We start from the raw sequence: 115,343 nt of genomic DNA, 5'->3' as shown, positions 1-115,343 counted from the left end.
TCCCCCCGGTTTTGCCGTCACCGAGTTTGCCAGTGGTCTCGCGCACCCGCGCTGGCTTTACACGTTGCCCAACGGTGACGTACTCGCGGCGGAAAGCGACGCGCCTGAAGAACACGATGAAGGAAGTGGCATATTCGGTTGGATCAGACGGCAGGTTATGAAGCGCGCAGGCGCCGGTGTGCCGAGCCCTGATTGCATCGTGCTCCTGCGCGATGCGAACGGCAGCGGGGTCGCCCAAATGCAAACTGTGTTTCTGCGTGGCCTGCACTCGCCGTTCGGAATGGCGCTCATTGGCAATCGACTCTACGTTGCCGATACAGACGCTCTGCTGCGTTTTGACTATGTGACAGGCGCTACCTCGATCGCAAGCCCCGGCGTCAAGGTTGACGACCTGCCTGCCGGCCCGATCAACCATCACTGGACAAAAAATGTTCTCGCCGACCGCTCCGGCAAGCGTCTGTACATCACGGTGGGATCGAACAGCAACGCAGCCGAAAATGGAATCGACGCCGAAGAAGGTCGAGCGCGAATCCTCGTGTTCGACATCGACACCGGCCGCTTGCGGCCCTATGCGACAGGTTTGCGCAACGCCAACGGACTTTCCTGGCAACCGGACAGCGGCGCGTTGTGGACGGCAGTGAACGAGCGGGACGATCTCGGCAACAACCTTGTTCCGGACTACATGACCGCTGTGGAAGATGGAGGCTTCTATGGCTTTCCGTACAGCTATTATGGGCGGCACATCGACACCCGCGTCAAACCTCAACGCCCTGATCTGGTTGCAAAGGCCATTGCGCCTGACTACGCCCTCGGCAATCATACCGCTTCGCTAGGTCTTGTCTTTTACGACCGGACGCTGTTCCCGGCTCATTATCGTGGAGGCGCATTTATTGGCCAGCATGGATCATGGAACCGTAAGCCGCACGCCGGCTACAAAGTGGTGTTCGTGCCATTTGTCGATGGAAAACCTGTCGGCGCACCTGAGGATTTCCTGAGCGGCTTTCTGACGGCGGACGGCCACGCCGTGGGTCGACCCGTTGGCGTCGCGCTGGACGCGCATGGGGCATTGCTCGTGGCTGACGACGTAGGTAACGCTGTCTGGCGAGTAGCGCCGCGCGACAACGTTAAATCGGCAGACAACGCGCAGACAGGCAAATGACACTGCCCCTGGCCGCTTCGCTCCAAAGCCAGGCGGACGTAAGGTTGTCGATCCATGCGAAAGCTGCTAACTATCCTCAACGTCATCGCAAAAACAGGAGAGCCATGGGAAGAATCCATCCACACGGCTTGACTGGAAAGACAGTTGCACACAAGATTCACGACCGTCTGCTCCCTTGGCAGACACGGGTCGGTCGCAAAAGCGACGCTTTGACGTCCGTTCGTCGGCCGTTGCGGAGCACACGCGCACAGCTAAGCTTATCGTCACGCGGACGCAAGCATGATTAGTCTCAACGCGAGGTTACTTCACATACAGGATGACTGATCCCGCAGATACCTCCGGTCCGGACACACCCGTGCTTCCGGCGTTCTTCGCTATCCAGTCCTTTGCCTTCTGCACGCTTTCATCAACGCCCGCCTTGTCGTTGCACACAGTCACCGAGAACCCGCCATCGCCACTGCGGGCGAGGGTGTAGCCCACGAAACCTTTGACCGTCCGCATCAGTTCTTCGACGTCCGCCGTGTGCTTCTCCAGCACATCGAACAACTCCTTGGCACCCTTTCCTGAATATCTTCTTAAAACAGTTTGCATGATGTCGTTCTCCTGTTTGATGAACTAGCGAACCGCGCATGCCGTATGAACAAAGCATAGAGCAGTGTAGCTGCGCTCCCGGGCAACGTGTAGGGCGCAGAAGTAAATGAGGGGCCGCGTATCTGGAGTATCGCGACTACTAGCAAGTGTAGTCACCACCCAGCCGTTGTAAACCTGAGTGACGCGCGGAAGGGACACTCTTAAGTGACTGAAAATGGAGCAGCGCGATGGTCTGGTGCGATCGACGAGGAAAAGGCAACCTCTATCACCGCGACGTAAACACAACCTCGCCAACCTGATAGCGGTAATCGACGATCCCGCAAGCCGAGCAAGCGCCACTGTGGCGGTTCGCCCTGCACGCTGAAATGACTATGGGCAATACCGAATTTCAGCAGACGGCAGGCATCAGCCGTGGCAGCGCGGGAGCTCATGCGAAAAATTCTTTACTGAAATGTAGCCGGGACGTCTGCTGGAGGAGACACTTTGGGAAGTCAACCGAAAAATCCGCTCGGCGTGAATCTTTCCAATTCGCCTGATCTCGTGTGCCCTTATCTCTTTCGGACGCCGAACATAAAGCTGCGTTGCATCCATCGACCTGTAAGACGCAAGGGGGTCTTTCGTGTGAATTCCCGCTTCTGCATAAGGCTGCTCTCCTGATTCGGCAGACGAGGCGCTCCCATCGATGCCGCTAGACATCGTCGAGATCCAGTGTCATCTGTTTTCTTTGTCCCGGCGCCGGAAGGTCCGTTGCCTGCCTCTCCTTGCAATGCCGGTTTTACCACATTCGAGATGAAAAGCCGCATCCGCGCCAATCCGGACAACGCTATCATCCGGCGGTTTCGGGACAAAGCCGCAATCCGGGTAGCAACGATGGCCCTTTCCTTCCTGCATTCTTCTGTTCAAACCGCGTCCGCCAGCATCGACTGACGACACTCCGCGGCAGTACACCGGCACGCGTACTGGGCCCGGACCTCTTCATCCGAAGGGTATCAATGGCCAGCGGATATTCAATGAACAGTTCTTTACCCAGCTCGATTGCGCGCGGTGTGTGAATGTAAATGCGATCGCCGTCTTCGATGGTCTCGCAATTAGGCGCGCACGCGTGATTCTGCCACCCTGCGCTGTTGCCGCCGCGGCTGCCATCAATGACGCGTGGTCCGACAGGCCGAAGAGGAACGTATGTCCTACGACACTTTCTCGCCGATGCCCGCGAACGGCGTCGCGCCAGCCGTGATCTCACCCTTGTCCTCGAGCACACGCTCGCGGGCCGCGAGCGCACGCATGGCGAACACGCTCTCGCGTCGACCGACAGCGGCGGGTCCCGAGATGGGGCCCCGGCCTGTCGGCGACCGGCGGCGTTCGGTTCTCAGGCGCCGTTCACCGCGTGCTTGAACGCCTTGCCCGCCGTGAACTTGATGGTCGTCGCGGCCGGACGCTGGATTTCGGCGCCAGTTGCCGCGTTACGTCCGACCCGATCTATGGGGTGTCCGATGCCCGGCCGTTGATACCGGCTGAGGAAACTTGCCCGTGCCGAGACTGAAGCGCCTGCGGCGAAGGGTTGACGCGCACGTCAGATACGCCTTGCTCTGCCTGTTCCGCGTTTTCTCGTGCGCGTGCCCCGCGTGCCGCGTACGGTCCGGTCACATCCCGTCACCGGTCGCGTGTCCGCAGGCTGCGCGCCCGGATTGCGCACCATTGCCATGTGAATTCAGCGTCCATTCCTGGCATGGTCCGGTCCGTGGCAAGCAGACCGGGTAACTCCCGCAGGGCCAAGCTGAGACCACGGATTCGCCGCTTTCGGCCAGAGCCAGTGGTGGCCAGTGCTTTCAAGAGCCGATTGATAGGCAATCTCGCGATGTAACCGTTCTATCTCGTTGGTGAAGGGGTAATCGTCCTTTTCGTGCAATTTCTGGCGGTTAGTGTCTAAAAACGCTTATTTATCAAAGGCTTGGTGAATGCGTGTTTCGAGGAAATGTTGCAGCACAGGAGATCCTTGCCGGACGGGGCTCTGCGGGTGATGACCGTCAGAAATTGCACGAAAAGGACGATTACCCCTGGATGCGCGATGCCGGGCTGTGGGTGCCGCGCCGGCAACGGCCACCGAAGATCCACCAGCCGCGTGCCCGGCGCGCGTGCCTCGGCGAACTGGTGCAGATCGACGGCAGCGACCACCGGTGGTTCGAGGACCGGGCGCCGGCCTGCACGCTGCTGGTGTATGTCGACGACGCCACCAGCCGGCTGATGGCGCTGCATTTCACGGCCACGGAATCGACCTTCAGCTATTTTGAGGCGACGCGGGCGTACCTCGAACGCCATGGCAAACCGGTGGCGTTCTACAGCGATCGGGCCAGCGTATTCCGGCCAACGTACAGCCGCACCGGCGCGCGGGGCGTCACGCAGTTTGGCCGGGCGATGTACGAGCTCAATATCGACACCTTCTGCGCGAACTCAAGCCCCGCCAAGGGGCGCGTGGAGCGCGCCAACCTGACGCTGCAGGACCGGCTGGTAAAGGAGTTGCGGCTGCGCGGCATCCAGACCATGGAAGCGGCAAATGCCTGGGCGCCCGCCTTCATGGCTGCCTACAACGCGCACTTCTCGAAGCCGCCGCGGAGCACGTTCGACGCGCACCGGCCGCTGCGTGACGATGAGGATCTCGATGCAATCCTGACCTGGCGGGTGATGCGCAAGGTGTCGGAATCGCTGACGGTGCTGAATGACCTCATGATCTGGCTGCTGGAGGACACACCGGCTACGCGCCGGCTGATCGGCCACTACATCGACGTATGGGAGTACCCGGACGGTCGCATCGAACTGCGTGCCGGTGGCGTGGCGCTGCCCTGTGTGCCGTACGACAAGCTCGCGGAGATCGACCAGGGGGCGGTCGTTGAGCACAAGCGGCTGGGTCATGCGCTGCAGGTCGCGCAGGCGATGCAGGCGCAGCGCGATAACCGTCGTGTTTCGGGCTCGCCGTCACGCACGAATCGCGGTGCGGCGGTACGCAAACCGGCAGCCTCGCCCGGCACGAAGAAGCTGCGCGCATTCACGCAAACCGATCTGAATGAAACGATCCTGCAGCTCGCCACGCAACACCCAAAACAGCCAACGGCAGCATCAAAACCAGGCCGTCGGTCTGCAAGGGCACACTGAACGGACTGACACGCCCTGCCCATTCATAAGCAGTCCTTCAACACCGCATGAGTTGAAACCCGTGAAAGACAGACTCCACACCAACCCCTGAGATCAGACATCTCTAATTAGCCCAGCCCCCGACATTTCAAAAAAGCCTCGACATGAACGATCGTGCTTTTTCGTGCATTCATCAGACGCACATCGACGCAACACTCATCGCCAGCCAACGGTCGGCTATCGGGTCACGAAGTGGTTGACGGTCAGCCGCAGCGGCTCGTCGGGCCGCGCAAGTAACTTTCTTTGTGCGGCCGCGACAATGCGGCTGCGACCGTTTTTAAATGTCCTGAGTGTGCGCGCCGCTTCGGCGCCGCCCGGCAGCCAGAAGTGTTCTTCGAGTGCATCAAGTGCAACCGCGCCTTCGACCTCGCGCCCGCGGATTGACAGCATAAAAACCACGGCGTGTCCGTCCGGCGAGACGGCGGGCACGCGGTCAAGAACTTGCATGACGCACCTCGACGAATATCATTCGCGGCGTTTCTATTTGTACTGTGGCGCGCAGCGGTCAATCTACCAGAAGTTGAAAGCAGCGCAATCGCCAATGACGCAACGATTCAGCCGAACAAGGAGTCCGTTATCGACAATCGCCCAAGCGACGGAGCTGCTCGTGATTGTCCGAGCTGCCGTTGCGTTGCAGGCGGTTTTGTGTTTTGTGGTGAACGTAGCCGGCATAGACGGTTAGTTGCTTATTGAAAATCAACATCCCTCACGATGGTGAGCTTTTTTCGGGAGTAAGCGTGTGCCCGGCACTGCAGCGTGAAAACACCAGTAAGACTGGATTCACCAGCGAGAACGCAATAGTCGTTTCTGTAGAAGCGTGCGTAGATCGCGGCGCGTATCGGTGACGACGTGAATGTAAATCGTGTCGTCGCGCACCTCATATATCACCCGATTCTGCCCGCTCAACGCTTCCCGGAAATTCAGACCGCCGAAATCTGAAAGCTCCGCCGGAACATATCCGCTCTGCGGGATCTGCCTGATATTGCCAAACGTGACGGCCAATTCTGCCGACGTTTGCTTCCACGTCTCAGCACCGAAGGTTTTGAGGATGTATCGACGCAGATCCTTCGTATCCTCCTGTGCCTCGTCGAGCGGACTACAGACAAGCGGGCCTGTCAATCCGCATTCATTTGACTGATGTTTGCAATAACGCGAGAGTCGGCTTAAACTAAGTTCAATAAACTAAGTTTTGCGAGGCAGCTATGCAGATCTACAACATGCACGATGCCAAGACCAATCTGTCCCGGCTGATCGAGGAAACGGTGAGCGGTGGCGAGCCGTTCGTGATCGCGAAGGCCGGCAAGCCGCTGGTCAAGGTAGTGCGCATCGATGTGGAAGCAGAGAAACCACCACGGCGCATCGGCTTCATGAAAGGTCAGATCAAGATACCAGCGGACTTCGACACAATGGGAGCAGACGAGATCAGCGAAATGTTTGAGGGCAAAGCGAAGTGAAGTTGTTACTCGACACTCATCTGTTGATCTGGGCTGCAGCTGATGATCCTTCCCTACCCAGCGAAGCGCGCACGGCCATCGAAGACACTGACAACACCCTGTACTTCAGCGTCGCGAGCATTTGGGAAATTGTCATCAAGAGCGCGCTGGGACGTGACGACTTTCAGGTCGATGCACGCGTCCTTCGCAGGAACCTGCTGGATGCTGGTTATGAAGAACTGTCCATCGAAGCGCAGCATGCATTCGAAGTAGCGGCGCTTCCACAGCTTCACAAAGATCCATTCGACCGGCTTCTCGTCGGTCAGGCGATGGCAGAAGGAATCGTGTTGTTGACCCACGACGATCAGATAAAGCGGTACGACTTCGCCCCGGTACGGTACGTTTAGCACGCGCTTCAGCGACGACGCACACGATGCGCGTCCGGTAATGCAGCAGCGCACCGATTGGTGGGCACAACGCTTCCCGGCGAATCTGGGATCGTTTCCTGCCCATACGGACATCTACATAGATCCGGCCGGTGGCGGGGCCACGGCCGGATCACGTTATTTCCTCAACTCACCAGGTCGATCGGGGCGGGTCCAGACCGTCCGCTTGAACCATAGATCTGGCTGCGACCGCCAATCGCGGGCTGGGGCGGTTCTGCAAACGGAGTCCCCGGCATGTCTGCGGCCGACGACTGTCGCCCGCTGTCAGGCGCCATTCACCGCATCCTTGAATGCCTTGCCCGCCGTGAACTTCACCGTCTTTGCGGCTGGGATCTGGATTTCCACGCCGGTCGCCGGATTGCGACCGACCCGCGCGGCGCGCGCGCCAGTAGAAAACGCGCTGAAGCCGATCAGTTGCACAGTATCGCCCATCGTCACCGCGCCAGTGATCGCCGCAATCACAGCGTCAATCGTCTCGCCAGTGACGGCCTTGCCGTTCCCCGTTGCCGCAGCGACTGCATCCACCAGTTCCTGCTTGTTCATTGCCATTCCCCTTTGTGGTTGTGATGGCGCCACCCTACCCGATCGATGCACCTTCGCTCAATCACTGCCGCGCGGGCCTGTCCGCGACGATCGCATCGATTGCCATTACGCCTGACGACAACTGTTGAGCTCCGACTTTACACGCCAGACACGCCAGCGAGGGCGGACGATGGAGCCCAGGAGTGCGGCTGCATCCCTGCCCTCCTCCCGGCCGTCGGCGTTGGATGATCGCACGCCGACCCCAGTGTGGCGCGTGGTGCAAAGTCGCCTGAAAGGGTGCATAGCTCCAGCTGTCAACCCCTTCGGATTTTTGCGACAAGACCCGCCCGGGCTGTCGTTTTTCAGGTCAAAACGTGCGATATGGGTGGGCAAGTTCAGTTGAAACCCGGACATTTAAGACCGACCTCGACAGGTTGTGAGTGACAATTAGGATTGTGTAAGCATCAGGATTCCTATCTATATTTCCGCACAGAAAACGACTCACCAGAACCTCGACTAAGGCGACATCGAAATCGGAGAGTCGCTCTTCCCAGTCAGAAAACACCTCAGCTGTCGCTCGGCTTCCAGGACCTCATGCAGTCGCGCGCTTGCGAGCTGGGCGTCATAGAGCGAAAGCAGAGTTTCGAAATCACTGATGACATCAGACGCAAGTCGCCATTCACTGGTCTCATGCGCGTGCGCCAGCGTGTTCTCAACAGCATATTCGGCGATCTTGAACTGCTCGGCCGGCAGATTTCCATAACCGGCGCGCTGCAGGTACCAGCTCAGGTACACCGCATGCATGAGCTCGTTGATCAGGTGGCTATTGCCGTGACCGTCACGGCATGCAACCAGAGCCAGATGACACAATAGTGAACGTTGACTGGCAGAGGACCGGTCCATCGGCAACAGAAGCGTTTTCGTCAGAGGCTTGCGGGCATGGCTGCCGCGAGACTTGCTTTGCCTGAAGGACATTTTTGATGTTATGGCTGGGGAAGCGAGAAATTATAGCGAACCTCTGTCCGCGATTGTCCGTAGCCGCCACCCTGAGCGGACAGCCGGACTTCTCGACAATGGACATCCAAGCGAACTGGCCGATAATCCGCTGTCAACGATTTATGCCTGGATCCGAGCGATGGTCTCGGGAGCGCCCGGCGAGCCACGAAGCGACGCTCGCTGGGCAAGTGAGTACCACGAAGCCATGCAGTTCGTAGAAGTGACGAGCAGGGGTTAAAAACGCGCAATTGAAGTTGCATCGTTGATGCATTTGCGGGCTCGATAACCTGTTGAGCTCTCACGCAAAGGCACGCCGACTGCCGATCGGTGGACCTGCCACGACCTCTAGTGAATACGGGGCAAACGTACCATGAACACCGTTTCTCCCTCGTTGGACCACGCGTCGATCTCGCCTCCATGGGCCCTGGAAATCTCGCGCGCGATGTAGAGTCCGAGCCCCAGATTGCCGTCGACGTTACATGAGTCTTCAAGATTCAGCCCCCGCTGAAGCGGATCGAAGATTCGCTGCAGAGTCATTTGATCGATGGCCGGCCCCCGGTTCCTCACCTCGAAACGAACGTTCTGCTCGTCGCCGGTCATGACTACTGTCACTGGTGCGTCCGGCGCTCCGTATTTGATCGCATTCAACACCAGGTTTCCGAGCAACTGCTGCAGACGGCGGCCGTCCCAAACGCCTCGACAGTCTCCTTTTGCGTCGAGATCGACACGACGGTCCGGGTGCGCTGCGCGCAACTGATCAAGCTCGTCGGCAAACAATTTCTCGAGGTCGACATCAGTGGGCGAGATACCGATCCCCAAACCCAGCCTGGTACGATTGAAATCCAGCATATCGCTCAGAAGGGCCTGAGTAATAATGTAGGTACCAGTTTCTCCACGGCCTGCCCGGTCACGGCAGTGGTCGGGTTGCCGGAAGGTCTGGTGCCGCGAAGTGTTCCCGACGGCCTGACCCACACTCCGATCGACCTTATCTGTTGTCCTTCCCTGGACCCGTCGGCCGGCCGGGAACACCGAACGGCGAGGTTTCACCTCGCCGCTGCATGTGACCCAAGAAGGGCCTGACCCGCTGTCGCTTTACTGTCCTGTCCAGGTATCCGGTCCCGGTGAAATCGCGCTTATCCACTGTCAAGCACCGGAGAACTTCGATGAAGGAAGAAACTGCTGGTCACCCCGGCATCGTGGGTGGCGTCGATACCCACAAGGACCTGCACATGGCAGCCGTCGTTGACGAACATGACCGCGTACTGGGCAGCGAGTGCTTTGCGACCACCCGGCACGGCTACAGGCAGATGCTGATCTGGATGCGCTCATTCGGTGAACTGCTCCGCGTCGGTGTGGAGTGTACCGGAACGTATGGCGCAGGCCTGCTGCGCTACCTGCAGCACGCTGAAGTCACGGTGCTGGAAGTGACCGCGCCAGACAGGAGCGACCGGCGCAAACGCGGAAAGGACGATACGCTGGACGCCGAAAATGCCGCCCATGCTGCCTTCGCGGGCATCCGCACGGTCACACCCAGGACCCGTGATGGCATGATTGAGTCACTGCGCGTGCTGAAGGTTTGTCGCAAGACAGCGGTTGCAGCTCGCCGCGTTGCCCTGCAACTGATCCACAACACCGTTGTCTGCGCGCCCGACGAACTGCGCGAATCGCTACGCACGATGACGCGCATGCAGCTGATCCGCACGCTGGCAGCGTGGCGTCCGGATCTCTCTGATTATCGAAACCTTACCTCTGCGTATCGGATCACGCTCAAATCGCTCGGGCGTCGCTATCTGGAACTGCACGATGAGATTGCCGATCTGGACGTGATGATTGCGGCCCTGGTTGACGAACTCGCGCCCGACCTGGTCTCCCGCAATTCCATCGGATACGAGTCGGCAGCGCAGCTGCTGCTGACGGCGGGAGACAACAGCGACCGGCTACAGTCGGAGGCGGGCTTTGCCGCCCTGTGCGGAGCCAGTCCCGTACCCGCATCGTCGGGAAAGGTCACCCGGCATCGCCTGAATCGCGGCGGCGATCGTGCTGCCAACAGTGCGTTGCACATCATCGCCGTCGGCCGGCTGCGAACTGACCCGCGCACAAAGGCGTATGTTGAACGGCGGGTCAGCGAGGGCCACTCAAAGCTCGAAGCCATCCGCTGCCTCAAGCGCTATATCGCTCGCGAAGTCTACTATGTCATCCGCAAGCACAACCGTCAGATCGGTCAGGTCCAGGTTCCCTGGAAGCGGCCTGTTCCAGACGACAGACAGGCGTTTGTGATCTGAAACGTGTGTTGGGGGTCGCGGGATTGTCCACGGCTGGGCCGGCGCGGTCGCCCGTTACGACCACGGCGCCGGCTGGCGGTGGGCAACCCGCGACCGGCCCCCTGAAGCGCTCCGCTTTGCGTTCAGAAAAATGACAAACCACCTTGACATTTAGAAGGGCGTCCAAGGATGCCAATACACCTCGATCGCATTCGGGCGACGCTGCCGCGAGGCCGGTGTGCGTCCGTCCATGGGCAGCGTTGGCGACTGTTTCGACAACGCCATGTGCGAAAGTTTTTTCGCCAGCCTTGAATGCGAGCTGCTGGCGCGCTCGCACTTCGCCACGCATGAACAGGCACGGCGCGAGATCTTCCACTTCCTGGAGGCGTGGTACAACCCGCTTCGCCTTCACAGCGGGCTCGGCTATCGCTCGCCGGTTATTTACGAACAGCTGCATGCGGCGCAAAAACCGAGCTCATCCACATGCGAGTTGTCCACCGCCGGCCGGCGTCGTGGTCGTGACAGACGACCCGCCGACCGGCCGTGGACAACTCGCAGCACCGCTTCAAACGGAGGTAACCTATCCGCTCAAAATTCAACTACGTAACCGTCCACCGAAACGGGTCATCCCCAACCGCACCATCGCCTCCCGAGAAGTCACCGCGCTCGCGCGGCCACGTTTGCCACTCCGAACCGCCAGTTGGCACTTGAACGCTCATCCACCTCGTGGACCGGCTGACAGCGCTGCTCGGGCTGGTGTCCAGCGTCGTTTGCCTGTACTGGAGACGCGAACAGCTCAACCTTTTCCGCGCCACGCCGTTATACCGCTCGAACGCAGCGTTGAGTTGGACAGACGCGACACTTGCTGGAGCGGCGAGTGGACAAGGACAGTTTCCTGCGAAACGTCGCTCGCCGAACAGGCGAGCGGCGCCGGGCACGCTTCGAAGACGCCCCCCTTCCCGATCAAAGAATCTTCCAGCCCATAGCGCGCGTACCAGCACGGCAAGGAAGGCAATCACAGAAACCATCAGTCGGTCCCCCTGCAAATCCCACCAGGTAGTCAACGCTGTGAGCACGAGTCAAACCGCAATCTCCAATTCAGGTGCCACAGGAGGGCACACTTCACGATCATGAAACGCATCTGTGCCACGTTCCTCGCCGCACTGCTGATCGCTATGATTGCGCCGGAGTGCCAGGGACAGTACACCACCGACTGGGTGGCGAACACATTTGGGACCAACGCTAACCGCGTGGGTAGCGTTGCGCGCTCCATGTGGATAGCGCCCGAGGGTGTCATCTACACGGCTTCCATGTGGGACGAAAACGAGGGTGGTATCGCGATATACCAGAACGGCCAAAGCCTGGGGTCCTTAGGAGGTCACGGCGAGTTTCAGGGCAGCGCCATTACGGGTAATGCAACTTCAATCTTCGCTGCCTTGCAATTCAATGCCACATACGGCAGCGGCACGGTGGGGCGGTACGACCGAGCCAGCCATACTCGCAATCTTCTCATCTCGGTCAGCGCGACTACGACTGAGCAGCGGGCTGATGTAATCACAGGACTCGCGACGTCGGGCTCGCTCCTGTATGCCAGCGACTTTCCTGGAAATCGCGTCCGCGTCTACACCACGGACGGCGTCTGGCGGCAGGATATCGCCGTCTCAGGCCCTGGCGCACTCGCAGTAGACAGCGCAGGAATCATCTGGGTTGCGCAGAAAAGTACGGGGGCGATCCTCGAGTTCAATCCGGCCGGCGTGCTCGTGAACACGATCCAGATGTCTGTCGCCTCTCGACCGTCCTCGCTGTATTTCGATTCGTCGACCGGGTGCCTCATGATCGGCGACGAGGGCCCCGACATGAACATCAAGTCCTATAACATTTTGGGCATTCCATTTCTGGTCAGTACATTTGGCGTTCAGGGGGGATATCTCGACACCACGACCGGAATCAAAGGACAGGTTGGAGACAAGCGCTTCACCCGCGTCACTGGTATCGGCAAGGACACCGCAGGCAACCTCTATGTGCTCAACAACCCGTGGGGCGGAAGCTGGGACCTCGGCCGCGACGGCGGCACCGATATTCACTCCTACGACAGTTTTGGCCACCTGCAATGGAAGCTTCAGTCTCTCAACTTCGAGGGGGTCGCCGCTCCGGACCCGGGTACTGACGGCACGTACTTCTATGGCGGCACCAACATCTACAGCGGCACTGCGGGGGGAACCTTCTTAGCGAACACTGTCGATCCGATCGACTATCCATCCGATCCTCGCATCAACATCAACGATCACTCACGGGATGAGCACTTCGGTCAACTTGCCAACGTCGGCGCCAACCGGATCCTCGTGGCGTCGGGCCAGAATCCCGATACCTTCTACTTCTTCCACTTCAATGCGGCGAATGGCTACATCGCAATACCGGACGCCACGCTTCCAGGTACGGCGTTCAATACGACAGCACCGGTCAGGGACGGATTCTGCCTCGACAGCAAAGGGGAAGTCTGGGCCGGTTTGGACAAGACGAATGCCATCTGGCACTATCCGCTGACCGGCTTTGATGCCAACGGTCAGCCGAGTTGGGGAGCAGGAATTGCCACGCCCATTCCGGGCACGATCATGCCATTGACGCGGATCATCTACCTGCCGGAAAGCGACACGATGATCCTGGCACAGGGAATCGTCGGGAGCACGGACTGGACGTCGATCGGAACGCGGATCGAGGTGTATCACGGCTGGCTCGCAGGCAACACGACCGTTCCCAATCCGGTGATCAACCTCACCGGCGCCAATCCCAAGTCGATCACGGCGGCCGGCAACTATCTCTTTGTCGGCTATGTACACACCGTGCCCAACATCGATGCCTTCAATCTGACCACAGGCAGCCTGGACACCACGTTGATCAACAGCAATCCCAACACCGTGTACGTCGGCAATGACGTGGATTCGATGTACGGCCTTAGATCGTATCGGCGGTCGACCGGGGAGTACGTGATCACGAAGGATAACTATAATGGGACCAGCGTCATCATTTATCGCTGGACACCCTGATCAACAGTGCTCGTCGCGGCTATGCCCCGAGCACCTCACGTCATGTCGACTCATTGACGTTGTTTCTTTCCACAGGCAGCGTTCGACCGGAAAATCCGGCGCAGCCTGCCGGACCGCTAGCGGCTTATCAGCGGATGATTGTTGACGATCCAGATCATGCTCTCCAACGTCCGGTCATGGCCGATTGGGTGAGGTCGCCAATGGCCACTTAGTGGCACTCCAGTTTGCAAAATCTGGATTTGGCTGACTGACCGGTTTGGAGAAAATTGTCTGACCGGAGTGCGTGACTAGAGCCGCTCCTCACCGCTATGTTCGCTGGCCCCGCCCCAGGCGGGCGGCCAGTGTTGCCTGGGAGGCGAGGCGCGAACGTTCGCCAAGGACTCTCCAACGCAAGATTTCGGCCAGGACGCGCCGCTCGGCCTGGCGCCTGATACGACACTCGACAGAGAGCGCCGCCCTGTTGACCGGATCTTCGCCTGCCAATCGTGCCCATCGCGTTGGTGAACGTAGAGTTCGCCTGCGAAAACGCGCCGACCACCCGGCAGCCGACGCGACTTAAACAAGAGCCAACGCCGGGGCGAAGCGCCGCGGTGGTCGTTATCGCAGATCGTGGCCTTTGGATAGGCTCCACGTGCACAGAACCGCTACCAGTCTTTTATCCAGTCGTCTGCGATCCGGCTCGCGTCACTTGCGACGTTCAGCGTCGGGACCCGGCACGGGGATAGTCCACTCATCCACCGCTTCCCCCGCTTCGGGTTCGCGCTCTCGCCGAAGCTCCAGGATGCGACCGTGAGCGACAACCACTTTCAGGTCGAGTCTCACGCCTTTGCGGAAGTGGAACAAATAAGCCGTGAAGGAGGCTGTGTTGCTGGCAAAGTAACCGTCACTCAGAAACTGTCGACGCGCGACAAGTCCATCACTTGCCACCCAGTAATCGGCCATGGCGCAATCGAGCGACTTTGTCTGCCAGTTCTTTCTCGGCAGGTCTTCGGGGAACGGCTTGAAATCCTGAGAAAACTCGAATGTATCGTTCATCCTCGCGCGCGGCTTGGCTTGGCTGGTGTTAGCGTCGACCAAGGGTAACATGGCCCCCACAGTTTCCGGGCTGGCACTGCAAAACTGGTTGGGGCAGCTCACGCGCCATAGTTTGCTCGTCGCGGGAATGTGCGGGACGGGACCGCACCAGAATAGTGACGGAGATCAGGCTTTCGCTGGCGAGGGAGGAAGCCGCAATGCGTCGATGTTTCTGCGACTCTTCTCAAGCGCCTTCCCTGTTCCGTTTCAGAATCAGTCTTCGCGGCGCAGCCTGCAGGCTTCGCTCAGATTCCCGGTTGCCGGGTAGATCGCGATTGCCGCGCGGCAATCATACGGTGCCACCGTCAGGGGTTAGAACGACGAATGTCTGCACCGTGCCCGGGTCTCTGAAAGCCGGACCCTGTGCTGTCCGTGGACCTGCTGATTGGCAGGTGTCATCCCGGCGTGGTAAAAAGTCGTCCCTTGCGGGTGATCGCCGCATGCGATGCCGCATTCTCGCGATTGCAGGTTTCAACATCGACAGGAATAAAAAATGGCAAATGGCACAGTGAAATGGTTCAACGATGCGAAAGGCTTTGGCTTCATCACCCCGGATGACGGCGGCGAAGACCTGTTCGCCCACTTTTCCGAAATCAAGACTGAAGGCTTCAAGTCGCTGCAGGAAAACCAGAAAGTAAGCTTCGATGTGAAGATGGGACCGAAGGGCAAGCAGGCCGCAAATATCAAGCCAGCCTGACCGGCGCGCGTCGCATCCCGATGTGTGGCCCGTCCTGCGGGCCAGTTTTTCTTGCGCCCTACGCATCAATCTCTAATGAAGCGATGGGCATCCGGCAAATGTCCGCGCCATGCTGTTCGAGCGTCAACAGTAGCTTTGTGCGAAACACGATGTCCTGGTGCGCCCTCCTCGCGACATCGATCGATTCTCCGGATGATAGGTGACCAAGAGCAAGCGTCTCGCCTGTCCTCCAGGGAATTGATTCGATGCAGCATAAGCGTGAAGACGCAGGACGAAGCGCGCATTTGCGGTAGCGTTGATGCCGCGCTTTCGGACACGCTGCCCGGATCCATCGTCGCCCTGCAAAACGGCGGATATCCTGCGAATGAAAACGGTTGAACGCCGCGCCGGCAACAACACTGTCCTCGACGAATCGACATCCCCGACCAGAAGCACTACGATCGAAAACATGCCGGTCGTCATGGCAGGTGCTTGTCGCAAGATAATTTTCTGACGATTCGCACTCACCGTGCCAGACTGCCCACCGATGTGGTGGCCCGTAGCGCCTCGCGACGCATGCGTAGTGAACCCGCGCCGTCCCGTCCATGATCGCGGTGACCGTAACGCAGTCCGCTGCGTAGATTGTTTGAATCAGGCGAGGAGGCAAGTGCCGGAAATGCGTGGCGCTATCCTCGGTGGGGGCCCGTCGATGCCACCACCCAGTGGATCGATGCCGGGAGCCGTGCTTTCAGGGGAATCGCCATGACGACTGAGTCACTTCTGACGTTGGCCGAATATCTCGAGCTGTCCCTGAACTGTGGCGGAAGCGTGATCATGATGCAGAAATGCAATGACGTCTGTGCCATGTACGTTGGCGATGCCAGGAGAGATCAGGACCGCCTGAGATATCACGGGAACATTGCCGCAACCCAGGCCGAAGAGATCCTTGAGCAAACCCACGCTGGACGAAACCGGCTGGAGATCGGCGGACATCTATACCGATTTATCCGGAGCTTCAAACATTTTGAGGATCGCGGCGCGGACGTTTTCGCGCCGTCGTGACACCGGAAGCTCGACAATTTCGGGAAACTTACTAACCAGTGCATAAGTAAGCGAACATAAATCGACACCATGGTCTAAGCTTAAAGGGACTTGGGGAGAGGCGCGATGCGCGAGGACGACGGCCGACAGCTTTCACATGCAACGCTGGAAGAGATGCGGATCCGCGCGGTCAAGCGAGTCGAAGCTGGCGAGTCGCCAGAGGACGTGATTCGCACGCTGGGCTTCTCGAGGCCGCGTATTTACGAGTGGTTGGCGGCGTGGCGCGAAGGAGGTATTGAAGCGTTACGAGCCAAGTCTATTCCGGGCCGGCCAATGAAGCTGTCGTCCGAAGCGATCCGCTTTGTCTATCGGACGGTCACAACGAAGAATCCGATGCAAATGAAGTTCGAGTTTGCGTTGTGGACGCGAGACATGGTGCGGGAGTTGATTCGCGAACGTTTCAACGTCAGGCTCTCCGAGGTATCGGTCGGTCGGCTGCTCAGGAAGCTCGGGCTTTCACCCCAGCGGCCGCTGGCGCGCGCCTACCAACGCGACCCAGAACTGGTCGAGTCATGGATGCGGGACGAATATCCGGCGATTGTCAGGCAGGCCAAACGCTGTGGGGCTCAGATTTTCTTCGTCGACGAATCGACGGTGCGCTCGGACTACCACAGCGGCACGACCTGGGCACCGATCGGTCAGACACCGGTGGTCGAAACCACCGGCGCGCGCTTCAAAGTGAACCTGATCTCGGCGATCAGTCCGCGGGGCCAACTCCGTTTCATGTGCTTTGAAGGCAGCTTCAAGATCCCGGTGTACGTTGACTTCGTCAGGCGACTGATACTTAACGCCGATGCTCCCGTCTTCCTGATCGCCGATGGTCATCCGGTTCATCGTTGCAAAGCGATCCGCAAGCTTGCCGCAGAATCGGATGACCGCCTTTGTCTGTTCTTCCTGCCGGCTTACTCGCCGGACCTGAATCCGGACGAACTCGTATGGGGTTATCTCAAGCATCACAAGATCGGCAAGCTTGCTATCAAAGGTCCCGGACATCTTAAGCAGCGTGTTCGAGCAGTTCTGCGCTCGTTGCAGAGAATTCCGGCTTTGGTCCGATCCATGTTTCGTCATCCGTCAGTCCGTTACGCGGCGTGACGCATGTCCGGTTACTTTGTTTCGGCTTGGTAAATTTGACGTTTCCGGGTATGTTGTCTATTCCCAAATACTGAAAATCCTCATCAAGGACTTGTCAGGCGAAGTACGTTGCGCTCGAATAAGGTCGGGTGGTCGACCTGCCGGTCGACGGCGGCCAGCGTGATAGGCAGGTCAGTAGAGGCCCCGCTCCATTCGCCGAAGCGCCGATTCCTGTGATAATCAGAATGCCACGCCCTGCCTTGAAAGAGATATCGGCTTGCCGTCGGCACCGTCGACCAGGGCGCCGGGTTCATGGCGGATCCATGAATGGTTACCTGAAATTCCTGCTGGACTTCATTCGTTATCCTCTACATTTCATACCCACTCTCAGGGAACGGGTACTTCAAGGAGTCCGCTATCCTCACCCCGGAGTACATTTACGCCTCATGGCGCGAATGACACATCAAATACCAACATTGCCGCGTCTATAATAAGCATCTGCCGGATATCAACGATCGCATGGAGCCCTACTTTATGAATCAAGCCCGCGGGCGATATGCGGGATCCCGCGACAGCGGGCAACGCCAGGCTCGCCACGAAAAGAAGTCTCAGCCCAATCGGCCGAGACCACCGTATGTGAAGGCGCCTGCTCAAGACTCCGTCCAGACCGCCTCCATTTTCAAGATACGATCGTTCCAGTTTCTGGTCGATACGGTAGGCGCGGAGAATATTGCCATCGCGCTTGAATCCAGCATGACGCGCGTGGCCGAACTGCTGAAGGGCGAAAGGTTCACACCCGAGACCGCCTTTCACATGGAAACCACACTTGGTTTGCCGGATGGCTTTTTTGACCAGCCCAATCCTGGGCTCGCGGCGGAGACCATCGCTCGCCTGAAGTCACCACTCGACTTCATTCAAACAGACGACGGACAAGACGGCGAGTCCGAAGCATTCAAGCCGGCTTCTGCCCTGACAGTCGACCCGCAACCATCTCTTGAAGACAGTTTGTCCGAGGAAGCGCAAATGCCAAGGAAAGCAACCGGCGGTACACCCAGGGCCGTCAAGACCAGTCCTGGCGAAACGGCTGGACGGCCCGAAGCTCGTGCGCCGCGAAAGGCTTCGCGTTCGAAACACAGCACGCCCCCTGAAGCGGCCCAGCAGCAGTCACTGGCACTCAACGATGGCGCCGACGTAGAAAACATCCGCCGCGCGAACCTCCACGTTCTCACGAGTCGCAACGGTTCAAAAGCAAGACTGGGTGTGGTCATGGAACTCAGTGGGTCCAACATGGCCCACCGGTTGCATGGCAAGAAGCGCATGGACACTGTCGAAGCAAACCGTTTCACGGCGCGACTGGGATTGCCATCCGGCTGGCTGGACACCCCGCGCTCCGAAGACGATATTCCGGCGTCGGTGTCGCGTATGCTTGCGCCTGCGACGCGCGGACGCGTATCCGCTCAGCAGCACGAATCGCTTGCGCCCGCAACAAACGACGACATGCCGGTGAAGGCCCCCGGTACGAAGACGCGTGCGCGGCGCACGCGGGCGGGCGATCCAGAAAGCTCAACTGTTTCAGCGGATGTCACGGGAGAGAAAGAGACGATCGTTACCAGCGCGCAAGATCATGTAAATGGTTTTCCCGACGACGTTACCGGTCGCCTGCCTGAAGAAAGTGGTGACGGGGCCCCGGCAGCTACACTGGCAACCCCAGAGTCGTTCGCCACGTCCGCAGTACCGCAACGAAACCCTGAGGCGCTCCCCTTCGCTTCAGTTACGAGCCTGGACAATCTTCACGGTATTGAGCCCATAGCGGAAGCCTTGATCAAGACGCTGGCAGGCAAGGCACGCACGGGTCACCTGGACGAACTGAAAGCTCTGGAACTGCTGCAGCAGGCGATCCTGCTATGAGCCTGTGGTAGCGTGCTGGCCCCCTCGCGCCATGTCGCAGAAAGCGCGTCGGCGTGAATGGGTTCCGGTACGCACAAAAACTGCGCCCTGTCAGGTCGACTTGCCACCGACCTGCCTCGCCGGGCTAACCGGTGAGGGAGTCATCTGGAAGAGGGTGCGGCAGGCTCACGGAGGCCGGATTTTTTCTCCCGGGTTTTCTCCGGAATACTGATCAAAGTGTGGGAGCGTATCCGCGGCGTGGAGAGCGCCTGCGGCTCAATGGAGTTTGGACCCCTGGCGCCGGTGGGCAATTGCCAGAAGCGGATTCCCGTCGGCTTCGGCGTCGCGCTTTGGCGCACCGCCATCCGCAATGACAACGTGCACGTCCTGCGCAAAGGCACCTTCGAAACAGCTGCGCGCACGTGCAACACATTCAGACGTCGGCGCATCGCCCGCACTCGCGGCAGCCTGCGCGGTCGCTTTTGCGGCCAGGCCAAACGCGGCGGCGATCTCTTCCCATGTCAGTCCGGTCGTCATCGCTTCCTGCACGAGCTTGCCCGCGACAACACCAATCTTCCGCGCCTTCTGGTGCCGCCAGCTTCGCGCAAAGTCGGGGTGACGGCCGGCGCCAGGTGACCAGAATCCTTGACATGCGGATGCCAGAGCTAGAATGCGGTGTCCTCCTGAACCGCTCTGCCGATGACCCTTCCCACAACCGATTTTTTTGAAAAGACACTGCGCGCGGCCTACGAGGCGCTGTGCGCTTTGCCCACGGCCGCCCTGCACTTGAACGGGATCTTCCGGTTTCAGGGCAAGGATCTGGACGAAGCCTCTACGTTCCAGCTCGATGACGTCACGCTGACAAGCCGCCAAGCTGCGCAGCTTCTGATGGTCTTCGACTGTTCGCGTGTCGTTGAGCAGGAACAGCACAACATCGGACTGGACGATGCGCCGCCCGGCACCTACTTCACCGTCATAAACCGCGAGGTAATCGGCGAAGGACACAAGAACCGGATTGGCATCTATCTCGAAGAGGGTGACGGGACATCATTGCATTTCGGTGATGCTGACCAGGTACCGTTGGGCGAAATCGATCCTCCGGCCGCCCAGCCCGTTGAGGGGCAGGCAGACATGGCGCGCGCCGTCCACGTCGATCACTTCTTTCTCCGACGGCAGGCACCGGACTATCTCGGCACAGTCACGTTTGCGCTGTGCGCCATGATTGCCCACCGGCTTGGTTTCACCCGCATCTCGCTGATTGCAGGGGGTGGCCATGGACACAATCCGGAGATGATCGGTTACTTTTTCTGGCCAAAGCTTGGGTTCGATGCGCCGCTGGAGCCGGAAGAAACCGCGGCGCGTCTCGAGTTCGCCGCGTGCATTTCGGTCCAGGAACTGCTGGCGATCGATAGGCAGTGGTGGTATGACAACGGAACGCAGCGGTGGATGGAGTTCGACCTGGCAGCGCAAAGCCCCGCCTGGACAAAGCTGCTAGACTATCTTAGTGAAAAGGAGCTGATATGAGCGAAACCCTGAAGAAGCCCAAGCCGGATGTGGCGCCCCCACCGACCGTCGTGGTGCGTGTTTCGCGCTCCAGCAAGAAAAAGGTCGTGGTCACTTCCGAAATGAAGGCGCAACTGCGCAAGCGGGCGAAAACATCGACACGAAGTGCATTTCCCGAGCTGCCAGAATGGCGGCTTGAGCGCTGATCAGACAACGGGCCGCAAGGCCCGTTGTGCTTTCTGCGTCTTCCCCGTCAGCAAACGCACGTGTGACGCGCGCCAGGGGGCGTCCTCCGCGAGGCGTCATTCCTGACTGGCGTCGACCTCTTTTCCCGCCGGCCACTGGCCGTTGACCGATCTGCCGAATGCAAAAGGGCGCTGCCCGATCTGGCAGCGTCCGGTGCCAGCGTGTGACCCGGTCGCGCCATCCGGCGACCGATCTGTCGCCCCTCCGGACCGTCGGCAGCCTCAGGTCCGATACTCGTCGGCACTGGCCAGATTTGCCCTGATCACCCGGGGACTGATTGCACGTCCGACACCATGGCGTCGACCTCCGGAACACCGCGCACGGGGCCCCACTCGACCACCCTGTCGAAAACGCCTGCCTGCCATGGCAGAACGGCCGACTATCGTCGCATTGCTTTTCCGAGCCTGCCACAACCTACTCATCCATCGGAACCAACCGGAAGGAATCGCTTTTGCTCGCCGTTTCCTGTCAAACGGAGAATCACCATGTGCTTCGGAAAGCCCGACGAACTGCTTCGCCTCGCGGTCGGCGACCATCTTCCGCAAAACGATCTGGCCCACACTGCCCTCGACGACTTCAAGCACTTTTGTGCTTAGACGGGCTGCGACACCAGCGATAGCTGGGCCAGACTTGCCCACCTTACCGCGAGCCTGAACCCGCCGCGGGCAATCGACGTATCCGGAGGGTGAGGTAATTCGGGATCGGAAGGCCGGGCTGACGCTCCTGGCGGGCACTGCGACTCTCACATTGTGTCGGCTGGATGTTCGAATCGACCACCAGCGGAGGTTGGTCAAACTGAAAGGGACGAATTAGCGCGGCGTAACATGACCGGGTCTTTACTGACGCCCCAGCCAGGATATACTACTGTATATCTATACAGTACTTTCGGGGAGGCAGTCGTGACCGCGGTACCGCTGCCGGAAGCAATCCATCCCGATCTCTGGAGGGGAAACCAGCTCGCGCGCGCCGCCTCGCGCGTCGTCGACTGCGGTGACGCGAACCTCGCCGCGGAACTGCCGGGCGGCGGCTGGCCGCGTGGCGCACTGACGGATCTGCTCGTGCAGCAGACCGGCTGTGGCGAATTGCGGTTACTCCGGCCCGCGCTCGAACGCCTTGGGTCGAAGCCGGTTGCCCTGCTCCACCCGCCGCATGAACTGCAACCGACGGCGTTCGCCTGGTGGGGCCTCGACCCGAAAAACCTGATGACAGTAAAGGCCCCGAAAGCGGCAGACGCGCTCTGGGCGGCCGAGCAGATCCTGCGCGCAGGCACGTGCGGTGCGCTGCTGTTCTGGCAGAACCACGTGCGACCGGAATCCCTGCGACGGCTACACCTCGCAGCGCAGGCCTCCGAGTCCCTGTTTTTCATGCTGCGGCCACTGGCGACGACGCGCGAGGCATCGCCCGCCCCACTGCGGCTCGCAATCCGCGCGGCGAAAGGCGGTGTCGACATCGAGTTTCTGAAACGCCGCGGCCCTGCACGCGATGAGCCGCTGTTTGTCCCTCTGACGCCCTCTCCGATCCTGAACGTAAAACGCAATGCAACTGTGGATAGGCGTCCATCTCCCGTTGTTGTGCCTCGAAGTGTTCCGGCCGAAGTGGTCGCATGATGCCTGTGACGCTCATGACGCAGCCGAAGGCCTCGCCGTGCTCGAAAAGGAACGCGTCATCGCGGCCGACCCGCGAGCGCGGGATGCGGGCGTCTGCCTCGGTATGCGGCGCGGCGGTGTGCTGACGCTCGCGCCGTCGACGGTGATGCACGAGCGCGACAGCACGGCGGAAGTGAACGCCTTGCGTGAGATCGCGACGGGCCTGCTCAATCTGTCGCCGCAGGTGGTCATTGCCGAAGAGAGCACGGTCCTCGTCGACGTGTCGGCCAGTCTGCGGCTCTTTGGCGGCATACGGTCACTGCGTCGCATGGCGCGCCGCGTCGCGAACGCAATGGGCGTCACCGCCTGCATCGGCATTGCACCCACCGGACAGGCGGCGTGGCTGCTCGCGCGGTATCGCGGCGGCGTCGCGCTGTCTCACGATTCACTGTCCCGCCGGCTCGCGGGCTTACCCGTCAGCCTGCCGACGCCTGCGCGCCGCCATCTCGACTGGCTGACCGGAATTGGCTGCGAGACGGTGGGCCAGCTCCTGCGCCTGCCGCGCGCAGGCCTGAAAAAACGCTGCGGCACGGCATTGCTCGACCTGCTTGACCGCGCCAATGGAGAGGCACCCGAAGTGTATGAATGGTTTGAGACGCCGCCGACTTTCCAGGTCCGCGTCGAATTGCCGGATCGCATCGAGCACGCCGAAGCGTGTCTTTTTGCGGCCCGAAGGCTCGTGGTGCAACTGACGGGCTGGCTGTCACAGAAGCAGTTCGCCGTCACCCGCATTGCGCTGCTGCTCGAGCATGAGCGCGGCCGCGACGCCATTGAGCCCACGCCGATCGAGGTGTCACTGGCCGAGCCGACGTGGCGCGAGGACCACCTGGTGCGGCTGCTCAAGGAGCGGCTCACGCGCGTCGAACTGGCCGCGGCCGTCATCGCGCTGCAGCTCGTTGTGCAGGAAGTGAAGGAAGCGGAGCCCGCGTCCGACTCGCTTTTTCCCGAGCCCGGCGGCACGGCGGCCGATCACGCGCGGCTGCTCGAACTGCTGGTCGCGCGCCTGGGCGCGGAAAACGTCCTGCGGCCCGCGCCCGTCGCGGATCATCGACCGGAAGTCGCCGCGCGCTGGGTGCCGGTCACCGACAGGGCGACGAAATATGTCGCGCCGGCGACCGACACGCCCCGGCCTGCGTGGCTGCTGGAAGCGCCGATCAAACTGCTGATGCGCGGCGAGCGGCCCTTCTACGGAACGCCGCTGCGCACCCGCTCATCCGGCGAGCGCGTCGAAGCCGGATGGTTCGGCGGTCAACCGGTCACCCGTGATTACTTTGTCGCCGAAGCCGACGATCACATCTGTTACTGGATTTTCCGGGAACGCATCGGCGCCGTCGATGAAGACGAGCCGCGCTGGTATCTACACGGCCTTTTCGGATAAATCATGTCGCCCGGTTTCTTCGGCCTGCCCGGCTATGCCGAGCTGGTCTGTTTTTCGAACTTCTCGTTCCTGCACGGTGCGTCCCATGCAGAAGAACTGGCCGCGCGCGCGGCCCAGCTCGGCTATGAGGCCATCGCCATCACCGACGAGTGTTCGCTCGCCGGTATCGTGCGCGCGCACGTGGCGGCGAAAGAGGCCGGCATCAAGCTGCTTGTCGGCGCGCACTTTCGTGTCACCAGTTCGGACGGCTCGCCCGCCCTCGCCTTGACGGCGATCGCACAGAACCGCGACGGGTACGGCAACCTGGCGGAGCTCATCACCCTCGCACGGACCCGGACGGCGAAGGGCCGCTATCTGCTCTATCCGCACGATCTTGATCACCCCGATGCGCCCTTCGAGCACCTGCGGGCTTTACCCGACTGCCTGATCATCCTGACGCCAGAATTTCCGGCAAAGGAAGACCGGCTTGGCGCGCAGGCGGAATGGGCCGTGCGAACATTTGGCGAAGACCGCTGCTGGATGGGACTGACCTTGCATGCACGCGCCCTTGACGACCTGGCTCAGGCTTGCGAACGTGTACACGGCAGACGCTCTCGCGCAGACGCTGAACATCGCGTCGCGCTGCTCGTTCCAGCTGGACGAGCTTCGCTACGAATACCCCGACGAACTCGCGCCGCCCGGGATCACGCCAACGGCCTACCTGCGACGCGAGACCTATCTTGGCGCCCAGCGGCGGTATCCGAAAGGGATCCCGCACAACGTGCAGTCGCAGATCGAGCACGAACTGTCGCTCATCGCCGACCTGAAGTACGAGGCGTATTTCCTGACCGTGCATGACATCGTCCGGTTTGCGCGCAACGAGGGCATTCTCTGTCAGGGGCGCGGCTCGGCCGCCAACTCTGCGGTCTGCTATGTGCTCGGCGTCACCGAGGTCGATCCCGCACGCAGCAGCATGCTGTTCGAACGGTTCATCAGCAAGGAAAGAGGTGAGCCGCCCGACATCGACGTGGACTTCGAGCACCAGCGTCGGGAAGAGGTCATCCAGTACATCTACCGCAAGTACACGCGCACGCGGGCAGCCCTCGCCGCTGCGGTGACGACCTATCGCCCGCGCTCGGCCATTCGCGATTCCGGCAAGGCGCTGGGCGTCGATCCGGTCATCGTCGATCGGGTTGCGAAGGAGCACCACTGGTTTGATTCGGGTGCCGATTTGATCAATCGATTCGTCGCCAGCGGCCTTGATCCTGAGACACCGATGATCCAGCAGTGGGCGACGCTCGCCGCGCAGCTGCTCGGCTTTCCGCGTCATCTGTCGCAGCACACGGGCGGCTTCGTGATCGCACGCGGCAAGCTCTCACGGCTGGTTCCGATCGAGAATGCGTCCATGCCGGACCGAAGCGTGATCGAGTGGGACAAGGACGACCTGGAAGCGCTCGGCCTGCTCAAGATTGACGTGCTCGCGCTGGGCATGCTGTCGGCGATCCGTCGCGCGCTTGAACTCGTCTCACAGCAGCGCGACGAGCCGTTCGAGATGCAGGACATTCCGCCCGAGGACGAGGCGACGTATGACATGATCTGCGCGGCAGATACCATCGGCGTGTTCCAGATCGAGTCCCGTGCGCAGATGAGCATGCTGCCGCGCCTGAAGCCGCGCGAGTTCTACGACCTCGTGATTGAAGTCGCGATCGTGCGGCCTGGCCCGGTTCAGGGCGGCATGGTGCATCCGTATCTCCGCCGGCGGCAAGGCGTCGAGCCTGTGTCGTATCCGAGCCCCGACGTTGAGCAGGCACTGAAGCGGACGCTCGGCGTGCCGATCTTTCAGGAGCAGGTGATGCAGGTCGCGATGCTCGCCGCCGGTTTCAGTGCCGGTGAGGCTGACCAGCTACGCCGCGCGATGGCTGCCTGGAAGCGCAAGGGCGGTCTGCAACATTATCACGACCGCATCGTTGAAGGCATGCTCCAGCGCGGCTACGACCGCGAGTTTGCCGAGTCGATCTTTGCGCAGATCCAGGGCTTCGGCGAATACGGTTTTCCCGAAAGCCATGCGGCGAGCTTCGCGCTGCTCGTCTATGCGAGCTGCTGGCTTAAACGCCATGAGCCAGCAGCATTCCTGTGCGCGATGCTCAACAGCCAGCCGATGGGCTTCTACTCGCCGTCGCAACTGGTACAGGATGCAAAGCGTCACTACGTCGACGTGCTGCCCGTTGATGTCACCATCAGCGGCTGGGACTCGACGATGGAAGGCGAAGGCAGCATGGCGCCCGTCCGGCTGGGGCTATCGGTAGTTCGCAGCATGCGTGAAGAAGCTGCACGGCGCATCGAAGCGGCGCGCGCTGTCAGACAGTTCCGTGATGTCGCGGATCTCGCGAACCGCGCGCAACTGGATCGCCACGATCTGCAGGTACTTGCTGCCGCGAACGCGCTGAAACCACTCGCCGGCGACCGGCGGCAGGCGCTATGGGCCGCTGTGGCCGCGGTGCCGGACAAGGACCTGCTGCGAGCGACCGCACGCGAAGAAGACGCGCCCATGCTCGTTGCGCCAACCGAAGGACAGGACCTGATCGCCGACTACCGGTCAACGGGACTGACGCTCGGGCGTCATCCGCTGGCCCTGCTGCGCAAGAAGCTGCTTTCGATGCGGCTGATGCCGGCGGAAGCACTGATGCGTTATCGCAATGGGCAGCTCGCGCGCGGCTGCGGAATCGTGACCGTGCGGCAACGCCCGGGCACGGCGAAGGGCGTGATGTTCATGACGCTCGAAGACGAGACGGGATCCGTCAACGTCATCGTCTGGCAGTCGGTCCTCGAGCGACAGCGACGCGAGGCGCTAGGGTCGTCGCTGCTCGCGGTGTACGGCGTGTGGCAATGCGAGGGCGACGTCCGACACCTTGTCGCGCAGCGGCTCGTCGACGTGTCGCATCTGCTGGGCGAACTGCCGACCACAAGCCGGAATTTTCATTGAACTCAACGAGGAAAAACGTCAATGACGAACTACAACATCCTGTTTGATGCCGAGGCAGCCGTTCAGGCGGTTGTGCCGGGCATCGTTGCGCGGCATCGCGCAAAGGGTATCCTGACATGGAAGCTGATTCACCAGATCGAGGAAGAGGCCCTGTCGGAGGTCGCGTCGGGCGGACGGTTCAGCGAGCGCCTCCTACAGATGATCTGTGCGCCCGCGGCTCTCTCCTATCCCAACAACGACGAACCCGTGTCGTTTGAAGGCCACGATTTTGTTCCGCTTGTGTTTGCGGCCATTGACCGTGCATGGCGACAGGTACAGTGATCTGCCGCCCCGGCTGCACTGTGTTACCGTCGTGCATCTCCTTCCGTTGAGGCAGAGCGATGTGTACGAGCTACGAGGCCAATCCAAACGATGCTGGCGGTGAGACCTTCAGCCTTTTCCCGCACCCGGACTTCGACTACCGGCGGGAGATCTATAAGGACTACTTCGCGCCCATATTCCGCCGTGGTGCTGACGGCTATGAGACCGTCCCCGCATCGTTCGGCATCGTCCCCCGGCGACACATCCCGCCCGGCGTGAAGGCTTTTGACACGATGAACTCGCGATCTGAAACGATTGGCGAGAAGCGCAGTTTCAGCGGCGCGTGGAAGAACCTGCAACTATGCCTCGTACCATGTCGAAGCTTCTTCGAGCCCTCGTATGAAAGCGGCAAAGCAGTACGCTGGAGGATTGGAATGGCCGATGGCCAACCGCTTGCGATTGCGGGATTGTGGCGGCAATGGACCGAGCCCGATGGCGCACACTCAAATTCATTCTCGATGTTGACAGTCAATGATATAAGTCGATTCTAAGTGTTGCGTTTGAGCCCCCGGCCCTGCTTGGGGAAGAGGCCGAGCCGTTGCATTTGAACTCCTGCGTGCGTTGCGTATGCTAGTCGCCTTATGAAGCGATATGCCGGATGAATTTCGCCACCCCGTTGCTTTTCAGGGGCATCCAGACTACGCGGTTGATTTGACGTTGTGCGACGCCACAAATGGGCGGAAACCGGAACGCCAGTGGTGTGTCTCAGACCGGCCAATTCTGGCCGTTCGGCTCTTTGATCCCGCCGCCACTTGAATGACCGTCTCGTTCCAACATCGGACGTCCATTCAAGCCAAACGAGCGGTTACTTCTATCTGCAAACTAGAGCCAATTGCCCATGAGAATGAAAGGTGCCCAATAATACGGATGCTTAAACGGAACGCCATCCGCGGGCGCATTGGCCCTTTGCAATGTGCCGCCCCGATTCTCCGCAATCTTGAGCGAAGTTGCGCTCATCGTCTCTATTTGCGCGCGCTGTAACGCCGCGGCCTTGGTGATGCCGGGGGTGGCTTGCCTGATTCGATAGAATGCCTGCATGACGAACGCTGTGCTTTCGTCGTCCACGGACCATAGGGTCGCGAGTACCGCTTTCGCCCCGCTGTCCTGCGCTAGCACCGCAAAGCCTTCGATCTCCTTGCCATTGGCGTCACGACCCTCGCCGATCGCCGTCTGGCAAGCGGACAGCGTGAGGAGATCCACGTTCCCGAAGTTGTATGCGACCGAACGGAGTCGTGAAAGCGACAAGCGCGTCCCATCGCCCAGCAGTAGGAACGAGTCGTCTTCGGTCCCGGGCGTGAATACGAAATGACTTGCGATGTGGACCACGGGATATTGCCGGTCCAACGCGTCGCGCAACTTCTTATCAGTGAAGTCCTTATCGAAAGAGACGTCGCCGGGGCGAATCCCCCCGTTAACGTAACGGGCAATCCCAGTGAGCTCTTCACGTACGCCGGGCAACCGCTTAAATCCCGGCAGCGTCTCCGTAACGCCCAGCCCGGATACCCTCCATTGCTGCTGAGGTGAGTCGCCCAGTTTGTCCTTCGTCGCGCCGGCATAAATGACGGTCTTGAAGCGTTCGACCAGATACTTTTGTCCATCGTACAGAGCGGAAAAAGGCACATATCGGAGGGTTCCGTCTAGACTGAGCATTAACGTGTCGGCTTTGGCATCGCGCAGGTCTTCCGCAATCGGGCTGATCAATTCGTCGTAAAGCAACTTTGCGTAAGGGCGCGGATCGGAGCGCGGGTCCTGCACTGCCATACGAAAGCGTGCGACCTGCTGGCTAAGCTGCTTCGATGATATGCGACTCAGGCGTGCGATCTGCACATTCGGCGTAGTTAGGATGATCGACACCCTGTCCGCCGTCACGACGTAAGCAATTACCACCGCTCCGTGGCCCAATTTCTGCAAGGTAATTTCAAATGAGCGAAAGCCTCGCACATCCGGGCCTTGAGAACTTCCTGCGCCACGGCGGACGGCGAGATACTGTTGACGTTCGAGTTCGCCAATGAAGGCCTCGAATGCGCGATTCGCCACGTCGAGATCGGCTTGCACTGCGGCGCGGCGATTCATCTCGTTGTCGGTGAGCGTTCCCAGCTTCGCTTTCATGCGAAACGTACTTTCCTCCTCGCCCAGCCGCGCAAGCTGCACATTGATCTCGCGATAACGGGCCTCCCATGTTTTCTCTTGTGGCGTCGCGGCTCGCGCTTGCGAAGAAGCGTAAGGACCGGTCCGGCGCACGAAGTCGAAGTACTCTTCCTGTTTGAGCATGGACAGCACTTCCTGTGCTTCGAGCAGGCGCCCCTCGTCGATGAGCAGATCCGCCGCTTCTCTATAGACGTCTTCCTTGCTTTGCAGAAATGTGCGCTGGGTCGCCGGGTCGGTGCGACTCAGATCCGAGCGAAGGCGCTGAATGTTTCCGACTGCTTCCTTTGAGAAAAAGATCGCAAGATCGGGGCGTTTCTCATGCAGGAGCAACTGGCTCATGCTGCGTTCGGCCGCCCAAACCGATTCGGGATCGCCGGTTCTGATGGCAACCTGAAGCGCGGTTTTGATATCGGCGCGTGCCGCGGCGAAGTTGCCTTCCATCAGCTCGGTCTTGCCTAGCGAGTCAAGGCACAACGCAAAGCGCGGATTGCTGAATCCCAGTGACTCTTGCAGAATTGCGCTGCCCCGCGCGAGATTTTGATGCGCAAGCAGCAAATTTCCCAATTGCCGATAGGTTTCCCCGATCTCGCAATGGGTTTTGCCGATCAGCCAGTGCCCTGACGGAAACGAACTGCGCCGTATCGCCAGCGATTGATTGAGTAGATCGACTGCGTCGCGATACCGGCCGAGGCCCCGGTACGAGACCGCCAGGTTCGCCATCGTCGCGGCGGCGGCGAGGCGCCCTGTCGTATCGCGGGATTGCAGGGCAATTGCCTGCTTATAAATTTGGGACGCCCGTTCTTCATTGCCGAGCCAACTGAGGAGGATGCCCTGATTGTTATACGCATCGCCCAGGCGCAAGTCGCTCGCATGTTCCTTTTGCAACGCGTCGATGGCTTCTCCGATGACATTGAGCGCTTCGCTATATCGCCGGGCCTGCGTGAGATAGAGCGCCTTGGACGACATCAGCGAGCCGCTTGCGTTCGAAGGCCGCTCGACCGCCATGTGGATACCCAGTTCGGTGTCGAGCACCGCGATGGCCTTGTCCGGATCACCCATCTGGTAGAAGACATCTGCGACGCTAGCAATCAGTCCTTTGGTGTCAGACTCGCTATGATCAATTGCGACCAGTAGAAGCGAAAGCGAGGCGCGATAGGAAGTTAACGCCATCGGAAACAGCCCCACGTCCGTGTATATCTCGGCCTTTAGGTCCTCGTATTGTTCATCCGCGAAGCCAAGCGCCGACAGACGACCGAGTGTCTCGTAGGCCTTTGAATACTGCTCGGCGACCCTATAGGCCTCGATCAGATAGCGAATGAATTGTTTCTCGTCCGCCGAGCCGCGTGCCTTGGTCCCTTCGATCAGGTCAATGGCTTGCCGCAACGGCATAACCGCGTCCGCAGGACGACCACTCTTCATGTAGACGCGGGCCTTCCATTCGAGCGCGCGGTAATGCGTCTTAGTCAGATGATTGACTCGCGCGATCGATATCGCGCGGTCAAACGAAGTCAAGGCACAGTCGAACTTTTGCTGGTGCGCGCAATCCGCACCAAGCGTCATGGCCAGCGCGGCGAGTGTAATCCGGGCACTTTGATCCTTTCTCCGTGCAAGTTGCTCATCCCAACGTACCAGCGTTTGCGCCGCTTCCGAAAGGTGGTCGCTTGCGCGCTGTTGCTGAAAGACGGGACTCAGCGGATCAGGAATTTGCCTAGAGGCCGCAACCTGAATGCGTTCGGTCGTTCCGTAGCGATTCGGCCACGGATCATGATCGAAGCGACGGCTCTCGACTACCGCTTGGTTCTCGCCGAGCGTGTTTTCGATGACTACGTCTGGCACGGAAGCGTTAGGAGGGTATTGAAAGTTCCACTCCTTGTTGCGCATGCTTCGCTTCGCCAACAGACCGCGCTCATTGTAGGTGTAAGTCGCCACGTCGGCGTTTCTTACTGTCTTCACGGGGCGATTGTCGAAATCATAGTAAATCGCCGTATCGGACGTGTACGTCTCCCAGTCGGTCGTCGTTCTGACGTAAGTCAGCGTGTACATGCCGTCAGGTCTCTGGGTATGCCTGAATTCGTACTTATTCCTTCCTGCCACGTGACCGTCCGCACATGTCTTAAGTCCGAAGGACATGTAATGATTCACATCATCCGCTTCATACAAGTAGTCTTCGAGGCAGCCTTCTCGATCGCGAAAGCCGGTCACCCAATCTCCATCCCTATCATAGCGAATCTCGATATAAGTCTTGTCGGGCCAAATGGACTTAGTCAGATTGTGAAGGTCATCGTATTCAAAGTAATAAACCCTTAGCCACGCATTCTTCACGGCTGTCAGGTTGCCATCGCGATACCGGTATTCGACGGCTAAGTCGCCCGGACCCTTGATTTCTTTGACCTTGCCGTCTGGATAAAATGTGAAGATGAGCGCCCGCCCGTCCGATGACTGAACTCGCTCGATCTGGCCGTTGCTGCGTAAGAAGTGCAAGGAGATGCCTGATGTATCGCGCGCTTCCTGTAGTTGTCCATTCTTGTCGAAGCGATACTGCCTCCCGTCGGCTGGGACTAACATGTATCCGTCCTCGATGACCGAAACAGCGGCTGAACCCGGGCCGAACTGCTTTAGAATCGTGCCTGGAAGCGTCGGCGTGGCGATGTCGAGGCGCTTCGCCCATCGGGTGCGAAGCGCCTCGTCCTCGATCAGCTTCTTCTGCAACGCGTTCCAGGTGTTTGGCAAAAATCCCCCGATCAGCGATGAGACTCCTTTACTGTCCTTGTCCTGGTGCGCCTTGAGCGAGTCGACGATTTTCCTTGCCGTGGCGGATACCTCTTCCGGAGAAAAGTCCGCGCGCTGAAACGTTTCTATAATCCCGCCGCCGCACCATTCAACGATAACATTGCCTTCAGCCGTGGAACGGACCGTCGTCTCGAAGTCGGAGCACCATCCAAACCCGAAAATGCCGTCGTGCAGGCTCCGGCTGTTGTACGTGCGCGAGACGAGAAGATCGAACATCGATCCAAAGCCATCGATGTTGGAGCCGTCCTTTTGAGTTCCCGGGAGATCGATCCAGTCGTTGGAGTAGTTCGCGTTTTTCATATCGACTAGCGCGAACGCGGACACTGCAAAGAGCGAGACAACGCACAGTGCGAATACCCGTGCCGCCCTTCGGAGCTTCAGGGTCCATTGCCTGCCACGTTGGATCGATGCGTCGTTCATGTGGTCGCACCTCTGCTGCTGCCGTCCGCGCTCAGAGCCATCAGGGACGCTCCGCGACATGCATCTGGCCGGATCTCAACGATGTTCGAGTTGATAAAACGCGGCCACGTCCTGCCCGAACTCGCTGAGACTCGAGGACGAAACGCGCCCCAATTTGCCCTTCTCAATTGCGCCACCACGCGATTTTGCCGCTTCGAGCAGGACCTTTTGCGTCACGTGGACGCCTGTTGCGACGTTGGCGCTGGAGCTGACCTCAGTTGCAGCGCGTTCGAGCTTGTCGTCGCGCTGATCGAGGGCGAACACATAAATGAGCTCAGTGCCCCGATGGCGATCGAGCGTGATGAACAAATCGGCGTGCTCCGGCACCCTGATCGTGTTTTGCTTTGCTGCTTGCTTGTCGCTACTGGTCGGATAGTAGCGTTGCACGCTGTCGGTGCTGTCCCTGACAAACACATAAAACCATGCCGGACGGACCGCCCTAACGGAAACCGAATATTGCTCACCGCTGCGCAGGAAGTCTGCGGGCCCGAGTAATTTACCGTCGATGCGTTGAATTTGAACGATCACATGCTGCTTGACAAGCTTGGGATCGAAGCTGCCCGCAAGGCGTGCAAGGACATAGCGATAGACTTCGTCGTCTCGGCCTGCGGGTTTCGCTATGCCGGAGTGCGTACGGTCGAAGGCGACCGGAGTATCGTCGCAGCCCTTTTGCGAGGCCGACCTCGGCACCACCTTCCACAATCCGGTCGGCTGAGTCTCATACGCGCAGAACGACCTCGGATAAGGGGAATCCCCTTCTCTGCGGCGTAGCATCGAAGCCCAGTCGTTATCTAGCAATTGCAGAAACGAGTTGAAGTCCGCCGGACGCATGTCGCCGAACTGTGGATTGGCGCTGAACCAGTTCGCAAGCGCGGCTTTGTCCGATCCCTCTGCGGGCGTGGCGAGAAAAATGACGGCCTTGATACGGGTGGCCGATTCAGGCGCCTTGGAGCGCAGAATCAGAACGGCGCGCTTGGTGATAAGTCCGCCCATACTATGAGCCACGAAGGCGATGTTGTCATAGCGCTCGAAAAGGCGCTGATCTATCAGCATTTGACTTAAGCGGTTCGCGAGTTCTTCAATGTTGGAAGACGAGCTGAGAGGTGCGGACTTGAAACCAATTGCGAGGGTATCGACGCCAGGCATTGCGGGATCCGCAGCGAGCAACTCGGGCCAACCCGCGCTGCTTGGCGAGCGGCGCCAAGTATCACGGCTATCACCTAGTACGCCATGCACGAAGATGACAAGGGAATTCGCCTTGTCTCCGGTGCTATGGACAAAATAGCTGTCGTTGGCTTTTTCTTCAGCCAAGCCGGGCGGAGCCGCAGCTAAAGTCATGGCCAGAAATGCTGTTGCCATCAACCAAAACATCTTCATATGCATTCCCGAACGTTCTTAAGCGCGTCTGAAAAATGGCAGCCCGGGTTGCGAGAGCACCAGGCTGGCGTGACAGGGCCGCAAGGACTATCAACTCAACGTATGGTCCGCCAGTTCATGCCTAGCAAAGTATCATCTGGTCAGTTATAGGCCGTCTGTGTCGGGTACGTGGCAGGCAAATGTCGGCTAGCGCACACATGCACGGGAAAGTTTGTGCTATCAATGACGTCATTCCACGACCGACTGTCAGTACTTGCGGCAATACGTCCGGATACAATTATTGCGTCCCACAGCGCCGTGAGCGTTTGGTCGAATGAGGCGTTCGCGCTTGGATAAATTCGACTCGAAATCAGCAGCCCCGACCGATGAAGAAGGCGCATTGCAAACCGGCGGCCGGCTAGTCCGCAATGACCCATATACCTTGAAAGCAGCCATAGAAGTCGCGCTGGGTCGAACGTCCGCAGTGGGTCGATCAGCGCCATTCGAACAACGCAAAGCGCGAACGCTTAACGTGCGCAAATTTCCGGACCCTTACTCGCTGCTGGCCTGCTGTAATCGGTGTTCTTGATCTTGATCCAGTTGAGCGACCGTCCGCGCGTGTACGTCGACGATTTTCGCTTTGCGACCATACCCTCGAAGTCGTGGATTTTTACCTGTTCAAATACCAATTCCCCGATGCATTCCACGTCTGTGACATAGACGAGCCACCGCGTGTTATCGAAGGTGTCGCGCAGACGGGCCTTCCGCTCGGTAAGCTCCAGTTGACGCAAATCGAGCTTGCCCGATAGGAGCATGTCGAACACGAAAATCCGTGCAGGGTGCCGACGTGCGGCCGCCGGAATATTCCGCGGTGACGTCGTGCTGGAGCGCATCAGAAGTCGGCTGAACGACACCGGTCCTCGAGCGTCGCCGATCGCAAGCTCACTGTCCCATACGAAATCACCAGGCACGGCAGCAACTGCCTCCACAATTTCGGGAAATGAGCGGTTGAAGGGCTTGCCTTGCCGGCTGGTTAAGGCTACTTAGTCGCCGAACTTTTCGACAAGACATCGCATTCCGTCGAGCTTCCATTCGAACAGCCAGTCGTCGTGGGAAAACGGTCGCCGGCGCAGCGTCGCGTGCATCAGGTCGGATGGTTTGACTGGCCGTTCCAACTCCATGTAAGTTCTCCTCACGCCGTTGGCGAGCGGCAACGCATGACGCAAACGCAAAACACCCGTCAATTTCCACGGACAACACCCTTTTGAGGCTGCCTTGTCAGGAAAGCCCCTGAAAGGCAACGCGAGACGAGGTGCCTATACAAACGTTATTTCGTACGACCATTGAGCCCCTGTTGGAGGCTTGTCGCTCAGAGTTGCAAGCTGCGGCCTAATCCACGAAGGGACCAGTTCGATCTCTCGCGCTGGCTGTTCAGCGACTATGATGCTTTTTACGCACCACCCGAGTCTCCCACAAGCCAATTCCGGCTCCGCAACGCATTGTTTGTACCCAATCGCGCCGGCTAGCGAGGATCTTGCGAGACCACGCTAACCAACGGGCGACGCAATCGCACAAACATAGTGAGCTTGGGAGCGGGGACAGTTGAGAACCCCTTGCGGCCAGCGTAGTTGCTCGACACGCGTGGACGCGAGGGTGAAATGCGCCCTAGCAAGCAACCAAGGGAGTTGCTATGAAATCCAAAACGTTCATCGAACAAACCGAACGGAACGCAAAAGTTCTCGATGCTATTCACTACGCTCGCTACGCCCTCGTCCGGTTTCACTCTCTTCCAGTGACGATGGAAGGTGAGCAGTTTGACATGGACTTCTCATTGGAGATCCGGAAACTGACCGAGGCAATGGAAGTAATGGGCATCGACACGTCGGACGGCCTGAGCGCACCGCCCTTCCCGAGGGATAGGGATGATTGACCGGTCCGCTTGAGCACATCGCGAATAGGGGCCGCAGACAAGAAAACTCAGCGGGATGAAACCGCCGCCCATTCCCGACGTGTCAGGCGAAAAAAAGCCCGCGGTTCCGAAGAACACGCGGGCTGGTTAATGGGATACATATACTTATTCAAGAACTTAGCGCGAGCCGATATTGGTCCCCGGCCGCAGGTGATGCTTGACGTGTGGCAGTCCGCATCCATCGGTTCATCTCGCCAGCCCGATGCGCGATCGTGTTCGACATTCCAGCCTGTCGAGCCTTCACGCGTGCGCCGAAGTCGTAACTCATCGAATCAACTGACGCAACCCAGTCGTACATCTTCACGCGCCCGAGGCACGAACCCTTCACCCCGAACAGGTGCATCCGTGAACCGGGTGGAATCCGCCCTTCAAGCCCTTCGAGTATGGCAAACAGCCCATGTCGGGGATCGGTCAAATGCCGTCGGCATACGGACCCCAAGCCGATCAGGGCCGGTGCTGCGATCCACGGCATCCACCGTTCCCATACCGCGAGCATCAGATCAATGCTGCGACGATAGTCATCCAATGACCACCCCTGCGCGACAGGTACGGGGATGCGTATCGCGTTCTGTATCGCGTCGACACTCATCGTTTTGGCAAGCTGGTTCTGCCACTCGTACACGACCCGCAGCATGTGCTCCAGCAATGTAGCCGTTGCGCGGATGCGATAGTCGATCGCGTTCTGATCGCCGGCCACCTCCGGCTCACAACAGAGATCAGGTTGTGCCATCCACGCAGCACCGGAGAACGATGCAAGTTCGACGTATTGCTCCATGGTCCACGGGTAGATGCCGGCTATGCCCTTCTGTCTTCCCTTGGACTGGAAGAGCTTCGTCGCGGTAAAGCCAGCACTATCGAGAGCGAAATCAATTTCCGTTAGATCGGTTGCTTCCGGTATCCGGAAACGACCTGTCTTGGGGTTCCAGAACGCAGAAGCAGAAACCATCCCTGCATATTCTTCGTTGAAAGCATGAAAAGCCAGCTTGCCTCCGCTGTGTGGAATACCGACCCGCACCAGCAGGCCATCATTCACGTGGGCGTTGGTCTGGAAGGCGGGCATGCCAGATCCGCTTGATTCGAGAGTCATGAGCTATTCGATAAAAATGCGCGGAGCAGCCCGTTGCGGGCGTGCCCCGCAAGGGTAAGAGAAAGGCCAACCGGTTCAGGCGGCCAACGAAAAGAGGTCCATCTGCGGTGAGCAAACGGGAGTGGCTCCCGTAGTGGGTTGAAGAGTGGAGTCAGGCTTCCGCCACCGTCTGGATATGTTTCATCCATTCGGTAGCGGACTGGAGTCGTTGAACAAGCTCCATGACCTGCGCGTCAGTAGTGCGCGCTGCCTCGATATACGTGTCGTTGAGTATTGCGGCCTGGAGATAGAAGAGAAACGCCAATGCAGGCGGCCCATATTGCTCCACGACGGCGCCGAGCGATTCGACCTCATGAAGCAACTCGTTCATGAAGCGCGACGAAAGACCCGTGCGGCTCATCGAGACAATTGCTGCACAAGCGATATCGGCGCCCTGCCCCGGATCATCGGCCGGAATATCAGATGCTGAAATTGCGCCAGCGTCGACGAGTGCCCGCATGACATCGTCAAAAAAATCAGTGCATGAATAAGCCACGTCTGCTCCGGAATCAATTGGCGGGCAGACCTTCCCAGCCGGGAGGTTTGCCCGGTTGGGTGGATAGGAAAGGTGAAGCGGCGCGCCCCGGCTCTTTCGAGAAGGGGCGACTCCTTGCTCAAGAGCAGGACTTCGGATGCGTGGCCGCAAAGACCAGCACGCGGCCATCCTTGCAGAGTACGAAGTCGCCCTGCTCGCCTCGCGGCTGGTGGACGACAATCAACGGCTTCGGCTGCTCGACGTGTGCCTGCTGCTGAGTCGTGCAGGCGCACAGGGACGAGCTTCCGGCCGCTATCAGCAGCATCAGGAGATTTTCCATGGGATGTCTTTTCGAAAGATAGTGGCACCGCTCACGCGGCTTGCGATTCGAGAGGGATGCTCGCGCGCAGGGTCACCCAGCGACCATCGACCAGCACGTCACGCATAGGCGCGCCAGTCCAGACCGAAGACCAGGCGCGCATTTTTCTCGCGCGGCAGCGGATCGGTAATGTGCATGCGCGCGCTCACATCGACGGGACGACCGTGGCCGTCAGCATGATCACCTGGAAGGTCTTCGCCTTGTTCCAGAGTCCGGTGATACCAGCGATACCGCCATTCGTCGTGCTATTTGAGTTCTCTGTCATCGTGCCATAGAGCACCACTGTCTGGCCGTCCGAGAGCGCGATCGTCTGGTCATCCTTGCTGCCGATCGTGTGTGCCAGCTGGATCTGCTGCTGCGTCTGACCGGAACCGACCGAGGCGGACGTGAACGGACCGTTGAGCTTCGAACTGTCGGCCCAGTACGCGAGGACAATCTGGTTGTGATCGTTGACCGACGGCAGGATATTGACGAAGTCGCCCGTCGTCACTGTCCCGGGTGTGAGGCCGGGCACGCCACCGGATGTGGCCGTGAGGCTTCCCGCCGAAGGGGTGGTCGAGCGCAGATAGTCGTCGCTCTGGAACGACGCAATGGAAACCGGCAGTCCGTTGAGCGTCAGCTTCGTCTGGGTGTTGTCCTGAACCGTGCGGCCGTACTGGTTCAGCGCATTGATGACTGCGTTCGTACCGGAGAACGGCGCGTTTGGCTGCAGCACTGACAGGCCGACGGTGCCACCGCCGAACGACAGCGACGTGGGCGACGTGAAGCTGATCGCATACTTTGCGAGACCGCCCTGGATATAGTTGAACACCACATCAGCGTTCACGCCCGCCTGACTGCCGCTGTTCAGCGCAATCTGAAGCGTGCGGACGCGGAGCATCACCTGACGCGTCGAAACCGCGTTTTCCTGGGCGAGCAGCTTGCCCATGCGGTCTGCCGCCTCGCGCGTGTCGAAGACCATGACGAGACGGCTTTGCGGATTGACCGTCACACGGCCCATCGGCGAGCGCAGCTTGTCGAGCGCGTCCTTGATCGCCTGGATCTGGTCAAAGTCCCCTTCCCGTCCCGTCGACGTCTGGGCCGAGAAGGACCCTGTATTACCGCCTGACCCACCGGTACCGTTCGACTGATTGCCGGTCGACGTGTCCATCCCCTTCGACATCGTCGACTTGATCGACACCTTGCCGGGGATCGCGGCGATCTGGTACATGCGCGTGACGAAGCGCGTGATATTGATGGTCGTCCCATCGAAAGACCAGTCGAGGCCGAGGTCTTCCGTCATCCGGCTCAGATACTCGCCCGCCGATCCCGTAAAGACCTGGCCGTAGACCGGTATCTCCTCTCTCTTGCCATTGGCCGTCGTTGTGCCCTTTCCGTCTGACAACGCGCTCGGCACCAGTGAGGAGCGCGGGACGAACACATCCGGGCTCAGATGAACGGCATAACCGGTTGCGCCCGAGATGAGCGTCGAGATCTGCCTGATGTCGATGTTTGCGGGCATCGTCACCTTCTTCTCGCGGAACGTCGCAGGCAACGTCGCTTCATAGGCGACGGGAACCAGCCGGTCACCGAGGAATGCGGTCGGCACGTCTTCAACAAGCGCCATTGAGCCGGGCAGGTTTGCCATCGCGTCGCTGGCCGTGTGGTGAACCGAGTCATACGCCGAATTGATGTCGCCCTGGGATACGGCACAACCAGCGATGACTAGCGAGCACGCAGCGGCAAGGGCAATCTTGAGAATGGAAGCGTGGCGCATTGTCTTACTCCTGGCAATTCGCCGCGCGCGCGACAACGCGGATAACGTTGTTCGTGTGACGGCAGATGCGCGTAGGCACGCGCATGTGGTTGGTCGCTTGCATGACCTGTGTAAGGACGGACGTGAAGTCGCCCGAGAAGGTCGCGTTGAATTCGAGCGGTAGATCGTCATCAACCTTCCACGCCAGTTGCCAGCCCTGCGTCTGCAGCCACCGGTCAAGTGCATTGCGCAGGTTCAGGTCCTGCGGCGATACCGAAAGAGTCAGCACGCCAGCGGGCGTCGAGGGTGCGCCTGGAAGCACCACCGATGTGACGGCAATCGGCGTCGGGCCAGTCGTCGCAGCAGGAGCAACGGAGGCGGCGGAAGCGGCGGAAGCAACGGAGGCAGCGGACGCGGTTGCGCCGGGTGCCGTCGGTTCTACATGTGCAGTCCTGCCATTCGCACCAGCAGGGGTCGCAGCCGCGGAGAGGATCTGCCAACCGTCACCCGATGGCGGAACGACGCGAGACTGGTCCGGTTCAAGCGCCGCATGGGTCCAGCCCGATGCACCCGCCAGTGCCAGCGCGGCCAGCACACGCGCGATCACACGCATACGTTCGTTATGTTGGATGGTCAGATTCATGTTATTGGCCTTGCCGTTGCAGGCGTCGATAGATGGCGTTGGCGTAGATCAGCTGTTTCGGTGTCGAGACTGCGTTGTAGGCGCCGACGGCCTTCCATGTCGGTCCGAACCGTTTGATGTTCGAAGCGAGAATCCAGGTGCCGACATACGCGTTCACACAGGCATTGAAGAGGTGTTCGCGTCGGATGCCGTATCGGGCGAGCCTGGGCAACCACGATGAGTTGATCTGCATGAGGCCGATGTCTTCCGTCCCGTTGCTGTTCGCGTTCACGGCATTCGCGCGCATGCCCGACTCGTGCTGGGCGATGGCGCGCACCAGTTGCGTACTAACGTGCTGGTAGGCCGCCGCGTCATCGAGGCAGTCGGCAAGCGCGCTGTTTGCGCAGCAGAACGCGGCGACCGCGCCGGCGAGTGCGAAGGTCAGGTTCATCACGATTTCGCGACCGCCGTGGTTGTCGGTGCTGAGGGCGCAACGGGCGCCGGACGTTCGAAATATTTCACGTCGTGACGACGCGTCACATTCACGGTATTGCCGTCGGCCGTCACGATGAACTGTTCGGACGTTCCGTTGAACATGTAATAGCGGCCCTTCTGCTCGCCCGATCCGAGATGCCTCACATCGGCGACCGTCACCAGCACCACCGACTCGGCAAATTTGAAGTACGTATGTCCGTCGCGATCAAAAACGGCTTCGAGGTGCGTGGGACTCGCTTTGTCGAAGTCATAGACGGTGCCCGCCGATCGCCCGATCTCGACCGTCTTCGACCCATCCGACACGACGATCCGCTCAGCCCGATCCACTGTCATGACGTTCGTTGCCGCGTCCCACTTCGACTTAAGTGAGCGGCCCTCGGGGGTCTTGAAAGTCAGCTCGCTAACAGGCTTCGAAGTGAAGCGGATCTGCGTATGCGTGTCGTCGCCGTCACGAATTGCCTGCGCGCCGAAGTATTCCGCGAGCAACGAGGCCTTCAGTGGTGGCACGTCCGCCTTCGCCGCTACCTGCGCGATCGCGTCGGGTTGCGATTTTTCACCCGCCGCGTAATTGAGCGCACCAGACTTCGGCGCATCACGATGCAGACGGATATGGCGTGTGTCGAAGTCAACGTCGGCGTAAAGCCCGTTTTGCGTCATCAGGCGGTCGAGCGCCTGCATCCAGTTTTCACCTGCGCGCGTTGCGAAGGCACTGGCATCAGTCAGATCAACGTCCTTTTGTGCGGAGCCTGTCCAACCTTGCGGCGCCAGCGCTTTGACGATGCTGGCCACTGGCATGGTGGACTTCAGTACACGCACGGGTTCAAGGGCACCGTGCGTGCCAAGTAGCACCAGCCGGTTGGTAAAGCCATCGAACGTGGCGGGCTGATCGTCGCGCAGCGTCGCCAGAGGTCCGCGGCCACCAATGAACGAATTGGCTTTTGTCCAGCGTGCCGACGCCTGACGACCCGCGACGGTATAGGTGATCGTCTCGGGCGTGCCGTCGACAACGACATACGGGCCTTCAGAGTGACCGCCAGTTGCCGTGATGACCTGGCCGGCGCGCGGCTGGATATAGGTCTTCGATCCGTCGTTGAAAATCAGTTGTGGCCGTTCAGCAATACCGCCCGCGATCTCGTAGTCGAAGTCGAACGGGTCCGTATTCGCCGCATGCGAAGCCATAGTGCCGAACACAACAATACAGGCCAGAGCAATTCGGGAAACGGTGCGCTTCATAGACCTGCCTGAATCTGGTTGAGGTGTCGCGCGAAACGCGCGAGATACGCCTGGCCCGGGACGGGATTGGCGCTGTGGTAATACGCGATAGCCTTCGCGACCGAGTGCGTCTTGCTGTAGTTCTCGTTGAGAATGTCTTCAGCAACGCGAATGTTTGTCGACGGGCGAAGCGCATCCCACGCAGACGCAAAGCGCTGGGAGTGATAGCACCAGTTCACCTGCATCAAACCCACGTCGAAGTCACAACGGTGCGCGCCAATCAACGACTGGATGGCGCGAAATGCGTCATTGCGGGTTTTGAAGAACAGACCCTGCCCGGCGACATTCAGCGTCCACGGCCATGCCCGGCCGTTAAGCCCCGACTCGTTAAGGGCGATACTCGCGAGCACCTTCGGATCGACGCTCGAGTGCATGAGCTCAAAGGGTGTCACCGCGCTTGCGCATGCCCACCCGCCGCGCCCTTCTGTCATCGCGGCCTGTGCGTCGTCTCCAAGCTCGGACGGCTGAAGCCATCCCTGGCTTACCAGCAACTTTTCCAAAGGCGTATCGTGCGAATCGATTGCGACAGTAATCCCTGCGTCAGGCGTACTGCTGACCCGTTGTCCAACAAGGGGCGCGGCCCATGCCGTGAAAGCCTGCAGTCCGCAATAGAAAACCGGCTTTCCATCAAACGTCGCGACGTTGCGCGCACCGGCACTTTCGAGCACAAGGCTCGTTGGGCTGATGACGCGCTCGATGTTCGCGCTCGCGGCCACGCTGCAATGTGCGAAGACGGCAAGTGACAGGGAAAGGAAGACGCGCTTAGTCACCGCGATACGGCTCCATGTAGATATCGCGGTTGACCTTGATCATGAAGTGGCGCTCGCCCGGGCCTGTCGTAATCGTCGGCGGAATATTCTTGTAGCGGTCGAGAACGGACTGCGAGGTCTGCGCTGCGACCTGTCCGGCGGTCGTGCCAACCTGCGTGACACCGAGCGGGCCAGTGGTTGTCGACGAAGTGCCGCCTTTGTCGAAGGCACCCAGAAGGATCGCCGTGAGAAACGATGTACCGAAGATCTTCAGGAAGTGACTGTTGACGTCGCCCGAGAAGCCCGCAGCGCCATCGGCATCCGCGCCCTGCCCGCCGTAGAGCGGCACGTGCTTGCCATTGGGCAGGCGCATTTCGGTGGCGGCCACCAGGATGCTTTCCTGTCCTGGCTGGATATCGGAACTGTAGGGCGCGGTGATTGTCGTCCCTTTCGGGATCATCAGACAGTCGCCACGGATGCTGTCGTACACGTCTTTTTCAACGACGAGCGAAGCTGTGCCGGGGCGGTCTGAGTTGAGACCTTCGATCGAGAGCACCGGAATATGGTGCGGAGGCGAAAGCACGCAGCCATGCGCCTGACCTACAAAGCCCGTGCGAGCGAAATCCTGCCCGTTACCCGACTGGCTGGCGGCGCTCCTGATAAACGAAGAGTCCCGATCCTGCGTTGTCTGCCCGCCCACGCGCCCCGGCTGCTGGCCAATGCCTGCCGCGGCTAGAGCTGCCGCAGCCTGCGCGCCAGCCGACCCCATCGCAGCCTGCTGCGCAGCGCTCTGTTGCGCGGCAACCTGCTGCGGCGTGAGGATCCCTGGAATCTGCGCGACCTGCTGCGGTTGCTGATCCTTGACCTTCAAGCCGGCTCGGAAAATAGACGACGCATAGATGGCGTCATCATCTGACTTCGCCTTCAACTCGCGAACGTGATCATCGTTTTGAAAGTTGTCCGCAGTCAGCCCGGGCCTCGCGCCAGACATCGACGCCGCATGCGGCGCCGCGGCAGCGCGTGCTTCCGATGCCGCCATCTTGCGCGCGGCCGATTGCTGGTCCTCGATAAGCTTGTCAACGTCCTGCGTGCTGTTCGATTTGTCGACCACCTCCGCGGCCTTCGCCTTCTTCTGCAGCTTCGCTTCGTCTTCGATCCTGGCTGATTCTTTGACCTGGTAATAGAAACCCAGCGCCGCGATGACGACATGCGCGCATCGCCCGGCATCGTGATCGGATCAGTACCGGCGTTATACGGATTGACCGGACTCATCGGATCGCTGACGGCAGTCGCGAGATCGAACGAGGCGGCAGATACTGGAGTGCTGCCTTTCTTCGCGGCACATACGGGCTGACTGACAGCAGCCGCGCACACGATAGCGGCTGCCCACGAGACGAGCGTGCGGGAGTCGTTCATCATTGGGTTTTCTGTAGGGAGAACAGCGGGTAGAACACGCCGAACGCGTTCGCGCCGAGCGCGTCTTCAGACGTTGGGGGGACGATCTGGTATCGGAACGTCACCGCATACTTCTGAACGACGGGCTTGTCGGTCGGGGACTGAGTAGTGCTGGTGGTGAATTCAACAACGGCAGTCGAGTCTTCCAGCAGCGCGATGTTTGTTACCTTGACCTCACGCACGAGCTTGGGATTGAGCGTAATTGTCTGAAACGGCGCGTCACTCCTGATCCAGTCGCCAAACTGGTTACGCGCATTGCCAACCATCATCGCCTTGACCGCGTTGATGTTGCGGGCCATGCGCGATTTCTGGATGTCGTCGGTCAACACCGGCTCGATAGTCCACCAGCGCTCAACGGTTTCTTTAAGCGATGTGCGGATGGCCTGGTCGTCTGGCTTGTATGCAGTGAGTTGGGTCGTCACGGCGTGTCCGTTCACATCCGACGACACGCCGTACGCCTTCACTTCGGAGGGCGGAGGATTGCGCGTGTACACCGCCCCACCCGCGATAAACGCCAGGATGAAGCAGAATGTTTTCCAGTGATTGGCCTCGACACGCAGGCGCGCACCGTTATCGAAGATGATCTTTTCGGGATCGTCTTCCGAATAGCCACCAGGAGCGACGGCGAGGGCAATCTGTTTTTTGCTGCGGAAGAGACGCATGACGGTTGATCCAATTGGGCCGTATCAATTGAATCAGTCCGCATGGGATGCCAGTCATGCAAAAGGACCGCGATTTTTGCGTGCTTTCCAGGCAAGCGCATCGGCCATAAAAAAGCGTGTTGCCCCCGTCAACCGGTTGACGGGGTTAAGGCGGAATGGTGCGGCAAAACGTATAGCTTTTGAGGGAATTCGTGGCCTGAATCAGCGCTAGAATCTCGGCTGAAGCGTTTCGCAGTTTCACATTTTCATAGAGCCACGACTTCGGACTCTCTCTTATTGGTCAATAAGTTGCGACGAACGCCGCGGATTAAGACCGTCAACCGGTTGACGGTCCTATTGCAACAAGCGAAACAATAGCCCCACAAGTGGGGGGCTGAACACGTTATTTGTTGCAGATAATGTAACCTGGCTTCTTAGCTACTTGACATTGGCACCGGCCCAGGAAAATTCCAAAGTTGGAAATTTCAACTATTTCACCATTGGGTCAACAATGAGCCTTCAAACACCGCACCCTGTCGAGTGGCGCAAGCAAGCCCTTCAGCATCAAATGTTGTTGCGAGATCGGAAGGCATCTGCCCTCACCTACGGACGTTTTTATCAACGGTTGCTTGACGCGCGCGTATTTGCAACGCAGCTGGAGTTATCAATCGGGTTGTCCGTTTCGAAAGGTCATGTGTCCAAGGCGCTTAAGGCCGCTCGCCTTCCGCCCGAAGTTCTACGAGTGTTCGGACCCGAGCCCCGTGTCTCGTTTCGAGTGGTCGACGCCCTCACCGAACTCGTCGCAGTCATCGGAGTGAAAAGACTGACCACGCGCGCCGGACAACTTGGGGAACGCTCGGATTTGACTGTCACGCAGATTTTGGATTCATTGGTCCGTGGCGAGCCACCAAGCCATCTACCGCGATCGATCAAGATGTCTGTAGGGCGCGGCGGTAAGTATATTCGGATCGAGTCGCCCGATATCGTGAAAATGATTTCTCGCTTGCAAGAGCTAGAGACAGCTTTGAATCTCGCAGCGCGTATGGCCGGCCTCTAAGAATCTCGAGGGTGACGTTTTCCGCAAGGTCTAAAACCCCGCAGCCCAAGATGCCACTTGTCCGCGGGTACATCGGTTCAGGTCTGTCTGCGCAGGCGAAAGTGACCTTCCACTTTGCTACCGGTTCAGCCGCACAAGCTTGCGAGGGGCGATTTCTAACCCGTAGCGGAATTCTGCGAATGAACATTCCTCGTTTCAAGCGGCCGCAATCTTCGCCCGTAGCCACGCCGTGTACGCCGTTCTCCCCAAGGCATTTTTGAATGTTCCCGTTTCGTGCTGATACGTATTGCCCTTCCCCCTTGAGCCATATATTCGGCAGCGAACTGCTGCTTTTCGGCGAGCGCCAACGCATTGATCTTGGTCCGAGGTCCACCGCAGAACTAATGCCGAACATTGATGTTGACCAGTATCGTTTGCTGGCTCCCAAGAGAGACCACTGGCGATCGATTCAAAGGACTACGAACGAAATAAAAGGCAAAAAAGTCCCGTCTTCGCGTCGCCAACTAAACCTTTGCTGCAAGTGGGACGGAGGTCGTTACCGCCACGATGGATCCGGGGCTGCGAAGGAGTCGCGCTAGTCATTTTCGACGGTGATTCGTATGGGTGGCTGCGTGGAGGAGGTGACCGCATGTTCTAAGACCGTGAACTCCAACTACCGAAGGCTTATGCCAAAAGAGACTAATTCGACAGGACACCTGAGATCTTTTTTCTCTTCGCGAAGACATGTGTGCAAAACGAGTCCGCTACAACCCGATCCTCAGTGAGGATGTTCTGCGGACTCAGTTTGTCCCGTTTAAGCCCCTGCTTCTCGATCAATCGCTGTGGCATCAGGCTTCTCACAAAAGAGGTGAACAGTTCTCGTTGAGTGGCGGCGTCAGCAGCTTCAAAGAGCTCTCGGCCGATCTTGGCCTCGTTCGCAATTTTGGCCTTGGCGGCTTCGTTCTGGGCTTCAATGCTGGCATTGAGATTTGCTTGGGAGGCGTGACGCGAGCTAATTGTGTTCGTGCTGTCCTTCAGAAGAGTGGCCTTTACAGCTGCCATTTTCCTGTCGGCGTCACCGATTCGATAGTTCCCCATGAGCGCCTTCCATAGGTAGCCCTTGGGACTGGAGGTTATTTTTCCTTCGTTCAGTCGGTGTCGCGTGTATTCAACGGCCTGCATTAGTCGCTGGTCAGTCCACTCCGCCCGATTCTGTGCCAGGCGCTCAAATTCGGGCGGGCCGAAAGCAAACTCGTCGTGAAGGATGAGGTACATCGAATCGTCAATTCCCGCGCGCGCCGCGTCGGCTCCCTGCTTTTTCGTAAAACGAAAGCGGATCTTTAGCTTCTCCGGAGGTAGCCGATCGCCGTTAGCTTCCCAGCTAACATCGAAATCCGATACTTCGTTGAGCTGCGCGATGGCTGGCTCAAGAAATCGCTTCTTAAACTCCTTCACTTCCTTTCGAGACTCGCCGACCTTACCTGGCCACTCAAGGACGTCTTCGTATGCGAACCATTCGGTCACGCCCAAGCCTTCGCACGGAATCAACCGGTCGTAAATCGCTCTCGATAGCGAGAGCGAAAATGCAGTGGACGCCCGCAAGCTAAGCCAGTGCGCCTTGTAGGGGCTGATAAGGTACTTGATCACTCGCCCCGACAGCAAAATACAAACGAGATTGCGATCGATATAGCAGTCGCCCAGCAGGCTGATAGTTCCCCACGCATCCTTGTCCGTGAGCTCTTCGATCGAGGGCGCCGTCATGATTTCGACACGAGCCTTTGCAGCGGCTCTCATCTGGGCGATGAGGTGGCTGTGGTTTCGACTGTCGTAACGCATCAACCACTTGAAGTAGTTGATCTCGGCCGTGAAGGTATAAACCCTGTCATCTATGAGTTCGTCCGGTGCCTTTGCTGCAACCAAGAAGTAGGCAGCATCCAACACGCGGCGCGCGGCAATGCCGAGGCCGCCTACCCGAGTAAAGATGTTATTGCGCAGATAACCGATGTCTCGCGTCGCGTCGCTTATAGACGTGCCTTGGCCGGACATGTCCTCGTAGATGTCCAAGGCAAGCTGAAGCGGGGTAACGGGGAGTTTCTGGTTTTCCATTCAGGTCAATTCCTTGCCCGGCACTCTAGCAGGCACGCGAGGGGTGTCAACACAAAAACCACCCCCCTTTTGCCCGCAGGCCAACCGGCATACAAGCACTCCGCCGAAGCACGCCACACAAAAACCGCCCCATCAGCTCCCAACTTCCACCCCGCTCTGCACAATTTCCGCACCGAAGGTACCAATTTTCAACTGCTGCAACACAAAAACCGTCCTACTGATCACAAAAACCGTCCCTATTGAGAGGTTGGATCATTGATTGGAAAGGCTTTTTTGTAGCTTGTTTGTTAGTAGGTGGGTTTATTTGTTTAATAAACTTACAGACAATGTTGGACGAGCATTCGACATTGTCGCTTGTCCCAAAGAAACACGGTCCCTTAAGCTGTTGAATATTAACGATAAAAGCGGTCGGTGGAGGTGCGGCACAAAAACGCCGCCGGGGTGCTTTTTGTGTCGACATGCCGCTCCCTTGTTACGCAGCTGGAACTCAAAGCCGCTCTGATCTTCGCGGATCGCAGGGGCGCCATTCGGGTGGCAGTTGACGAATACGTCGAGAAATCTGTAGGTTAGCCGGGGTTTCTCGAGAAAAAACGAGGAGTTTTCTGCAGTTGGTAGGTTTGTTTACACGCTTTGGTGTATTCTGCGCTTCAACGTCAAAACACGGAGAAGTGCAGAATGGCACACGTAGGTACCCTACCGATGGAAGAGCGGAAAGTCACGCTTCGGGAAGTTGCAGAGTTCGCAGATAGTCTCACCCCTTTCGCTGACAACCTCCGAGAACAGATTCTCGCGCCGCGCCCACGCAAGACGGCGCCGATCTATACCATCAGCGAACTCGCCGAGATGTGCAATCTGACCCGTCAACAAATCCAGTATCTCGTAACGAAAGCCGACTCGGGCCTTCCGGCAGGCAGATTAAACGGGAGCGGACGTAGCCGGACTTTTACGCTGGCGGAAGTGCGCGTATGGATCAAGTTGGCCTCGGACATTTACCAAACGAGTCTCGAAGGGAGCGGTGATGATTTTCGCGGGAAAGTGCTGACTACCGCCCAGCTCAAGGGAGGCTCTGCAAAGACGACGACGACGGTTTGTCTTGGGCAGGCCCTTACTCTTTTCGGCCGAAAGGTTTTGCTGATCGACTTGGATCCGCAGGCATCGGCTTCGGAGCTTTGCGGTCTCTATGCCGAGAAGGAGATCACCGGTGAGGATACGGTCCTGCCTTACATCTACGACCAAAACGTTGAAGGCGGACTGGGTGCAAAAGTCCAGTCAACCTATTGGGACGGTCTCGATGTGATCCCCGGCCACACGTTTCTGTATGGGGCTGAGTTCCTGTTGCCTGCGAGGCAAAAGACGATGCAGGGCTACAGGTTCTGGTCCGTGCTACGGCAGGGGTTGGAGCCGCTTCGCGCGCGATATGACTACATTCTGATAGATACATCTCCGTCGCTGTCGTACATGAACTTGAATGCGCTCCTCGCGGCTGATGCCTTGGTAATGCCGATGATTCCAGAGAACCTGGACTTCATCAGCTCATTGGCTTTTTGGCGGCTCTTTTCGGACGTAGCCGAAGACTTTCTGCCATATGAGGAGGACAAGGTCTATGACTTCATTTCAGTGCTGCTATCCAAGGTGGATTATGGCAAGACCTCGTCGGCACCTGTTGTGCGCCAGTGGGCGCAAAGCGCGTACGGTCGGTGGCTAGACCCGTTTGAGATTCCCGCCAGTTCCGTGATGAGCGGTGGAGCGCTTTCATTTTCGACCGCGCTGGATATTGTCAGTACCCACTCGAGCGCAAAGTCATTGCAACGTGTAAAGCAGCCGATGATGCAGTACGCGAGATGGCTGGACGAGATGTTTGTCAAAAACTGGAAGGAGTCGGCAGCATGACCAATATCCGCGAGCAATTGTTGGCGAAGACTGCGAATCTTGCAACGCCCGCCGATTTCAAAGGGGAGGTCAAGAAATCTGCTCGTAACCCGCAAACAATGCCTGGGATTACGAGCGCTTTAGCTGTCGCTCAACTAAGAATTCAGGAACTTGAGAAGCAGGGCACTGCCACGGAAATTGCGATCGACGAGATATCTCCGAATCCTTGGCAACCTCGACGGCAGTTTAACGAAACGAAGCTTGCCGAACTGGCGCGCTCGATCGGGGAGGTCGGATTGCTTCAGTCTGTAACTGCCCGGCGAGTCGGCGAGACTTCATACCAACTTGTCGCGGGTGAGCGGCGGTGGCGTGCTCACAAGCTCCTTAACAGGGAGACCATCAAGACGGTCGTGATTGAATGCTCAGACCAAGATATGGCCGCGCTTGCTTTAATGGAGAATGTCACCCGGGACGACTTGTCAGACTATGAGATCGCGATTGCAATTCGCCGTGCCGAATCCGAGTTTCCAAAGCGAACCCGACTAGCCGAGGTGATGGGCGTAACACGAAGCGATCTCTACAGGTTCCTTGCGTTCGCTGACTTGCCCGACTTTGTTAAACGGGATCTCGACTTGAATCCTTCGTTGTTGGCCGGCTCAGCTGCCCAAGACATCGTTCTTGCCCTTAAGAAAACGGGAGAGGGTGGTCTGAAAGCACTCGCCGAGGTTTGGCCGCTGGTGGTGGCGGGCGATTTGGTTGAAAGCAAGGTTGCGTCGGCTATTAGTTCGCATGTCAGCCGGGGAACGTCTGCGAGCGATGCTGGGGGCCGAAGCATTTTGAAGATTTTTGCGGGCAAAGCGCAAGCCGGAAGCATCACGAAGGACAGCAAGGGGCTTACCGTGAAATTCAAGGCGGGAATGATGACAGACGAACAGGAGTCTGACATTAGGGAATACATTGGAAAGATGTTTTCCGTGCGGCCGGAGTGAAACGAGGCGAACCTGCAGATTGTGGGTTCTTAATGGCAAACGTGGAACTCGCGCGCGAGAATCCCGTTCTGCGCCTAATCCCCGATTCGGCAGAATCAGGATCATGGCCGACCGGTAATCGTGGTTGATTCGGCCTGTTGCTTGGTTGACTCTCGAAAGTGTCCGGATCCGGACACTTTTGACGACACAACAACAGAGTCGTTTGCCACCGACGGCGACCCCTTCTCGGCCAGCGCACCCACCACCTCGAAAAACTGTCCGGATCCGGACAGTTTCACCGACACAGAGACAGGTCACCGCCTGCTCCAATCTCAAGGTTCGGCCACGCGAATAACCGTCCTGATCCGGGCACTTTAGAACGCGCTCCCTGCCCATCCGGGCTCGACTGTCCCCAAGCCGCCCGACGCCCATCTCTCCGCTCGGCCCATTTTGGCCCAAGAGATCCCCGACCGACCGCAGCGAGAGGAACCGCGAAAACCTTTGACCTCCGCTGGCCATCCTTGGTGGCGCAATGCTGCAACCCAACTTTGCTGTTGGGAGACACCGACAGCGGGAGAAAAGCGCACCAAATATATTCAGCTTTCGCCCCCCGCTTTCAAGCCGCATACGCACGCGGCCCGGACTGATTGTGATCGAATCGTTGTCGGTATTGGTCGAATCGTTCACCGTTTCCCAGCTTGCATGGAGACGTCTCCGCACTGAGGCGAAACCGTCCCATACGCGGCGAGAGGGTCGATCTTTCGAAATTTGGGCACAGCGCCGATTTGCGCCTCTTCTCTTCGAAAGTCGGTGTAGCCCTCTTGAAATACGTTGAAATAGCAGTAGCCTGCACAGCCATGAGGTTTCCTGTAACTTCCCGAGCCGAAGCAGAGGGTCGCCAACACCCCGCGGCGTCTCTCCGCATGCTATCGAACGCGACCCAGTAAGCGGCGGAGGTCACTAGGGGATGCGAGGTCAAAACTGGCTTCGCGCGTGCCCCCACCGCAAAGCGGCCATATGGGCCGGCCTCGGGAAATGGCACGTTGGCCCCTGGTCGCCGCACACATAGTCAGATATAGCTCGCCGTGCGAGAACGGAGTGTTAAAAAGATGTTCGCCGTAAAGGGCGACGCGGGGGACGTCACTGGAATGCGGAGGGCTTCGCTGTAAAATCCCGATTTGGCGTCTATCGTCAGCCCTGTAAACCCAAATCCAAGGAGGTCATTAGCGTGCTGTTCAGTGTTGAAGCCGAGTGACCGACACAGTTTGCTGATCAAGTCCGCGCCGTGCGGGCCTCTTTATACCTGTGCCAATGCGTCCCGTCGGCACGCGATGATGTCAGTTGTTCCTGCCGCATCCGAGAGTTGCGCGAAGATGTGCAGGAACTCAAGTGTTCTCATTCGGGGCAAATGACCCCTGAATCCGACAACGGAAGCGTGCAACAGCGGTCCGCGCAGAGGTGGGCTTTAGCAATGCGGTGCTGGGCGGTCGTGGAGAACACGAAAATCTCGCCGTCCGGAGGCGCCAAACTGACACTTAAGTGTTAGTTATCTGACAGCTTGCCCAGCGCCCCTAACGTCTTCAAAATCTGGCGCCTATCTGTCAGTTATCTGTCACTTCACCACGGCGTCCCAAAAACTACGCCGTCACGGACGCCTGTCACTGGGTGCATCTTGTGCGAACGTTTGATTCCGACGGACGCGAAGACTGCCCTTCAGGCTGCACGGGCGTTGTCTGTTTCAACTCCCTTGGGGCGGAAGGCCATTGCGTTGAAGAGACCACGCTCGCCTCTTCGCTGTTCGCGCCGACCGCTTCTCAACCCCGGGTGGGTCCAGAGCCAACGAGCGTCCCCGGCAAGGGTTCTGAGTGTCCAGTCTCTTCCAAGCTTGGCAGCTTTGAATCTCGGCTCTTCGACAATGGCCTTTGCTCGCGGAGTCCGGTCGATATGGAAGTCGGTTAGTCGGTATAGGCACAGGCTTGCGTGCCCGGTATCTTGAGCCGGTCGCCCAATCCGGTAGCGTGGTGAGATCCGGCGGACCCGGCGTTAGACAGATTCGCATCTTCTCGAGGGCATAGTACCTAGAAAGGTACAAGCGGGCACCCGGGCGGTTGGCGCCGCGCGCGCCGGTCCAGTGCAGCTGTGGGCGGAGGCAAGCGCCCCGTCGCTCACTGACGGGCGTCGTGACGGCGGCCATACATACGCAACTTCCACGTGCTCAAACGCCTACGGCGCAGCGACATTAGCGTCTGCGCCTCGTTGGCCTCCGGCAACGACGTTCAGCCCAAGACTAGGCAGTAGACCCCCGTAAGACACGGCAGCCTCGTCGCACGACCTGTCCGCCCTGTCCGCCTTTCGGCGAAGGGCTGGCAGTAGCCGTCGGACCGGGCGCCCAGCGCGCGTGGCACGGCTTAGATGCTTGGCTTGATCTTCTCGCGCACATGTGGGCAGCGTCCCCGTTTGGCGGTTCGCGTCCTAGATTGTGCAGATACGTTAAGCGTTTTCCGTCAAGGCGCGTCTGACACGATGGTTTCTGCGTGCAGCAACCGCCTCGCGGATCAGGGCTGGCGTCCGCCGGGCCAAGAGATCGTGGCCTGAATACGAAAGGAAGTTGCGCCGCAGAGCCAGATCGCGCCGTCGTGATTTTTCAGTCTGGCGCCGGACGGACTCAAGCTGACGTGCTAAGGGAGAACCAGGCGGCCACGCCGGTCCGGCGAACCGCCACTACGTCGCCATCTTCAAGACTTCGGCGAACGCCGTGCTTTTTTCGGGCGCGGCAGAGCGCGCATGGCCGACGAGGGCACGAGCGCGTGTACAGAGTCTTGCGAGGAGACGATGTTCGTGTCGGTGATACGCAAAAGCGAGGGGGACTCGCGGCGGGTTGGCGTGACAGAGGTAGCCGAGTTTGATTTTCATCGAATAAACGCAACTAACAGACCGAGCCTAAGTGCTGCCTTTTTCTGGGCATGAAATTGGCCAACGTCTGGACGACAACGTGCGCTTTTGTCTGAGAGTACAGACGTAAACTAAACTAAAGGGGAGCGCGCGCGGCTGTGCGGCGCGTGTGGGGCCGGTTGCTGCTTGACAATCGCCACGGGAACCTGCGGCCGCCTTGGGTGCGATCGGATCACCTTAGACAAGCCGCCCGCGGTTCCTGCGGGGCCTACCACGAACCGCGTCGCGTGGTCGATCGGTCGACTGCGAACCCGTGTTCGTAGAACGAAAAACTGCGCCAACGTTAGGGAGACAATACTTCTCGCTACAACGCGCCGCCGCAATTCCGGTTTCTTGATCGCAGGCAGAGACGTCAAAATGAAGTGTAGGGCGCTGAGGGCCTAGAGGGGCATCAGCTTTGGCAAGCGGGCTGTCGTGAAACAACAGGGAATCATTCTGAATATCCTCGGATGGCAATCCTGGCGGTACCTCCGCGCCGTTTGTCTGCAAATGTTTCACAGAAACGCATTTTTCTCGCGCCTCGCATGACCTATGCGCGACCACCTGTCGGCACGTGACTGGGCATCACGAGGAGATGTAGTAGCTATTACGTAAAATGTAATTTCGGATAAGTGCCCCTGAAGTAGAACGTATTAAATGTGTCTCAACTTCGCGAATAAATCTGTCACTTCGCGTCGGCGCCGTTGAAATCGCTGCCTGGCAATTCCGTCTCATGCCGGACCATCAGTTCATTTGGCTTCAGTCCACGCGTAGCTTCGGTTCGGGCGGGCCAACTGACCCGCCGCGTGGGCTGGTGCGCCGGCCCCGCCTCGACGCCATAAGGGCTGGCACACCAACCTTCGAGTAGCCAAGATTCTTGCAAAAATTGACCTGGCTGCCCTCGATTCGACAAGTGACACGCGCGGCAAGCCGGTTTGCGGTGGCGTGTCGGCCACCCGATACTTGCACTCGGGGCATCAGAAATTCCCGCGTCTCGAGCTGCAACCTCGACGTCGGTGGTGACGTCTGCTAGCAGAAGGGAGAGCAGCTCAAATGCTCGGTGCTCAATGTCAGTGAGCGCATACTTGCTGTCGTGCACTTTAAGGCCGGGGTTCTTGTCCATCGCTTATAGACCGACGTCATCCGCGTGAGTCCGTCTTAGTCGTTGGTGGGCTGCCGTACTTTTTCGTCGGAAACTAAAACGCCGCGGTCTCGGCACGCTCCACCCCCAGACTGGGTGAGACGGACGAGCCAGCCGGTTTTGCCACTCTGCCTGCAACACTGTTTTCAGGAATCGTACATCGACGGTGGCCCTTCTCAACAGGATACTCCGCATATCCGAATCATCTGGTGGCAGGGCGTGTAGACGAGTCGTCACGAGACTGCTACGAGACTATTGCGTCGAAGGGGAAAACGACATGGATGAGCAAAAGCGCCAAAGTATGATTGCATACCTGCGTCGCAAGATGGCCACTGTTGGCATCAAGGTGGGTGACGTCGCGGCGGCGATTGCCGAAGAAAGGGCGCGCCAAAAGTCGGCACGATATCGCAGTGCTTTCGGCGACACTTGGGATGGCAAGGGCGATATGCCCCAGTGGCTGAGGCAAGCCACAAGCGCTGGGCAGTCACTGGCGCACTTTGCTGTTGAGAAGTCGTCGACGTCGATTAGCCGTAGACGCCCGGCGATTGACTGGAGTCAGGACCCGTTCGCCGGCACGCGACTGGCGACAGTTCGGCCGTCGTAAGCGCCATGTAATTGCCGCCTTAGTAATAGCGCTCGCCCACACTACGGCCAGAGTTTCCGTGGCCACACCTGCCGCCCTCATTGATTCCAAGAGTAATTGCGCACAAGCCACACGCTCCATCGCCGGCGCAATCGCGCGAAATTGGCGGCAGAAATCTGCAGGTCTCGTGCTGCCACCTCAATGTCGGTTAAGGCGTCAATCAGGAAGAATTTGAGCAAGTCGGCGGCGCAGCGGCTCGCGATGTAAGTGAGCGTAAGCTTTTGGCCAAATTGGCTGCTTGCAACGATAGATTTTTCTATTGCGAATACGGCGATACGATTTATACCGCTGTTATGACAAAGGAGTGGCCCTAGCGACCGCCCCCTATCCGGTGAATAGCTCGTAGAACGCCCTTCGTTTCGTCAAATCACATTCCGTCGGTTGCGTCCAATCTAGTTTCCATGGATGCCACGGTCCCTGTGACTTAGGCACCGGATTTTTTGGCAATCTCATAGATTCGCCCCGGCCGGCCGACACAACACAACGCGTATTGCAAGCCGGCCACACGCGGCTCTTTGCTTTCGTCGTACTATACTGCTCGAAAATGGCGGCATCGACCGGATAAGTCAATCCGCATAATCAAAAGACGCGAGAGATTGAGACCATGGGCCGGAAGGCGAAAAAATCGGGTTCCGGCACGGGCACGCTGGTTGTCGCCATTGTTGTAGCCATCATACTTGCCCCGAAGGGCGGCTGGACCGTATTCCTTGTCTTCATACTGGGCTGCCTACTTGTGGCTTTATTCACGAAGAAGAAGGAGTCGACGACTGCCGCCAGTAGCGTCCAGACTCCTCGAACTGAGCCAAACGGGTTCAAGGTGAGTGTCTCGATGACCTCCAACTCCGCGCGCAACGGTCCAGCCCAATCGGTCGACGAGTTTTTTACAGTAAGCCTGTCATCTGATTCGCCCTCTTCCTCGTACCGCATTGAACGCCCCTCGCTTGAAACGGCTCCGAACGTTCGTTGGGTGGGTTCCGACGAATCGATAGAAATCGCTGGAGTATCCATCACGCGCGGCGGGTTCTATGTAGGAATACCCAAGCGAGCCGAGGCCAACAGCCTTGATGGATGTGTCCTGAACCCGAAAGCGAACGTCGCAAAGTCTCCGAGCGACTTCTCGACAGGGACCCCGGATTACTGGATAAGCTACCAGTCATTTTCGGCAGAGCAGCGTCGCGCATACCTGCAATGGTTGGCTTCGGACCGCTCTGACCCGCGGGTCCATCGCAGCTACCTTCTGCTATACCTCTACGGCCTGGAAAGGCGTGTTCTGGTCGATGGACTGCAGGGTAAGGTCGAGAAGACCGAACTCGAATCTATCGCGACCGAGCTTAAGCGCCTGCACTCAGTTTATTCGGGCGTCTTGCAGACCAGCTACTTCGAGAACCTGATTGATTTCATATGCTTGCATCTGGCTCAACCGGCTCGTCAGTACGAACAAGCGCCCGGGACTATCTTCAATGCGTTCGAGGTGCCGCTGAGCGTTCGTGTGGCATTCGGCCAGGCGGCCATCGACAAGAAGCCAGTACCTGTAAATTGGGCACTCGCATGGGCACTGGGCGACGGTGCCGTTTACAAGCGAACCCCCGTTACACGCTGCGGGAACGAGTTCCGTCAGCTCTTCCTCCGAAAATACGCGGAGCAGTTTCGCGAGGGTATCAAGCTGACGGCGAACAAGACCAAACTGAAGATATCCCCGCACACAGCCTTTCCAGCGTTACAAGCTATTGAATATCCTGCGTACATTACCTCGCTTCCAGATATCGCCGCAGTAACGGGCCCCCGGAACAAAATTCAGCAGTTGGTCAACGAATGTTCGGACGCCCTTGATGGATACAGCAGATTCGTTGGAAGGAATCCGGATTCAATTGGCTCGTTGGAAAGCGCCCTCATGCTTCCGGTCGACCTCTGGCCGGAATCCGCACGCCAGGAACTCAATTCATTAGTGGCAACTGTGGCCAATGTGCCAACAGTGATGACGTTCAGCGACCTCTTCGGCCGCTTCAAGGCGTCTGGCAATATCACACGTGACAAACTGACCGCTTTCGCGCGCATTCTTGGGGAGTCCGGTGTCGCTGTCGAGCCTGATGCTCGAATTACAGGTCGGGCAGCGAAAGGCGGCGAGTTCGTTGCTTTATATGCAACGCCGCCGAGCAACTCCGTTAATCTGGTCGACGAGAACTATCTGTCCGTCGCCCTTATGGTTGACTTGGCAGCATCGATTGCAATGGCAGACGGCAATGCGACAGGACAGGAAATAGCACTGATTCATCGCCAGATAGACTCCTGGTCGCAACTCACACCAAGACAACAGGCGAGGCTTAAGGCGCGTGCCGCGGTACAGCTTGCCCAGCCAGCTTCTCTGGCAAGCCTGAAGAAGCGTCTTGAGCCGCTTTCGTCCGAAGCCAAGAATGCTGTTGCCGCACTGATTGTCCAGACGGCGAACGCCGACGGCGTTGTGTCGCGTGCTGAGGTGAAGATGCTGGAGAAGCTCTACCAGATGCTGGGTCTGGACCCGAAGCGACTCTATAGCGACCTTCACGGCAACGCCGTCGTCGGCACGCCAGCTACGCAGACGACGGCCGCAACATCGGGCACAGCAGCGGCGCCCCTACCGAAGCTGGCGTTTTCGCTTGATACCTCTCGCATCGAGGCATTGCAGAAAGAAACCGCAAAAGTCTCCGCGCTCCTCGCCGGCGTCTTCGCCGGAGACAAGCCGGAAGACGAGCCCGCGCGAGAAGTCGTGGAGCAACCGGCCGTGAGTGGTCTGCTTGGACTGGACGAGGCACATTCCACGTTCTTGCGCCTCCTTCTTTCGCGACCGTCATGGACTCGCTCGGAGCTGGCGGACGCAGCGTCCGACCTCGACTTAATGCTCGACGGCGCTATCGAACAGGTAAACGAAGCTTCTCTCGACCATTGGGACGAACCGCTCACTGATGGCGACGACCCGGTCGAGATTAATCAGGAATTCGCACAAAGGTTAGCCACATCATGACAACCATTCGTCCGAAGGACCGAGACGCAGTCCTCCAATCTCTTCGTGCCGGTGTTGTTCCACGCATCGGGCAGCATCTAATCCAAGTTGGTCGCGTCAAAGAACTGGAGGCACTCATTCAGGACATCACGCGAGTGGCCGATGGCGGCTCAAGTTTTCGCGTCGTCGTCGGCGAATACGGTGCCGGGAAAACGTTCTTCCTGAATCTCGTCAGAGCCATCGCACTCGAGAAGAAGCTGGTCACGGTGCATGCGGACCTGAACCCTGACCGACGCCTGCATGCTTCGGGAGGACAGGCGCGCTCACTCTACGCCGAGCTCGCGAAGAACATGTCGACGCGTACGAAGCCGGACGGTGGCGCTCTGGCTGGAATTGTCGAGAAATTCATCGGGCAGGCAAAGACCGAGGCCAAGGCGACAAGTCGAACGAGCGAGGACGTTATTCGTTCGCAGTTGAACCAGTTGACCGAGATGGTCAACGGGTACGATTTCGCGGATGTGATTGCCGCCTACTGCCGCGGCTTCGATGAAGGTAACGAGCAACTCAAGGGCGACGCCATCCGGTGGCTGCGCGGTGAGTTCTCCACCAGAACCGACGCCCGCGCAGCTCTTGGCGTTCGCACGATTATTGACGACGCCTCGGTGTATGACCAGCTCAAGCTAATGGCTCGGTTCGTAAAGCTCGCTGGATACGGCGGGATGATGGTATGTCTGGACGAGTTGGTGAACCTGTATAAGCTCGCCAATGTGCAAGCTCGTAACTCAAACTACGAGCAGATTCTCCGGATTCTCAACGACTCGCTTCAGGGTTCGGCCGAGGGGCTCGGCTTTGTCCTCGGTGGCACGCCCGAATTCCTGCTTGATACCAAGCGCGGGCTTTATAGCTACACGGCGCTCCAGTCGCGACTCGCTGAAAACACGTTTGCCGCGAATGGTCTTGTCGATTACACCGGCCCGGTAATTCGGCTTGCCAGTCTCACGCCCGAGGATTTTTACGTCCTGCTGGATAAGATTCGAATTGTCCATGCGCTCGGCGACCCAGAAAAGACGATTCTGCCGCAAGAGGCCATCCCCGCCTTCATGGCCCACTGTGCGACGCGCTTGGGAGACACCTACTTCCGCACACCGAGAACCACGATAACAGCTTTCATCAACCTATTGGCAGTCCTGGAGCAAAATCAGGCCGCTGACTGGCGGCAGTTGATTGGCGCACTCGAAGTGGAAAGAGACACGGGCGGCTCGGCTGACGTCGCAACTGAGGGTGACGATGAATTCGCCAGCTTCCGGCTCAACTGATTCACGAAGCTTTAACCTTCTCAATGAACAGATTCGTCGCTGGGTCTGGAGTGAGGGATGGACCGAGCTTCGCGACGCGCAGGAGCGCGCGGTTCCAGCGCTCATTAACGCGGACCGCGATGTAATCATCGCAGCCGCAACGGCGGCAGGGAAGACCGAAGCTGCCTTTCTGCCGATTCTATCGAACCTGCTACGTGACGAGCCGTGCACTGCGTCGGTTCTTTATATTAGTCCGCTGAAGGCTCTCATCAACGACCAATGGGCGCGACTCGATAACCTGTGCGAAGAACTCGAGATACCGGTAATCGGATGGCACGGCGACGTGTCGGCAAGTCGAAAACAGAAGTTTTTCAAGAATCCGGTGGGCGTGTTGCTCATCACACCGGAGTCGCTGGAGGCAATGTTCGTCAATCGCGGCTCGTCTTTGCGGGCAACCTTTGGGAGTCTCCGCTATATCGTTATTGACGAACTGCATGCGTTCATCGGGTCCGAGCGAGGAAAGCAGCTCCAATCGCTGATGCATCGGGTCGAGCGTGTGTGCGGACGAAGCGTTCCACGCGTCGGACTTTCGGCGACGCTTGGCGACATGCGGCTCGCTGCGCAATTTCTGCGGTCGGGCGGCGAAGCCTCCGTTGACATCATCGACTCGAAGAGTGGTGGCCAGGAGCTCAAGGTCTTAATAAAGGGCTTCATCCTTCGACCACCAAGAATTGAAATCGAACCAGATTTGGAGAATCCTGAGCTGGAGGACGCGGTTCCCGGAAGTACTGTTAACGTAGCAAATCAGTTGTACAAGGCACTACGTGGCTCGAACAACCTCATATTTCCAAACAGCAGGCGCATGGTCGAAACCTACGCGGACCTCTTGCGCCGTGCATGCGAACGGGACGGATATCCGAACGAATTTTGGCCGCATCACGGAAGTCTCTCCAAGGAACTACGTGAAGACACGGAGCACGCCCTCAAGGACGGTACCAGACCGGCGAGCGCTATTTGCACGACCACGCTGGAACTTGGCATCGACATCGGCGCGGTGAAAAGTATTGCGCAGATTGGCGCCCCACCTTCTGTTGCCAGCCTTCGACAGCGTCTCGGGCGTTCCGGGCGTCGCAAGGGCGAACCCGCCATTTTGCGTGGCTATTGCGTCGAGTCCGAGCTGACCGCTGACTCGGACTTCTCGGACCGGATACGCGAGAGCCTCGTTCAGTCAGCCGCAATGGTAAATCTGCTGATGAGAGGCTGGTTCGAGCCTCCTCGCGTTGGAGGAATGCACACCTCCACCCTCGTTCAACAAATCCTCTCCATCATTTCCGAACGTGGCGGTAGCACTGCGGGTCAGGTTTGGGAGACGCTGATTTCCAGTGGTCCGTTCGAAGTCGTAGACAAATCGACGTTCACAGACATCCTTAAGAATCTCGGCAAGCTTGACCTTATTGTTCAGTCGGTCAACGGTTTGCTCCTCCATGGTGTGGCCGGTGAAAAGCTTGTGAACCATTACGAGTTCTACTCGGCGTTCTCCAACGGCGAAGAATTTCGGGTGGTTGCCCTCGGACGCCAGCTTGGGAGCGTGCCAGTAGCCCATCCGCTTACCAAGGGTCAAGGCTTGATATTTGGGGGGCGACGTTGGCGGGTCGAAGAGGTCGAGCAGGAAGCAAAAACCATCTACGTAATACCCGACAGCGGTGGTGCGCCGCCGCAATTTGACGGCAATGGCGCGATGGTGCATGACGAAGTGCGGAGAGAAATGCGGCGTCTTCTGGCGGGCACCGAACCCGTATTGTTTCTCGATGCCACGGGCCAACAAATGCTGCGAGAGGCGCGTCGATACTATGCAGACGCGTCACTGGAACGGACCGTCATTTTCCGAGAGGGCTCTGGTACCTTTATCGCCACGTGGCGAGGTGATTATATCAACGACGCTCTGGTCCTGCTGCTACGTACTAACAGGTTTGACGCTTTTAACAACGGCGCAGTAATCGGCGTGTCGAACGGCAGCGCAGAGCGCGTGGCGGAAGCCCTACATCGGATTGGGCAGTTAGACCGTGCGAAAGCCATCGAGTCCGTAGCCGAGGTAGAAAACCTTGACCGCGAGAAATGGGACTGGGCGCTACCGATGCCCGTGAAGCGCGCCGCGTTCGCATCGACGCATCTTGATATTGACGGCGCCTTGGCATTCGCTCGAAGTACTGCGCGGTCCGCGACGAACGAACCGATGACCAAATAAGCCGAAGCCGCGCTGGCTCCAAGAGCTGGTGGTTTCATGAAGTTGCGGCGAACATTACAACGACACTGAGAGGAGCAGTAATGGCTACTGCCAAACAAGATTTTGAGCACTTCGTCCGCCGGCTCTACGAGCCGGACAGAGCAATGCCTGCCGACGTGCGCCGTCTGGCGATTCTCTGTTTGCAGAACTTCGACGAGCTAGCGGCGACCACGAGACAGCGCAGTCAGCGCTCAATTACTCTTGTGCGGCTAATACGCGAGTCTTTGCCGAAAATCGCGGACGTCGCGCCAGCACCGGCGGCTCAGGCCGCCGCTGGCGCATGGGGATGGAAGCGGCTGCGCAACTTCACTCTTGGTCCGTTCCGTGGATTCAGAAACCCTGAGACCTTCGACCTGACCAAGCAGGTCGTCCTCTTCTATGGCCCGAATGGCAGCGGTAAGACTAGCTTGTGCGAAGGATTGGAATACGCGCTGCTAGGCGAGGTCGAGGAAGCAGGCGCCAAGCGAATCGTCGCGCGCACGTACCTCGCGAATTTGCACGCCGGGCGCTTCGTTGACCCCGTCCTGACAGCAACGGACCACCAGGGCGGTGAAATCAATGTCGCTCCGAACCCTGACACGTATCGCTTCTGCTTCGTCGAGAAGAACCGAATTGACTCCTTCTCCCGGATTGCTGCTCGGCCACCAGCACAACGAGCAGAATTGATAGCCACGCTGTTCGGCATGGACCAGTTCAGCGACTTTGTCGGCAACTTCAATGAAAACATCGACGGCCAGCTCGTCCTAACTGATAACAAGCAAAAAGCGTTGGCCGCACAGCGTGCCACGCTGGCCACTGACCAACAAACCGTCAAAGGCGAAGCGGAGTCACTTCGCGGGCTTGATGCCGAGGAAGCCGAGTTGGGGCTCGAATACGCCGCGGGCACGACCTATGAAATGCTTAAGCAGCTCATTGGCTCCGAGGCAGTACCGGGCCGACTCCACGCCCTCAATGCCATTCTGGAACGCGTGCCGCCAAGCATCATCGGTGTGACGCGCCGGGGACTCGTTGCAGCATTTGACAAGTCGAACGAGTGTCAGAGCACTGTTGACGAACATACTGCCGCCCTGCGTGCCCGCAGCGAGCAAGTATCGTTCAAAGGCCTGTATGACGCGGTCGTTGCCTTGAAAGAGTCTGTGGGAGACCGCTGCCCCGCCTGCGACACACCGCTTGCCGGGCCGGTGCAAGTTGCGACCAACCCGTACGAGAAAGCATCGGCAGGGCTGAAGCAGCTCGAGGAGCTTGGCACCCTTCAGGAAAAGCAACGTGCCGCACAGCGCGAAGTGGACCACGCATCCGGGGAACTTCGAGAGATGCTCGGTCGAGTATCCGGGTTCCTCGCTTCTCTGACTGAGAAGCCGACAGCGCTCACGCAGTTTCTTGCTCTATTGCCGCCAGCCCCTGCCGGCGCGTGGTGGGCCGGCATCTTTCCCAAACAGCCTGCACAACCAGCCAACCCTGACGTGCAGCAGGAACTGTTTGCAATTGTCGAGCGTATGGAGGCACAAGATGCCGCTTCGCAGCAAGCGCAACAGAACCGGAAACCCGACGTCGACGAACGCAGGCGTCTTGAGGATTTTCGCCTCAGAGTTCAAGCCCAAGACCAAAAGCGGCAGACACTTAAGGATAACGTCGCTGCGGCCAACAAGCGTATTGAGGCTTTTGACGTTGCAAACGCCCAACTGATAGCAGAGGCCGAACAGGAGCGACTCGCTATCGCCCGCGACACGCCGCTGAAGGGTACATATGACCGATTCCTCGAGGAGCTGCGGTCGTACCGGGACCACCTCCCGGGCCAATTGATGGCGGGCCTCAACGAGACGGCGCTTAATCTATACAACGACTTCAATCGCAACGACCTGGACGCCGACAAGCTCGCGGCACTGCATTTGCCCTTGACGGACGATGGAAAAATTGAAGTCACCTTTCGCGGCGACCAAGACAGACGTGTTGATGCATTGCATGTTCTGAGTGAAGGTCATATCCGCTGTCTTGGCCTCGCGATTCTTTTGGCAAAGGCGAAGAGCATCGACTCACCGACGATTGTTTTCGACGATGCAATCAATGCGATTGACCACGACCACCGCGGCGGTATCAGGGAAGCCATATTTGAGAGCGATACGTTCGCGGACACTCAAATCGTCGTCACCTGCCACAGCAACGAATTCATCAAGGACATCCAGCAACATATGCCCCGAGAGCGCGACTCTCAGGTTTATCTCTTCCGCCACCATACTGGAGACCATCATCCGCGCGTGAGCGGCAATGTCCCAACTGCGAACTACGTTGCGAAAGCGCGAGCTGCTCGCGACGTATTGAACGACCGGGAAGCTTTGTCTGCATCACGGCAGGCGCTCGAGATGCTAACCGAGAAGGTCTGGCGGTGGCTGGGAACACATGACCTAGGTACGCTCAGTGTTCCACTCGCCGGTGTCGGCGCGGAGCCGGCGCTTAGAAACCTGTGCGAGGCACTGCGGAAGAAGCTGCACGATGCCGGCTCGTTCAATCACGCCAACAAGGAAATAACTGTTGGAGCACTGGAGCGCATCCTCGGCATCCCAGGGACCAGCCTTATCTGGACTTACCTGAACAAAGGCACACATGAAGAAGCGGACCGGGATGACTTCGATGGCGAACAGGTAGAGGCGGTTGTTCGCACGCTCGAGGAACTCCGTGATTTGGACCTCCGCAAAGGGAAATAACATCTAGCCTTCGAGCAACGACACCCTCCAGGCAGATACTCCCACATGGAAGCCCTCGCAGGCGATTCTGCGTGCAAACTCAGCGAATATTCTCGTACTATTATGAATCACGCTCCCAAGGCTGCGCGCGGCGGTAAGCATGCGCATTGGATGCTTTTATGCCGGTTCGTGGGGACAACTGTGGGGTATCGACGGGCCAAATGAGTGCCACTGTTGGCTAGTGGTAAACATTGGTGTCAATATTGGTATTTGAGCGACCACAATACGACCGAAAAATCGCCGTCATGACCAGCGCTACATGGGTGGCCGAAGGCTCCCAAATTTTTCTCAAAAAAGCATCCGGGGAGCGCCTGCTCCTGCCGGCAATCGATATCTTCCGGGCGGTGTTCGGACGGTTACGCATTTGCGGGGACGAGACTGTTCGTAGTCCAGTCGAAGACATCGCCGGATTAACATTCTCCCGCGAGCCGGCCCAGCCGGCCGTTTTTCTCTCGGGACTTGATGGGCGAAACCTCCAGCTTTCGCTTGGTCTAGCCACGGATACCGGTTTCGTTCGGGCAAACAGATTTGGCGACCAGTTGATTCATGACGGACGGTGGTATCCCATAAGAGAAGACCTCGTGCGAACAGCTCACAACTGGCTGAAGACCGCAGGCATCGAGACGCAGGGGCGTATCACCATTGGTGACCTTGTTACCTTGCGCGCTCAGAAGGACCTACCGTTTGCTGTTTTCGATGAAGTGGCGTTCAACGCCTCTGCACCGGTAGTTGGCAATACCCAAGGGCAAATTGCCGGATTTTCTGGGACGCTTTACGCATACCAGTCATCCGGGGCCGCTTTTTTGTCCGTTGTGGCGGAACAGGGCGTCGGCTGCATCCTCGGGGACGAGATGGGACTGGGCAAGACGGCGCAGGTCATTGCAATGCTCCAGATTGAAAAGAACGCCGGGCGCGGGCCGTCCCTTGTGGTTGCTCCGGCAACATTGCTAGAGAACTGGCGCAGGGAACTGGCGCTCTTTGCACCGACGCTCTCGGTCTTACTCCATGCCGGCGCAGACCGGGCTGGCTCTGCTGGCCGCCTACGAGATGCGGACGTCGTTCTTGTTTCCTATGACACGACCATTCGCGACGAGGAAATACTCAATCAGCTTCGTTGGAACGTCGTCGCACTCGACGAGGCACAGGCAATCAAGAACCCCGACGCCGAGCGGTCAGCTACGGTTAAGCGGATACCTCGCCGGGTTTCGATTGCGATAACTGGTACGCCTTTGGAGAACTGCATTGATGACCTATGGTCCTTGTCAGATTTCGTCATGCCGGGCCTACTCGGAGCACGGACCGCATTTACCTCACAGTTCGGGAACGAACTGGAGGACGCCGCACGATTGGCGCCTATCGTTGCCCCGATGCTGTTGCGCCGAAAGGTGCAGGACGTAGCGCAAGACCTGCCCGAGCGGATTGAGGTGCCTCAGGCATTAAGGATGTCCCTGCCCCTTGCTCAGACATATGAGGCTCTGCGCAAGGATACTCTAGAGCAGTTCGGCGCTGCCGGCGGTCTCGTCGCGACCACGCGCCTTCGTATGCTGTGCGCCCACCCCTCATTGGTAGGGAACTGGCACATCGACCCTTCAGTCGAGATGCCAAAATACGAACGGACGATTGAACTTGTCGATGAAATCTTTAGCTCGGGGGAAAAAGCGCTCGTTTTTTCAACCTACCAGGCTGTCGCGGACCTCTTCATGTCCGATTTTCCGAGGCGATTCCCGAAGGGCTTTTTTGACTTTATTGATGGCCGGGTCGACAGCGCCGGACGACAGGAGGTCGTCGACCGGTTTTTCGCGCACAATGGTTACGGTGTACTCTTTTTGAATCCAAAGGCTGCGGGTTCCGGCCTTAACATCACGACCGCAAACCACGTGATTCATTACAACCCGGAGTGGAATCCCGCACTTACGGCCCAAGCGTCGGCACGGGCATATCGAAGAAAGCAATTGAAGCCTGTAACCGTTCACCACTTGTTCTACGTTCAGACTGTCGAAGAAGTGATTAGAGACGCTGCAGCTTTCAAGCAAGACCTAGCCGACGAAGCTGTAACCGGTCATGACGGAAATGTTGACCCAATGACCATCGCGCGGGCGCTGCAGATATCACCGCTTGCCTGAGACTGGAGCTAAACAAGTGACAACAGAAGTTCGGAAGAGATTGAGCGCCAACGACGTCGGGACCACGGGCGGTCACCAAGCGGGTATTTTGGTTCCAAAGGAAGAGCGCATCCTTTCGTTCTTTCCGTCCCTCGACAAGACGGTTAAGAATCCGAGAATGAAACTTGTAGTTTTCGAGCGACAGAGTCGGGAGCGTTGGGAGTTCAACTTCATCTATTACAACAACAAGCTCTTCGGTGATGGAACGCGTAACGAATACCGTCTGACCGGTATGACGGGATTCATGCGTGCCATTGACGCCAAGGTTGACGACGCACTGGTCTTCTCACGCGACGAAAACGCTTCCTTCGAGGTCGACATCATTCGCTCGAACACGTCATCCAGTCTGGAAATAGACGGGGATACGCTCGTTTTGGGTGGAGGATGGACGGTCATCCACTCGAGTTAACTGAAAATTGAGCAGTCCCATGACCGAAAAACGTATCAGTGTCCCCCCCGACGTGGCTCGTATCAGCGAGGGCCTACGAGACACGGGGTATGACTTCAATGCTGCCGTTGCTGACATCCTCGACAACTCCATCGCAGCTGGGGCTGACAAGATTCATGTTCGATTGGAGGTCGATTTCGCAGACAGTGTCATCATCTCAGTCGTTGATAACGGACATGGAATGACTGAGGAAGGTCTCGTCAACGCGATGAAGTACGGCTCCAGTAAGAGGGCCAGCGCCAAGAGCCTTGGCAAGTTTGGAATGGGCCTGAAAACAGCGTCCACGGCGTTCTGCCGACGTCTTTCGGTTGCCTCTCGTGACGCTGGAGCATGCCCATTGCTGCGCGCAACGTGGGACCTCGATGAGATGGCAAAACAGAATAGTTGGGACCTCGAGATTGCCGCCGCCGATGCTGCCCACGCGCAAGTGCTTGATGAGGTTGCCGCTGGTGGGCCCGGAACGCTCGTGCTATGGGAAAACGTCGACCGAATAAACGCTCCCGACGGGCAGCCTATCCGGAAAACAGTCGACAAGCTGGCGTCAGGCCTCCGAGACCATATCGGGGTCGTCTTTCAGCGGTTCCTTGATGGCAATGACAGTCGCGAGCGCAATGTTGATATCAAGCTTAACGGTGAATCTGTTGTTGCATGGGACCCGTTTTGCATAGTCGAGACAAAGGAGCCTGTTGCCGAGAAGAAGATGGATGTCCGGCTGCAGGACGGAACACAGACTTCATTCGTCGTGCGCGCCTTCGTGCTGCCTCGAAGAGAGGAGTTTTCTTCGGACGCGAATCGTCTTGCGGCACGCATTTCCAACGAACGTCAAGGGCTCTACATCTACCGGGAAAACCGGCTTATCCATGGGCCTGACTGGATGAACATGTTTAAGCAGGAGCCGCACTATTCCTTGCTCCGCGTTGAGCTATCGTTCGACCATACTCTGGACAATGCATTTCAGGTGGACATCAAGAAGTCCCGTATCGAGCTGAATTCTGGCCTTTACGAGTGGCTGCGCGACAGGTTTCTCTCTGGGCCTCGACGAGAGGCTGAAACGCGCTATCGTAAGGGGGCGGCCGGGGTCGCCAAGGGTGCGGCCGTCCTGCTCCACTCATCGGCTAGCAATGTCATCGAGCAGAAGGGTTCCGCCCTAAAGACTGCTGCAGTCTCCAAGGTCGACGAGACGACTGGCAAGGTTACGGTCAGCAACAATTCGGGCGTGACCACGACGACAGTCCGACTTTTGAATTCGGAGGATGCCGGCAGCGCTCACGTCGTTACCAGTGGGACCCTTGAGCACGGCGTGCTATGGGAGCCGACTATTGGCAAGAACAGCAAAGCGGCGGTGGCTTTGAATACGGGCCATCCGTTCTACACCAAAGCATATTTACCCAACAAATCCAACAGTACGGTCATCCAGGCCCTGGATTACCTCCTTTGGGCACTTGCGCAAGCGGAACTCAACAACATTAATCCCGAGAATCAAGATGCATTCGAGGAGTTCCGCATTGAGGTATCTCGCAACCTGAAGAAGCTGGTGGCTGACCTGCCAGACCCGGTTGAAAATGGGGATAGCTGATGTCCGAAGGGCTCGATATCGAAGCATTGCGTCGCAAGCTCGAGAGCAGGTTTCAGGTCGCTATCTATTCGCACTTAGAGACGGTCGATGGCGGGGACTTCAACGCGTTGCGGCCTTCGGAGTTGGAGCAGGGGAACGGCTTTGCCATCTTGCTTTCCCGAACGCACCGACAGTTTGAGGCTTCGTTTAAGGCTGACAATTTCGCAGGAGCCCTTCTCCGGGTCATGTCTGAGGCTAGCGAAGCTCAAAAACAAGCGTTCCTCCGTGCCAAAGAGTCTGCCGTGGCTTCAGGTACCCAAGTTTACGTGGCCATTAACGGCAATGCCGGCGAGAATTGCATTGAACTGCCGGACCGTTGGGCTCAGGTTGAGATTGACGTCTCTCGCCGCTTCCCATCGGGGAAGACAGCAGACGACACACAAACAACGGCCTTTCACGTCGCTTCGGCATGCTTCGCCTTAGTTCTTGCCCTGACAGGCACCGGAGAGGAGTGTCAGGATGTCCCGGATAGCTCAACGAAAGGGTTGCCGGAGGGAGCCAAACTGCGAGTCGAGGTGAACCGCTATGAGCGCAGCCCGGTAAATCGGGCCGCCTGCATCGAGCACTACGGACTCCGGTGTCAGTGCTGCGGATTCGACTTCCTTGATATCTATGGCGAATTAGGGGACGGTTATATCGAAGTACACCATCGCACGCCGGTATCGAAATTGGGGCCAGCCTATATCGTTGACCCCATAAAGGACCTAATTCCTCTGTGCGGGAACTGCCACTCAATGGTCCACCGGACGGACCCTCCGATGCTCGTGGAGGAGTTGAGCTCTCTGGTAAATGCCCGCAGAACCGCCAAATTGCGTGCCCAATGAAGACCGCAAGTTCGGTCCTGGCGAACGAAGGCAGGACCTGGTAAAGTGGTGGAATTGCGCAGACTTCGCGAGCCCAAGTGTCTTTTTCTCGCGGCCGGTCGCGGTTAGGGACGACGGCCACGCTGAGTTAGGCGTTTTGCACCTTCAGGCTGTTAGACGGAACTCGGTTTGACGATTGTCTCGGCGTCTCCGATGTTGGTGCCCATAACCTTTGGTCTCTTCTTATGGGCCGGCACGACGTCCGCGTCCCTGTCAGAAGCAGGCGTTTTGGAAGCTCTGTTTGCCGCCGCGCCGAGGAGGGCCGTTATTTTTTGTCCGATGACCGCCAGGAATCCAGGGGAAGCAATCCTTTCCCCTGCCAATGACAAACAACTACTGAAAGCGACCCATGGCAGCACCAAAATTCACCTTCATTGACCTCTTCGCGGGCATTGGAGGCATCAGAAAAGGATTCGAGCACATCGGCGGCAAGTGCGTCTTCACCAGCGAGTGGGACAAATACGCCCGTACCACCTATGCAGTGAACCACGGGGAAAACGAAGAGGATATCGCTGGGGACATCTGGTCTGTTCCCTTGGATTCTATTCCTGACCATGACGTCCTCGTGGGCGGCTTCCCGTGCCAGCCGTTCTCGCTAGCTGGCGTGTCGAAAAAGAACGCGATGGGCCGGACCCATGGATTCGCTTGTGACGCCCAAGGTACCTTGTTTTTCCGCATTGCCGAAATTCTGAAAGAGAGGCGGCCGAAAGCCTTCATGCTGGAAAACGTGAAGAACCTCGTTTCCCACAATCGAGGACACACCTTTCGTGTCATCCAGCACGTACTCGAACAGGAGCTCGGATACCACATTGATTGGAAGGTCGTTGACGGTAAGCGCTGGACGCCTCAGCATCGTGAAAGAATTTACGTTGTGGGCTTTCGTGAGGACGTCGGCTTCGAGTGGCCCGACGAGTCTACATGGCCAGAGGCGGGTTCCATTAAGCTCGGCTCCATCTTGGAGCCGGCATCAACTGTCGACTCGAAATACGTCCTTACCGACAAGCTTTGGAGCTACCTGCAAGGTTACCGCGACAAGCATGAAAAGGCAGGGAATGGGTTTGGCTACTCCGTTGTGACGCCTATTGATACGACTCGAACCTTGTCGGCCCGTTACTACAAGGACGGGTCGGAAATTCTGGTGCATCGCGGCGACGGCCTGAATCCACGTCGCCTTACTCCGCGTGAGTGCGCGCGCCTTATGGGTTTCGAAGACAGCTTTGTTTTGCCCGTCTCCGACACGCAGTTGTATCGCCAGTTTGGCAATTCAGTCGTGGTCCCCGCAGTCAAGGCGGTTGCTAAGGCAATGGAACCTTATTTGAAGCAAGCTTTAAAGAAAGGCAGGGCCTCAGGTATTGCCAAGGTAACGGAGAAGCCAGAGCTAATTCTCAAGGGCTCCCCGAATCTGCCAACGCGACTCGTTAAAATTCCGGTAGTGGTTTGACTGCAGTGTTAACCTGAAGACATCGCGGTCGTGTCCGCGCCTACGGGGGGGTTAAACCAAAACTAAATCCGGGGTGGCTTCGCTGAATCACCCAGTTATTCATCAGGCACGTTGCAGGTCGTCGGAGTTACATCAATCCTGACGACCTTGCGATAGAAGACGGTCGAATTCCTCGCGCGCGTCGCGCAGTTCTTGCATTGCTGCTGCGAAGCGCGCGAGTTCAAGCGTCGAGGGTTGAGTTCCCCCGGCGTCGCCAAAATGCTTTTCCAGCGCAGCTGATGCTGCTTGCACGTCCCGTGCGGCAGCTGCTATACGCATCAGTGCGATTGCCTCGGGCGAAGCGATAATTTCCTCTCTCATAACTAAATTGCTAGTACGGCAGCTGCCGCGAATTCATGAGCGATTGGACATTAGTTCGCTCAATTTGTTTCTCCATTCGTCATTGTAGCTTGCGATAGCGCGAGCTGTTGCGCGTCCGCTTTGTCGGCACCCGCCGCCATCTTGCGAGGAGCTTTCTTAGCTATTGACTGCTTGCGCGCGGGAGCGCGCAGCCTTCGAGACGTCCGACTTGGATACAGTTCCCCTCCCGGTGGCCGCCCGTTCCTTGGTCGCAGTCAACTTTGTCGTCACGGCTCCTTTCGCCGCACCTTTCTTCGCAACCGCGCCATTCTTGGCGGCAGACTTCGGCTTGCTCGCCTTGTTAGCAGACGTAGGCTCCGACGCAGCCGCACCGTCACCTTCAATCAGGAACCTGGTTCGGTCCTTCGCTGATGCGAGCCATTCCGGCGCCCGACCGCGGCCGCTCCAAGTCGCACCGGACTTCGGGTTGCGGTATTTTGCCGGCTGCGGTCCTCGCGCGTAATTGCCAGCAACTTTCGTCGCTGCTTTTGTCTTTGGCTCAGTCGCGGGAGCAGGTGCGCTCGTAGCCTTCTTGCCGAATATGTTGCTCTTAAAGAATACACACCATGTGCCGTTAATCACTGTAGTCCCGTAAGCGGACTGCGGCACACGCTTCCTGAATCGCGAGTCACCCATTTGGAACGTTCGAGGCTTGCTCATCGTATCCGCGTTGTGAGTACAAGCCGCGCCGTGTAGGCAAGATGGCGCGAACACATCGCTCTATTGCATGAGCAACGTGATTTTCATACCTTGGATTGGCTCGAAGTACGAGGCTGAGGGTTTTCGCGGTTTGCGGGTGCTCATCGTTGCCGAATCTAACTATGGAAGCAAACGAAGCGAACGGCCAACAGCAACGCCTGAGCTCGTGAAGGCACTGGGTCAACGGCTCAAACATCCGGACGCAACTGCGCGACTGCGGAAGCACCCGCACTTTGCGCGAATTGTCGCCGCGGTGAGCGGTGCAGCGAGTGCATCGGCATTCACGACGCAGGAGCGGGCGGACTTTTGGGAGCGCGTTTGCTATTACAACTTCCTTCAGGAATTCATGCCGGCCGCGCGGGTCGCTGCACCGGCTGAATCATGGAGTGCTGGCAAAGCGGCCTTCCTTGATGTCCTCGCGACTCTGCGGCCAGATATTGTCATTGTTTTCAGTAAGCGCCTCGGCCCTATCCTGAAGCCCCGGTTCGGTTATTCGAGAAGCGTAGAACGTATTAAATCTGTCTCTTCTGCGTCATTAAATGTGTCAACTCGCGTCGGCGGTGCGAACATGCAACTAACCGTCGTTCGCTGTCAACCCTCTCCCTCGCTTCGCCATAAACCGGGCCGCAAAAGGGGAGGGCAGTCTGCTACCCGGGGACGGCCCCGAAATGCGGCGATTACCCGTTCGACCCACCCGAGGCATCACTGCCGAGTCGTAGAAGCACCCGGTCCTGGATAGCGCGGCGGTCCTGCCGTCGCATCGCCTGCGTCGTTGAACGGACCGGGAGCAGCCCATAGCAGAAATGTGAACGACACCAGATGCAGCGGAATGGCGCTTCGATCACGCTGCTGTTGATCGTGAACGGACTCTGCCGGCGGCACTGTGGACATCGGGTCCGAAGTTCTAGCCGATGGGCCGCACAGCGATCTTCCTCCGCAAGCTGATGCAGCACACTGTGGTAGCCGTGAGCGGCGCACTGCCGGCAATACCTGAAAGCCGCGTGGTACCGATCGCCCGGCGTCCTGTCGAGCAACGATGTGCGCAACACATTCACAGGTAGTCGCAGCAGCCGTCGAAGGTGAGTGAGGTCGAGCGCGCTTCGCAGTGGGATCATCCCTTCAAGTGGATCAGCGTCGGGGCACATCAGGCGCATCAGCACATCACCTGGCAGTGCGTTGGCGCAGGCGAATTTCCAGAGGATCGAGACGAGGGACTCGCCGGGCATGAGCCAGTCGATCCTGAACCCGCGGCCCGACGGCCTTCCGGGCTGCGATTCGTCAAAGGTCAGAATCGGAAAGCGCGGTGCCTTGAGCGCTTCACAGCTAGGCTGTTGCGAGCACGCGTCCGATGGCATGGCGGGACTGGATATAGCCGCAGTGATTGACAGCGTGGGTCCACAGGATTGCTTCGGGGCAGTACCCCGGTGCATCCTTGATCTCGCTTTCCTTGAGGACGATCTCGACGGCCCGTGCAAACGATTCCATCGGAACAGAAACGTACTAACAGTTAGTTAAGCGTAAGTGCGTGAATTTACGGGATAAGTTTCGGCTAACAATTTTTGCGCACCTTTCAACCCCGCTCACGACAATATTTACTCGTTCTTTCGCCCGAACGGAGCGGTCACCTTGCCCTCGACAATCCCTTTGAGTACCTGGATTTCCGCTCTGAGCGCTTCATTGACGGATGCCAGGTCAACAATCTCCTTATTTTGATTGGCGATCACCTGGTAGAGCCGGGTGGTCGCCGCCCGTTGTAACTGCAATTCCTGGTGCTTGTCGTCGCGCTGTGCTCGTGTGGATTTATTAACCAGAGCGCGGACCTGTTCGGCGAAGTCGGGATAGGTGTTATGGATCAGGGCTGGGGTCACTTTGGCTTCTTTGGCGACGGCCCCAATCGACACTTTCTTGCAGGCGCGCTGTAGACGACTCAGGGCCAGTTGCAACTCGGTCAGCGTTCGCACGCGATCACGCTGGCGGGGCGGTTTGATCGCTTCGGGCGCCGCTGCGATGCTAGGCGTTCGCTTCGCTATCACTTGGCTCTTCTCCTGGTAGTTCAACGCCCAAGTCCTTGAGCACGCGTGCCGCTTCTTCTAGATCGCGCCTCGCCCGTTTAACGTCGCCAGGACCGAATTTTCTGGCCTCTTCGAGAAGTTCCCTTTGGTGCCGATAGGTCTCCTGCCAGAAGGGCTTGAAATGGCCATCAATGACACCGTGGTGGCAGCTTCCGCAGCGCCCCTTCTCGTAGATGCCGGAGCCGCCGCAGCCCGCATCCTGGGCCAGGCACCACGCATGACTCGTGCTGCGAATGGTGATACGGTCGGATGTTTCCTCGATCATCGCGTTCCGATTTGGAAAGTCTTGCGCACGCAAGGCCATAATTTTCTTGCCAGCTCCCCCGGCCAACAATTCTTCGCCCTCCAACCATCCGGTGATGGTCTGGATTTTGTGCTGCCGCGTTTCCTCCAGAATTTCGTCATATAGGGCGGCGTCCTGGCGCGGGTTGGCCGCGTATAGCTGAGTCATGTTGATCGACGAGTGCTTGAACTGCTCCTTGAGGAACAGCAGCCCGCCCAGCCGATGCCGCGCGAAGGTATAGGCATATAGCCGCCGCATCTGGTGCGGCGCCAGAGCCCAGTCCACCCCGGCGTCCTCGGCAAACTTCCGAAGCACATCGCCCCAACCCGTGCCGGACACAGGCACGATGCCGCAACGGCTCCTCCCAAGAAACAGCTTGCTGAGATTGGCGCGGGCGACGGCGATCTGTTGCAGATGCTTGTGCGCCCTTTCCCCTCGATTCGCTTCCCACTCCCGTAACCGCTCGGCCAGCCTCATTCGATGCGGTTCGGACCAGCGTTCGAGCACACGCAGAATATCGTGGCCCATGCTCGGCATCAGAAATTCGACGTCACCTTTCTTGGTCTTGTGTTCGAACGACTTGATCCAATGAAAGGTATAGTCGTTCTTGATTTCGGTACGCCCGGCACCAACTTCGATGCCAGATAATTCAGAACTTCGCATACCGGTCAGCACCCCGAGAAGGTAGAAGCAGGCATTGCGGATCGCGGTGACCTCTACATCTCGCCACTCAGAGCGCCTGCCCGAATCCCGCTCATCCAAAATGCCGTCGGCATTCTTCAGAATGTTTTCTGCATGAATGAAGAGGGCTTGTGCCACCGCAGCCGGAATCAAGGGCGTCTTGCTGTCCTTTTCGCCATCCTTCCTTGCCTGCCCGACGCGTCCTGCCATCTCGCCAGCGGACGAATTGGGCCATGGATGGAAACCCAACACCTCGGGATGTTGGTCACGGAATGCGTAGAGCCTTTCCAGGGCGCCGAATTTATTGGCTAGAGCACCCCTTACATTGTCACTGTTCTTCTGGGCGTGAACGTAGTTGGTAATGTGGATCGGACGGACGTCAGCCAACGAGGCTACACCCACAGTTTCCAGATATCGGAAGAAGATGGCGAGATGACCCACGAAATGTTTCAGGCTCGCCACGCCGGGCGGAGTGCTGCCCTCGGTTCCCACCCGCCAGTATCGAAACACGATCGCTTTGCTCGCCTCGCGGAACGGTTCAGGGATGCGCGACCAGTTCAGGCGCTTGTTGCTTTCGTGAGCATTCGGTGTAGTCACGAAGGGCCACATTTCCCACACCAAATCGCCGTAGCGGGAAAGCACTCGCTCTTGGCCACCGTCGCTGACGGCCGAGATGACGACATCGCTGCGGGTCACCTCGTCGAGCCCGGCGACACTTAGGGGCTGCTCAACCAACAGCCCGTAGGCTTTGGTCAGTGCCTGCACGGCAGCGTCCTCGAGGTGCGGTTTGGGAACCGCGCACTTGCGGGCTTTAGCCACGCTCAAGCTCCGTCAAGGTTGGCTCGATCACATACGATTTCCAAAAGACGTGCGGATCGACGCGGGCGCGCTCTTTGGCGGCTTGCACCAACGCCAAATCAAACTTGTCCATGGTGAAGGCGTCGATCAGGTGCATCGTGTGATGAAATTGCGTGCGCCAGTCGTCGCTACGGGCGTGACTTTTCTCTCTTTCAAGAAACCAGTAGAAACTGAATAGTCGATGCAGGTCGTCTGGCGCACCGACGATGGCATAGCTGCGACAGGAAAAACAGGCAAAGAAGTCGTCGCAGGGTGTGCCGTCCCGCGGGGCTTTGTCGCCGTAATATGGGTCTTTGCACCCACCCACGCGTGTCGTTGTGATCGGTGCGATGGGGATTACCTTGCCGTTGCCATCGCTCTGCTCGGCGTTGCGGTAGATGTCCGGCAGCGCCTCCCCGACGAAGGTTGCATCCTCGCGCATCGAGTTCGTGCAGGCGAGGTAATGATTGTCCGCAACCTGTGGTGTGTGGCCCATCAACGCTGCGGTGGCGATGATGTCGCCGCCACTGAGTTGCCATAGGCGGTTTTCCATCGTCTTGCGCAGACGCGATGTATTGATCTGCAGGCGCGCGCCATCGTCCGCCTTGAGTTGATGTCGATCGATCAAGGATTGAATGCCGCGACCAAGCGTACAACTGCTCATCCGGGTAAGCTGGCGCGATTTGTCGCTATTCCCTTCACGGACAAACAGCCAAGCGAAATCTTTGAGGTCGTCTGGTGCAGAATCGGTGAGAGGTTGGGTCATCGCCAATACTTTCCGCACGAGGGCGACGCCGTCCATCGCAACCGGTAGCGGGCGGTCTTCCTCCTTGGAGAAACGCAGGCTCTTGAGCTGCGTTGCATTCCCGCGCCGCTTGAAGGTCTCCAGCAGCATCATGTTAGGCATAAACGGGTGCGGCTTTAGGCAATCCCGCTTCATTCCCAGGAGCGGCGTGGTGTTGGCGCCGGTACGGACAGCCAATGCTAGCAGGTACACAACCAACGCCGCCGAGGCCAGTCCGTCGAACTGCTGCTTGTGAATGGCGATGATGTCGTCGCGCAGTGCCATGACCAGTCGGGTGCGTTCTCCGGTCGATAGTGGTGTCGCTCCCTTGTATCGCGCATTGCTGTGCGGAAATGGATTGGCTGGAAACAGATCCCTGCCGTCTCGCACCACGCGGCGATGCTGAAGACCGATGAGTACGGGTTTGGTCCTGGCATAAAAACTTCTTTGCGAGGTGTAGGCCCAGTCCGCGTGGCCCTTAAGCCATGCGATAAATGCAGAGATATGCTTTCGCTCCAACGTCCCCGGCTGACATGGCACCCCGACGGCGATCAGGAAGTCACAGAAATGGACAAATCCATTGCTCCAGTAGCCGCGCACCGTTGCCGGGGTGGCGCCGCCGCCTGCGAGGAATGCCCGCAACTGTGTGGTACACGCCCACACCCAGGCGTCGATGCCGCGCCCAAGGTAGGGAGATAGGTCGAGTGTGCGATGTGACGTGGCATTCCCTCTGGCCGGCAGCGTGACGGTGGCACCGCCGTTCTCCACGCCGATGGAGGTGATTGATACCCGGAGAGGAGCCGCAGCGTGGCTTTTGCGGCTTGTTTTCACGGTCCCGCTCCCGCGAACAGTTGATCAATCTCGTCCTCGTGGGCCAGCACAAGGTGGCCCTCCAGCGAGTTGATGAGATGCAAGTAGATAGCCGTGGTAGTGACATCGGCATGACCCATCCGGTCGCGCACGTACAAGAGCGGTTCTCCTTCGAAGGTCTCGCTCTTGCGCAGGCTCCAAAGCAAAAACGTGGCATAGGTGTGTCGCAACATGTGTGCGGTCACATGGAATCCCACTCGCCTGGAAAGCGCCGCGAAAATGGCGATCAAGGCAGCTTTGGTGTAGGGCGCGCCGTGCTCGGTGAGAAACAGGATGGGAAATTTCCCGCCATTGCGATGATTCCTCTCGCGCATCTGGCGGTGGCGAACACTGTAGGTGTCCAATTCCTCCATCAGTTCATAGGGCATATCGATGCTGCGAGGTTTGCCGTTCTTAATTTCCATGTCGCGCGGATCAAGACTCAGCCGAATTTTTTGGTTCGAGCGGAGATCTCTCCGGCGGCTGGGATCGAATACGTACCCCGGCTTCTCCGGCCAGGTCCGACATTCAATCTGGCGCAAGCCCGTACGAAGCATCAGCGAGAACATGAGCCGGTGAGTAAGGTTCGGCAGGGCCTCATAGCAAACCTTGACCTGTTCCTTGGTCAGGATTTTGATGGACTGCACTTGCTGTTTAAGCAGGATGCTTGGCGACTCCACCTTGCCGCTCGTGGCATCCACGTGTGCCAGGAAACCCGGCTGCCGACTGGTCTGGATTGAGACCAGATCAAAGGGCGGACGGTCGATGAGTCCTTTCTTCACGGCCCATTGATAAAAGCGGACAATGACACGCAGCCGATTGTTGATGGTCGTATTCGCCAGCCCCACCGTGCCCTTCGACCAGTCCCGATACGCTTCAAGTGCACTCGGCATGCCGGGCGAGTCGTGCTGCCGCCAGTCCAGACCGTTGGCAAAAACAAAGGCAAAGAAGTCATACAGCGCCCAGCCATACGACTCCCACGACTTCGGACTGCTCACTCGGCCATTTGATGCGATCAAGTCCCAGAGAAATGACTGCGCGGGTTCCATCGGGTGGCCGCCCGTATTGAGCAGCAGCGGAAAGCCCTTCCAGACCCGCCCCGCGACGACTAACTTCTCGTTTGCCAGGAGGTATCTCATAGCACTTGCCTAAGCTTTGTGACGGCCTGCCTGAAGTCCAGTGCCAATAAGTGCATGGCAAGATCGATACCGCCGCCACCACCCAGCTTGAGTCGTGTGTCGAACCATTTCTGTCCGGTGGTTAGGAGTTCAAATTCTCTATCGCCAACACGTAGGTGCCAACGGTGCGTGTGACCGTCACGCATTGGAATGAAGCTCGCATCCGCTTTGACGTAATCGACCAGAAGGGGAAGCAACACCTCGCAGTCCACAGACCGGTATTTATCCAGTTCAACAGCATCGACTTTCCCCCGCGCCGGAACCATTCTTTCCCTCCCGCTCCCCGAAAACCCAACCCCGCTACTCGTCTGTAAAACAGACTTTGCTACTCAACAGGAACAGCCGTGCCCTTCGAAATAAGCATAGATCAAACAAGGCTTTTGTCACTAACATAATTAACTATCCTGATCATCGGAATCTCAAGGCCGCCAGGCAAGCTCGCCTTGTGATGCGCGGCTTCGAACGTCTGCCATAGTAGACCGGCATCGCTGACCAGTCGGTAGCCGGCGTCGAATGCCTCGGGTACGTAAAAGCGTGTGAAGCTCCAGGGTGTACCCTCCGGGTAAGCCGTCTGATCGTAACCGTTCAGGCACGTGGCGACATCCTGGGCATTGCGGATACCCGAGAACGCGAGTTCGTTGACCATGAGGCGCGCAACGATCTGCGTCTTGCCCGCGATCTGCAAGGCGGTCTTCTGCGCGAGCAGTTCCTCCTGTCCGACGAGAAACGTGAAGAGCTTGATCTGCTGGCGATCAAGCACGTCGTGCACGTCTCGCAGCCATTCGTACTCGTTCTCGTTGTACCTCTGGGCTTCGTCACAGAACAGGAGCACGGCATTGCTTCCTGAGCGCGCGGCTGCCTTGCGAATACGAAGCGACAGGCGGGAGCGTTTCGCGGAACTTGTACCGGCGTTCGGTGCGTGGTCGCCCACCGCCTCGAGTAGATTCGCGAAGAAGGGTCCTTCTGCATGCCGCGGCTTATGCTCGCACTGCGCATGGTAGGTGGTTATCTTCGGGTACTGACGCGCGAACAGGAGTCGAACGTACTCAATGGCCCGCGTTTTGCCAACCCGGGATGGCCCATAGATGAGCGCGCCCATGATGCGGTAGCGCAGGCAGCGCGTGACGAGCTCGTAGAACGCCTCGATCGCCGGGGTAGCAAGGCGATAGTTGCCGGTGACAAGTGGGTGTAGCGATGGATCGACCGGACGCGGAACCTTTAGCGACATGACACACCTCGCAGCCTGAACAAGGGAGTTAAAACACCTGACCCGTACCGATCAAAAGCTTTCGCGGGCGAACCGAGGTACGTGGCATAAGTTCGTTGACCGTCGCCACTTGTGGATCCATCCCTGACACCGTGCCCGGCGTGGCGAAGTCCGGCCCGGGTGGGCGAGGCGGACCGGCAGGAGTACGTACAGTCGGCGCCGATCCGAGCAGTCGCGTCGCATGAGCGAGCTCCGTCGCAGCCTTGCGGGTCTTCTTCGCCTGCCTCATCTTCTCGTCGACATAGGCTTCAATCGGGTTGAGATTGAGGTTGGCGTTGCCTTGCCGTCTGCCCGGTTGCCTGAGAATCTGCTGACGCAGCTTGAGGTTGTGTGGGACCACACGCCACGCCCCTTGTGCCTCGAGTACGCCCAGCTCCATGCCGTCAGCCAGGAAAGCGCGTACGGAGCGCAGGTCGTCGGAATTCATGTAGATCAGCAGATGCTGCCCGATGAGGTGCGCACTCGTCGCAAGGACACGGTTCGTGTAGCGCACGCCATACAGGTTTATGTGCGGTCGCACCCCCTGTCCGATGTAGGCCCGTACGCGGCACTGTCTCGCCGACTGCATCAGGCAGAGCGTCCGGCGCTGATATTCTGCCAGCCAGACGAGGATCGTTTCCCTGCCGCGTACAAAGTATTCCATCGCTTCCAGCGGAGTCGCGTTGTTAAGTCCCCGGTGCGGTGTGCCGTTGTAACCTGCGATGGCGTACTCAACGAGTTCCGCCAGTTCATCGAGGGAGACGTATAGACGCAGATCGCCCTTTGGATCCGAGAGCGCCCGGCGAAGGTCGCATATGTGAGAGCCCGTGTATCCCGGCAAACGTGAAGACAGCCGGCTGGCAATCGTGCCGAAGAAGCGTTCGATAAAAGGGCGCGCGTCCGGGCAGTGTTTCGGACCAGCATCAGCGAGGCATCCGACGAATTCGCACAACGCCTTCATTGTCTCCTCTGCGAGGTTGGCTTTCGCGTTGTCGAGCCTGATCCACTCCCAGGTCACGTAGCCGAGTTCGGGCATATGGCCTGACGGGAAGCCGTCATGCGGTCCGTACGCCAGGCCCGGTATTGTGAACGTTCGCGGGCGGTGCGGCGTCAGCGCATTCTCGATAGTCTTGATGACGTCGTAGCGGCTATATTCGGTTGCCAATGCGACGTGGTACCCGATCACGGCGCGTGTGCAAACGTCGATGATTACCAGCAGCCATACTCTTTCCATCTCGAACTCATGCGCGAAACCCAGCGGGTCGTGCACGACCACCTTAAGACGGATGTCCAGCCGGTGACCATCGAACTCGACGACCTGATATGGCCGGAGCGCTGCGGGTGGACCGGCGTCGTCAACCCGCGGCAGGCCTTTGAGATGCGTGGCGCCCGCGGAGCGTGCGGCCGAGCCGAAGCTTCGCAGCATCTCCGCCTTCACCCGCCGCGAAAGCGAACGGATCGCATGGTCCGCCGTGTTCAGCGGGTAGTCGGCCGCCGTCAACCCGACTGACCGGCATTGGCGCAGGAAATTGTCGTGTAGAGATTGCAGGCCACGCAGACGCGTGCGCAGGTGGCCGTCAGTATGGACCTGCTCAAGCCACACCTTGCGTTGCTTCACCTGAAGCAACAGCCAACCTGTCAACGTCGGGTAGCGTTCGAGCAGTTGTGTGAGCGCACCTGCGGCACCGCGGCTGCCGCGCTCGCCGCGCACCTGCACATCACGCACTCGCGCATATTCTGCGATGCGCACGTAGTGGATGAGTGCCCGGAAGCCAAAGGGGCGGCCGTCAGGATGAGTTGTCTGGGCACGCTCAAGCCAGCGGTACAACTGCCGGCGATTGAAGTTTGTCGATTTCTCAATGGCCCTGATCGGCTCGCCAGCGATATAGCGCAATATGGCCTGCCGCCGCGCCTCGAACTTCCGGCCGTCTGATTCGTTGAGTTCGGTGTGAGCGACAGTGGGCCATGCGTTGACATCGATCGTCTGCAACTCAGGCTTGCGGCGACTCATGATGTCGCCTCCGCCGCTGAGAACGAGGTGAGCAGCGACAGCGGTTGCGTCTGAAGTGCCGACGCGCTGACGCGACCGCCGTGGAGCAGGCTGAACAAGGCAGCGCGAACGATCACCGGTTCGCTGGTCAGGAACTCGCGCTCAATATCGAGCAGCCGCCGTGGCTCGTCCACGAATCGCATGATGGCCAGTGATAGCGTTGCCGGCACGAGGCCGCGGTTCGCAACAAGGTAGGGGAGGATGCGCTGCCAGTTGTCCGTCCACGAACGCGCCGCAGCGAGCTCAGCCGATGCGACAAACCGGACCTCTGCGGTGCCAGCGTCAAGCTCGGCGCTTGCCCCGTCTACATTGGATCCCCAAAGTAGTTCGCTTAGTACAACCAACTCCTCGTGATCAACGTAGCGCACCCAGAAATCGGCGAGATGACGCTCTCCGTTGATCAGCACATAGCCGGGTCGCTCGCAGAAGGTGATCACCTTCGGGTTCGCCTCGAGCAGTAACCATTGTTCAAGCAACGCACGACGGTAGAACATGATGCGGCGCGCGAGCTTGGGACTGAAGGCTTCGAATCGGTGTGCGCCGCGTGGACGGCCAAGCGCCATCGGCGTGGCTGCCTGAAAAGTATCCGCCATGAGGTGAGCCTCCGAAGGACGGGATTCGAAGTGTAGGAGGCGAAGTGACAAATTTAATACGGAGATATGCGAGTTGACACTTTTATGCCGATTCAAAGGGGAATAAAAGTGTCAACTGGCGCGCATTTTGGCCCGTGGTTACTGAGGTGGGCCGGTGACAGATTTATTACGCCCTACGCGTCGGCAACACTTCTCGTTCTTGAACCACTTCGCGCGGCAGCCGACTACGTCGCCGGTATGGCCCCGCTGGCTGTCCCGCTGCCGCGCGGGGACGGTCATCCAGTACTCGTATTTCCCGGCCTAGGTGTCAGCGGGGCCGCGACGTCGGACCTGCGCAATCGCTTGCAGCAACTGGGCTACGAAGTCCACGATTGGGAACAGGGTGTCAATTTTGGACCGGGTGCCGACCGTGACCCGATGCTCGAACGTCTGGGTGACCATCTGCGGCAGATACATGCGTTGCATCGGCGTTCGGTTTCTCTGCTCGGCTGGAGCTTTGGCGGCGTCTACGCCCGTCAGTTGGCCGCGAAATATCCGGAACTGGTGCGCCAGGTCATCACGCTGGCGACACCTGTTGCCGACAACTCGGACGCCACTCACGCCGGATGGCTGCTGAACATGTTGAGCAGCGGGGTAACTCCAATAAGCCATACTTCGACGCGACGCTCCGAAACCGTTGCCTCTGTCCCATGCGCTTCGGTCTATTCGAAAACGGACGGAATTGTTGCGTGGGAAGGATGCGTCTCGACTGATTCACGGAATCACCGCAACATCGAGGTCGCGGACGTAAGCCATCTAGGCATGGTTCATCATCCGGAAGTGTTGCGCGTGGTGGCGGACCTCCTCACCCAGCATCGGGGCCGTCCTGGGCAGGCGATAATGCGGGCCGCAGGTCGATAGTGTCTTCGGGCGCGACATCATCTTGGAACATCGGGAGTACTGCCGGTGAAATGCGCGCGTCTCAAAATCTTCTCCACACTGCGCTGACCCTTGTCAGAAACGCGTCAAACGGCTTCCTTTGCGTCGAACCCATCAGATGCAAGCGATTGCTGCCAAGATTGAGCGCGAGCTCCAGTCGTCCAAACGGACCGTCGGGCTTATCGCCGTGGACGGCTTATGGCTTGCGTCCCGCTCTCTTTTTTCGAGCGTAAATCAAAGCTCCAGTTTCAACCGGGATGAACGGCGCCCGAAAATGGTCGATTAAAAAATCGATGAACGCTCGGGCACGTGCCGTCTGGTTTCTCTGGCTTGGATAGTAAACAGCCGCCGTAGCCGCATCACCTGGGGTTGTGAGGCAGGCTTCGATGAATTTCCGTCGCGGCGATGGCCGCTTCGCCCGAGGCGACACTGATCTGATTGAGGGTATTGACGATGTCGCCAGCCGCGTAAAGATGCCGGATGCTAGTCCGCTGATGTTTGTCGGTTCGCACCATTCCGTCGTCGTCCCGCTCCACTTCCAGTCCCAACACGTCGGTCCGGGCATTGCAGCCCATGACGGGATAAACAGAGTCAAACCTATGGACGGCTCCATCGAGACTGATGATCTGAACCCCTCGATGGGCACCTTCGGGTTCGTCCAGTCGCGATAGCTCGATCAGACCGATACCACTGGCGACAGCCGAATCCACTTCAGCGCCCGATAACGCATCGAGGTCGGACGCCACCACGGAAACGTCGCGCGAGAACGTTCGCATGAAAACAGCATGCGATAGCGCACACTTCGCTGGTCCCAGCATTGCGATGCGCTGACCGTCGGTCTCGTAACCGTCGCAAATGGGGCAGAGTCGAAAGAGACCGCGACGCGTCAGTTCCGCCGCGTTGGGTATCGATGGCAGTCCATCCCGAATGCCTGCGGCCAGCAACACACGGCTAGCATGCACCGAGCGCACCGCTCCTTCTTCGATGCCGGGCAGCGGGCGATAGTCGATCCTGAATCCGTTGTCGGCAGCTTCAATGGTCTCGACCCGAGCCGGCTCGGGCGTCAACACATAGGGTTCGAGCTGCTCGCGCAGACTAGCCAGCCAGGCCTCGCCGCTTATGCCGGATGGAAAGCCCGGAACGTTTCGCGCAAGCGGGATGAGCCGCGCTCGGCTTTCGCCCGAATCAAACACTTTCACCGAGCGGCGATATCGAGCGAGATATAAGGCGGCGGTCAGGCCGGCCGGCCCCGCGCCGACGATTACACAGTCAATTGAACTGGTCATTCGAAAGCGAAGCTCCGTAAGCTGCTCACAGCAGACGACTCCCTGTTCATACAGGACAAGAAAGCGTGGGCGCGCGCAACTCCGGGTTATGCTTCCGCCGGCGTGACCGGGAACCTCTCAGCCGCCGACGTCTCGTCAATGGCGGCGTTGCTATCGCCCGTTTCCACGGAATGTCCCGCGCTCATCAGGTCGATCGCCTCGACGATTTCAGCGGGGACCGCGTAATGCACCATGTGGCCCGCCCCACGCGCGATGACGAGCGTGCTATGCGTGATTTCACGATGCAATCGCACAGAATTCGCTTGGGGATCAATGACCTTGTCATCCACTCCCGCAAAGATGCTGACCGGCATCTTGAGGTCCGGATAAAGGGCACTGAACCGTGCTGCGGCGGGAATCATGAACGCGGCATCCTCGGCCTCCGCTTTGATCTGCACGGGACGGAGGATCATTTCCCGAGAGACAAAGTTAAAGAAGTCGGCTGGCGTGGGCAACGGGGAGAACATCGCTTCGACGGTCCGCTTTAACAACAGCCGCCCGGTCAATGGCGAAACCGTGTAACGCAGGACATCACCCACGATGGGAAGCGCTGCCGGCGCGGCGAGCGCTGCATCGGCGCGTGCAGTCGGATAGTAGTAGCCGGAAACCAGCACGAGACCGCGTAAGTCCGCGGCGCCGTCGGCCGCCATACCCAGTGCGACCAGCGTGCCCCAGGAATGTCCGAGCACCACGGGTTGGTCGACGCCGATTTGCACGAGCGCCTGTCGAATCAGTGCTGCCTGAGCCGTTGCAGTCCACAGTCGGTCGCGTGGCCGGCCGCTGTACCCGTAGCCGGGGCGGTCGAACGCAATCACGCGGTACCGCTCAGCTAACCGGTCGATCAACCCGCTGGCGATGAAATCCTGCAACAGTACGGCATTTCCATGCAGGAGCACGACGGCGGGCCCGGTGCCCTTGTCGACGTAATGGAGCGGTACGCCATCCACTTCGACAAAGCGGCCGACGGGCGGGTTGTCGCGTTCGGCTTTGCGGGCGCGATGCTCGACCCATAGCGCACTGATAGCGGCGGCAGTCGCTGCAGCTGCAAATGCTCCAAGGGTCTTGGTGGGTACGGCAACTTTGTTGAACGAGCGGCGCATGATTTCTCCGGAATGCCGACGGGCGGAAGACGATCCACTTCAGGAGAAGATCGGCCGCCCTGCCGCGGCGTGAATGTTCGATAATTTCGTCTGCGCCGATTCGCGCGGCCAAACAACGGGTCTTCCGACTTTTTCCGCGCAACGATCATGCCGCGAGGTGCAATTGCACCCAGCCCACTTGAAGTGCCAGCCGTGATACCGGTCACTTCGGTGCATCGCCAGGCGCGGCGCGCCTTATACAACCGATACGTGTCATATGTTCAATCTGAGGCCCGCTCCATCAACGGTTCAGATCCATCGACTTGTCTATGGACAGAAAGACCGACGCCGCGATCATGCGGTGGCATTCGGTTCAAAACTTACCGGGGGTCCGACGATGGCGGCACGCGTTCACGTATGGAGACCTGCAGTTCGCGGCAATCGATGTGGGAACGGCAGGGAAGCGCCTTGAAGCTGCCCACTGGCGACGACAGCTGAACGTTGGCAACGGCCGATGACCCGTCAGCAAACATCGCCCGATGAACGTCCGCTGCACCGTGTGAAGAGCCATTGATGCCTCGACGTGCCGGAAGTCCGCTGAGGGTCGCCTGCTGCCGATCGCCGTTTTACGGGCAACGGAAAATGCTGCCTCACGCATGAGGCAGCACACGGCCAGGAAGGGCCATTCGTTCGCACTGTCGCTCGGACGGTCAGATGTCGGCTCCAGCCAACGAACGGTCATTCGATTGCGCAATCATCGTTGCTTCATCGTGCCACCAAACGCGCTGCGAAGCAGTGCTTCCACAAGATCGATCAGCGCTGATTGTCGGTATGCGGTCATTTATCGACGCCCGTCAGAGTCAGTTCGGACGGCGTGTGAGTTGTGATAGCGACGGCTTTCAGCGGAGATTTGCTGGCATCTTCCAGGGTAGCATCGCGTCGTAGTCGTCGACAGTCTTCGCGAGCGGAAGTTGCTGGAACAGCCAGTGAAGGTAACGATAGGGATCGATACGATTGGCCCGGCATGTTTCCACGATCGAATAGAGGTTTGCGCTCGCATTGGCGCCTGCGACGGTATCGGCAAAGAGCCACGAACGGCGTCCAACACAGAATGGCCTGATTGCATTCTCACAGGCATTGTTCGATAACGGCCAGTCCCCATTTTCGACGTAGCGAACGAGTTTCGGCCATTGCCCGCGCAGGTAGTTCAGTGCCTTGCCGAGCAGGCTGCCTGGCACGACGGCTGGCAACTGCTCAAGCATCAGCGCCTGTATGAGGTCGAGCACGGGGGCACTGTATCGTCGTCGCAGTCGGCGCCGTCTTTCAGGTCTCCACTTTGCACTTCGGACCTCGGCCGCGAACAGCTTGCCGATCAGCCTGATGAAGCGCGTCGCGAGAAGATCGGGCGTACGTGCTGCTTTTGGCACATTGTCTTCTGCCTTGACGAAGCCCCTCCTCGCGTGGGTCCAGCATCCAAGGTGCGCGAGATGGTGGCGTTGCGCGATGCCATCGTAGGGCACGTAGCCGTCGCTCATCAGCACGGCGCCTTCCCGGATGCCATCGAACAGCTTCCCGGCCAGTTTGCCACCGCGCCCCGCGATGTAGGTGAACACGCGTACCGGAGTCTTCGACTCCGTCATCTGCGCCCACAGGTAGCTTTTCGTTTGCGGCTGCCGTCCCTTTTCCTTCAGAACCTGGAATGTTGTCTCGTCGCAGTAGATCACTTCTGCATCCAGCAGCGTGTCGCGCATCAGGTTGATCACGGGCTGTGTCGCAATACCCACCCGCACCATGCTTGCGGCAATCGTGTTCGACGAGATGTCGCCGCCGAAGCGGCGCAACAGACCGGCCTGACGATAAAGGGGCATCCCGAACTGATATTTGCCGGTCGCAATCCATGCCAGTGCAGCCTCGGTCAGCAGCCCACGGGGAATAATGCGCGGCGGCGCCGGTGTAACCTTGATGCCGAGATCGCAGCAGGGACAGGCGTACTTGACACGCTGATGCTGGATGACACGAATCTGCTCCGGAATCACGTCGAGCTGCTCGCTGATTTCCACACCGAACTCAACGAGCGGGTGGCCGTCATTCGCGCAAAACCGCTCTGCCTCGGGCAGTTCGTGGCGGTATATTTCGCGGGGCAGATTAGGGTCGAGTGGTTTGCGCCCGCGCTTCTTGCGCGAGTGCGCTGCAACCTTCGTGTCAGGCGTATCCTCCTGCGCGGGCAGTGCGTTCGACGCAAGCGCTTCGGCTTCGTTGAACAGCCCCAACTGATCCGGATCGCGAACCTCGCTCTTCGCGCCGAACAGCTCCCGGCGATAAGCGCGTAAGCGCTCTTCGGCGAGGTCGCGCTCTGCTGTCACGAGTCGCAGTGTGCCACGCAACTCGTCACGTTCACGCTGAAGCGCGACATGCTCCTCGCGCATCGCCAGGAGTGCCTTGAGCTCGTCGGCAGAGAGGGTGACGTTGATCGGCATATCGCTTGGACCGGCACGTCATTATCATGTTCAACTCACGCGAGCATAATTACGTTTCGGATGTCGCCCAAGCGCGGCAATGTCAACACCCTCGAGTAGCCAGTGCAAACGCTCGACATCCAGCGCGACGACCCCGGCACTACTATCGGGCCAGACGAAACGATCCTTCTCTTCCAGCCTCTTGAGCAGCAGCCAGAAGCATGCTTCATGATGCACCATTTGGCTATGTGGTTGATAAATCTAGAGATGTCTGTAGTGGTGACGGTACCGTGGGGGATTTTCTGCCCGAACGAACGCTTTCCGCAAAGCGAACAACCGCTTCACTCTCGAGATCCTGTCTGTTCAGGATCCAGGGGCCGCACGCAATCGGCCGCTCGGCCTTGACTTCACCCCGCTCGATAGCAAGGCGCAGTGTCCGATTGGTGATACCCAGTCGAGCTGCAGCCTGAGAGAGATTCATCCATCCCTCAGACTCTCGTCGCTGTACGTTGTAGCACGCAATATCGTGGTGGTGTCTGAGTGAGGTGATCAGCGACCGCGACCAGAAATTCCCGTGCACGGTCCGCATACCCTGCCGATTGAATACGCCGGCAATCATGTTGTCATTGCAGATTCTCGCCAGAATCCGCACAGCTTCGACGGTCTCCCTGTTGTTCTGAAGCGAGTGTTGTCCTTTGCGGCGTCGAGGCAAACGTAATGACGTATGCACGCCTCCCTTCCAATGGATAACGAGAACAACCTCGCTTGTGTCAGCATCGACGTCGACGACGATTTCCTGAATCAGTGCTCGCACGATCCGCTTCTTAATTCCTTCATCGGCAGCAGGATCGTTCCATACCGCTTCCAGATCGGCTGCGAGAGATTCGAATTCCTGCGCTGATGCGACTACCGGGCCGGAGCCGTCCGCCGTTTCCTCGCCAATTCTCAGTTCGATGGCTTGCACTTCCTGCAAAGCACGATTCCATCGCCGTTCAAGTTCATCAGCAACCAGCCGGTTCGTTGGATCGGCCGCGTCATATTGCGTTTGAGCGCGCCGCGCCCGGTATTGAGCCGCCTCCAGGTCTCGTCTTAGCGCAGCAACAACCTCCTGGTTCTGCACAGTTTGTTGTTGGTAGGCTGACACGGCGGCAGCTATGCCTGCAGGCTGCACAACGTGCAGGATCTGCGCGGCAACAGGTGCGTCAACAGAAGCGCCGCTGAATGCGATGCAGCGAGCTTCACGGGTGTCCATTGTCGGCACGGTGCAGGCGTAGCGTACGAATTCACCTTTTTCTCCTTTATAGAACACACGCAGCATACGGCCGCACCGGCGACACCGCAACATTCCGGTCAGCAATGCCGCCCCTTTCCGGGCCGCACCCGAAGACCCCGTGCCGCTGCCCAGCACGTTGCTCGAGATCATGAGCTGGATTCGCTCGAAGTCCCCCCAACTGACATAACCCTCGTGTGAATCGGTAATCAGGGAAACCCACTCGGCCCGCGACCGACGACGGGTTCTCTGTCGGGAAACACCGTCCTCATAGCAGGTCACATTCGCCTTTCTGCCATAGACGTACGCGCCCGCGTACATCGGATGGGTCAGTACGCGATGAATCCATGCGTATGACGCACGTCTCCAGTGAATTTCTCCCCGCAATGTTCTGGAAGGTATGGAAAGTCCGTGCTCGATGAACCATAGCGATGTCTGACGAGCGCTTCCCAATTCCATGAACTTGCTGAACACGAGTGTGATCGCATCCTGGATACGGCGGTCTGGATCCTTCTCCAGCACTTGATCACCTCCCTTGATAAATCCGACCGGGCAGTGTGAAACCAGTTCTCCGCGTTTAGCTTTTTGCACGCGCGCCTCGCTGGCCCGATGGCGAAGTAGATCAATCTCATACTCGTTCAAGGTACCTTTGAGCCCAAGGAGCAGTCGGTCATTGCTCTGGCGAGGCGCGTACACCATCTCCTGGTCGATCAATAAAGTATCGACAATCCTGCACACCTCCACGAGTTGCTGCCAGTCGCTGCTATTGCGCGCGAACCGCGACACTTCCCGAGCACATACCGCACCGACTTTGCCCAGACAAACTTCGGAAACCATACGTTCAAACCCGCTACGCGTTACCCCGCCCGCAGCAGACCGTCCCAAGTCTTCATCGATAACCTCGATATTCTCCCAACCCATCTGACGCAGATGCGCTTCCATCGCGTATTGCAGCCTCTGGCTCTCCAGATTATTCGCCACCTGCCAGGCCGAGGACTGGCGCACGTACAGGATCGCCTTGCGAGCAAGATGCTGCGGCATGATCTTTTCACTCATTGTTCGCCTCCCCGCAAAGCGTGACTGGAGCCCGATGGCCGTTGACCACCAGAGTCAGGAGATTTGCCAGTAACCGCGTCAACTCCTCGCGCACGGGCGCCGGCAATTGCTCCCACGTCAGCCCGTTCGGTCCGGGCAGAGACAACGTCAGTTGGTTGGCATTCTTCAACGATAGGCGGTCGCTCATCAGTGTCTCCTTGAGAAGAAGACTGAGCTTGCCTGATCTTTTCAGCACACCGCGACGGCGACGCTCGAAGCAAATCCACGACAGCTCGCAGCGCCTCCAGGTCAACCTGCGCAACGTCACCCAAACGCATCGTCGCGCAGGCGGCCGCATCCAGCATCCATTTCGGCACTTCGAAGAACTGGCCCTCCACGGCCCGCTCATCGAGAGCGCACCAATATACGTATGCCGTACGCGCCCCAGTCGCCTTACGCACTACAACCTGTTTTCCGTGCCACGGATGCCATGGATACCGCACCGTTCGAGTTTCGACTACCGTACCGTGGGTTTTATGTAGGCGGCTTGCAGAATCCGTTGTGATCCCAACCGAGGATCTTGATGCGATCACATCGCCGATTCGTGAATACGTAAAGCGACGAATCCATCGGGTTCAGTTGCATCGCCTGCTCAACAAGGATCGAAAGGCTGTTCATTCCGTAGCGGAAATCGACCGGGTCGCGGTGCAGATAGACCTTCAGACCTTCGTCGAACCGGAACACGCCAGCCTCCCGAGCATCTGGATGATTGTCTCGATCTCTTCGACGTTTGCCTCGCCAAGGTCAAACTCGACCCCGTTGGCTAACCGCACGTGAAGCGTGAGCGCGATCGACAGCTCCGCAGGAAACGGCATCGACCGCGGCAGCGACTCGGAGACGACAGGCACAAAGGCCGACGCCGAACTCGCATTCTCGATGCTTCTGACAGTCGAGGCGCACGCGTCGATCGCGACACCATCGATTACCATCGGCTCTGGATGCCGGGGACCGTGCAAAATCTGCTGCTGGTAGCGCGCAATCCATCGGCGTAACTGGTTTGGATTGACGCCGTGATCCATAGCCATGCGCGCAATCGACACGCCCGGCTTCAGGCATAGTGCGACGAGTTCTTGCACAGCATCTTCATTGAATTCACGCCGGCCGTCCCGTTTCTGGCCAGCAACCAACCTGCTTCGAAGGTCTCGATTATCGTTCATTGCAGTCTGAGTTCATGTGTCCACGTGGACACTTAGCTTCAGACCTTCAAACATTCATGAGAAGGGCGTCCTTACTCGATCGCATACGATTGTCGCAGGAGGCCGCAAGCATCACAACTGGACGCAAACCCAAATCTGCCCATGTTTTAGCGCAATGCTGCGCATGGCATCCGGTGCGCACCGCTTGCGACGCCGGGCAGACGAGTCGGCCGATCAGCTCGAGACTCAGCTCGCAGCGTGTTCTCAAGGCGGCTTTACGTTCCTTTCCTGTCGTTGAACGCATCGTGCCAGCAAAGGCCGGATCTATTATCAAGGGATTCATACTCTCGGCTCGTTCCGGACAGCGACGCTACGGTATAGGGACATTGGGCTCCGAGACTCGAGAAGAAATCATCCAGCACAACATCAAGAAGCACCCACCGGCAAGATTTCCTCCTGACCCCGGCGGCACTTAAAAAGTCGCTATGACGTGCAACTCGGCTCCGCCGGGGGGAGTTTACGTGCTACTAAGTCCGGGCGAGTTCCGGCAGCGCGATGGCGACTGGACCGACCAGGGTCCAAGCGTCGGGCCTCCGCAATTGCCGGGCGTCCTGCATGCCATGTGTTGGGGCGCATCGCGATTCTTACAATATCATCGCTCGTTTAGAGCAGGCGAGTCAGATCAAGTCCGGGAAGGCTGCGCCCTTCATTCAGTGCGGCAACCAGTTCGTCCACGCGAGGCGGGGGAATATCCTGATACCGGTCATAGTCGTCGGTATGCCTGCTCGAACTCACCGATCCATCGAGATTGGGCGCGCTGCTGATCGTCCCGCCGGACAGGTGCTGCGCGAGTGCCTCCTTTGGTGAAGCCGGCAGCGAGAGTGTGCCTCCCGTCTGCTGCACCCGCATGCAACCCGCTTCCCGCGCAAGCCGTCTGGCTGTCAGATTCTGGGTCGTGAACGTGATGCTTTCCGGCGACGCGCCGGCTATCAGGCCGGCGTTGGTCAGCACGCCTATACCGGCGCGGATGCGGTTGACGTATCGACGTTGCGACTCGCACCAACCTTCAGCACGATGACCGTTGCATCGCCGCCCACGTCACGATGCTGCGTCAGTCGATGCTGACAGGCGAAGCAGGCAGCACCGACAGCTAAATCGTCTAAAATTAATCTGCTCCGATCCTGATTTGAACAAGGGGAAGATAATGATTCGACTGATTGCATGGATGCTGATTGCTGGTACCGCGGTTCTCACCGGCTGCAGCACGATGGCGGGCGCAGGCCAGGACATTTCGAAGGGCGGCCAGGCGATCAAGAATGAGGCACAAGAGCCCAAGTAAGGGAGCCAGCTGGGCAAGCGCGCCAACGAAGTCAAGAGCCGAGGTCAACAAGCCCATTCGCTGTCAATCATCGCAGCAGACGCGGCGCCGTAATGGTGCCGCGTTTTCAATTGCGCGCGGTGATCGTCTTATTGTGCCGTGAGCTCGATTGCCGACGTATCCGCATCGCTGCCTGCCTTTATCGAGAACATCGAGTATGCCGTAACCGTTGCCCATCAGTTCAAGATTACCCTCCTCGTGGAGGCAATCAACCAGCGGGATGTGCCGGGTTACCTCATAGGTTCACTATGTGACGCTTTGAAGTGGGTCGATACGATAGGCGACGCGAATTTCGGCTTGATTCTCGATCTTTACCACGCGCGGCTTGAGGGGTTGCCGGCGACCACTGCTGTGGAGATGGCATTGCAGAAAGCTCACCATGTGCAGGTGGCCGCTGTGCCCTCCCGCCATGAACCGGATCCAGGGTGCTCAGACACACGCGGGGGCATTGAAGGCGATCGCGACGACTCCCTTCTATCTGAACATCAATGGCATCCCTTCCCACCTGCGCTACCTTCTGCGACGTGTTCGGCAGTGCTTGCCGCACGCATTGATCGTCGTGGGCCTCTGGCCGACGGGCGATACGCATCAGTGGATCGAGGACCTCCAGAGCGCGCTCAGCGCCGATCGCTATGCTACGTCGGTTCGGGATATGGTTAGCGCCTGCGTTGCCTCGACTGGCAAGTCAAGCGCGATCGATCCTGAACCACAATCTGGCGGCGTTGCCGCATAGCGGGAACATGCCGGCTTCGAAGCGCTCTGGCGGAGCGCGCGACGATAACTTTAAGTGACCTTCTTCGTGAGGCGGACGGCGTGCGTCTGGATGCCCGATGGCACTACCGGGCGGGGATGGTTGCGTCCGAGCAGACAGGCGCGAACAGCGAATGCCAACAGCATGAGCGCTGTCGACGATCTCAAGTCCTACGGCCAGATCGCTGACGCCCATGCGGACGGCATCAGAAAGCTTACTCCTGCGTTTCAGGCGCTGTACGACAGCATGTCCGACGTCCAGAAGAAGAATGCCGATCTGATTTTTTGGACTGACCATCATCACTCCGCAACGAAGGGGTGATCTCGAGACACCCGCAACGGGAAGCGGACCGGCACCGCAGTAGGGTTCCGGACCGCAGACAGGAGAACATCATGAAAATCCCAGCAGTGCGAGCCGCGTGCACGGGCTCGATGAAGACCAGAATCATGACTGCAGTTGGCCTGGCATTGGCCATTGGCGGCATGTCCATCGCGCCGGCCTTTGGCGAAGGCAACGGCAACCAGGAGGGCCAACAACAGCATGACGCGAATAACAACTATCAGCATAAGCAGGGACATCCACAGCAACATGGCATGGATAACGGGTCTCGGCAAAACCAGGGGCATCAGTCGGATCACGGCAACCGGCAGGCTTATCAACATCCCAACAATGATCACCGTCGCGGCGACGACTACGGCAACCAGGACTATGTGTATGCGCCCCCACCCGTGGTCTACGCGCCGGAGTCGGCACCTGGCATCAGCCTGTTTATACCGCTCCAGTTCCGGTAGAACGCAGGACTGCCCGGAAACGTGGTCCGCTGGATCATTGCGGATTCGTTTGACGCAAGCCGGTCGCACTTCGAACATCGACTGGCGCCACTCATCGTGGACGCCGACCGTTCTGCGTTGTGAAGATGTGCCGCAACGTCGCCGATCGACGTACTCACTTTGAAGGTGAACGGCTTGATCAATCACCCGCCCAGCCATGGCTGACAGCCGTCAGAGCGCGCCGCGACGTACCATCCCATCGTGCGCAAGCGAACTATAATTTAAAGAGGGTCCAGTCAGACTCGGAGTTCAGGGAGTGCGGCTGCGCATTGCCGCGCCGCGGCGTCTTCGCCAATTTGTCTGACGCTTTCGCCCAACTGCCGTCGATCCTGACGTTGTGAAGAACAAACCGGCGAAGACGGTGCGGTTTCTGTGGGGCTGCCGGGGGAGCGACACATGCAAACTCAACCTCGTTTCAAAGAAAATCACCTGCTCGCGGTTCTGCCCGAGGCGGAATCGCTTCGCCTTACCCCCCATCTGGTGCCGGTTGAGATGCCCTTGGGGCACGTCGTGTACGAATCGGGCGATTGCCTCCATGACGTGTATTTTCCGACCACGTCCATCGTCTCGCCGCTGTACGTGATGGAAGACGGCTCGTCCGCCGAAATTGCGATTGTGGGCAACGAAGGGCTCATCGGCATTGCACTTTTCATGGGCGGGGAAACCACACCAAGCCGGGCGATCGTGCAAAGCGCAGGCGCGGCGTATCGGCTGGATGCCAGGATTCTGAAAGAGGAATTCCATCGAGCCGGCGTGGTGCAGCGGCTGTTGCTGCGCTATACGCAGGCACTGATCACGCAGATGGCCCAGACCGCCGTTTGCAACCGGCATCATTCGATCGACCAGCAACTGTGCCGCTGGCTGCTGCTCAGCATGGACCGCCTGCCCTCGAATGAGCTGACGATGACGCAGGAGCTCATCGCCAACATGCTTGGCGTGCGCAGATCCGGCGTGACGGAGGCGGCGCTGAAACTGCAGGACGCGGGGCTGATTCGCTATAGTCATGGCCACATCGAGGTGCTGGACAGACCGGGGCTAGAACAACGCGTGTGTGAATGCTATGGCGTGGTGAGACGGGAGTTCAACCGATTGCTGCCTGATCTGAAGGCGATATAAGAGGCAAATCTTCCGTTCATGACGACGGATTGTCCAATGGCTCGCGCCGAACCATTTCCCCACCGGCCAAAGCGCAATTGAACGCCCAGTCCGACAACTAGAGGGCCCTGGCCGGGCGTCGGCACTCGCTCCTCGTGAACGCGGAGCGGCCACTACAAACAAAGAGATCCTGGCGTCCACCACCGTACCGACTGCGTGGCAAATCAAGGTCACGCTGACTCTACTGTAGAGATCTTTCAGGAGTGTCGGGGATGCCCGCCAGCTTCAAATTGAACGTTGCTGAGATACCTCGCGGAAGCCATGAAGATTCCGGGCAACCAGCGGGAGCGCGGCGACCGGTCTCGTCAAAACACGGAGTCGGGAAGGAGAAGGGCCATGTTGGGAACAATATTGATAGTCTTGCTGGTACTCATATTGATCGGTGCGATACCGACCTGGCCGCACAGCCGTTCGTGGGGCTATATGCCCAGCGGCGTGCTAGGCGTGGTGTTGATCGTCGTGCTAGTGCTACTCGTTCTGGGCAGGATATAGGCGTGAAATTTTTGCCCGAAGGATTCTTCGCGACCGTCGTTGCGCAGCGTTTCATCTGAAAAACGAGTGGCCGGCTGCGTGTCGTGAGGCACAGGCATCCGTCAATTTCAAGGAGCAATGTCATGAACAGGGATCAGGTGAAAGGCCGCGTCAAGGAGGCAAAAGGACAGTTGAAGGAAATGGTCGGCAAAGTCACTGGAAGTGCAACGACCAGGGTGAAAGGCAGGATCGAACAGGTCGTCGGCAAGACACAGGCCACATACGGCGACGCGAAAGAGCAGTTCAGGAAGCGGTCGTAGGGTGTCCGCGCCCAGGGGCTCAAGCGTTACATTGCGGGGCAATGCGCTCCCGTACGGCTACTGTCCCCGGCACGCGAACACCCCGCGCTATCCTCACCAATATCCATCCCTGCCATGAAACTCATGGAGTCTCTTTTCGTAATCGCGGCTGAGCGGAACGGAGTCGTCGTACTCAGGACTATTCTTGATTGCGTCGCGACTGAGTCGGGTAGAAACGGTAGAGCCAACCCAGTCGATCAGGTCGATCCATCGTGTTGCCACCAGCACCTCCTTGCCACCGGGCCACCAGTTTCGCGTATCGACGGTCAGATAACGAATGGCCCATGCAATGTCGTCGAAAATGAAACCGGAGACGTGACCTATGCTGCCATCGGCTACCTCGATGTGATAGCCCTCTACGACATTTGTGCTGTGCAGATGGACGTCCGCGGGCACTTGATCTGCGTCCAGGTCGGGGCGCGGGAGTGCCTCCGATGCTGGTTCTGGCGAGACATCCTGTACGTCGAATGCGGGGTAAGCTCCCATTCCCCACATGTTTGGACCACCCCAGTACGTCGGATAGCCATAGTAAAGGTGGTAGTCGATTTCGTGCTGACGCGACACCGGCTTATGCGTATCGATGTTCGGACTATCCCGCACCTGTTGCCGTGTGAGATGCACGTGGACGGTGCCTGATTCGCGGTCCATGTGTTTCACCGAATACGGTGAAATCAGTACCTGCCGCTCACGCATCCAGTTTCCCGTGTCGACCACGAGGTAGCGCACGCCCCAAGCTTCGTCGTCGAAATAGACATCATCAACGCTTCCGATGTCGCCGTCACGTGCCGCGACGGTGCATCCATGAAGACTCTTTATGCTTCGCAACATGTTCGATACTCCTTCTCTGCTTCCGGCGATCGATGCCTGGACGTCCTGAACCACCTAAACAAGACCGCTGTTCGCAACGCGCCTTCTTCACGGGCCGTTTCGGTTCAGTGGAGATGTCCCCCGAACAGCCCGAGCAACCCGATAACGATCAGGTAGATCGCAACGATGTAATTCAACAGGCGAGGCACCACGAGAATCAGAATGCCAGCAATCAGTGAAACCAGCGGGCCCGCGTTCGTGAGAATGTGCATGCCTCCTCCGTAAGATTGAAAACGGCAAACAGACACAAACCTGCCCCGCCTGCGTCACCCGTTATAGTGACTCGAGCCTGGTGCCCTTCGTGCCTTCGAGCGTCACACCGGCCATTAACCCGCTGTTCGTGAGCACGAACGCTTCGACCGGAGCCGTCGCGGTAGTGGTATCAATGTTGCCGTTCGCGCCGACTTTCAGTACTGCCCCTGACGCGTCACCGCCTGCCGACCAGCCTTCGCTGTTACGGAATCGGGCGAGCGCGTCCTCGGTCATGAACAGGAAAATGATGGCTTTCGATTGCGCGCCGATCTGAAGCCCGATCGAACGAGTCGTAGTGCTGTAGTACCCGACCGTGCTGCCACCGACGCGCAGCGAGCCTTCACCATACTGGCCGCCGACCCAGAAGCCAGCGGCGATGACCGACGGGAACACGAGTACGCCACGCGCGTTGCCGACCAGTTCACGTGAACCGTTGGCGGTGGTGTAAAGGCGTGCAAGCGTCGAGTCGACACCCGCGTCGACGGTGTGACGCTTGTCAGCCTGATGGCTGCTGGCGTCGGATGTTCCGGTCGTCGTGCAGCCGGAGACCGCGAGGCCAATAGCGAGGATCGATCCCGGCGTGCCCCATATGAATGTTCGTCGCAGCATCATCGACTCCAGGTGGTTTCGGGATACTTTTGACGCTACGCCAAAGCGGCTGCGGACGTGGTACGACAGCGTACAAAAACGCGAAACAGGTCCCGATGGACAAGCCGGTTTTGACTCGCAACACGCACATCGCTTCCCAGTCGTTTGGGCGCATCGGCGCATTGGTTGGTTTTGGCAGCAGTCCAGTCAGTATGTTTGCTGCCCGGTCCGGATATTCTCGGTTAATTTCGCTTCTTTTGCACGAGACGATACGGCTCGCCGGCCAGGAAGCGTTCGAGCCGCTCTCCCGTCGTCGCAAGGGCCGAGAGCGGCGCCGCGTCAGAACCTGTACTCCGGGTTCTTTGGATCGAATACCGAGTCGTCGAAACGTTTCTGCGTCACGTCCGTGAACGAAAACTTCTCGAAGAGTTCGAGATCGTTGTCCCACGCTTCGCTCGTGCGAAAAAAAGGTTGCCGCAAGTCGAGGCCGAGCCGCTCCTTCTTTGCATAGAAGTCGGGCCGCCCGGTAGGTGTTTCCCACGTGAACGCTACTACGCGCGCACCATGATCGTTCAGCACCTCGATCTTCAAAGGCTTCTCGACGCCTGCCGCGCGATACTTCTTCAGCTCGGCCAGAAACAGATCCGTGAAAAAGTCTATGCCCAATTCACGCACGGTATGGTTCGACTGCGCCTTGACGCGAGCGCCATCGATAGGTACCCAGAAGGACGCGAGGTTGAGGATCCCACCCAGATGCGCGTAAAGCTGGTCCGGATCCTTCGTTTCGTCATAAATCATTTCCTGCCCGGCATTCCTGCCGTCAGCCAGCCACTTCACGTAGACTTGTCGCGGCTCCTGACGATAGCGGACCAGCATGTGAGCCGGCTTTGTCTGCCATCTGCCTTTCACGCGTTGTTGGCTGAACGTCTGGAACTCGTATTCCCCGTAGCGTGCGCTGCCCGTCTGCACGTAGCGAGAAAGCGTGTCGGGTGCGAGCGCTTGAAAGAGTTCGATCAGTTGCGCGTCGTCCAATCTTTCGAGCTCACCGCTTCGGGCGGCCTGGCCTAGCCAGACTACCTGGCGCTCGACAGGCAGACTCGCTACCTGCGCGAGCGCGATGGGTGACTGATCTCCCGGGGCTGGATGGCTCTTCAGTGTCGGCGCGTCCTCAGCGTGCCCCGGCGCGACAATCATTGCAGCCGATGCGAGCGCCAGAGATGCGAGCCTCACAAACCCTGCGGCGCGGGACTTTATTGACGTCTTGGCGACACGCAGCATGTGGCACCTCTGATTCGTCGATTTTTCGGTAAGACAGCGAGACAAGCACGATCCACTGCCTTCTGACATGAGCCTTGAACGCGTCGCTCGTTTCGCGATCGGCTGTTGAGCTCAGGTGCGACGTCTCGGCGATTTCGACTTGCTCATGGAAGTCATCGGCGAGCTTGCTCCCTACGTCGGTAACAACGATCGAACGATGGCGACCAGTATTTAAAGCGACGTTCGTCCTTCGCTGCCGCGTCGTGGTTGACCTCACGTCACTATAAAAGCTCTTCTGATCGTAATGCATATTCGGAAACTCTCGAACCACGCACAGCGCAAAACCAGATCAAGTCGAATCCTGCACCAGATGAGGCTGCCCGAACATCAACCGTCAGATTTTTCACGTTTCGAACGATTACCCTATCCGGACTACACCTTGTGCGGCTACTGGCGCTCAACTCCCTGAACCGCGTTTGCTTCATCTCCGGGACCACCTTGTGCAGATGGCTGGGTGTCCGGGCCTCGTGCTCGCGCAACGTCGCATTGTCCGCCGTAGCGGCTTCCGTCGCGTCGTCGCCGGCAGGAAGACCATCTCTGGAACGCGTTTCTGCGCAAGCCCGCTCCAGTAGCCGTCTCACGAAGCTCTTTCGACAACTGCTGGTGACACGAAAACGCCGGCCTTGCGACCGGCGTTTCGAACAGATGGCGAACGTGTCCTGTGGTTCGACCACTACAGACACGGCCGTCCTTTGTTTTAACGGCTCAAAGATCGAGCGTCCGGCCTTCGACTGCGCCCCGGGTGGCCAGCCAGTAGGGCCGCTGGTTGTAGTACTCGTGCAGCGACGAACCCCACTGCGGGTCCGACATCGCGGGCCAATGGTCCTTGTCGAAGCCGGGCGCGTTCTTGATGCGTTCGGCGGTGATGTCGAGCCGGAAGCACTTCTCGTTAGTGTCTAACGTCAACGCGCTCCACGGGATGGCGTAAAGGGTGTTGCCCATGCCAAGGAATCCGCCGCTCGACAGGACGGCGTACGCGATCCGGCCGCCGCGTACGTCGAGCATGATGTCGGAGATTTTTCCGATATCTTCGCCATCGGAAGTGATGACCTTGTCGCCGTCGAGCGTGGCTGCCGCCATCACATCCGGGCCGGGGCCTTCGCCAGTTCCGCCGCCGACAATCCTCGCGCCACTGCCACCAGTTGCAGGTTGGATGCTGGGGTCAAGTGTGGTCATGATGCTCCCCTCGTGAAAAGACCAGACCTTCTGTCCCGCAACCGTCATGCCATGGGCCAGTGCAGACACGGAGTGGTGCGCGACAGCTAACGTCAGCTTCGTGCGAGGCACACGGCAGGGTTGCCCCTACTAAAAACGAGTTAATGCAGCTGTTTTTTCAGATCGGAAAGTTCGGCATGGACCGAGGTGACGGCACTTTTTACTTTCGCATCTACATTGGTTGCACGTTGACACGCCTGCTCTGCGCGGTCGCCGACCTGTTCAAGGTCGTCTATCCATTGACGCATGCGATTTTCGTCTTTCGACTCCATTATTTTTTTTGCGCCTTCGGACTTCTTGTCCAGCTGATCAACGCAGTCCATCAGCTCCTTGGGCAGCGTGGCGTCGGCGTGACAGGCCTGCGAAGCTTTCTCGATGGTTTGCTCCAGATGGGTGAAACGCTTCTGGATTTCGCTAGCTTGCAGCATGATGAAACTCCCCCTCGAAGGTTGTTCCAGGGTAAGTTGGGGCGCCGTTTTTCCGGATCCCAACGTGGTACCGTCAGTCCCGTCTGCCTGAGCCAGCTGGCATGATGCTGCGCCGCGGTTCTCGGCCAATCGACGGGTGGCGGCCTGTTTACTATAGAACTCTCCACTGCAATCAGACAGGTCCTGTTCCCTGCGCGTGGCGGAAGCGTGCAGCAAGAGGCCGTCCAATCCAGACTGTTGACGAAGTCCGCCACGACGGCGTTCGTCTTGGAATCGTGCAGGTTGCGGCGGTGTGCGCTGCATCAATTGACCCGCCTCAGGACATTTGAACTGAGCGATCTGGCGAGATCGGCGCTCGGGGTCGGAGGCGTCATGGAGTGACCTCAGGACACGCATTTCCTTGTGTGCGCGCGTCAGTCTCCGCGTGTATCGAACGTGTCGCGTTGCAAAAACCGGTTGTTCCATAGCCGCTCGATGCACTCGCTGCGGAGACGGACGGCAGGATCGATCACATGATGGTACAGGAGCAGCGGCTTGACGAACGTGTGAAGGGTGTCGACCGCTACCGTACAGACATGCCGCGCCGGCGGTGAGAACGTATTAACGGTCACATCAAGCCGCCATGTGCGCTCGCTCCCTTCCACCGGACAGGCCGAAGAACTGCGCGCATGGGCGTCGCACTGGCTTATCGGATGCGCCGGGGCGGGGCTTCCTCCAGTTGCCAGATCAAGCCAATGGTGAACGGATTGAGCGTGCGCTGTGCCCGTACGACGCCGGGCTAAACCCGACTGAGGCGGCACACGGTAGGTTCGGTGCGCTGCACTGATCTCCCTTCGACGCCGTCACGTGCAGGTAGGCTGCACGGAACACACCCGGGCGGCGCCGTCGGGCTACACACCCAGGTAGCTCAATTGTCGTCTGATCTGCTCGGCAGATGCGCGTGCGGGTCCGGCTCCGCTCCTGCGGCATCAGGAACGTCGCCCGGAGTGCCCGGCGCAGGTTCAGGCGCCGGCGACCTGGTGCCTGGTGTAACGCCGTAGACGGGGTGATCCGGAAGTCCTGGCCGGTGAACCGGTCGAGTGGTCGGGTTTGAGGGCATGATTTCCTCCTGCGCTGACGTGACCAGCAACGACCACATACCTCTGTCGGAGACGCAGAACGTAGCGGCTCCAAGCCCACTATTTTCAGCGAAACCGCAGACGGCTGACATGGCCCGCCGGGCGCGCCCGGGCAATAGCGCGCGTTGTGCCCGCGACGCACACGGGCGGCACGATCAATCGAATGAAGAACAGGAAAACGGCATGGCCCGTCGAATGACTGGGGTTGAACGCTACCGTACAGACGTATCTTCTCGCAGGTGAGAACTTCAGTTCAGGCCAGACCCGGCGCAACGCAAAATATATCGCGCAGACGCCCAGCCTTCGAGACTATCGCTGGTCATTCGGGAATAGTTTGAAGCCCCAGCATCTCTTCCACGGAGACCGGCCAATGCGAATCGCACAGATTGCCCCGCTGCACGAGGCCGTTCCTCCTAAATTCTATGGCGGCACCGAGCGCGTGGTGTCTTACCTCACCGACGCGCTCGTCGACCTGGGGCACGACGTGACCCTGTTCGCGAGCGGCGACTCGCACACGAAGGCGACGCTCGAAGCTGCGTGGCCGCGTGCATTGCGCCTCGATCCGTCGACCCGCGACGTCCTCGCCCCACACATGCTGATGCTCGAAGAGGTGCGCCGTGTCGCCCACGAATTCGACGTGTTGCACTTCCATCTCGACTATCTGCCTTTCTCGCTGTTTTCGCAGTTCGACACGCCGTTCGTGACGACGCTGCACGGCCGCCTCGACCTGCCGGAACTCCAAGCCGTGTTCAATACGTTTCCGAAGGCGCCGGTCGTGTCGATCTCCGATTCACAACGTGTGCCGCTGCCGCAGGCGAACTGGCTCGACACGATCTATCACGGTCTGCCGGAAACGCTGCTCACGCCGCAAACGCAGAATGTGCCGCAATATCTCGCTTTCCTGGGACGTCTGAGTCCGGAGAAAGGAGCAGACGTCGCCATCAGGATCGCTGCACAAAGCGGTCTGCCGTTGAAGATCGCCGCGAAGATAGACAAGACCGACCAGAGATACTTCAAGATGGAAATCGAGCCGCTGCTGTCGCAGGCGCACGTCGAATTTCTCGGGGAAATCAGCGAGCAGCAGAAGCCTGGGTTCCTATCGGGTGCGAAGGCGCTGCTGTTTCCGATCGACTGGTCCGAGCCGTTCGGCCTTGTCATGATCGAAGCGATGGCGTGCGGGACCCCAGTGATTGCATTCAATCGCGGCTCGGTACCGGAGGTGATCGATCACGGTGTCACCGGCTATATCTGCGAAGACGTACAGGGTGCCGTCGGTGCACTGCAACGTCTCGATGAGCTGTCACGTACAGAAATCCGCGCCCAGTTCGAACGTCGCTTCAGTGCCAGGACGATGGCACGGAATTACCTCGACAGCTATACGTCACTCCTTCAGGCATCAAGGCGCCCGGTGTTGCGACGTGCCGCCGCGGGTTGATCGGCGCCTCGATAAGTTTTTTCCAGGACGAAGCGATGGCGCCGGAATCATGTTGCTACATGAAAAGCCGGGCCTGTTCAGAGAAGTGCAGTGGACCAAAATATTGGGTATCCGGAAAGAGCAGGCAGACATACTGAATGAATAGGTCTGCTGGGAAAAACAGGACCTTGCCCCGATGCCCGAAGACGACCGGAGAGCGATGCGCATGTTGTGGGTCAAACCCGTCTTGTTCATCGGGACCTGTTTCGCGTTTCTGTACGCTGTCGTACCGCGTCCGCAGCCGCCCTCGCGTAGCGTCAGAAGCATCCAGGAACGACCAGGAGACGATGATGCTACGACGAACATTCATATTGGGTACGCCTGGTTCCATCCTTGCCATCGGCCTCGCAGTCTCGGGCTGCACGATGACCGGGGGGGCCGACACGAGCGGGCAGCAAGCCGAAAAGCGTCACACCATTGATACTGGTGTCGACTCGACCCTTGCACGCCTATACGTTGCCGCCAACGGCTCGCATGAACTCGTCGGCAAGGCCCGTGGTGTGCTGGTGTTCCCGTCGGTCATTGCCGCCGGCTTCGGCGTCGGCGGCCAGTATGGTGAAGGCTCGCTGCGCGTTGGCGGGCGCACGGTCGGGTACTACAGCACCACGACCGGTTCGGTCGGGCTGCAGATCGGCGCGCAATCGAAAGCCATCGTTTTCCTGTTCATGACCGAGGACGCACTCGACCGGTTCCGTAATAGCGAAGGCTGGTCGGTGGGCGGCGACGCGTCTGTGGCGGTACTGAAAGTCGGCGCGAACGGCAATGTTGACACCACTACCGCGACTGCGCCAGTTGAAGCGTTCGTGCTCACGAACAACGGGTTGATGGCAGGCGTGACGCTCGAAGGCACGAAGGTCACGAGGCTGAAGTCACTGTAGCGTATAAAACAGCCGGGGCGGTGGTTCGCGTGCCTGCGTGGCGCTTGCAATCCTGCGGCGGGGAGGTCGCGCACATTCTCACGACATCGGCACTTTTTAGTGCGGTTACTACGTGTCGATGCGGGTGCCTGTCTGGAGCGCCGGCGAAAGCCGCGCGCGGCGTCCGGATTCGTCACTAACACCGAGCAGAATCCGGGCACCCGCTCTTCGAAAAAAGCGCGACGGAGCGGCGAGTCCGAAAGTCCGCGGGTCGCAGGCGATCCCGACCATGATGGTCGCCCATCGTCCAGCCATAGTGCCGGCCAGATTGCCTGCCCGCCCGCGGCGGCTACGCATCAAAAGCGGTGGCAGCCGTTACTCAGGCGCGTACCTGAACTCGGGCAATGCTTTCAGGGACTCCCTGGTCGCGTCTGGCAGCCGCATCTGCCTGTCGACGACCTGCAGGCTGCCAAACGGTACCGCGACGAGATGGGTTCCCATCCCGAGAAACCCGCCTACCGAGAGAATGACGTAGGGAACCCGATCGGTTGGGCTGACGATCAGATCGTCAATTGTTCCGATGTTGTCCTTGTTGCGGTTATAGACGGGCGATCCGTTGATCCTGGACGCCCGGTACCCCGTCGCCAGCTGGACCACATCAACGCGCTTCGCCGTGATGGATTGTGGCGTTCCCTGAGCCCGCAGCGTTCCCGTGATCAGGGCCGTTCCGAGCACAGCCACCGATACCGGCGTGATAACCCGTTTCATCGTGCACCCCGCGGTTCGAAAGCATACGTTGGGAAAGGCGTCACGCGAGTACTTTGCCCCATTACGTGACGCCTCAAGACCTGTCGGTGCGAACAGCCTAAGGCTGTTTCTTCAGTTGCTCCTTTGCATCGCCGTACGCGGCCCGTGTCTTGCCGGCGACCTGTTCGACCTTACCCTTCACCTGGGTCGTTTCGCTTCCCGTGGCTTTGCCGACCGCTTCCTTGACTTTTCCCTTTGCTTCCTCAACGCGGCCTTTCACCTGATCCTTGTTCATGACATTGCTCCTTGAAAATGACGGATGACCGAACTTCTCAACGCGTTCAGGCCACTCGTTTTCTGATGGCACGGTCCGACAACGACGGGCCGTGAGCGGATCATCCAGACGGGAATTTTTGCGCTCCTATATTCTGCCCAGAAGCAGCAAGATGAGAACGACGACCAGCAGCACACCCAACACCCCGCTGGGCATATAGCCCCCCGAACGGCTGTGCGGCCAGGTTGGCATCGCGCCCATCAAAATGAACGCCAGTACGACTATCAATAGTATGCTTAACATAAGACGACCGCTTTCCGGCTCCGTGTTGCGACGAGCCCGTCGCCGCTCTCTCGCCACGTGCCCGGAATCTTCTGGCCTTTCGCGAGGTATCTTCGCAAAATAAAAGCGATGCTGACCGGCATCCGCACAACCCGGAAAAGACTCGCCCTGTAGCGTGAGGCTGGCATTGATTTGCCACGCAGTCGGTACGGTGGTGGACATCGGGATTTCTTTTTTTCCGCCTGGAGTTCGCGACTGCCGCGTGCCGGGGTACGGCCGCCCTGGGGGCATTGCCGGGCTGTCAGTCCGGCACTGTGTCCGGCCAGGAGATCGTTCGGCGCAATCCAGATGACGCTCTGCAATACGCCAGCCAAAGCGCGGTATTCTGATCAGCAGCGGTCCGGTCGCGGACGAAAATTTCTCCCTCTCACGCCTGGGTTCAATTGCGCGCCCGCCCTGGTAAAGAGCGCCGGCCGTATTCGCCGGGAATGCTGCAGGGGGTTTTGCGGTAACCTTGGGCTGCTCGCCCTCGCAGGAATGATGCGCGGTTTATATCGCCTTCAGATCAGGCAACAGCCGGTCGAACTCCCGTTTCACCACGCGGTAGCATTCGCACACGCGCTTTTCGAGCCCCGGTCGATCCAGAACCTCGATGTGGCCATGACCGTAGCGAATCAGCCCCGCGTCCTGGAGTTTCAGCGCCGCCTCGGTCACCCCGGATCTGCGCACGCCAAGCATGTTGGCGATCAGTTCCTGTGTCATCTTCAGCTCGTTTGACGGCAGGCGGTCGATGCTGAGCAGCAGCCAGCGGCACAACTGCTGGTCGATCGAATGATGCCGGTTGCAGACGGCTGTCTGAGCCATCTGCGTGATCAATGCCTGGGTATAGCGCAGCAATAACCGCTGCACCGGGCCAGCGCGGTGGAATTCCTCTTTCAGGATGCGCGCATCCAGTCGATACGCCCGGCCTGCGCTTTGCACGACTGCCCGGTTTGGCGTCGTTTCACCGCCCATGAAGAGCGCAATACCGACGATCCCTTCATTGCCCACAATCGCGATCTCGGCGGACGCGCCGTCCTCCATCACATAGAGCAGCGATACGATGGACGTTGTCGGAAAATAGACGTGATCAAGGCGGTCGCCAGACTCGTACACGACCTGCCCCAGCGGCATCTCGACCGGTACGAGATGCGGCGCCACGCGCGCCCGCTCTGCTTCCGGCAGAACCGAAAGCAGGTGATTTTCTCCGGGATGATGTCCGTTTTCCATGTGCCGCTCCCCACTATCCTGTCCAGAAACTGCACCGTTTTCGCAGAATTGTTCTTAACAGTATCAGGCATCAACGGCAGTTGCATGAAAGCAGCAGACGGATGGGCGAGGCTGTCGACCTGACTAAACCCGTTTAAATTATAGTTCGCGCGCGCAAGGTGGCGCGTCGCGGCGCGCTGCAACGGCCACAGGCCATGGCCCAACGGGTCTTCGTTGACAGGCCTGTCAACGCGAGGAGTGTGTCGTCTGCTGGCTGGCAGGCTCAGCAGACGACTGAAACGGGTAACCGCATTGCCCGCCGTCACGCCGGCTCGCGAGCGATGCGCCGTTCCAGCACGATCGGCAGCCGTAGCGTGAATTCGCTGCCCGTACCGGGGCCGGCACTGGTCGCCGACACCGTTCCGCCATGCGATTCGGCGACCGCTTTCACCACGGCAAGACCCACCCCCAAACCGCCGGCACTCGCCGCAATCGTTCTGCTGGATTGAGCGAAGAGGTCGAAGATATGTGGCAGGAGCGCGCCCGATATGCCCAGGCCATTGTCCTTGACGGACACCACAAGGTCCTTCCCGTCTGCGAGCACGTTGACGGCGATGCAACCATTTTCCGGCGTGTATTTCACCGCGTTATGCAGGAGGTTGTTGACGGCCTGTGCGAGACGCACAGGATCGCCTTCAATGCGTAGTGCCCTGTCGGCAATCTGCACGGTGAGTATCTGGCCGCGTTGGGCTGCCGCCAGTGCGGCTGCGGTGAGAGGGGCGGCCAGAACCGCAACGACTTCGATGGGGGCCTTGCTCACACGGAGCGCGCCATGGTCGATCCGCGTTGCATCCATCAAGTCCTCAGCAAGCCGGGTAATCTGTGTGATCTGCCTGTCGAGCATGTCGATCGACCGTAACACCTCCGGGCGATCCGCCGACGCCCTGCGAATGAGATGGATGGCGAGTTGCATCGGCGTTAACGGTCCACGAAGCTCGTGCGCCACCATCGCAAGAATTTCGTCCTTGCGTCGTAGCGCGTCGAACCGATGGGCGGCCGACGGAGAATGACTGGAAAAAGCGTTGGAGGCTCGTTGCTGCGGGCGTTCCATCATTTCATCGTTCACGTCTGCGTGGTGCGCGTCGGGCGTGCCAACGGACCACCGGAAAGATACTGGATGAGCTGACGTGTCTAGCCTCATTTTTTGACGCGCGGATCGCGACCAGCGAGCGATGCACGCTGCGGCATCCGACGCCCTGCCACAGCAACGGCTTGCTGTGTTGCGCGCTTTGCCGGCTATTCGCGAAAACCTGCCTCGCGAGAGCAACCCGAAAATCGCTGGTACGCGCAGGGTGGACTTGCACGTTCTCACGGCTGACGAGGTACGTCTGTACGGTAGCGGTCAACGACCTCGCCCCCCGTAGACCGCAATAAATCTGTCAGTGCGCCCCGAGACCGGCAAGGATGGGTAATCGTCCGAATCGTGCCAAATCTGGCGGTAGTCGCGTCAAGCGCCGCTTGCAGTAAGGCCCAGCGGTTTCGACTTTCTCGCATTCGGCGATTTTGCAAGTAATTGATCCACATGGACTTTTAGGACCAAACCGCCAGATTTCGCACGGAAAGTACGATAACCCCGATGACCCCCAGGCGCGGGCGCAAGCGCATCTATGCGGAGCGGCTGAACGCCGAGGTGGGAGCGGCTTTGCCGGTCACCGAGCTGTGCTTGTCGCTCTATGGTCAGGAGCAGTTGCTCTGGCTGCGCTCGGTGGAGGCACGGGCGCGCTTCCTCAAGGGCACACCGGTTCGCGCCGTCTGGTGCCAGTTCTTCGATGCCAGCAAGCAGACCTGGACCCAACCCCGACTGTTGCTGGCCACCGAGACCGAGCTGACGGCCGAAGCCATCGTGCGTCTGTACGGACGCCGCTGGGGCATCGAGTCGCTGTTTCACAATCTGAAGCGCTGGTGTGGGATCAGCAACCTCTGGCAGCAGTCGCGCACCGCGCTGGAGCTGTGGATGCAGATTCGCTCGCCAGCCTGGACCTTGGCCCAACTGCTGAGTCTGGCGGCCCGCGATGCGTTCCCGATGGAGGCGGTGGCACCCTGGCGCATGAAGCACCCGCTCACCGCCGGACTGGTGGCGCAATGGCTGCGCATGGAATTTGCCGGACTTGCCTTTCGCGACGGCTTCGACCGCAAGTCCCAGAAATTCGTGTTCCCCGAAATAGCGCAACGACCCCCGCTTGAGGCTTTAGCCCTGCATCTGTCCGCCGCTGTTCAATTTGCATCGCCGTTTCGTCATCAGTATCGCTTGATCGCCGCCCACGTTGGGGATGGTGAGGGAGCGATGCCGATGTCTAAAGTTGAGTCAGTACGACTATACGAGTAAAAATCTATGCAGGATGTCGCGAAAGCGTGGCAATGTGAGCTGGAGGCATTGCATGAAAGGCTTTCAGGTCTCTTCAGGCGTCCAGAACCCGCGCGACAATTCCAGTTTAAACACTGCACCCACTTGCCGCGCGCTGCCTGCCCTTCCCGCGGATTACATCGCACGCGCCAGTCCAGCGCGCGACCCATGCTGGGATTCAAAACTTATCGCTGTGCGCGGATCCTTCTGGCCGGCATTGAGATTATGCACATGAACAGTCGGAGGATCGACCGAACCGCCGCGCTCAGCCATCATTTCTTCGAGGTGTCGCAGGCTCATCGGGTAGGCCACGTACCAGCGCACGCAAGTCAGGATCACGTCGAGCGGATAATGCAGGCGTTTGAGCACTCGGGCCACCGCCGGATTCAACGTCTTCATCGAGCTTTCAGTCGGTCATGTCGTTCCGCACATCATAGCGGACCGCCTTACCGCAACAGAACCGCGTGAAGCGCTTCGCCCGGCGCATGAGGCGATTAGGTGCCCGCTAATTTAGCGTGCGCAGGTAATGCTGGATCGCGTCGACTTCTGCTTTGCTTGGCGCGGTGCCATGGTCGGTTTTGAAACTGGCGCCTGCCCAGTGTGGCATGGGGGATTTGAGCGCTTTTCCCTGATCGTCGATGCCATTTAGAACCGCCCGCTCAAACAGTTTTGCCTTCCATTCACTCGCATCGCCAACCAGCTTCGGTCCCGTGTCGCCCTTGCCGTTTTGGCCATGACAACTGGCGCAATTTTCTTGGTACAGGGCTTTCCCGTTTGGTGGCGCAGCCACGGCAGATGCCCATAACCACAGCGTTGAGACTGCGATCAATGTACGCTTCATGACAAGCTCCCGAGTAAGCCTGGATCGGATTCGTCTACGCCGAGCCTATGGTCGGCAACGTCACTTCATCGAGCACTGTATTCTAAAGATACTCAAGCACTCTCTCGCCCCGCGGTCAGGCTCGGTGGCAGTGTGTGCCATACGTCTCCTCTATGCGCGAGCGATTTGTCGCCGCTCGCGGGCGGCAGGAAGCAGATTGATCTCCCGTGATGACTGCGGTGGCGCAACGAAAGCGCAATGGGAATGAGCTTGAGGTCGGTCATCGTCGGATTCGATGTAGCCTGCCAGGCTGCGGTATTGGGAAAAGGTCGGGACACGGCGCCTCAAAGACACCGCTGCGTCCGCCGTCGGTGAGTCCGTCCTAGCTCCATGATGAAGTGTCCTACCAGAAGAACGTTTCCCGCATCAGCCGGCTAATAGAACCGGCACCCGTTCGCATTATCCACTCCGGGCTCGATCCACAGTAGCCAAACGTGAGACTCTCGATGCAATCCGAATTTGCTAGCCAACGGAAAAGCCCGCAAAGGCGGCAAACGTGCCGACAATGCTTGTTCATTTGAGACTGGGCGGCAGCGTTCCGAGCTGATGGAAGACACTCAGCCAGTCCTCGAGATGCCAGGTTTTCGCTATACGTTCGTCGCGGAACTCGTGAAACGAGTGAATCGCAAACTCGATTGGCTTGGATGTCGCTGCGATGCCCATCAGAGACCCAGACTGCGTTCCACTGACTTTTGCCCGTACGCCAACCATGTTCCCGTGGATCAAGACATCCAAGATTTGAATGTCCATGTCCGGCAGCGCAGAAGCTAAGTCAACAAATACTGGAATCATCTGGTCTGGCCCCCCGGCAGGCCCGAAAGACGCCGGCGCGTATTGCCAGTCGGGCGTAACTACCGTCCGCAGAAGTGCGACGTCTTTTTGAGCGTGCGCGCGGTAAAACCGGCCAATGGTCTCCAGCGCAAGATCGCGGGTTACTTCGTTCGCTTGGACCATGGCATCACCTCTCACCGACAGAAGACGGCACGCCCATTGATAGTAAGTTAATCGAGTCCGCAAGACCAGCATTCCGGCGAACAAGGGAAGCGCATCCTTTGTCCGGGTTATGTATGGTCGCCGGCGCGCCGGATATGATAAAAGGCGGACACCCTGAGCTCAGGGCGCAACGCAACTGTTCGTTGACGGTTGCAAACGCTCCGGCAGGATTTCTCGAGACGATTCTTTGGAGACGGTTATGCAACCTTGCACTGCCTGTCGGAAACTCGTTGGACAGCCATCGTCGGTGCCACCACACGCCGACCTTGCCGCCTCTGGCGTCAGCACGTCCAGTCGGCGCCCAGCGACATCAAAAAGATCAGCAGAAACTGGATTTGCTCGGTCTGCGGCACCCGGCTGTATCGAAACACACCGGATGGGTTCCGTCACGTTGGAGAGGCGGCCGGGTAAGATCGCGAGATGAAAAGGACAAAATCTCTCTATCATGGCTACCGCTTTCCGGCGGGGATCATCAGCTGCGCGGTACGCTGGTACTATCGGTTCAACCTGAGCCTGCGTGACATCGAGGAGTGGCTGCATGAGCGCGGCGCGACGGTCACGTACGAATCAGTGCGCCGCTGGTGCGACCGGTTCGGCGCGCCATTCGCCGTCTGGCGAAAGCGGCACGGGGCAAGCCGGGCTCGACATGGCACCTGGATGAGATGTTTGTGAACCTACGCCGCGAACCGTACGTGCTATGGCGCGCCGTGGATGAACACGGTACCGAACTGGACGTGCTGCTGCAGAAACGCCGCGACAAGGCTGCAGCGAAGCGCTTTTTCATACGGGTGTTGCGTTCAGCTCCCGTGCCGCGCAAGATCGTCACCGACCCGTTGCGCAGCTACCCGGCCGCAAAGGCAGAGATCCCCGAACTCGCACGCGTGAAGCACGTGTTCGTCATAGCGGCCGCGCGGGTGAACAACCGTGCCGAGAACAGTCACCAGCCCACGCGTGGGCGCGAACGTCAGATGCGAGGCTTTCGCGATCCACGTCACACGCAGGCGTTCCTTTCCTGCTTCGGTCCGACAGTACTTCGCGTTGCCCAGGCACCGGATGACGGCCTCATGCCATCGCGCCCAACTCAAGGCGCTGTTCACCGTGTGGCAACGCTGGACGGTGGCAGAAGCGGCGGCCAACGCTAATTAATAAGTATAACGATACGTCTGCGCCAAACCCAGTCTGTCTCCGCCAATTTGACAATGCCTGGCGAAGTGCTTCAGCGTCCGCCAATCCGCACCAGACAAGCCCCCGCGTGCCGGTGCTTGCATTCCCTGCCGCCCGAAAAGTGGTGCCATATCGCGAGCGCTCAGCAGGCCCGGTACGTCACCGTACCGACTTTCGTCTCCATTCCGCGCACGGTAGTCGCAGGTGACTTGGCGCTGCGGCTCACGCAGCGCGAGACGGCTAGACACGGAGCGAGCATGTTAACTGTGGTCAAACACTCCAATGATGCGTCCTGCAGGACGCGAGCATCATGCCCCGCCTTCGCCAACGCAGCCGCGGTAACGAAGGAAGCTTCCGCGCGATACTCTGAATGTGCGATGGGTGCGATATGCAAGCGGCAGGACCTCCGGCCGCCTGAGTTCGCGTCCAGCAGTTCAGTCGTCTGCGTCACGCGCACCGTCAAGGGGGGGGCGACGCTTTACCGCGCGGGCGATACGTTTCACAGTATCTATACAATCTGCGCAGGATCTTTCAAAACCGTTGTCATGCACCGCGACGGCGTCGGGCAGATCACAGGCTTTCAGCTCGCGGGAGAAACGCTCGGGCTCGACGGTGTCTTTGCCGAACAGCACAGCTGCGACGCGATTGCGCTCGAGGACAGCCTCGTGTGCATCATCCCGTTCGACCTCCTTGAATTGCTGTGTCGTGAGGTCAAGGCGATGCAACACCACGTACACCGGATGATGAGCGGCGAGATCGTCCGCGAATCCGGCCTCATGATGCTGCTCGGCACCATGTCGGCCGAGCAACGCGTCGCTGCGTTCCTGATCAACCTGTCGCAACGCCTGAATGCGCGGGGCTATTCCGCCGCGGAATTCAACCTGCGCATGACGCGCGACGAAATCGGCAGCTATCTCGGGATAAAGCTAGAAACAGTGAGCCGCATGCTGTCGAAGTTGCAAAAGGAAGGCTTAGTCGATACACGAGGCAAGCGGATCCGTATTCTTGATCTCGATTCATTGACTCGTCTGTAAGCGGGATCGCGTAGCGCGGCCTGGTGAACGAAGGCAACGCGTTTTCATCGGCGACCGAATCTGGAATGGGCCCGCACTCTGCCATTCAGTGGTCGCGGCGGGTGAAATCGCACAGGCGATGTCCGTGCATCCTGCGAATCAGACGCTCCCGAAGATGCTCGCGCCTATGCCGCGCCGCGACGAAAATCATCGCGAGCGTGAAAACAGCAATTCCGACTCCGACGCCGACGAGTGTCTCGCCCATTTCCTGCTCCTCCTAGGGAAGGTCGTTCCGATGACGACCTGTCCTGATGAGAGGCCCACCGGCGGTGCCATCAGGATTCGCAAGTGGGCTGCCTTCATTGACGATCATTGCAACGCTTGCGGCCGGCAGAAGCCTCGAGTAAAGCGGCCGACACATTGTGATCACAACACCACTGGCGCTTCAGTCCCATCCGGAGGGTAGCTAGAACGGCGTTGTCACGTTGCTGAGCTGGTCGCGTAACATATCGTGATGAAAAAGAAGAAATCGCTTTATCACGGTCATCGCTTTCCGGCAGTCGTCATCAGTTGCGCGGTTCGATGGTACTTTCGG

The 115,343-nt window shown here is 58.8% G+C and carries 95 protein-coding genes and 15 pseudogenes (1 of these 110 running past the window's edge); 50 read left to right on the top strand and 60 right to left on the bottom strand.

The features are described from left to right. A protein-coding gene (locus FVF58_RS32735) for a PQQ-dependent sugar dehydrogenase (RefSeq protein ID WP_149673892.1) crosses the window boundary here: on the top strand, nt 1-1,159 show its 3' portion. The gene continues 188 nt to the left of window position 1, outside the view; the window shows 1,159 of its 1,347 coding nt (coding positions 189-1,347); the start codon falls outside the window, past its left edge; it ends in the stop codon at nt 1,157-1,159. Nucleotides 1,160-1,459: 300 nt separating this feature from the next. Here the strand turns inward: FVF58_RS32735 and FVF58_RS32730 are convergent, their stop codons facing one another. Further along, nucleotides 1,460-1,750 (bottom strand): hypothetical protein, encoded by a 291-nt coding sequence (locus FVF58_RS32730; RefSeq protein ID WP_149673891.1) that lies wholly within the window; start codon nt 1,748-1,750, stop codon nt 1,460-1,462. A gap of 708 nt (nt 1,751-2,458) precedes the next feature. Here FVF58_RS32730 and FVF58_RS32725 point away from each other — a divergent pair. Beyond that, nucleotides 2,459-2,677 carry a hypothetical protein gene (locus FVF58_RS32725; RefSeq protein ID WP_149673890.1) on the top strand — a complete coding sequence of 73 codons (219 nt, stop codon included), beginning with the start codon at nt 2,459-2,461 and terminating at the stop codon, nt 2,675-2,677. Here the strand turns inward: FVF58_RS32725 and FVF58_RS32720 are convergent. Together FVF58_RS32720 and FVF58_RS32715 are read right to left on the bottom strand one after the other, a co-directional pair. After that, nucleotides 2,650-3,033: pseudogene (locus FVF58_RS32720) on the bottom strand (SET domain-containing protein). The gene FVF58_RS32725 and the pseudogene FVF58_RS32720 sit on opposite strands and share 28 nt — an antisense overlap. Before the next feature lie 83 nt (nt 3,034-3,116). Further along, nucleotides 3,117-3,224, bottom strand: a pseudogene (locus tag FVF58_RS32715) (HU family DNA-binding protein); the annotation flags it as partial. Nucleotides 3,225-3,709: 485 nt separating this feature from the next. Here FVF58_RS32715 and FVF58_RS32710 point away from each other — a divergent pair. Next, complete coding sequence (locus FVF58_RS32710) at nt 3,710-4,897, top strand: ISNCY family transposase (protein WP_425468989.1); 1,188 nt, start codon at nt 3,710-3,712, stop codon at nt 4,895-4,897. A 216-nt stretch (nt 4,898-5,113) separates the two neighbouring features. On the opposite strand, the gene FVF58_RS32705 is transcribed toward FVF58_RS32710, so the two are convergent. Next, nucleotides 5,114-5,383, bottom strand: coding sequence for a DUF1488 family protein (locus FVF58_RS32705; RefSeq protein ID WP_149673889.1), 270 nt, complete (start codon nt 5,381-5,383; stop codon nt 5,114-5,116). Nucleotides 5,384-5,716: 333 nt separating this feature from the next. Next, nucleotides 5,717-6,055 (bottom strand): type II toxin-antitoxin system RelE/ParE family toxin, encoded by a 339-nt coding sequence (locus FVF58_RS32700; protein ID WP_149673888.1) that lies wholly within the window; start codon nt 6,053-6,055, stop codon nt 5,717-5,719. 83 nt (nt 6,056-6,138) lie between these two features. Between FVF58_RS32700 and FVF58_RS32695 the strand changes: the two genes are divergently transcribed. Together FVF58_RS32695 and FVF58_RS32690 are read left to right on the top strand one after the other, a co-directional pair. Next, a complete protein-coding gene (locus tag FVF58_RS32695) occupies nt 6,139-6,390 on the top strand; it encodes a type II toxin-antitoxin system Phd/YefM family antitoxin (RefSeq protein WP_149673887.1) in 252 nt (83 codons plus the stop codon). Beyond that, on the top strand, nt 6,387-6,776 hold the full coding sequence (locus FVF58_RS32690) for a type II toxin-antitoxin system VapC family toxin (RefSeq protein WP_149673886.1): 390 nt from the start codon (nt 6,387-6,389) through the stop codon (nt 6,774-6,776). Before FVF58_RS32695 ends, FVF58_RS32690 begins: the two co-directional genes overlap by 4 nt. 303 nt (nt 6,777-7,079) lie before the next feature. Here the strand turns inward: FVF58_RS32690 and FVF58_RS32685 are convergent, their stop codons facing one another. The 3 genes and pseudogenes from FVF58_RS32685 to FVF58_RS32675 all read right to left on the bottom strand — a co-directional run. Next, nucleotides 7,080-7,358 (bottom strand): HU family DNA-binding protein, encoded by a 279-nt coding sequence (locus FVF58_RS32685; RefSeq protein WP_149673885.1) that lies wholly within the window; start codon nt 7,356-7,358, stop codon nt 7,080-7,082. 495 nt (nt 7,359-7,853) lie between these two features. Further along, the gene (locus FVF58_RS32680) at nt 7,854-8,312 is read right to left on the bottom strand and encodes a hypothetical protein (RefSeq protein WP_246217261.1); all 459 of its coding nucleotides are present in this window, start codon (nt 8,310-8,312) and stop codon (nt 7,854-7,856) included. 366 nt (nt 8,313-8,678) lie between these two features. After that, nucleotides 8,679-9,200 (bottom strand): annotated as a pseudogene (locus FVF58_RS32675) (sensor histidine kinase); the annotation flags it as partial. Between the two features lie 296 nt (nt 9,201-9,496). On the opposite strand from FVF58_RS32675, the gene FVF58_RS32670 reads away from it, so the two are divergent. The 3 genes and pseudogenes from FVF58_RS32670 to FVF58_RS32660 all read left to right on the top strand — a co-directional run bounded on the left by FVF58_RS32670 (nt 9,497) and on the right by FVF58_RS32660 (nt 13,638). Beyond that, nucleotides 9,497-10,615: an IS110 family RNA-guided transposase gene (locus tag FVF58_RS32670; protein WP_149673883.1), complete on the top strand. Its 1,119-nt coding sequence runs from the start codon at nt 9,497-9,499 to the stop codon at nt 10,613-10,615. Nucleotides 10,616-10,778: 163 nt separating this feature from the next. Then, nucleotides 10,779-11,057: pseudogene (locus FVF58_RS53175) on the top strand (transposase); the annotation flags it as partial. A gap of 667 nt (nt 11,058-11,724) precedes the next feature. Then, nucleotides 11,725-13,638, top strand: coding sequence for an SMP-30/gluconolactonase/LRE family protein (locus FVF58_RS32660; protein ID WP_149673881.1), 1,914 nt, complete (start codon nt 11,725-11,727; stop codon nt 13,636-13,638). A 684-nt stretch (nt 13,639-14,322) separates the two neighbouring features. Here the strand turns inward: FVF58_RS32660 and FVF58_RS32655 are convergent. Beyond that, complete coding sequence (locus FVF58_RS32655; protein ID WP_149673880.1) at nt 14,323-14,673, bottom strand: hypothetical protein; 351 nt, start codon at nt 14,671-14,673, stop codon at nt 14,323-14,325. Between the two features lie 532 nt (nt 14,674-15,205). Here FVF58_RS32655 and FVF58_RS32650 point away from each other — a divergent pair. From FVF58_RS32650 to FVF58_RS32595, 12 genes and pseudogenes are all read left to right on the top strand, one after another. Further along, a complete protein-coding gene (locus FVF58_RS32650; RefSeq protein ID WP_149673879.1) occupies nt 15,206-15,409 on the top strand; it encodes a cold-shock protein in 204 nt (67 codons plus the stop codon). A gap of 741 nt (nt 15,410-16,150) precedes the next feature. Then, nucleotides 16,151-16,450, top strand: coding sequence for an RNA-binding protein (locus FVF58_RS32645; RefSeq protein ID WP_149673878.1), 300 nt, complete (start codon nt 16,151-16,153; stop codon nt 16,448-16,450). A 105-nt stretch (nt 16,451-16,555) separates the two neighbouring features. Further along, entirely contained in the window at nt 16,556-17,581 is a 1,026-nt protein-coding gene (locus FVF58_RS32640) for an IS630 family transposase (protein ID WP_149673877.1), read from the top strand. 513 nt (nt 17,582-18,094) lie between these two features. Then, the gene (locus tag FVF58_RS32635) at nt 18,095-19,468 is read left to right on the top strand and encodes a hypothetical protein (RefSeq protein ID WP_149673876.1); all 1,374 of its coding nucleotides are present in this window, start codon (nt 18,095-18,097) and stop codon (nt 19,466-19,468) included. Nucleotides 19,469-19,684: 216 nt separating this feature from the next. Continuing rightward, nucleotides 19,685-20,083 (top strand): hypothetical protein, encoded by a 399-nt coding sequence (locus FVF58_RS32630; RefSeq protein WP_149673875.1) that lies wholly within the window; start codon nt 19,685-19,687, stop codon nt 20,081-20,083. A 63-nt stretch (nt 20,084-20,146) separates the two neighbouring features. Beyond that, complete coding sequence (locus FVF58_RS32625; protein WP_149673874.1) at nt 20,147-20,971, top strand: hypothetical protein; 825 nt, start codon at nt 20,147-20,149, stop codon at nt 20,969-20,971. Continuing rightward, nucleotides 20,968-21,156, top strand: coding sequence for a hypothetical protein (locus FVF58_RS32620; RefSeq protein ID WP_149673873.1), 189 nt, complete (start codon nt 20,968-20,970; stop codon nt 21,154-21,156). The genes FVF58_RS32625 and FVF58_RS32620 overlap by 4 nt, the downstream gene beginning before the upstream one ends. A 939-nt stretch (nt 21,157-22,095) precedes the next feature. Beyond that, a complete protein-coding gene (gene imuA, locus FVF58_RS32615; RefSeq protein ID WP_149673872.1) occupies nt 22,096-22,803 on the top strand; it encodes a translesion DNA synthesis-associated protein ImuA in 708 nt (235 codons plus the stop codon). Continuing rightward, nucleotides 22,733-24,220: a Y-family DNA polymerase gene (locus tag FVF58_RS32610; RefSeq protein WP_149673871.1), complete on the top strand. Its 1,488-nt coding sequence runs from the start codon at nt 22,733-22,735 to the stop codon at nt 24,218-24,220. The genes imuA and FVF58_RS32610 overlap by 71 nt, the downstream gene beginning before the upstream one ends. 3 nt (nt 24,221-24,223) lie before the next feature. Continuing rightward, nucleotides 24,224-27,182 (top strand): annotated as a pseudogene (locus tag FVF58_RS32605) (error-prone DNA polymerase). Nucleotides 27,183-27,203: 21 nt separating this feature from the next. After that, on the top strand, nt 27,204-27,503 hold the full coding sequence (locus FVF58_RS32600) for a DUF2471 family protein (protein WP_149673870.1): 300 nt from the start codon (nt 27,204-27,206) through the stop codon (nt 27,501-27,503). Between the two features lie 59 nt (nt 27,504-27,562). Further along, nucleotides 27,563-28,033, top strand: coding sequence for an SOS response-associated peptidase family protein (locus FVF58_RS32595; RefSeq protein WP_149673869.1), 471 nt, complete (start codon nt 27,563-27,565; stop codon nt 28,031-28,033). A 331-nt stretch (nt 28,034-28,364) separates the two neighbouring features. Here FVF58_RS32595 and FVF58_RS32590 read toward each other — a convergent pair whose 3' ends face one another. The 4 genes and pseudogenes from FVF58_RS32590 to FVF58_RS53170 form a co-directional block, all read right to left on the bottom strand. Further along, complete coding sequence (locus FVF58_RS32590) at nt 28,365-32,900, bottom strand: CHAT domain-containing protein (protein WP_188130981.1); 4,536 nt, start codon at nt 32,898-32,900, stop codon at nt 28,365-28,367. A 75-nt stretch (nt 32,901-32,975) separates the two neighbouring features. After that, a complete protein-coding gene (locus tag FVF58_RS32585; RefSeq protein ID WP_188130980.1) occupies nt 32,976-34,316 on the bottom strand; it encodes an alpha/beta fold hydrolase in 1,341 nt (446 codons plus the stop codon). A gap of 506 nt (nt 34,317-34,822) precedes the next feature. Then, nucleotides 34,823-35,326: pseudogene (locus FVF58_RS32580) on the bottom strand (ATP-dependent DNA ligase); the annotation flags it as partial. A gap of 12 nt (nt 35,327-35,338) precedes the next feature. Then, a complete protein-coding gene (locus tag FVF58_RS53170) occupies nt 35,339-35,476 on the bottom strand; it encodes a hypothetical protein (RefSeq protein WP_246217259.1) in 138 nt (45 codons plus the stop codon). Between the two features lie 509 nt (nt 35,477-35,985). Between FVF58_RS53170 and FVF58_RS32575 the strand changes: the two genes are divergently transcribed. Continuing rightward, entirely contained in the window at nt 35,986-36,225 is a 240-nt protein-coding gene (locus tag FVF58_RS32575; RefSeq protein WP_149673866.1) for a hypothetical protein, read from the top strand. Between the two features lie 148 nt (nt 36,226-36,373). On the opposite strand, the gene FVF58_RS32570 is transcribed toward FVF58_RS32575, so the two are convergent. The 10 genes and pseudogenes from FVF58_RS32570 to FVF58_RS32520 form a co-directional block, all read right to left on the bottom strand. Further along, nucleotides 36,374-37,351: a deazapurine DNA modification protein DpdA family protein gene (locus tag FVF58_RS32570; RefSeq protein WP_246217258.1), complete on the bottom strand. Its 978-nt coding sequence runs from the start codon at nt 37,349-37,351 to the stop codon at nt 36,374-36,376. A gap of 151 nt (nt 37,352-37,502) precedes the next feature. Beyond that, nucleotides 37,503-37,886 (bottom strand): hypothetical protein, encoded by a 384-nt coding sequence (locus FVF58_RS32565; protein ID WP_149673865.1) that lies wholly within the window; start codon nt 37,884-37,886, stop codon nt 37,503-37,505. 118 nt (nt 37,887-38,004) lie between these two features. Beyond that, nucleotides 38,005-38,205 (bottom strand): hypothetical protein, encoded by a 201-nt coding sequence (locus FVF58_RS32560; RefSeq protein WP_149673864.1) that lies wholly within the window; start codon nt 38,203-38,205, stop codon nt 38,005-38,007. Between the two features lie 184 nt (nt 38,206-38,389). Then, nucleotides 38,390-40,000, bottom strand: a complete 1,611-nt coding sequence (locus FVF58_RS32555) for a type II secretory pathway protein (protein ID WP_149673863.1) — start codon at nt 39,998-40,000, stop codon at nt 38,390-38,392. Nucleotides 40,001-40,004: 4 nt separating this feature from the next. Beyond that, nucleotides 40,005-40,622 carry a toxin co-regulated pilus biosynthesis Q family protein gene (locus tag FVF58_RS32550; RefSeq protein WP_149673862.1) on the bottom strand — a complete coding sequence of 206 codons (618 nt, stop codon included), beginning with the start codon at nt 40,620-40,622 and terminating at the stop codon, nt 40,005-40,007. A 1-nt stretch (nt 40,623) separates the two neighbouring features. Beyond that, nucleotides 40,624-41,052, bottom strand: coding sequence for a lytic transglycosylase domain-containing protein (locus tag FVF58_RS32545; protein WP_246217257.1), 429 nt, complete (start codon nt 41,050-41,052; stop codon nt 40,624-40,626). Next, on the bottom strand, nt 41,052-42,329 hold the full coding sequence (locus tag FVF58_RS32540) for a TrbG/VirB9 family P-type conjugative transfer protein (RefSeq protein WP_149673861.1): 1,278 nt from the start codon (nt 42,327-42,329) through the stop codon (nt 41,052-41,054). The genes FVF58_RS32545 and FVF58_RS32540 overlap by 1 nt, the downstream gene beginning before the upstream one ends. Then, the gene (locus FVF58_RS32535) at nt 42,326-43,138 is read right to left on the bottom strand and encodes a transglycosylase SLT domain-containing protein (RefSeq protein WP_149673860.1); all 813 of its coding nucleotides are present in this window, start codon (nt 43,136-43,138) and stop codon (nt 42,326-42,328) included. Before FVF58_RS32535 ends, FVF58_RS32540 begins: the two co-directional genes overlap by 4 nt. Continuing rightward, nucleotides 43,131-44,339 (bottom strand): annotated as a pseudogene (locus tag FVF58_RS32530) (TraB/TrbI/VirB10 family type IV secretion system protein); the annotation flags it as partial. The gene FVF58_RS32535 and the pseudogene FVF58_RS32530, both read right to left, overlap by 8 nt. Before the next feature lie 193 nt (nt 44,340-44,532). Beyond that, the gene (locus FVF58_RS32520) at nt 44,533-45,234 is read right to left on the bottom strand and encodes a VirB8 family type IV secretion system protein (protein WP_149673858.1); all 702 of its coding nucleotides are present in this window, start codon (nt 45,232-45,234) and stop codon (nt 44,533-44,535) included. Nucleotides 45,235-45,655: 421 nt separating this feature from the next. On the opposite strand from FVF58_RS32520, the gene FVF58_RS32515 reads away from it, so the two are divergent. After that, a complete protein-coding gene (locus tag FVF58_RS32515) occupies nt 45,656-46,270 on the top strand; it encodes a hypothetical protein (protein WP_149673857.1) in 615 nt (204 codons plus the stop codon). Nucleotides 46,271-46,948: 678 nt separating this feature from the next. Here FVF58_RS32515 and FVF58_RS32510 read toward each other — a convergent pair. After that, nucleotides 46,949-48,355 carry a replication initiation protein gene (locus tag FVF58_RS32510; protein WP_149673856.1) on the bottom strand — a complete coding sequence of 469 codons (1,407 nt, stop codon included), beginning with the start codon at nt 48,353-48,355 and terminating at the stop codon, nt 46,949-46,951. 675 nt (nt 48,356-49,030) lie between these two features. Here FVF58_RS32510 and FVF58_RS32505 point away from each other — a divergent pair. The 12 genes from FVF58_RS32505 to dcm all read left to right on the top strand — a co-directional run bounded on the left by FVF58_RS32505 (nt 49,031) and on the right by dcm (nt 71,733). Then, on the top strand, nt 49,031-50,245 hold the full coding sequence (locus tag FVF58_RS32505; protein WP_149673855.1) for a ParA family protein: 1,215 nt from the start codon (nt 49,031-49,033) through the stop codon (nt 50,243-50,245). Next, complete coding sequence (locus FVF58_RS32500; RefSeq protein WP_149673854.1) at nt 50,242-51,213, top strand: ParB/RepB/Spo0J family partition protein; 972 nt, start codon at nt 50,242-50,244, stop codon at nt 51,211-51,213. Before FVF58_RS32505 ends, FVF58_RS32500 begins: the two co-directional genes overlap by 4 nt. A 4,328-nt stretch (nt 51,214-55,541) precedes the next feature. Further along, entirely contained in the window at nt 55,542-55,868 is a 327-nt protein-coding gene (locus tag FVF58_RS32495; RefSeq protein WP_149673853.1) for an H-NS family nucleoid-associated regulatory protein, read from the top strand. Between the two features lie 643 nt (nt 55,869-56,511). Continuing rightward, on the top strand, nt 56,512-58,905 hold the full coding sequence (locus tag FVF58_RS32490) for a tellurite resistance TerB family protein (protein ID WP_246217256.1): 2,394 nt from the start codon (nt 56,512-56,514) through the stop codon (nt 58,903-58,905). Continuing rightward, nucleotides 58,902-60,200 carry an ATP-binding protein gene (locus FVF58_RS32485; protein WP_149673852.1) on the top strand — a complete coding sequence of 433 codons (1,299 nt, stop codon included), beginning with the start codon at nt 58,902-58,904 and terminating at the stop codon, nt 60,198-60,200. The genes FVF58_RS32490 and FVF58_RS32485 overlap by 4 nt, the downstream gene beginning before the upstream one ends. Further along, nucleotides 60,172-62,424 (top strand): DEAD/DEAH box helicase, encoded by a 2,253-nt coding sequence (locus tag FVF58_RS32480; protein WP_149673851.1) that lies wholly within the window; start codon nt 60,172-60,174, stop codon nt 62,422-62,424. The genes FVF58_RS32485 and FVF58_RS32480 overlap by 29 nt, the downstream gene beginning before the upstream one ends. Before the next feature lie 80 nt (nt 62,425-62,504). Then, the gene (locus FVF58_RS32475; protein ID WP_149673850.1) at nt 62,505-65,165 is read left to right on the top strand and encodes an AAA family ATPase; all 2,661 of its coding nucleotides are present in this window, start codon (nt 62,505-62,507) and stop codon (nt 65,163-65,165) included. 233 nt (nt 65,166-65,398) lie between these two features. Then, the gene (locus tag FVF58_RS32470; protein WP_149673849.1) at nt 65,399-67,327 is read left to right on the top strand and encodes a DEAD/DEAH box helicase; all 1,929 of its coding nucleotides are present in this window, start codon (nt 65,399-65,401) and stop codon (nt 67,325-67,327) included. Nucleotides 67,328-67,343: 16 nt separating this feature from the next. Continuing rightward, the gene (locus FVF58_RS32465) at nt 67,344-67,775 is read left to right on the top strand and encodes an EcoRII N-terminal effector-binding domain-containing protein (RefSeq protein ID WP_149673848.1); all 432 of its coding nucleotides are present in this window, start codon (nt 67,344-67,346) and stop codon (nt 67,773-67,775) included. A 19-nt stretch (nt 67,776-67,794) separates the two neighbouring features. After that, nucleotides 67,795-69,390 (top strand): ATP-binding protein, encoded by a 1,596-nt coding sequence (locus FVF58_RS32460; RefSeq protein WP_149673847.1) that lies wholly within the window; start codon nt 67,795-67,797, stop codon nt 69,388-69,390. After that, nucleotides 69,390-70,253, top strand: coding sequence for an HNH endonuclease (locus FVF58_RS32455; RefSeq protein WP_149673846.1), 864 nt, complete (start codon nt 69,390-69,392; stop codon nt 70,251-70,253). Before FVF58_RS32460 ends, FVF58_RS32455 begins: the two co-directional genes overlap by 1 nt. A gap of 388 nt (nt 70,254-70,641) precedes the next feature. Continuing rightward, nucleotides 70,642-71,733, top strand: coding sequence for a DNA (cytosine-5-)-methyltransferase (gene dcm, locus FVF58_RS32450; RefSeq protein WP_149673845.1), 1,092 nt, complete (start codon nt 70,642-70,644; stop codon nt 71,731-71,733). Nucleotides 71,734-71,865: 132 nt separating this feature from the next. On the opposite strand, the gene FVF58_RS32445 is transcribed toward dcm, so the two are convergent. The 10 genes from FVF58_RS32445 to FVF58_RS32395 form a co-directional block, all read right to left on the bottom strand. After that, nucleotides 71,866-72,093 (bottom strand): hypothetical protein, encoded by a 228-nt coding sequence (locus FVF58_RS32445; RefSeq protein WP_149673844.1) that lies wholly within the window; start codon nt 72,091-72,093, stop codon nt 71,866-71,868. Nucleotides 72,094-72,249: 156 nt separating this feature from the next. Further along, nucleotides 72,250-72,768, bottom strand: a complete 519-nt coding sequence (locus FVF58_RS32440; protein WP_342802419.1) for an H-NS family nucleoid-associated regulatory protein — start codon at nt 72,766-72,768, stop codon at nt 72,250-72,252. A gap of 1,655 nt (nt 72,769-74,423) precedes the next feature. Then, a complete protein-coding gene (locus FVF58_RS32430) occupies nt 74,424-74,888 on the bottom strand; it encodes a TetR family transcriptional regulator (protein ID WP_223191180.1) in 465 nt (154 codons plus the stop codon). Further along, complete coding sequence (locus tag FVF58_RS32425; RefSeq protein WP_149673841.1) at nt 74,842-76,686, bottom strand: tyrosine-type recombinase/integrase; 1,845 nt, start codon at nt 76,684-76,686, stop codon at nt 74,842-74,844. Before FVF58_RS32425 ends, FVF58_RS32430 begins: the two co-directional genes overlap by 47 nt. After that, entirely contained in the window at nt 76,679-78,319 is a 1,641-nt protein-coding gene (locus FVF58_RS32420) for a hypothetical protein (protein ID WP_149673840.1), read from the bottom strand. Before FVF58_RS32420 ends, FVF58_RS32425 begins: the two co-directional genes overlap by 8 nt. Continuing rightward, entirely contained in the window at nt 78,316-79,476 is a 1,161-nt protein-coding gene (locus FVF58_RS32415; RefSeq protein ID WP_149673839.1) for a tyrosine-type recombinase/integrase, read from the bottom strand. The genes FVF58_RS32420 and FVF58_RS32415 overlap by 4 nt, the downstream gene beginning before the upstream one ends. Continuing rightward, a complete protein-coding gene (locus FVF58_RS32410; RefSeq protein WP_149673838.1) occupies nt 79,473-79,781 on the bottom strand; it encodes a hypothetical protein in 309 nt (102 codons plus the stop codon). Before FVF58_RS32410 ends, FVF58_RS32415 begins: the two co-directional genes overlap by 4 nt. Before the next feature lie 101 nt (nt 79,782-79,882). Beyond that, the gene (locus FVF58_RS32405; protein WP_246217255.1) at nt 79,883-80,743 is read right to left on the bottom strand and encodes an AAA family ATPase; all 861 of its coding nucleotides are present in this window, start codon (nt 80,741-80,743) and stop codon (nt 79,883-79,885) included. Nucleotides 80,744-80,771: 28 nt separating this feature from the next. Continuing rightward, nucleotides 80,772-82,772, bottom strand: a complete 2,001-nt coding sequence (locus FVF58_RS32400) for a DDE-type integrase/transposase/recombinase (protein ID WP_149673837.1) — start codon at nt 82,770-82,772, stop codon at nt 80,772-80,774. Continuing rightward, nucleotides 82,769-83,404, bottom strand: a complete 636-nt coding sequence (locus FVF58_RS32395; RefSeq protein ID WP_149673836.1) for a hypothetical protein — start codon at nt 83,402-83,404, stop codon at nt 82,769-82,771. The genes FVF58_RS32400 and FVF58_RS32395 overlap by 4 nt, the downstream gene beginning before the upstream one ends. An 84-nt stretch (nt 83,405-83,488) precedes the next feature. Between FVF58_RS32395 and FVF58_RS32390 the strand changes: the two genes are divergently transcribed. After that, a complete protein-coding gene (locus tag FVF58_RS32390; RefSeq protein ID WP_149673904.1) occupies nt 83,489-84,304 on the top strand; it encodes an esterase/lipase family protein in 816 nt (271 codons plus the stop codon). 214 nt (nt 84,305-84,518) lie between these two features. Here the strand turns inward: FVF58_RS32390 and FVF58_RS53165 are convergent. The 11 genes and pseudogenes from FVF58_RS53165 to FVF58_RS53160 all read right to left on the bottom strand — a co-directional run. After that, a pseudogene (locus FVF58_RS53165) lies at nt 84,519-84,680 on the bottom strand (LysR family transcriptional regulator); the annotation flags it as partial. A 1-nt stretch (nt 84,681) separates the two neighbouring features. Further along, nucleotides 84,682-85,608, bottom strand: a complete 927-nt coding sequence (locus FVF58_RS32380; RefSeq protein WP_149673835.1) for an NAD(P)/FAD-dependent oxidoreductase — start codon at nt 85,606-85,608, stop codon at nt 84,682-84,684. An 86-nt stretch (nt 85,609-85,694) separates the two neighbouring features. Next, entirely contained in the window at nt 85,695-86,747 is a 1,053-nt protein-coding gene (locus FVF58_RS32375; RefSeq protein ID WP_149673834.1) for an alpha/beta fold hydrolase, read from the bottom strand. An 878-nt stretch (nt 86,748-87,625) separates the two neighbouring features. Continuing rightward, nucleotides 87,626-89,203 (bottom strand): IS66 family transposase, encoded by a 1,578-nt coding sequence (tnpC, locus tag FVF58_RS32370; protein WP_149673833.1) that lies wholly within the window; start codon nt 89,201-89,203, stop codon nt 87,626-87,628. 30 nt (nt 89,204-89,233) lie between these two features. Then, entirely contained in the window at nt 89,234-89,422 is a 189-nt protein-coding gene (gene tnpB, locus FVF58_RS32365) for an IS66 family insertion sequence element accessory protein TnpB (RefSeq protein WP_149673832.1), read from the bottom strand. Between the two features lie 4 nt (nt 89,423-89,426). Next, nucleotides 89,427-91,508, bottom strand: coding sequence for a recombinase family protein (locus tag FVF58_RS32360; protein WP_149673831.1), 2,082 nt, complete (start codon nt 91,506-91,508; stop codon nt 89,427-89,429). After that, a complete protein-coding gene (locus FVF58_RS32355; RefSeq protein WP_149673830.1) occupies nt 91,501-91,695 on the bottom strand; it encodes a hypothetical protein in 195 nt (64 codons plus the stop codon). Before FVF58_RS32355 ends, FVF58_RS32360 begins: the two co-directional genes overlap by 8 nt. A gap of 326 nt (nt 91,696-92,021) precedes the next feature. Further along, nucleotides 92,022-92,231, bottom strand: a complete 210-nt coding sequence (gene tnpB / locus FVF58_RS32350) for an IS66 family insertion sequence element accessory protein TnpB (RefSeq protein ID WP_149673829.1) — start codon at nt 92,229-92,231, stop codon at nt 92,022-92,024. After that, nucleotides 92,207-92,704 (bottom strand): transposase, encoded by a 498-nt coding sequence (locus FVF58_RS32345; RefSeq protein ID WP_149673828.1) that lies wholly within the window; start codon nt 92,702-92,704, stop codon nt 92,207-92,209. The genes tnpB (FVF58_RS32350) and FVF58_RS32345 overlap by 25 nt, the downstream gene beginning before the upstream one ends. A 46-nt stretch (nt 92,705-92,750) precedes the next feature. Then, entirely contained in the window at nt 92,751-93,026 is a 276-nt protein-coding gene (locus tag FVF58_RS32340; protein WP_149673827.1) for a hypothetical protein, read from the bottom strand. A 626-nt stretch (nt 93,027-93,652) separates the two neighbouring features. Then, a pseudogene (locus FVF58_RS53160) lies at nt 93,653-93,777 on the bottom strand (twin-arginine translocation pathway signal); the annotation flags it as partial. A 110-nt stretch (nt 93,778-93,887) separates the two neighbouring features. Here FVF58_RS53160 and FVF58_RS32330 point away from each other — a divergent pair. The 8 genes and pseudogenes from FVF58_RS32330 to FVF58_RS32295 all read left to right on the top strand — a co-directional run bounded on the left by FVF58_RS32330 (nt 93,888) and on the right by FVF58_RS32295 (nt 97,588). Continuing rightward, nucleotides 93,888-94,022 carry an entericidin A/B family lipoprotein gene (locus FVF58_RS32330; RefSeq protein ID WP_149673826.1) on the top strand — a complete coding sequence of 45 codons (135 nt, stop codon included), beginning with the start codon at nt 93,888-93,890 and terminating at the stop codon, nt 94,020-94,022. A 138-nt stretch (nt 94,023-94,160) separates the two neighbouring features. After that, nucleotides 94,161-94,430: pseudogene (locus tag FVF58_RS54880) on the top strand (TIM barrel protein); the annotation flags it as partial. A gap of 79 nt (nt 94,431-94,509) precedes the next feature. Continuing rightward, nucleotides 94,510-94,794, top strand: coding sequence for a hypothetical protein (locus tag FVF58_RS32320; RefSeq protein ID WP_246217254.1), 285 nt, complete (start codon nt 94,510-94,512; stop codon nt 94,792-94,794). 162 nt (nt 94,795-94,956) lie between these two features. Beyond that, entirely contained in the window at nt 94,957-95,133 is a 177-nt protein-coding gene (locus tag FVF58_RS32315) for a hypothetical protein (RefSeq protein ID WP_246217253.1), read from the top strand. Nucleotides 95,134-95,204: 71 nt separating this feature from the next. Further along, entirely contained in the window at nt 95,205-95,603 is a 399-nt protein-coding gene (locus tag FVF58_RS32310) for a hypothetical protein (protein WP_149673824.1), read from the top strand. A gap of 435 nt (nt 95,604-96,038) precedes the next feature. Beyond that, nucleotides 96,039-96,758 carry a Crp/Fnr family transcriptional regulator gene (locus FVF58_RS32305; protein WP_149673903.1) on the top strand — a complete coding sequence of 240 codons (720 nt, stop codon included), beginning with the start codon at nt 96,039-96,041 and terminating at the stop codon, nt 96,756-96,758. Between the two features lie 375 nt (nt 96,759-97,133). Continuing rightward, the gene (locus FVF58_RS32300; RefSeq protein WP_149673823.1) at nt 97,134-97,289 is read left to right on the top strand and encodes a DUF3309 family protein; all 156 of its coding nucleotides are present in this window, start codon (nt 97,134-97,136) and stop codon (nt 97,287-97,289) included. Between the two features lie 122 nt (nt 97,290-97,411). Further along, nucleotides 97,412-97,588 (top strand): CsbD family protein, encoded by a 177-nt coding sequence (locus FVF58_RS32295; RefSeq protein ID WP_149673822.1) that lies wholly within the window; start codon nt 97,412-97,414, stop codon nt 97,586-97,588. 93 nt (nt 97,589-97,681) lie between these two features. Here FVF58_RS32295 and FVF58_RS32290 read toward each other — a convergent pair whose 3' ends face one another. From FVF58_RS32290 to FVF58_RS54490, 6 genes are all read right to left on the bottom strand, one after another. Next, complete coding sequence (locus FVF58_RS32290) at nt 97,682-98,455, bottom strand: PRC-barrel domain-containing protein (RefSeq protein ID WP_149673821.1); 774 nt, start codon at nt 98,453-98,455, stop codon at nt 97,682-97,684. A gap of 104 nt (nt 98,456-98,559) precedes the next feature. Continuing rightward, on the bottom strand, nt 98,560-98,706 hold the full coding sequence (locus tag FVF58_RS32285; protein WP_115102851.1) for a DUF3096 domain-containing protein: 147 nt from the start codon (nt 98,704-98,706) through the stop codon (nt 98,560-98,562). Nucleotides 98,707-98,767: 61 nt separating this feature from the next. Further along, entirely contained in the window at nt 98,768-99,355 is a 588-nt protein-coding gene (locus tag FVF58_RS32280) for a BPSL1445 family SYLF domain-containing lipoprotein (RefSeq protein ID WP_149673820.1), read from the bottom strand. A gap of 318 nt (nt 99,356-99,673) precedes the next feature. Continuing rightward, complete coding sequence (locus FVF58_RS32275; RefSeq protein WP_246217252.1) at nt 99,674-100,564, bottom strand: DUF1571 domain-containing protein; 891 nt, start codon at nt 100,562-100,564, stop codon at nt 99,674-99,676. Nucleotides 100,565-101,356: 792 nt separating this feature from the next. Further along, a complete protein-coding gene (locus FVF58_RS32270; RefSeq protein ID WP_149673818.1) occupies nt 101,357-101,827 on the bottom strand; it encodes a PRC-barrel domain-containing protein in 471 nt (156 codons plus the stop codon). Between the two features lie 140 nt (nt 101,828-101,967). Continuing rightward, nucleotides 101,968-102,510: a hypothetical protein gene (locus FVF58_RS54490; RefSeq protein ID WP_342802418.1), complete on the bottom strand. Its 543-nt coding sequence runs from the start codon at nt 102,508-102,510 to the stop codon at nt 101,968-101,970. Nucleotides 102,511-103,782: 1,272 nt separating this feature from the next. Here FVF58_RS54490 and FVF58_RS32260 point away from each other — a divergent pair. Further along, nucleotides 103,783-104,847 carry a glycosyltransferase family 4 protein gene (locus tag FVF58_RS32260; protein ID WP_149673817.1) on the top strand — a complete coding sequence of 355 codons (1,065 nt, stop codon included), beginning with the start codon at nt 103,783-103,785 and terminating at the stop codon, nt 104,845-104,847. 329 nt (nt 104,848-105,176) lie between these two features. Beyond that, nucleotides 105,177-105,764 carry a BPSL1445 family SYLF domain-containing lipoprotein gene (locus FVF58_RS32255; protein WP_149673816.1) on the top strand — a complete coding sequence of 196 codons (588 nt, stop codon included), beginning with the start codon at nt 105,177-105,179 and terminating at the stop codon, nt 105,762-105,764. A gap of 354 nt (nt 105,765-106,118) precedes the next feature. Here the strand turns inward: FVF58_RS32255 and FVF58_RS32250 are convergent, their stop codons facing one another. From FVF58_RS32250 to FVF58_RS32230, 5 genes are all read right to left on the bottom strand, one after another. Beyond that, nucleotides 106,119-106,511, bottom strand: coding sequence for a PRC-barrel domain-containing protein (locus tag FVF58_RS32250; RefSeq protein WP_149673815.1), 393 nt, complete (start codon nt 106,509-106,511; stop codon nt 106,119-106,121). Between the two features lie 97 nt (nt 106,512-106,608). Next, nucleotides 106,609-106,785: a CsbD family protein gene (locus tag FVF58_RS32245; RefSeq protein WP_149673814.1), complete on the bottom strand. Its 177-nt coding sequence runs from the start codon at nt 106,783-106,785 to the stop codon at nt 106,609-106,611. A gap of 126 nt (nt 106,786-106,911) precedes the next feature. Further along, entirely contained in the window at nt 106,912-107,268 is a 357-nt protein-coding gene (locus FVF58_RS54875; protein WP_425468988.1) for a DUF3309 domain-containing protein, read from the bottom strand. Between the two features lie 327 nt (nt 107,269-107,595). Further along, nucleotides 107,596-108,315 (bottom strand): Crp/Fnr family transcriptional regulator, encoded by a 720-nt coding sequence (locus FVF58_RS32235; RefSeq protein ID WP_149673813.1) that lies wholly within the window; start codon nt 108,313-108,315, stop codon nt 107,596-107,598. Between the two features lie 301 nt (nt 108,316-108,616). Next, nucleotides 108,617-109,420, bottom strand: coding sequence for a sensor histidine kinase (locus FVF58_RS32230; RefSeq protein WP_188130978.1), 804 nt, complete (start codon nt 109,418-109,420; stop codon nt 108,617-108,619). 501 nt (nt 109,421-109,921) lie between these two features. Here FVF58_RS32230 and FVF58_RS32225 point away from each other — a divergent pair. Both FVF58_RS32225 and FVF58_RS54870 read left to right on the top strand, forming a co-directional pair. Beyond that, nucleotides 109,922-110,530: pseudogene (locus FVF58_RS32225) on the top strand (IS701 family transposase); the annotation flags it as partial. A 327-nt stretch (nt 110,531-110,857) separates the two neighbouring features. After that, nucleotides 110,858-110,932 (top strand): annotated as a pseudogene (locus FVF58_RS54870) (IS6 family transposase); the annotation flags it as partial. On the opposite strand, the pseudogene FVF58_RS32215 reads toward FVF58_RS54870, so the two are convergent. From FVF58_RS32215 to FVF58_RS32205, 3 genes and pseudogenes are all read right to left on the bottom strand, one after another. Then, nucleotides 110,930-111,097, bottom strand: a pseudogene (locus FVF58_RS32215) (IS6 family transposase); the annotation flags it as partial. The pseudogenes FVF58_RS54870 and FVF58_RS32215 sit on opposite strands and share 3 nt — an antisense overlap. 106 nt (nt 111,098-111,203) lie before the next feature. Beyond that, complete coding sequence (locus FVF58_RS32210; protein ID WP_149673811.1) at nt 111,204-111,539, bottom strand: c-type cytochrome; 336 nt, start codon at nt 111,537-111,539, stop codon at nt 111,204-111,206. A gap of 552 nt (nt 111,540-112,091) precedes the next feature. Further along, the gene (locus FVF58_RS32205) at nt 112,092-112,532 is read right to left on the bottom strand and encodes an ester cyclase (protein ID WP_149673810.1); all 441 of its coding nucleotides are present in this window, start codon (nt 112,530-112,532) and stop codon (nt 112,092-112,094) included. A 459-nt stretch (nt 112,533-112,991) separates the two neighbouring features. On the opposite strand from FVF58_RS32205, the pseudogene FVF58_RS32200 reads away from it, so the two are divergent. Together FVF58_RS32200 and FVF58_RS32195 are read left to right on the top strand one after the other, a co-directional pair. Next, nucleotides 112,992-113,717: pseudogene (locus FVF58_RS32200) on the top strand (IS6 family transposase). A gap of 275 nt (nt 113,718-113,992) precedes the next feature. Next, a complete protein-coding gene (locus FVF58_RS32195; protein WP_149673809.1) occupies nt 113,993-114,769 on the top strand; it encodes a helix-turn-helix domain-containing protein in 777 nt (258 codons plus the stop codon). An 85-nt stretch (nt 114,770-114,854) separates the two neighbouring features. Here the strand turns inward: FVF58_RS32195 and FVF58_RS51655 are convergent, their stop codons facing one another. Further along, nucleotides 114,855-115,013, bottom strand: a complete 159-nt coding sequence (locus FVF58_RS51655; RefSeq protein ID WP_188130977.1) for a hypothetical protein — start codon at nt 115,011-115,013, stop codon at nt 114,855-114,857. Nucleotides 115,014-115,262: 249 nt separating this feature from the next. Between FVF58_RS51655 and FVF58_RS32190 the strand changes: the two are divergent. After that, a pseudogene (locus FVF58_RS32190) lies at nt 115,263-115,343 on the top strand (IS6 family transposase); the annotation flags it as partial.

The sequence above is a fragment of the Paraburkholderia panacisoli genome, assembly GCF_008369935.1.
Lineage (GTDB): Bacteria > Pseudomonadota > Gammaproteobacteria > Burkholderiales > Burkholderiaceae > Paraburkholderia > Paraburkholderia panacisoli.
The sequence above is the reverse complement of the archived record's forward strand: the minus strand, read 5'-3'. Positions and strand labels throughout refer to the sequence as shown.

Excerpts from the sequence above, each read along its gene's own strand:
- FVF58_RS32730 (WP_149673891.1), bottom strand. The coding sequence starts at position 1,750 with ATGCAAACTGTTTTAAGAAGATATTCAGGAAAGGGTGCCAAGGAGTTG.
- FVF58_RS32705 (WP_149673889.1), bottom strand. The coding sequence starts at position 5,383 with ATGCAAGTTCTTGACCGCGTGCCCGCCGTCTCGCCGGACGGACACGCC.
- FVF58_RS32695 (WP_149673887.1), top strand. The coding sequence starts at position 6,139 with ATGCAGATCTACAACATGCACGATGCCAAGACCAATCTGTCCCGGCTG.
- FVF58_RS32685 (WP_149673885.1), bottom strand. The coding sequence starts at position 7,358 with ATGAACAAGCAGGAACTGGTGGATGCAGTCGCTGCGGCAACGGGGAAC.
- FVF58_RS32680 (WP_246217261.1), bottom strand. The coding sequence starts at position 8,312 with ATGTCCTTCAGGCAAAGCAAGTCTCGCGGCAGCCATGCCCGCAAGCCT.
- FVF58_RS32670 (WP_149673883.1), top strand. The coding sequence starts at position 9,497 with ATGAAGGAAGAAACTGCTGGTCACCCCGGCATCGTGGGTGGCGTCGAT.
- FVF58_RS32660 (WP_149673881.1), top strand. The coding sequence starts at position 11,725 with ATGAAACGCATCTGTGCCACGTTCCTCGCCGCACTGCTGATCGCTATG.
- FVF58_RS32655 (WP_149673880.1), bottom strand. The coding sequence starts at position 14,673 with ATGAACGATACATTCGAGTTTTCTCAGGATTTCAAGCCGTTCCCCGAA.
- FVF58_RS32650 (WP_149673879.1), top strand. The coding sequence starts at position 15,206 with ATGGCAAATGGCACAGTGAAATGGTTCAACGATGCGAAAGGCTTTGGC.
- FVF58_RS32645 (WP_149673878.1), top strand. The coding sequence starts at position 16,151 with ATGACGACTGAGTCACTTCTGACGTTGGCCGAATATCTCGAGCTGTCC.
- FVF58_RS32640 (WP_149673877.1), top strand. The coding sequence starts at position 16,556 with ATGCGCGAGGACGACGGCCGACAGCTTTCACATGCAACGCTGGAAGAG.
- FVF58_RS32635 (WP_149673876.1), top strand. The coding sequence starts at position 18,095 with ATGAATCAAGCCCGCGGGCGATATGCGGGATCCCGCGACAGCGGGCAA.
- FVF58_RS32625 (WP_149673874.1), top strand. The coding sequence starts at position 20,147 with ATGACCCTTCCCACAACCGATTTTTTTGAAAAGACACTGCGCGCGGCC.
- FVF58_RS32620 (WP_149673873.1), top strand. The coding sequence starts at position 20,968 with ATGAGCGAAACCCTGAAGAAGCCCAAGCCGGATGTGGCGCCCCCACCG.
- FVF58_RS32610 (WP_149673871.1), top strand. The coding sequence starts at position 22,733 with ATGCAACTGTGGATAGGCGTCCATCTCCCGTTGTTGTGCCTCGAAGTG.
- FVF58_RS32600 (WP_149673870.1), top strand. The coding sequence starts at position 27,204 with ATGACGAACTACAACATCCTGTTTGATGCCGAGGCAGCCGTTCAGGCG.
- FVF58_RS32595 (WP_149673869.1), top strand. The coding sequence starts at position 27,563 with ATGTGTACGAGCTACGAGGCCAATCCAAACGATGCTGGCGGTGAGACC.
- FVF58_RS32590 (WP_188130981.1), bottom strand. The coding sequence starts at position 32,900 with ATGAACGACGCATCGATCCAACGTGGCAGGCAATGGACCCTGAAGCTC.
- FVF58_RS32585 (WP_188130980.1), bottom strand. The coding sequence starts at position 34,316 with ATGAAGATGTTTTGGTTGATGGCAACAGCATTTCTGGCCATGACTTTA.
- FVF58_RS53170 (WP_246217259.1), bottom strand. The coding sequence starts at position 35,476 with ATGGAGTTGGAACGGCCAGTCAAACCATCCGACCTGATGCACGCGACG.
- FVF58_RS32575 (WP_149673866.1), top strand. The coding sequence starts at position 35,986 with ATGAAATCCAAAACGTTCATCGAACAAACCGAACGGAACGCAAAAGTT.
- FVF58_RS32570 (WP_246217258.1), bottom strand. The coding sequence starts at position 37,351 with ATGACTCTCGAATCAAGCGGATCTGGCATGCCCGCCTTCCAGACCAAC.
- FVF58_RS32560 (WP_149673864.1), bottom strand. The coding sequence starts at position 38,205 with ATGGAAAATCTCCTGATGCTGCTGATAGCGGCCGGAAGCTCGTCCCTG.
- FVF58_RS32555 (WP_149673863.1), bottom strand. The coding sequence starts at position 40,000 with ATGCGCCACGCTTCCATTCTCAAGATTGCCCTTGCCGCTGCGTGCTCG.
- FVF58_RS32550 (WP_149673862.1), bottom strand. The coding sequence starts at position 40,622 with ATGAATCTGACCATCCAACATAACGAACGTATGCGTGTGATCGCGCGT.
- FVF58_RS32545 (WP_246217257.1), bottom strand. The coding sequence starts at position 41,052 with ATGAACCTGACCTTCGCACTCGCCGGCGCGGTCGCCGCGTTCTGCTGC.
- FVF58_RS32540 (WP_149673861.1), bottom strand. The coding sequence starts at position 42,329 with ATGAAGCGCACCGTTTCCCGAATTGCTCTGGCCTGTATTGTTGTGTTC.
- FVF58_RS32520 (WP_149673858.1), bottom strand. The coding sequence starts at position 45,234 with ATGCGTCTCTTCCGCAGCAAAAAACAGATTGCCCTCGCCGTCGCTCCT.
- FVF58_RS32510 (WP_149673856.1), bottom strand. The coding sequence starts at position 48,355 with ATGGAAAACCAGAAACTCCCCGTTACCCCGCTTCAGCTTGCCTTGGAC.
- FVF58_RS32505 (WP_149673855.1), top strand. The coding sequence starts at position 49,031 with ATGGCACACGTAGGTACCCTACCGATGGAAGAGCGGAAAGTCACGCTT.
- FVF58_RS32500 (WP_149673854.1), top strand. The coding sequence starts at position 50,242 with ATGACCAATATCCGCGAGCAATTGTTGGCGAAGACTGCGAATCTTGCA.
- FVF58_RS32495 (WP_149673853.1), top strand. The coding sequence starts at position 55,542 with ATGGATGAGCAAAAGCGCCAAAGTATGATTGCATACCTGCGTCGCAAG.
- FVF58_RS32490 (WP_246217256.1), top strand. The coding sequence starts at position 56,512 with ATGGGCCGGAAGGCGAAAAAATCGGGTTCCGGCACGGGCACGCTGGTT.
- FVF58_RS32485 (WP_149673852.1), top strand. The coding sequence starts at position 58,902 with ATGACAACCATTCGTCCGAAGGACCGAGACGCAGTCCTCCAATCTCTT.
- FVF58_RS32480 (WP_149673851.1), top strand. The coding sequence starts at position 60,172 with ATGAATTCGCCAGCTTCCGGCTCAACTGATTCACGAAGCTTTAACCTT.
- FVF58_RS32475 (WP_149673850.1), top strand. The coding sequence starts at position 62,505 with ATGGCTACTGCCAAACAAGATTTTGAGCACTTCGTCCGCCGGCTCTAC.
- FVF58_RS32460 (WP_149673847.1), top strand. The coding sequence starts at position 67,795 with ATGACCGAAAAACGTATCAGTGTCCCCCCCGACGTGGCTCGTATCAGC.
- FVF58_RS32455 (WP_149673846.1), top strand. The coding sequence starts at position 69,390 with ATGTCCGAAGGGCTCGATATCGAAGCATTGCGTCGCAAGCTCGAGAGC.
- dcm (WP_149673845.1), top strand. The coding sequence starts at position 70,642 with ATGGCAGCACCAAAATTCACCTTCATTGACCTCTTCGCGGGCATTGGA.
- FVF58_RS32445 (WP_149673844.1), bottom strand. The coding sequence starts at position 72,093 with ATGAGAGAGGAAATTATCGCTTCGCCCGAGGCAATCGCACTGATGCGT.
- FVF58_RS32440 (WP_342802419.1), bottom strand. The coding sequence starts at position 72,768 with ATGGGTGACTCGCGATTCAGGAAGCGTGTGCCGCAGTCCGCTTACGGG.
- FVF58_RS32415 (WP_149673839.1), bottom strand. The coding sequence starts at position 79,476 with ATGAGATACCTCCTGGCAAACGAGAAGTTAGTCGTCGCGGGGCGGGTC.
- FVF58_RS32410 (WP_149673838.1), bottom strand. The coding sequence starts at position 79,781 with ATGGTTCCGGCGCGGGGGAAAGTCGATGCTGTTGAACTGGATAAATAC.
- FVF58_RS32405 (WP_246217255.1), bottom strand. The coding sequence starts at position 80,743 with ATGTCGCTAAAGGTTCCGCGTCCGGTCGATCCATCGCTACACCCACTT.
- FVF58_RS32400 (WP_149673837.1), bottom strand. The coding sequence starts at position 82,772 with ATGAGTCGCCGCAAGCCTGAGTTGCAGACGATCGATGTCAACGCATGG.
- FVF58_RS32395 (WP_149673836.1), bottom strand. The coding sequence starts at position 83,404 with ATGGCGGATACTTTTCAGGCAGCCACGCCGATGGCGCTTGGCCGTCCA.
- FVF58_RS32390 (WP_149673904.1), top strand. The coding sequence starts at position 83,489 with ATGCCGATTCAAAGGGGAATAAAAGTGTCAACTGGCGCGCATTTTGGC.
- FVF58_RS32380 (WP_149673835.1), bottom strand. The coding sequence starts at position 85,608 with ATGACCAGTTCAATTGACTGTGTAATCGTCGGCGCGGGGCCGGCCGGC.
- FVF58_RS32375 (WP_149673834.1), bottom strand. The coding sequence starts at position 86,747 with ATGCGCCGCTCGTTCAACAAAGTTGCCGTACCCACCAAGACCCTTGGA.
- tnpC (WP_149673833.1), bottom strand. The coding sequence starts at position 89,203 with ATGCCGATCAACGTCACCCTCTCTGCCGACGAGCTCAAGGCACTCCTG.
- tnpB (WP_149673832.1), bottom strand. The coding sequence starts at position 89,422 with ATGGTGCATCATGAAGCATGCTTCTGGCTGCTGCTCAAGAGGCTGGAA.
- FVF58_RS32360 (WP_149673831.1), bottom strand. The coding sequence starts at position 91,508 with ATGAGTGAAAAGATCATGCCGCAGCATCTTGCTCGCAAGGCGATCCTG.
- FVF58_RS32355 (WP_149673830.1), bottom strand. The coding sequence starts at position 91,695 with ATGAGCGACCGCCTATCGTTGAAGAATGCCAACCAACTGACGTTGTCT.
- FVF58_RS32345 (WP_149673828.1), bottom strand. The coding sequence starts at position 92,704 with ATGAACGATAATCGAGACCTTCGAAGCAGGTTGGTTGCTGGCCAGAAA.
- FVF58_RS32340 (WP_149673827.1), bottom strand. The coding sequence starts at position 93,026 with ATGAATCCCTTGATAATAGATCCGGCCTTTGCTGGCACGATGCGTTCA.
- FVF58_RS32330 (WP_149673826.1), top strand. The coding sequence starts at position 93,888 with ATGATTCGACTGATTGCATGGATGCTGATTGCTGGTACCGCGGTTCTC.
- FVF58_RS32315 (WP_246217253.1), top strand. The coding sequence starts at position 94,957 with ATGAGCGCTGTCGACGATCTCAAGTCCTACGGCCAGATCGCTGACGCC.
- FVF58_RS32310 (WP_149673824.1), top strand. The coding sequence starts at position 95,205 with ATGAAAATCCCAGCAGTGCGAGCCGCGTGCACGGGCTCGATGAAGACC.
- FVF58_RS32305 (WP_149673903.1), top strand. The coding sequence starts at position 96,039 with ATGCAAACTCAACCTCGTTTCAAAGAAAATCACCTGCTCGCGGTTCTG.
- FVF58_RS32300 (WP_149673823.1), top strand. The coding sequence starts at position 97,134 with ATGTTGGGAACAATATTGATAGTCTTGCTGGTACTCATATTGATCGGT.
- FVF58_RS32295 (WP_149673822.1), top strand. The coding sequence starts at position 97,412 with ATGAACAGGGATCAGGTGAAAGGCCGCGTCAAGGAGGCAAAAGGACAG.
- FVF58_RS32290 (WP_149673821.1), bottom strand. The coding sequence starts at position 98,455 with ATGTTGCGAAGCATAAAGAGTCTTCATGGATGCACCGTCGCGGCACGT.
- FVF58_RS32285 (WP_115102851.1), bottom strand. The coding sequence starts at position 98,706 with ATGCACATTCTCACGAACGCGGGCCCGCTGGTTTCACTGATTGCTGGC.
- FVF58_RS32280 (WP_149673820.1), bottom strand. The coding sequence starts at position 99,355 with ATGCTGCGACGAACATTCATATGGGGCACGCCGGGATCGATCCTCGCT.
- FVF58_RS32270 (WP_149673818.1), bottom strand. The coding sequence starts at position 101,827 with ATGACCACACTTGACCCCAGCATCCAACCTGCAACTGGTGGCAGTGGC.
- FVF58_RS32260 (WP_149673817.1), top strand. The coding sequence starts at position 103,783 with ATGCGAATCGCACAGATTGCCCCGCTGCACGAGGCCGTTCCTCCTAAA.
- FVF58_RS32255 (WP_149673816.1), top strand. The coding sequence starts at position 105,177 with ATGCTACGACGAACATTCATATTGGGTACGCCTGGTTCCATCCTTGCC.
- FVF58_RS32250 (WP_149673815.1), bottom strand. The coding sequence starts at position 106,511 with ATGAAACGGGTTATCACGCCGGTATCGGTGGCTGTGCTCGGAACGGCC.
- FVF58_RS32245 (WP_149673814.1), bottom strand. The coding sequence starts at position 106,785 with ATGAACAAGGATCAGGTGAAAGGCCGCGTTGAGGAAGCAAAGGGAAAA.
- FVF58_RS54875 (WP_425468988.1), bottom strand. The coding sequence starts at position 107,268 with ATGTCCACCACCGTACCGACTGCGTGGCAAATCAATGCCAGCCTCACG.
- FVF58_RS32235 (WP_149673813.1), bottom strand. The coding sequence starts at position 108,315 with ATGGAAAACGGACATCATCCCGGAGAAAATCACCTGCTTTCGGTTCTG.
- FVF58_RS32210 (WP_149673811.1), bottom strand. The coding sequence starts at position 111,539 with ATGAAGCGTACATTGATCGCAGTCTCAACGCTGTGGTTATGGGCATCT.
- FVF58_RS32205 (WP_149673810.1), bottom strand. The coding sequence starts at position 112,532 with ATGGTCCAAGCGAACGAAGTAACCCGCGATCTTGCGCTGGAGACCATT.
- FVF58_RS32195 (WP_149673809.1), top strand. The coding sequence starts at position 113,993 with ATGTTAACTGTGGTCAAACACTCCAATGATGCGTCCTGCAGGACGCGA.
- FVF58_RS51655 (WP_188130977.1), bottom strand. The coding sequence starts at position 115,013 with ATGGGCGAGACACTCGTCGGCGTCGGAGTCGGAATTGCTGTTTTCACG.